100 protein-coding genes, 1 tRNA gene, 1 pseudogene, 1 riboswitch and 3 other annotated features (2 of these 106 running past the window's edge) are annotated in these 115343 nt (G+C 37.4%); of the genes and pseudogenes, 73 read left to right on the plus strand and 29 right to left on the minus strand.

Features of this window, described 5'->3' with window-relative positions:
* Together IGK72_RS03010 and IGK72_RS03015 are read left to right on the plus strand one after the other, a co-directional pair.
* Positions 1-1523 carry the 3' portion of a heavy metal translocating P-type ATPase gene (locus IGK72_RS03010; protein WP_016627491.1) on the plus strand. Its footprint begins 382 nt before the window's first position, so the window shows 1523 of its 1905 coding nt (coding positions 383-1905); its start codon lies off the left edge, out of view; it ends in the stop codon at positions 1521-1523.
* Positions 1524-1558: 35 nt separating this feature from the next.
* On the plus strand, positions 1559-2278 hold the full coding sequence (locus IGK72_RS03015) for an MgtC/SapB family protein (RefSeq protein WP_002358733.1): 720 nt from the start codon (positions 1559-1561) through the stop codon (positions 2276-2278).
* Between the two features lie 47 nt (positions 2279-2325).
* Here the strand turns inward: IGK72_RS03015 and IGK72_RS03020 are convergent, their stop codons facing one another.
* Both IGK72_RS03020 and IGK72_RS03025 read right to left on the minus strand, forming a co-directional pair.
* The gene (locus IGK72_RS03020) at positions 2326-3063 is read right to left on the minus strand and encodes an amino acid ABC transporter ATP-binding protein (protein ID WP_002355616.1); all 738 of its coding nucleotides are present in this window, start codon (positions 3061-3063) and stop codon (positions 2326-2328) included.
* Between the two features lies 1 nt (position 3064).
* Positions 3065-5233, minus strand: a complete 2169-nt coding sequence (locus tag IGK72_RS03025) for an amino acid ABC transporter substrate-binding protein/permease (protein ID WP_002355617.1) — start codon at positions 5231-5233, stop codon at positions 3065-3067.
* A 278-nt stretch (positions 5234-5511) separates the two neighbouring features.
* On the opposite strand from IGK72_RS03025, the gene uvrB reads away from it, so the two are divergent.
* The 8 genes from uvrB (at position 5512) to IGK72_RS03065 (ending at position 16218) form a co-directional block, all read left to right on the plus strand.
* Positions 5512-7509, plus strand: coding sequence for an excinuclease ABC subunit UvrB (gene uvrB, locus IGK72_RS03030; protein ID WP_002355618.1), 1998 nt, complete (start codon positions 5512-5514; stop codon positions 7507-7509).
* A 117-nt stretch (positions 7510-7626) separates the two neighbouring features.
* Positions 7627-10446 carry an excinuclease ABC subunit UvrA gene (uvrA, locus tag IGK72_RS03035; RefSeq protein ID WP_002361280.1) on the plus strand — a complete coding sequence of 940 codons (2820 nt, stop codon included), beginning with the start codon at positions 7627-7629 and terminating at the stop codon, positions 10444-10446.
* A gap of 171 nt (positions 10447-10617) precedes the next feature.
* Positions 10618-11412, plus strand: a complete 795-nt coding sequence (locus IGK72_RS03040; protein WP_002370766.1) for a YusW family protein — start codon at positions 10618-10620, stop codon at positions 11410-11412.
* Positions 11413-11577: 165 nt separating this feature from the next.
* Positions 11578-12465: an RNase adapter RapZ gene (gene rapZ / locus IGK72_RS03045; RefSeq protein WP_430608896.1), complete on the plus strand. Its 888-nt coding sequence runs from the start codon at positions 11578-11580 to the stop codon at positions 12463-12465.
* Complete coding sequence (locus IGK72_RS03050) at positions 12465-13460, plus strand: gluconeogenesis factor YvcK family protein (protein ID WP_002355627.1); 996 nt, start codon at positions 12465-12467, stop codon at positions 13458-13460. The genes rapZ and IGK72_RS03050 overlap by 1 nt, the downstream gene beginning before the upstream one ends.
* Before the next feature lie 33 nt (positions 13461-13493).
* Positions 13494-14429, plus strand: coding sequence for a DNA-binding protein WhiA (gene whiA, locus IGK72_RS03055; RefSeq protein WP_430619621.1), 936 nt, complete (start codon positions 13494-13496; stop codon positions 14427-14429).
* Between the two features lie 233 nt (positions 14430-14662).
* Positions 14663-15586, plus strand: coding sequence for a PEP phosphonomutase (locus IGK72_RS03060; RefSeq protein WP_002358737.1), 924 nt, complete (start codon positions 14663-14665; stop codon positions 15584-15586).
* A gap of 113 nt (positions 15587-15699) precedes the next feature.
* Positions 15700-16218 (plus strand): DsbA family protein, encoded by a 519-nt coding sequence (locus tag IGK72_RS03065; RefSeq protein ID WP_010820680.1) that lies wholly within the window; start codon positions 15700-15702, stop codon positions 16216-16218.
* Between the two features lie 44 nt (positions 16219-16262).
* Here IGK72_RS03065 and clpP read toward each other — a convergent pair whose 3' ends face one another.
* Positions 16263-16856: an ATP-dependent Clp endopeptidase proteolytic subunit ClpP gene (clpP, locus tag IGK72_RS03070; RefSeq protein WP_002355633.1), complete on the minus strand. Its 594-nt coding sequence runs from the start codon at positions 16854-16856 to the stop codon at positions 16263-16265.
* A 195-nt stretch (positions 16857-17051) separates the two neighbouring features.
* Between clpP and IGK72_RS03075 the strand changes: the two genes are divergently transcribed.
* Positions 17052-17570, plus strand: coding sequence for a hypothetical protein (locus tag IGK72_RS03075; protein ID WP_010820681.1), 519 nt, complete (start codon positions 17052-17054; stop codon positions 17568-17570).
* A 20-nt stretch (positions 17571-17590) separates the two neighbouring features.
* Here IGK72_RS03075 and IGK72_RS03080 read toward each other — a convergent pair whose 3' ends face one another.
* A complete protein-coding gene (locus IGK72_RS03080; RefSeq protein ID WP_002383026.1) occupies positions 17591-17995 on the minus strand; it encodes a DUF1622 domain-containing protein in 405 nt (134 codons plus the stop codon).
* Positions 17996-18458: 463 nt separating this feature from the next.
* Between IGK72_RS03080 and IGK72_RS03085 the strand changes: the two genes are divergently transcribed.
* From IGK72_RS03085 to IGK72_RS03110, 6 genes are all read left to right on the plus strand, one after another.
* Positions 18459-20432 (plus strand): isopeptide-forming domain-containing fimbrial protein, encoded by a 1974-nt coding sequence (locus tag IGK72_RS03085; RefSeq protein WP_070416156.1) that lies wholly within the window; start codon positions 18459-18461, stop codon positions 20430-20432.
* Positions 20433-20456: 24 nt separating this feature from the next.
* The gene (locus IGK72_RS03090; RefSeq protein WP_002358745.1) at positions 20457-20840 is read left to right on the plus strand and encodes a bacteriocin; all 384 of its coding nucleotides are present in this window, start codon (positions 20457-20459) and stop codon (positions 20838-20840) included.
* Between the two features lie 173 nt (positions 20841-21013).
* On the plus strand, positions 21014-21523 hold the full coding sequence (locus IGK72_RS03095) for an SA1002 family membrane protein (RefSeq protein ID WP_002358746.1): 510 nt from the start codon (positions 21014-21016) through the stop codon (positions 21521-21523).
* Positions 21524-21552: 29 nt separating this feature from the next.
* On the plus strand, positions 21553-23340 hold the full coding sequence (locus IGK72_RS03100; protein WP_070416155.1) for a glycerophosphoryl diester phosphodiesterase membrane domain-containing protein: 1788 nt from the start codon (positions 21553-21555) through the stop codon (positions 23338-23340).
* A 25-nt stretch (positions 23341-23365) separates the two neighbouring features.
* Positions 23366-23773, plus strand: a complete 408-nt coding sequence (locus IGK72_RS03105) for an NUDIX hydrolase (RefSeq protein ID WP_023895516.1) — start codon at positions 23366-23368, stop codon at positions 23771-23773.
* Between the two features lie 233 nt (positions 23774-24006).
* Positions 24007-24207 (plus strand): cold-shock protein, encoded by a 201-nt coding sequence (locus IGK72_RS03110; protein ID WP_002355647.1) that lies wholly within the window; start codon positions 24007-24009, stop codon positions 24205-24207.
* 657 nt (positions 24208-24864) lie between these two features.
* Here the strand turns inward: IGK72_RS03110 and IGK72_RS03115 are convergent.
* Positions 24865-24936, minus strand: a tRNA-Arg gene (locus tag IGK72_RS03115).
* 58 nt (positions 24937-24994) lie between these two features.
* Here IGK72_RS03115 and rpoN point away from each other — a divergent pair.
* The 5 genes from rpoN to IGK72_RS03140 all read left to right on the plus strand — a co-directional run bounded on the left by rpoN (position 24995) and on the right by IGK72_RS03140 (position 32270).
* Positions 24995-26326: an RNA polymerase factor sigma-54 gene (gene rpoN, locus IGK72_RS03120; protein ID WP_023895514.1), complete on the plus strand. Its 1332-nt coding sequence runs from the start codon at positions 24995-24997 to the stop codon at positions 26324-26326.
* Between the two features lie 200 nt (positions 26327-26526).
* Positions 26527-28404: an acyltransferase family protein gene (locus IGK72_RS03125; protein ID WP_023895513.1), complete on the plus strand. Its 1878-nt coding sequence runs from the start codon at positions 26527-26529 to the stop codon at positions 28402-28404.
* Positions 28405-28526: 122 nt separating this feature from the next.
* Positions 28527-28622, plus strand: a riboswitch (SMK box riboswitch).
* Positions 28620-29804 (plus strand): methionine adenosyltransferase, encoded by a 1185-nt coding sequence (gene metK, locus IGK72_RS03130; protein ID WP_002355656.1) that lies wholly within the window; start codon positions 28620-28622, stop codon positions 29802-29804. (Overlaps the previous riboswitch by 3 nt.)
* Before the next feature lie 169 nt (positions 29805-29973).
* Entirely contained in the window at positions 29974-31440 is a 1467-nt protein-coding gene (locus IGK72_RS03135; RefSeq protein ID WP_002355658.1) for an MDR family MFS transporter, read from the plus strand.
* A gap of 38 nt (positions 31441-31478) precedes the next feature.
* Entirely contained in the window at positions 31479-32270 is a 792-nt protein-coding gene (locus IGK72_RS03140; RefSeq protein ID WP_002366213.1) for an alpha/beta hydrolase, read from the plus strand.
* An 80-nt stretch (positions 32271-32350) separates the two neighbouring features.
* Here the strand turns inward: IGK72_RS03140 and IGK72_RS03145 are convergent, their stop codons facing one another.
* Positions 32351-33013 carry a TetR/AcrR family transcriptional regulator gene (locus IGK72_RS03145; protein WP_002358755.1) on the minus strand — a complete coding sequence of 221 codons (663 nt, stop codon included), beginning with the start codon at positions 33011-33013 and terminating at the stop codon, positions 32351-32353.
* A 253-nt stretch (positions 33014-33266) separates the two neighbouring features.
* Between IGK72_RS03145 and erfC the strand changes: the two genes are divergently transcribed.
* From erfC to IGK72_RS03170, 5 genes are all read left to right on the plus strand, one after another.
* Entirely contained in the window at positions 33267-34982 is a 1716-nt protein-coding gene (gene erfC, locus IGK72_RS03150) for a multidrug ABC transporter ATP-binding protein/permease ErfC (RefSeq protein WP_002355662.1), read from the plus strand.
* On the plus strand, positions 34982-36751 hold the full coding sequence (gene erfD / locus IGK72_RS03155; RefSeq protein WP_002355663.1) for a multidrug ABC transporter ATP-binding protein/permease ErfD: 1770 nt from the start codon (positions 34982-34984) through the stop codon (positions 36749-36751). Before erfC ends, erfD begins: the two co-directional genes overlap by 1 nt.
* A gap of 409 nt (positions 36752-37160) precedes the next feature.
* Positions 37161-37766, plus strand: coding sequence for a TetR/AcrR family transcriptional regulator (locus IGK72_RS03160; RefSeq protein ID WP_002355664.1), 606 nt, complete (start codon positions 37161-37163; stop codon positions 37764-37766).
* Positions 37767-37904: 138 nt separating this feature from the next.
* On the plus strand, positions 37905-38984 hold the full coding sequence (locus IGK72_RS03165; RefSeq protein ID WP_002355665.1) for an ABC transporter permease: 1080 nt from the start codon (positions 37905-37907) through the stop codon (positions 38982-38984).
* 4 nt (positions 38985-38988) lie between these two features.
* The gene (locus IGK72_RS03170) at positions 38989-39657 is read left to right on the plus strand and encodes an ABC transporter ATP-binding protein (RefSeq protein ID WP_002363221.1); all 669 of its coding nucleotides are present in this window, start codon (positions 38989-38991) and stop codon (positions 39655-39657) included.
* A 57-nt stretch (positions 39658-39714) separates the two neighbouring features.
* Here IGK72_RS03170 and IGK72_RS03175 read toward each other — a convergent pair whose 3' ends face one another.
* From IGK72_RS03175 to IGK72_RS03195, 5 genes are all read right to left on the minus strand, one after another.
* The gene (locus IGK72_RS03175; RefSeq protein WP_002355667.1) at positions 39715-40278 is read right to left on the minus strand and encodes a class I SAM-dependent methyltransferase; all 564 of its coding nucleotides are present in this window, start codon (positions 40276-40278) and stop codon (positions 39715-39717) included.
* Positions 40278-41246, minus strand: coding sequence for a TIGR01212 family radical SAM protein (locus IGK72_RS03180; protein ID WP_070416154.1), 969 nt, complete (start codon positions 41244-41246; stop codon positions 40278-40280). Before IGK72_RS03180 ends, IGK72_RS03175 begins: the two co-directional genes overlap by 1 nt.
* Before the next feature lie 15 nt (positions 41247-41261).
* Complete coding sequence (locus IGK72_RS03185; RefSeq protein ID WP_002355669.1) at positions 41262-41912, minus strand: phosphatase PAP2 family protein; 651 nt, start codon at positions 41910-41912, stop codon at positions 41262-41264.
* Between the two features lie 167 nt (positions 41913-42079).
* On the minus strand, positions 42080-43105 hold the full coding sequence (locus IGK72_RS03190) for a DUF4097 family beta strand repeat-containing protein (protein ID WP_070416153.1): 1026 nt from the start codon (positions 43103-43105) through the stop codon (positions 42080-42082).
* Positions 43105-43764 (minus strand): DUF1700 domain-containing protein, encoded by a 660-nt coding sequence (locus IGK72_RS03195; protein ID WP_002381265.1) that lies wholly within the window; start codon positions 43762-43764, stop codon positions 43105-43107. The genes IGK72_RS03190 and IGK72_RS03195 overlap by 1 nt, the downstream gene beginning before the upstream one ends.
* Positions 43765-44079: 315 nt before the next feature.
* Between IGK72_RS03195 and IGK72_RS03200 the strand changes: the two genes are divergently transcribed.
* Both IGK72_RS03200 and leuS read left to right on the plus strand, forming a co-directional pair.
* Positions 44080-46293, plus strand: coding sequence for an autolysin (locus tag IGK72_RS03200; RefSeq protein ID WP_070416152.1), 2214 nt, complete (start codon positions 44080-44082; stop codon positions 46291-46293).
* Positions 46294-46343: 50 nt separating this feature from the next.
* Positions 46344-46576 (plus strand) — a binding site (T-box leader).
* A 120-nt stretch (positions 46577-46696) separates the two neighbouring features.
* Entirely contained in the window at positions 46697-49111 is a 2415-nt protein-coding gene (gene leuS / locus IGK72_RS03205) for a leucine--tRNA ligase (protein ID WP_023894728.1), read from the plus strand.
* Positions 49112-49165: 54 nt separating this feature from the next.
* Here the strand turns inward: leuS and IGK72_RS03210 are convergent, their stop codons facing one another.
* The 5 genes from IGK72_RS03210 to IGK72_RS03230 all read right to left on the minus strand — a co-directional run bounded on the left by IGK72_RS03210 (position 49166) and on the right by IGK72_RS03230 (position 52242).
* Positions 49166-49390 carry a DUF3955 domain-containing protein gene (locus IGK72_RS03210; protein WP_002383054.1) on the minus strand — a complete coding sequence of 75 codons (225 nt, stop codon included), beginning with the start codon at positions 49388-49390 and terminating at the stop codon, positions 49166-49168.
* Positions 49391-49486: 96 nt separating this feature from the next.
* Positions 49487-49930, minus strand: coding sequence for a hypothetical protein (locus tag IGK72_RS03215; RefSeq protein WP_023894727.1), 444 nt, complete (start codon positions 49928-49930; stop codon positions 49487-49489).
* A 175-nt stretch (positions 49931-50105) separates the two neighbouring features.
* Positions 50106-50939, minus strand: coding sequence for an amino acid ABC transporter substrate-binding protein (locus IGK72_RS03220; RefSeq protein WP_430608897.1), 834 nt, complete (start codon positions 50937-50939; stop codon positions 50106-50108).
* Positions 50940-50949: 10 nt separating this feature from the next.
* Positions 50950-51585, minus strand: a complete 636-nt coding sequence (locus IGK72_RS03225; protein WP_023894726.1) for an amino acid ABC transporter ATP-binding protein — start codon at positions 51583-51585, stop codon at positions 50950-50952.
* 12 nt (positions 51586-51597) lie between these two features.
* Complete coding sequence (locus IGK72_RS03230) at positions 51598-52242, minus strand: amino acid ABC transporter permease (protein ID WP_002383057.1); 645 nt, start codon at positions 52240-52242, stop codon at positions 51598-51600.
* Between the two features lie 54 nt (positions 52243-52296).
* Positions 52297-52539: a binding site (T-box leader), on the minus strand.
* A 154-nt stretch (positions 52540-52693) separates the two neighbouring features.
* Positions 52694-52926, minus strand: a binding site (T-box leader).
* Positions 52927-53073: 147 nt separating this feature from the next.
* Between IGK72_RS03230 and IGK72_RS03235 the strand changes: the two genes are divergently transcribed.
* Positions 53074-54705, plus strand: coding sequence for a peptide ABC transporter substrate-binding protein (locus IGK72_RS03235; protein ID WP_002394211.1), 1632 nt, complete (start codon positions 53074-53076; stop codon positions 54703-54705).
* Between the two features lie 106 nt (positions 54706-54811).
* Positions 54812-55060 (plus strand): GlsB/YeaQ/YmgE family stress response membrane protein, encoded by a 249-nt coding sequence (locus IGK72_RS03240; RefSeq protein ID WP_023895525.1) that lies wholly within the window; start codon positions 54812-54814, stop codon positions 55058-55060.
* 65 nt (positions 55061-55125) lie between these two features.
* Here IGK72_RS03240 and IGK72_RS03245 read toward each other — a convergent pair whose 3' ends face one another.
* Complete coding sequence (locus IGK72_RS03245; protein ID WP_002355697.1) at positions 55126-55449, minus strand: DUF960 domain-containing protein; 324 nt, start codon at positions 55447-55449, stop codon at positions 55126-55128.
* Between the two features lie 251 nt (positions 55450-55700).
* Positions 55701-56309 carry a 50S ribosomal protein L25/general stress protein Ctc gene (locus tag IGK72_RS03250; RefSeq protein WP_002358773.1) on the minus strand — a complete coding sequence of 203 codons (609 nt, stop codon included), beginning with the start codon at positions 56307-56309 and terminating at the stop codon, positions 55701-55703.
* Between the two features lie 330 nt (positions 56310-56639).
* On the opposite strand from IGK72_RS03250, the gene IGK72_RS03255 reads away from it, so the two are divergent.
* Positions 56640-57422 carry a pseudouridine synthase gene (locus IGK72_RS03255; RefSeq protein ID WP_002361308.1) on the plus strand — a complete coding sequence of 261 codons (783 nt, stop codon included), beginning with the start codon at positions 56640-56642 and terminating at the stop codon, positions 57420-57422.
* Entirely contained in the window at positions 57419-58099 is a 681-nt protein-coding gene (locus IGK72_RS03260; protein ID WP_002378056.1) for a YjjG family noncanonical pyrimidine nucleotidase, read from the plus strand. Before IGK72_RS03255 ends, IGK72_RS03260 begins: the two co-directional genes overlap by 4 nt.
* 34 nt (positions 58100-58133) lie before the next feature.
* On the opposite strand, the gene IGK72_RS03265 is transcribed toward IGK72_RS03260, so the two are convergent.
* Positions 58134-58589 (minus strand): GNAT family N-acetyltransferase, encoded by a 456-nt coding sequence (locus tag IGK72_RS03265; RefSeq protein WP_002355701.1) that lies wholly within the window; start codon positions 58587-58589, stop codon positions 58134-58136.
* Positions 58590-58763: 174 nt separating this feature from the next.
* Here IGK72_RS03265 and udk point away from each other — a divergent pair, with 174 nt between their 5' ends.
* From udk to cshA, 21 genes are all read left to right on the plus strand, one after another.
* A complete protein-coding gene (gene udk, locus IGK72_RS03270) occupies positions 58764-59393 on the plus strand; it encodes a uridine kinase (protein ID WP_002355702.1) in 630 nt (209 codons plus the stop codon).
* 169 nt (positions 59394-59562) lie between these two features.
* Positions 59563-59904: a type II toxin-antitoxin system PemK/MazF family toxin gene (locus tag IGK72_RS03275; RefSeq protein WP_002355703.1), complete on the plus strand. Its 342-nt coding sequence runs from the start codon at positions 59563-59565 to the stop codon at positions 59902-59904.
* Between the two features lie 101 nt (positions 59905-60005).
* Complete coding sequence (locus tag IGK72_RS03280; RefSeq protein WP_002361311.1) at positions 60006-60971, plus strand: Gfo/Idh/MocA family protein; 966 nt, start codon at positions 60006-60008, stop codon at positions 60969-60971.
* A 370-nt stretch (positions 60972-61341) separates the two neighbouring features.
* The gene (locus IGK72_RS03285) at positions 61342-63261 is read left to right on the plus strand and encodes a BglG family transcription antiterminator (protein WP_002388793.1); all 1920 of its coding nucleotides are present in this window, start codon (positions 61342-61344) and stop codon (positions 63259-63261) included.
* Positions 63227-63550, plus strand: coding sequence for a PRD domain-containing protein (locus tag IGK72_RS03290; RefSeq protein ID WP_002386165.1), 324 nt, complete (start codon positions 63227-63229; stop codon positions 63548-63550). Before IGK72_RS03285 ends, IGK72_RS03290 begins: the two co-directional genes overlap by 35 nt.
* Before the next feature lie 14 nt (positions 63551-63564).
* A complete protein-coding gene (locus IGK72_RS03295) occupies positions 63565-63921 on the plus strand; it encodes a glycine-rich SFCGS family protein (RefSeq protein ID WP_002355707.1) in 357 nt (118 codons plus the stop codon).
* Between the two features lie 30 nt (positions 63922-63951).
* The gene (locus IGK72_RS03300) at positions 63952-64308 is read left to right on the plus strand and encodes a DUF4312 family protein (RefSeq protein WP_002355708.1); all 357 of its coding nucleotides are present in this window, start codon (positions 63952-63954) and stop codon (positions 64306-64308) included.
* Positions 64309-64323: 15 nt separating this feature from the next.
* Positions 64324-65103, plus strand: coding sequence for a DUF4311 domain-containing protein (locus IGK72_RS03305; RefSeq protein ID WP_002355709.1), 780 nt, complete (start codon positions 64324-64326; stop codon positions 65101-65103).
* 19 nt (positions 65104-65122) lie between these two features.
* Positions 65123-65818: a DUF4310 family protein gene (locus IGK72_RS03310; protein ID WP_002361314.1), complete on the plus strand. Its 696-nt coding sequence runs from the start codon at positions 65123-65125 to the stop codon at positions 65816-65818.
* A gap of 130 nt (positions 65819-65948) precedes the next feature.
* Positions 65949-67262, plus strand: coding sequence for a PTS sugar transporter subunit IIC (locus IGK72_RS03315; RefSeq protein WP_002358780.1), 1314 nt, complete (start codon positions 65949-65951; stop codon positions 67260-67262).
* 25 nt (positions 67263-67287) lie between these two features.
* The gene (locus IGK72_RS03320; protein WP_002363233.1) at positions 67288-67587 is read left to right on the plus strand and encodes a hypothetical protein; all 300 of its coding nucleotides are present in this window, start codon (positions 67288-67290) and stop codon (positions 67585-67587) included.
* Positions 67588-67595: 8 nt separating this feature from the next.
* Entirely contained in the window at positions 67596-68684 is a 1089-nt protein-coding gene (locus IGK72_RS03325; RefSeq protein ID WP_002355714.1) for a DUF871 domain-containing protein, read from the plus strand.
* An 8-nt stretch (positions 68685-68692) separates the two neighbouring features.
* Positions 68693-69802, plus strand: coding sequence for an amidohydrolase/deacetylase family metallohydrolase (locus IGK72_RS03330; RefSeq protein ID WP_002381282.1), 1110 nt, complete (start codon positions 68693-68695; stop codon positions 69800-69802).
* Positions 69792-70898 (plus strand): DgaE family pyridoxal phosphate-dependent ammonia lyase, encoded by a 1107-nt coding sequence (locus tag IGK72_RS03335; RefSeq protein WP_104880581.1) that lies wholly within the window; start codon positions 69792-69794, stop codon positions 70896-70898. The genes IGK72_RS03330 and IGK72_RS03335 overlap by 11 nt, the downstream gene beginning before the upstream one ends.
* A 3-nt stretch (positions 70899-70901) precedes the next feature.
* Positions 70902-71645, plus strand: a complete 744-nt coding sequence (dagF, locus tag IGK72_RS03340; RefSeq protein ID WP_002361094.1) for a 2-dehydro-3-deoxy-phosphogluconate aldolase — start codon at positions 70902-70904, stop codon at positions 71643-71645.
* 9 nt (positions 71646-71654) lie between these two features.
* Positions 71655-72665 (plus strand): sugar kinase, encoded by a 1011-nt coding sequence (locus IGK72_RS03345; RefSeq protein WP_002415894.1) that lies wholly within the window; start codon positions 71655-71657, stop codon positions 72663-72665.
* A gap of 93 nt (positions 72666-72758) precedes the next feature.
* Positions 72759-73787 (plus strand): hypothetical protein, encoded by a 1029-nt coding sequence (locus IGK72_RS03350; protein WP_023895573.1) that lies wholly within the window; start codon positions 72759-72761, stop codon positions 73785-73787.
* On the plus strand, positions 73784-74230 hold the full coding sequence (locus IGK72_RS03355; protein WP_010775653.1) for a YaiI/YqxD family protein: 447 nt from the start codon (positions 73784-73786) through the stop codon (positions 74228-74230). Before IGK72_RS03350 ends, IGK72_RS03355 begins: the two co-directional genes overlap by 4 nt.
* A 140-nt stretch (positions 74231-74370) precedes the next feature.
* Positions 74371-75441 carry a D-alanine--D-alanine ligase gene (locus IGK72_RS03360; RefSeq protein WP_002355721.1) on the plus strand — a complete coding sequence of 357 codons (1071 nt, stop codon included), beginning with the start codon at positions 74371-74373 and terminating at the stop codon, positions 75439-75441.
* Between the two features lie 78 nt (positions 75442-75519).
* Complete coding sequence (locus tag IGK72_RS03365) at positions 75520-76893, plus strand: UDP-N-acetylmuramoyl-tripeptide--D-alanyl-D-alanine ligase (protein ID WP_023895574.1); 1374 nt, start codon at positions 75520-75522, stop codon at positions 76891-76893.
* Between the two features lie 302 nt (positions 76894-77195).
* Positions 77196-78743, plus strand: a complete 1548-nt coding sequence (cshA, locus tag IGK72_RS03370; protein WP_002355724.1) for a degradosome RNA helicase CshA — start codon at positions 77196-77198, stop codon at positions 78741-78743.
* Positions 78744-78803: 60 nt separating this feature from the next.
* Here cshA and IGK72_RS03375 read toward each other — a convergent pair whose 3' ends face one another.
* Positions 78804-79070 carry a hypothetical protein gene (locus tag IGK72_RS03375; RefSeq protein ID WP_010820702.1) on the minus strand — a complete coding sequence of 89 codons (267 nt, stop codon included), beginning with the start codon at positions 79068-79070 and terminating at the stop codon, positions 78804-78806.
* Positions 79071-79374: 304 nt separating this feature from the next.
* Between IGK72_RS03375 and acpS the strand changes: the two genes are divergently transcribed.
* The 7 genes from acpS (at position 79375) to lepB (ending at position 84713) form a co-directional block, all read left to right on the plus strand.
* Positions 79375-79728 carry a holo-ACP synthase gene (gene acpS, locus IGK72_RS03380; protein ID WP_002355727.1) on the plus strand — a complete coding sequence of 118 codons (354 nt, stop codon included), beginning with the start codon at positions 79375-79377 and terminating at the stop codon, positions 79726-79728.
* Positions 79729-79757: 29 nt separating this feature from the next.
* Positions 79758-80873 (plus strand): alanine racemase, encoded by a 1116-nt coding sequence (gene alr / locus IGK72_RS03385; RefSeq protein ID WP_002355728.1) that lies wholly within the window; start codon positions 79758-79760, stop codon positions 80871-80873.
* A gap of 15 nt (positions 80874-80888) precedes the next feature.
* Positions 80889-81266, plus strand: coding sequence for a type II toxin-antitoxin system PemK/MazF family toxin (locus IGK72_RS03390; protein WP_002355729.1), 378 nt, complete (start codon positions 80889-80891; stop codon positions 81264-81266).
* A gap of 317 nt (positions 81267-81583) precedes the next feature.
* Positions 81584-82279, plus strand: coding sequence for a hypothetical protein (locus IGK72_RS03395; protein WP_010826423.1), 696 nt, complete (start codon positions 81584-81586; stop codon positions 82277-82279).
* Between the two features lie 24 nt (positions 82280-82303).
* A complete protein-coding gene (locus tag IGK72_RS03400; RefSeq protein WP_070416146.1) occupies positions 82304-83599 on the plus strand; it encodes a hypothetical protein in 1296 nt (431 codons plus the stop codon).
* A complete protein-coding gene (locus tag IGK72_RS03405; RefSeq protein WP_002364740.1) occupies positions 83580-83906 on the plus strand; it encodes a hypothetical protein in 327 nt (108 codons plus the stop codon). The genes IGK72_RS03400 and IGK72_RS03405 overlap by 20 nt, the downstream gene beginning before the upstream one ends.
* Before the next feature lie 57 nt (positions 83907-83963).
* The gene (gene lepB / locus IGK72_RS03410; protein ID WP_070416145.1) at positions 83964-84713 is read left to right on the plus strand and encodes a signal peptidase I; all 750 of its coding nucleotides are present in this window, start codon (positions 83964-83966) and stop codon (positions 84711-84713) included.
* A 54-nt stretch (positions 84714-84767) separates the two neighbouring features.
* Here lepB and IGK72_RS03415 read toward each other — a convergent pair whose 3' ends face one another.
* The gene (locus tag IGK72_RS03415) at positions 84768-86246 is read right to left on the minus strand and encodes a helix-turn-helix domain-containing protein (protein ID WP_010826425.1); all 1479 of its coding nucleotides are present in this window, start codon (positions 86244-86246) and stop codon (positions 84768-84770) included.
* A 173-nt stretch (positions 86247-86419) separates the two neighbouring features.
* Between IGK72_RS03415 and IGK72_RS03420 the strand changes: the two genes are divergently transcribed.
* From IGK72_RS03420 to IGK72_RS03440, 5 genes are all read left to right on the plus strand, one after another.
* Positions 86420-87172, plus strand: a complete 753-nt coding sequence (locus IGK72_RS03420; protein ID WP_002355736.1) for a tyrosine-protein phosphatase — start codon at positions 86420-86422, stop codon at positions 87170-87172.
* A 78-nt stretch (positions 87173-87250) separates the two neighbouring features.
* The gene (locus IGK72_RS03425; protein ID WP_002363254.1) at positions 87251-87481 is read left to right on the plus strand and encodes a hypothetical protein; all 231 of its coding nucleotides are present in this window, start codon (positions 87251-87253) and stop codon (positions 87479-87481) included.
* Positions 87482-87601: 120 nt separating this feature from the next.
* Positions 87602-90307, plus strand: coding sequence for a YhgE/Pip domain-containing protein (locus tag IGK72_RS03430; RefSeq protein WP_002355738.1), 2706 nt, complete (start codon positions 87602-87604; stop codon positions 90305-90307).
* Between the two features lie 220 nt (positions 90308-90527).
* Complete coding sequence (locus tag IGK72_RS03435) at positions 90528-91697, plus strand: cation diffusion facilitator family transporter (RefSeq protein WP_002386999.1); 1170 nt, start codon at positions 90528-90530, stop codon at positions 91695-91697.
* 297 nt (positions 91698-91994) lie between these two features.
* Complete coding sequence (locus IGK72_RS03440) at positions 91995-93818, plus strand: APC family permease (protein ID WP_070416144.1); 1824 nt, start codon at positions 91995-91997, stop codon at positions 93816-93818.
* Positions 93819-93852: 34 nt separating this feature from the next.
* Here the strand turns inward: IGK72_RS03440 and IGK72_RS03445 are convergent, their stop codons facing one another.
* From IGK72_RS03445 to IGK72_RS03470, 6 genes are all read right to left on the minus strand, one after another.
* Entirely contained in the window at positions 93853-94317 is a 465-nt protein-coding gene (locus IGK72_RS03445; protein ID WP_023895580.1) for a GNAT family N-acetyltransferase, read from the minus strand.
* Positions 94318-94388: 71 nt separating this feature from the next.
* Entirely contained in the window at positions 94389-95051 is a 663-nt protein-coding gene (locus IGK72_RS03450) for an ABC transporter permease (RefSeq protein ID WP_002363261.1), read from the minus strand.
* A gap of 3 nt (positions 95052-95054) precedes the next feature.
* The gene (locus tag IGK72_RS03455) at positions 95055-95975 is read right to left on the minus strand and encodes an osmoprotectant ABC transporter substrate-binding protein (protein ID WP_002355743.1); all 921 of its coding nucleotides are present in this window, start codon (positions 95973-95975) and stop codon (positions 95055-95057) included.
* A gap of 2 nt (positions 95976-95977) precedes the next feature.
* Positions 95978-96613 carry an ABC transporter permease gene (locus IGK72_RS03460; RefSeq protein ID WP_002355744.1) on the minus strand — a complete coding sequence of 212 codons (636 nt, stop codon included), beginning with the start codon at positions 96611-96613 and terminating at the stop codon, positions 95978-95980.
* A gap of 3 nt (positions 96614-96616) precedes the next feature.
* Complete coding sequence (locus IGK72_RS03465) at positions 96617-97810, minus strand: betaine/proline/choline family ABC transporter ATP-binding protein (RefSeq protein ID WP_002355745.1); 1194 nt, start codon at positions 97808-97810, stop codon at positions 96617-96619.
* Between the two features lie 626 nt (positions 97811-98436).
* Positions 98437-99327, minus strand: a complete 891-nt coding sequence (locus tag IGK72_RS03470) for a ring-cleaving dioxygenase (protein ID WP_002355746.1) — start codon at positions 99325-99327, stop codon at positions 98437-98439.
* Positions 99328-99492: 165 nt separating this feature from the next.
* Here IGK72_RS03470 and queA point away from each other — a divergent pair, with 165 nt between their 5' ends.
* Positions 99493-100524: a tRNA preQ1(34) S-adenosylmethionine ribosyltransferase-isomerase QueA gene (gene queA, locus IGK72_RS03475; protein ID WP_002355747.1), complete on the plus strand. Its 1032-nt coding sequence runs from the start codon at positions 99493-99495 to the stop codon at positions 100522-100524.
* A gap of 345 nt (positions 100525-100869) precedes the next feature.
* On the opposite strand, the gene IGK72_RS03480 is transcribed toward queA, so the two are convergent.
* Entirely contained in the window at positions 100870-101175 is a 306-nt protein-coding gene (locus IGK72_RS03480; protein ID WP_002355748.1) for a helix-turn-helix transcriptional regulator, read from the minus strand.
* An 822-nt stretch (positions 101176-101997) separates the two neighbouring features.
* Between IGK72_RS03480 and IGK72_RS03485 the strand changes: the two genes are divergently transcribed.
* Together IGK72_RS03485 and IGK72_RS03490 are read left to right on the plus strand one after the other, a co-directional pair.
* Positions 101998-104643, plus strand: coding sequence for a calcium-translocating P-type ATPase, PMCA-type (locus tag IGK72_RS03485; RefSeq protein ID WP_070416143.1), 2646 nt, complete (start codon positions 101998-102000; stop codon positions 104641-104643).
* Positions 104644-104976: 333 nt separating this feature from the next.
* Entirely contained in the window at positions 104977-106983 is a 2007-nt protein-coding gene (locus IGK72_RS03490; protein ID WP_002381294.1) for a KUP/HAK/KT family potassium transporter, read from the plus strand.
* A 69-nt stretch (positions 106984-107052) separates the two neighbouring features.
* Here IGK72_RS03490 and IGK72_RS03495 read toward each other — a convergent pair.
* A pseudogene (locus tag IGK72_RS03495) lies at positions 107053-107751 on the minus strand (helix-turn-helix domain-containing protein).
* 125 nt (positions 107752-107876) lie between these two features.
* Between IGK72_RS03495 and IGK72_RS03500 the strand changes: the two are divergent.
* From IGK72_RS03500 to polA, 4 genes are all read left to right on the plus strand, one after another.
* A complete protein-coding gene (locus IGK72_RS03500) occupies positions 107877-110021 on the plus strand; it encodes a heavy metal translocating P-type ATPase (RefSeq protein ID WP_430608899.1) in 2145 nt (714 codons plus the stop codon).
* A 123-nt stretch (positions 110022-110144) separates the two neighbouring features.
* Positions 110145-111569 (plus strand): helix-turn-helix domain-containing protein, encoded by a 1425-nt coding sequence (locus tag IGK72_RS03505; RefSeq protein WP_023895583.1) that lies wholly within the window; start codon positions 110145-110147, stop codon positions 111567-111569.
* Positions 111570-111637: 68 nt separating this feature from the next.
* Complete coding sequence (locus IGK72_RS03510) at positions 111638-112549, plus strand: aldo/keto reductase (protein ID WP_002355754.1); 912 nt, start codon at positions 111638-111640, stop codon at positions 112547-112549.
* A gap of 187 nt (positions 112550-112736) precedes the next feature.
* Positions 112737-115343, plus strand: partial view of a DNA polymerase I gene (polA, locus tag IGK72_RS03515; RefSeq protein WP_002361339.1) — the 5' portion only. It continues 42 nt past the right edge of the window; only the first 2607 of its 2649 coding nucleotides appear in the window; its start codon is at positions 112737-112739; its stop codon lies off the right edge, out of view.

The raw sequence follows: 115343 nt of genomic DNA on the forward strand, positions 1-115343 counted from the left end.
TAAATTTAAATCCAACAGAAGCTCGCCTGATAACAGATGACGGCTCAATTCAAACTGTGTCAGTTGAACAATTGAAGATTGGTGACCGCGTGCAAGTCCTCAATGGTGCGCAAATCCCGACAGATGGCGTCGTGATTGAAGGAAGTACCGCTGTGGATGAATCATCTATTAATGGGGAAAGTATTCCCAAAGAAAAAAATAGTGGGGACCCAGTTTTTGGTAGTACTATGAACGGTTCAGGCACAATTGTTGTTGAAGTAACGAAAGATAGTTCAGAAACAGTTTTTGCAAAAATCGTACAGCTCGTGAACCAATCACAAGAAAATCAATCAGAAATTGCAAGCAAAATTAAACGATTTGAACCAAAATATGTCACACTAGTTTTAGCAGTTTTTCCACTAATTGTTTTAGGTGGCGCATTACTTTTCCAATTGACTTGGGCTGAAAGTTTTTACAGAGGCTTGGTTTTCTTAATTGCTGCCTCACCTTGTGCACTAGCAGCGAGTGCCGTTCCGGCAACTTTATCAGGAATTTCCAATTTAGCAAAACAAGGCGTTTTGTTTAAAGGTGGCTCATTCTTATCAAATTTAGCTGAAGTGAAAGCACTCGCTTTTGATAAAACAGGCACGCTAACAAAAGGCAAACCTGAGGTAACAGATTATCTTTTTGTTGATGGCTTAGAAGATCGCCAAGACGAATTAGTAGCTGTTTTAACAAATATGGAGAAAAAATCCAATCATCCATTGGCGACGGCGATTGTTAATCGCTTTGAAGTAGAAACAACGGCTTTAAATTTAGAAGTAGAAAATATTGTTGGGGTGGGTTTAGTAACGACCATTGCAGACACAACTTTTAGAATTGGTAAACCATCTAGTTTTGAACAAGTGCCAACAATCATTGAGAAACAAACAACGAAATTAGCGAGTGAAGGCAAAACGGTAGTGTACTTTGCCGAAAATGAACAAGTGATTGGTTTAGTGGCATTGATGGATGTTCCTAATGAAGAAGCAATGAACGCCATTCACTATTTCAAGTCACAAAATATTGAAACAACAATGATTACAGGAGATGCAAAACTTACGGGTGAAGCAGTTGGTCGCTTAGTAGGCGTGGACCAAGTTTATGCTAATGTTTTACCTGAGGAAAAATCAGCGATTGTTGATCAATTAAAACGCGAAGTAGGAATGACAGGGATGGTTGGTGATGGCATTAATGATGCACCGGCTTTAGTGAATGCTGATATCGGAGTGGCGATGGGGGATGGTACAGACATTGCTATCGATGTTGCAGACGTGGTAGTGATGAAAAATGATCTTTCTAAATTAGGCTATGCTCACCGTGTCTCAAAACGCTTGAATAAAATTGTGCAGCAAAATATTATTTTTTCAATGTTAGTGGTAGCAACGTTAATTATCTTGAACTTTTTAGGTATTGCGAATATCGCATTTAGCGTACTTATTCATGAAGGAAGTACCTTAGTGGTCATTTTTAATGGCTTGCGTTTATTAGTTAATACAAAATAAGTCAAATAGTCATTTGCAAGAAAGGAGAGAAAGCGATGAATTCTTTAAAAATGATTGAACTTTCTCTCACCGACGTTGTCATTCGGATGGCTCTAGCCGTGGTTTTTGGAGCATTGATTGGGTTAGAAAGAAGTATTAAAAGAAAAGGCTTCGGTATCAGTAGTAATGCCATTTTATGTTTGGCCTCTTGTACGATTTCCATTTTACAGATTCAATCGGTGGATATTTTAGTCGATGTGGTGAAACAAAATAGCGCCTTGGCGTCCATTATTTCTATGGATATTACACGATATGGCGCCCAAGTGATTAGTGGTGTAGGCTTTCTCGGTGCGGGGATTATCGTTTTTAGAGAAAGGAAAGTCTCTGGGTTAACGACAGCAGTAATGATGTGGAATGTTACTATTATTGGTTTAGTCATTGGGATGGGCTTTTTAACCATTGCGTTTATCAATCTCGTGGCGACTTTGCTAGTATTAGCTCTGGCCCATTTTAAACGAAAAACTCCTTTAAAACGATTGCAGCTTATCGTAAAAATGAAGGAACCTATGATTAAAGAAAGCCGACTGCATGAACAACTTCAAGATTCTTTAGAAAAAGGGGAGCGCTTAGTAGAATTGACTTTGGAATCCGAACAAGAGGCAGTGACAGCAAAGATTTCTTATGTAGGCAAAGAAGATTTCTGGCATTCCAACTTGCACCATCTCTTGAAAGAAAAAGGGCACGTTCAATCTGTCTCTGTCACGGAAACAATTTAACCATAAAATAAAGCACTTGGGCGCTAGCGCGCGCCAAGTGCTTTTGTTTAAATATTTAATACTTTATCTAAGAAATCTTTTGTTCGAGGGTTTTGAGGATTTTCAAAGACTTGCTCTGGCGAACCATCTTCTAGGAAGTTACCGCCATCAATGAACATTACTCGATTAGCCACTTCTTTTGCAAAGCCCATTTCGTGAGTAACGATGACCATTGTCATTCCTTGTTTTGCTAAATCTTTCATTACACCAAGAACATCGCCAACCATTTCTGGATCAAGGGCTGATGTTGGCTCATCGAAAAGCATAATATCAGGATTCATCGCTAACGCACGTGCAATTGCGACACGTTGTTTTTGACCACCAGATAAAGAATCTGGATAGGCATCTTTTTTATCTGCCAACCCAACACGTTCTAAAAGTTCTAACGCTTTTTTCTCCGCTTCGTCTTTTGATAAGCGACCTAAATCGGTTGGTGCTAAAACAATATTTTCTAAAATAGATAGATGTGGAAACAAATTGAAATGTTGGAAAACCATGCCGATATGTTGACGGACTTGGTTGATGTCCGTATTTTTATCTGTCAAGTTCGCACCATCAATAATAATGTCTCCGCTAGAAGCTTCTTCTAATTGATTCAAGCAACGTAAAAAAGTACTTTTACCAGAACCAGAAGGACCGATGACGCAGACTACGTCGCCTTCGTTAATAGAAACATTAATGTCGTTTAAGACCGTGTTGTCACCATATTTTTTTACTAAATGTTCAACTAAGATTTTTTCAGTCATATTAGTTCACCTTCTTTTCAAGGTTTTTCGCTAATTTAGTTAAACTAGTAATTAAAATTAAGTAGATTAACGCAATAACGAAGTAAACCATTGTACTTTGTAATGTCCGAGCAACAATAATTTTTCCTGTTTGTAGTAGTTCGATTAAGCCAATTGCTGAAAGGATAGTTGTATCTTTCAATGAAATAACAAATTGGTTAATGAATGAAGGAATCATAATGCGAATCGCTTGTGGTAAAATAATTTTTTGCATTGTCCGATTATAGGAAAGACCTAAACTTCTTGAAGCTTCCATTTGGCCAACTGGAACAGCTTTGATTCCGCCGCGCACAATTTCAGAAATATAGGCACTGGCATTTAAAGTTAATGTGATAATCCCAGCAATGAAGACCGGGATATTAAAGCCAAGCACACCAGGTAATCCGAAATAGATGAAGAACGCTAAGACCATTAAAGGAATTCCGCGAATTAAATCAACATAAATGGTTGAAAGTACACGTAATGCTTTGATTGGTGAAACGCTGAATAGCCCAAAAATAACGCCGACAATTAAAGCAAGTACGAAGGAAATCAACGTTAATAGAATCGTCATCCATAAACCGTGTAACAATTGTTTCCAGTTGTTTTGCATGAAGCCAACAAACGTAGATTCGTCAGCTGTTTCTTCTTTGGCTTCGTTGCCATCTTTCACGTAAGTGCCGATAATTTTATCGTATTCACCTGTACGTTTCATTTCTTTTAAGCCTTCGTTAAACATTTCAAGTAGTTCAGGATTTTGCCCTTTTTTGACAGCAAAACCGTAAGAACCACCTTTTTCACGAGGAATTGGTGTCGCTAGTGGTTGATTTTGCGCAACCCCATAGCCAATGACAGGATAATCATCCATCATGGCATCAACTTCGCCAATTTCTAATGCACTGTATAATGCATCAGTTGTGTCTAAATACTTAATTGAGTAATCATATTTCTTTTTATTTTTTTCTAAGAAATCAGCACTTTCAGTACCAATTTTTACGCCGACTTTTTTGCCTTTTAAATCATCATACGATTTAATTTTGTCATTGCCTTTTTTGACCGCAATTTGAATGCCGCTATCAAAGTAAGGAACAGAGAAGTCGAAGGCTTTTTTACGATCATCCGTAATCGTCATGCCTGCAACCATCCCATCTGCTTGACCAGATTCAACAGCTTGGACAGCAGAACTAAAACCAATAAATTTAAATTCAACAGTAAAACCTTGCAATTCAGCTGCACGTTTGACTAAATCTACATCAATTCCGACATAATCGCCTTGGGCATTTTGAAACTCAAACGGAGCAAATGTAGAATCACTAGCAATCACATATTTCTCTTTTTTAGGAGTGATTTTTTTCATCTGTTCGCCAGCGTCTTGTGTGTTTGTTTCATCGCCTGTCGCTAAGTAGTTGTTTAAAATTTTATCATAAGTACCATTGTCTTTAAGATTTTTCAAACCAGCGTTGAACTTTTTGATTAATTCAGGGTTTTGACCTTTTTTCACTGCGAAACCATAAGAACTGCCTGTTTCTTTATCGCCAACTAATTGTAATTTTTGGCCATTTTTAACTGCGTAGCCCAATACAGGATAATCATCAACGATTGCATCCGCTTCACCGTTTTCTAAGGCTTTATAAAGACCCGTTGCATCGTCAAAATTTTTGATGGTATAGTCATATTTCTCTTTATTTTTTTCAAGGAAATTGGCACTTTCAGTTCCAACTTTAGCCGCAACCGTTTTGCCTTTTAAATCATCATATGATTTAATTTTGTCGTTTCCTTTTTTAACCGCTAATTGTAAACCGCTATCGAAGTATGGATCTGAAAAATCAAAGGATTTTTTTCGCTCATCCGTAATACTCATTCCAGCAATCATGCCATCAATTTGTTTAGACTGAATCGCTTGGACTGCACTATCGAAGCCTAATGGTTTTAAATCCACTTCAAAACCTTGATCTTTGGCAATCGCATCTAATAAATCAACGTCAATACCAATGTATTTTCCTTTTGAGTCTTGGAATTCAAAAGGGGCGAATGTTAAATCCGTTCCAATTGTATATTTCTTTCCTTCTGCATGTGCTGAAGTGCCACTAATGAATGTTAGCAGAGTTACCATCATCACAAAGAAAGAAAGTAAAAAGTGTTTCCTTTTCATAAAATACCTCCTAGTTTTGCATATTGAACAATTATATAGTAAGAAATAGGAAGCTGACAAGTATTTGAACGCTAAAAAGAGAAAAAAACTCTAATTTCCTTACATTGCATGTTATAAAATGTGACATAAAAATTAAGAACAAAAGATTAAGATCAGTTGAAGTCCGAAACAGCAAAAGTGGCGAAAATATGTTCGGTATGTTAAACTAATAAGTGGACATTCTGCCAGAATGGGCCGATAATTTAAGAGAAATTAGACACTTTGAGGGGGAGTTATAAATGATCGAAAGAGAAACTTCCAATACCTTTCATTTGGCTTCTAAATATGAGCCTGCCGGAGATCAGCCAGCCGCTATTGCTGAACTAGTTGACGGTGTCAAAGGTGGAGAAAAAGCTCAAATTTTACTTGGAGCGACCGGAACAGGTAAAACATTTACAATCTCTAATGTGATTCAAGAAGTGAACAAACCAACATTAGTGATTGCACATAATAAAACACTAGCTGGACAATTATACGGGGAATTTAAAGAATTTTTCCCAGATAATGCGGTCGAGTATTTTGTCAGTTACTATGATTATTATCAACCAGAAGCATATGTACCCTCAAGTGATACATATATTGAAAAAGATTCCAGTATTAATGATGAAATTGATAAACTACGCCATTCAGCGACAAGTTCTTTATTGGAACGAAACGATGTCATCGTGGTAGCATCAGTTTCTTGTATTTTTGGTTTAGGGGATCCGCGGGAATACAGTCAACAAGTTGTTTCATTACGTGTGGGAATGGAAATGGATCGTAATGAGTTACTAAAAAGCTTAGTCGATATTCAATTCGAACGAAATGATATTGATTTTCAACGGGGGCGTTTTCGTGTCCGCGGTGATGTGGTTGAGATATTCCCAGCTTCACGGGATGAGCATGCGCTACGTGTTGAATTTTTCGGAGACGAAATTGATCGAATTCGTGAAGTAGATGCGTTAACTGGTGAAATTGTCGGCGAAACAGAGCATGTCGCTATTTTTCCGGCAACACACTTCGTGACGAACGAAGAACATATGGAACACGCCATATCGCAGATCCAAGAAGAATTAGAGGCACGTTTGAAAGTGCTTCGCAGTGAAAATAAATTATTGGAAGCTCAACGTTTGGAACAGCGAACCAACTATGATATTGAGATGATGAGAGAGATGGGCTATACGTCAGGGATTGAGAATTACTCTCGACATATGGATGGTCGCCAAGAAGGGGAACCGCCATATACGCTGTTGGACTTTTTCCCAGATGACTTCTTACTTGTAATCGATGAGTCTCATGTAACAATGCCGCAAATTAGAGGAATGTATAATGGCGACCGAGCACGGAAACAAATGTTAGTGGACTATGGTTTCCGTTTACCAAGTGCACTTGATAACCGACCGCTTCGTTTAGAAGAATTTGAACAACATGTAAACCAAATTGTTTATGTATCGGCAACACCAGGCCCTTATGAAATGGAACAAACAGAGACGGTTGTTCAACAAATCATTCGGCCAACAGGTTTACTAGATCCAGAAGTAGAAATCCGCCCAATTATGGGTCAAATTGATGACTTGGTGGGCGAAATTCATGAACGGATCGAAAAAGATCAGCGGGTGTTTGTCACAACCTTAACGAAGAAAATGGCCGAAGATTTAACCGACTATTTCAAAGAATTAGGCTTAAAAGTTAAATATTTGCATAGTGATATAAAAACACTGGAAAGAACGGAGATTATTCGCGATTTACGATTAGGCGAATTTGATATTCTAATTGGTATTAACTTATTACGTGAAGGAATCGATGTGCCAGAAGTTTCCTTAATTGCGATTCTAGATGCGGATAAAGAAGGCTTCTTACGTAGTGAACGCTCGTTAGTGCAAACGATGGGACGGGCTGCCCGGAACGCTGAAGGAAAAGTCATTATGTATGCAGATAAAATCACCGATTCGATGCAACGAGCTATGGATGAAACGGCACGACGTCGGGCAATCCAAGAAGCATATAATGAAGAACATGGCATTGAACCAAAAACAATTATTAAAGAAATTCGTGATTTGATTTCTATTTCCAAAACAGCTGATAAAGATGAAACAGTGGTTCAATTGGATAAATCATATGAAGATTTATCAAGACAAGAAAAAGCTGATTTATTAATGAAACTTGAAAGAGAAATGAAAGATGCAGCCAAAGCATTAGACTTCGAAACTGCAGCCACATTACGAGATACCATTCTTGAATTGAAAGCTGCCAAATAAGTCAACCAATGGATTAAGTAAAAGATACGATGAACCATCGTATCTTTTACTAATCTTTTCTCTATAGAATGACTTGAAATGATTTGACGTAAGAGATTTAGTAAAAGGAGAACATATATGGCAAATGATAAAATTGTGATTCATGGTGCACGCGCCCATAACTTAAAAAATATTGATGTCACGATTCCTCGTGACAAAATGGTTGTTGTAACTGGACTATCTGGTTCTGGCAAAAGTTCATTAGCATTTGATACGCTTTACGCAGAAGGGCAACGACGTTATGTAGAGAGTCTCTCTGCTTATGCGCGACAATTTTTGGGACAGATGGATAAACCAGATGTTGACAGCATCGATGGTTTAAGTCCAGCTATTTCAATTGATCAAAAGACGACAAGTAAAAACCCACGCTCAACGGTGGGGACGGTCACAGAAATCAATGATTATTTACGATTGTTATTTGCTCGGGTAGGTCATCCAATTTGTCCTAACGATCATATTGAAATTACCAGTCAGTCTGTTGAACAGATGGTTGATAAAGTCTTAGAGCTACCAGAGCGAACAAAAATTCAAATTTTGGCGCCTGTTGTGGTCAAGAAAAAAGGCCAACATAAAAAAGTGTTTGAAATGATCCAACGTGAAGGGTATGTCAGAATGCGGGTGGATGGTGAAACCTATGATGTTAGTGAGGCACCAGAACTTGAAAAAAATAAAAAACATGATATTGCGATTGTGATTGACCGTATCGTTGTGAAAGAAGGCATTCGCTCTCGGTTGTTTGATTCGTTTGAAGCGGCTTTGCGTTTAGCTGAAGGTTACGCAATTGTTGATGTGATTGGTCAAGAAGAGATGTTGTTTAGTGAACATTATGCTTGTCCTTATTGTGGGTTCACAGTCGGTGAATTGGAACCGCGCTTGTTTTCATTTAATGCACCATTTGGCGCTTGTCCCGATTGTGATGGTTTAGGTGTTAAATTAGAAGTGGACAAAGACTTAGTGATTCCAGATCCCACTAAAACCTTGAGAGAAGGAGCCATTGTTCCGTGGAACCCTATTAGTTCCCAATATTATCCACAAATGTTGGAACAAGCAGCCACCAGTTTTGGGATTGATATGGATACGCCATTTGAAGAATTACCTGCAGACCAACAAGAAATTATTTTAAATGGTTCTGGCGAGAAAAACTTTCATTTTCATTATGAAAATGACTTTGGTGGTGTTCGTGATGTGGAAGTACCATTTGAAGGTATTTTAAAAAATATTAAACGACGTTATCATGAAACAAATAGCGATTTTACACGAGATCAAATGCGATTATACATGACAGAATTGACTTGTCGAAGCTGTCAAGGGTATCGTTTGAATCCGCAAGCTTTAGCTGTAAAAATCAATGGCACGCACATTGGTGAAGTCAGTGAATTAGCAATAAAAAATGCGGTCCAATTTTTTGAAGGTGTGTCTTTATCTGAACAAGAAACAACGATTGCTCGGCCAATTTTAAAAGAAGTCGAAGATCGGTTAACCTTCTTAAAAAATGTCGGGTTAGATTACTTAACCTTAAGTCGAGCTGCCGGCACACTTTCTGGCGGAGAAGCACAAAGAATTCGCTTAGCAACACAAATTGGATCAAACTTATCAGGCGTCCTTTACATTTTAGATGAACCATCAATTGGTTTGCATCAACGAGATAACGACCGCTTGATTGACTCATTGAAAAAAATGCGGGACTTAGGCAATACATTAATTGTGGTGGAACACGATGAAGATACAATGATGGCTTCGGATTACTTGATTGATGTGGGACCTGGCGCTGGACATCTGGGCGGTGAAATTGTAGCCGCTGGTACGCCGGAAGAGGTTGCTAAAAATCCGCATTCATTGACTGGACAATATCTTTCTGGGAAAAAAGTGATTCCTGTGCCAAAAGAACGTCGCAAAGGCAATGGCAAAGCGATCAAAGTCACTGGTGCCAGTGAAAATAATTTAAAAAATGTCAGTGTTGAATTTCCGCTGGGTGAATTTGTTGCTGTCACAGGCGTTTCAGGTTCAGGGAAAAGTACTTTAGTCAATCAAATTTTGAAAAAAGCGCTGGCCCAAAAATTAAATCGTAATTCCAATAAACCTGGGAAACACAAAAGCATCACTGGTTATGAAGCCATTGAAAAGATTGTTGACATTGACCAAAGTCCAATTGGTCGAACACCAAGAAGTAATCCAGCGACTTATACTAGTGTTTTTGATGACATTCGCGATTTGTTTGCCCAAACAAATGAAGCCAAGGTTCGTGGCTATAAAAAAGGCCGCTTTAGTTTTAACGTCAAAGGTGGCCGTTGTGAAGCTTGTCGCGGGGATGGTATCATCAAAATTGAAATGCACTTTTTACCTGATGTCTATGTGCCTTGCGAAGTTTGTCATGGCAAACGTTATAATTCTGAGACGTTAGAAGTTCATTATAAAGGCAAAAACATTTCTGATATTTTAGATATGACGGTGGAAGATGCCGTAGAATTTTTCAAACATATCCCTAAAATTCATCGTAAATTGCAAACAATTGTGGATGTAGGCTTAGGCTATGTGACATTGGGGCAGCCAGCAACTACTTTATCTGGTGGAGAAGCACAGCGGATGAAGCTAGCGAGTGAACTTCATAAAAATTCTAATGGGAAAAACTTTTATATTCTGGATGAACCAACAACAGGCTTGCATACCGATGATATTGCGCGATTGCTTCTAGTATTAGAGCGTTTAGTGGAAGCGGGCAATACCGTTTTAGTGATTGAACATAACTTAGATGTCATCAAATCTGCGGATCATGTGATTGATCTAGGGCCAGAAGGTGGCGACGGTGGTGGGACGATCGTGGCGACAGGAACACCAGAAGAAGTTGCTAAAGTCAAAGACAGTTACACAGGATATTATTTAAAACGTGTTCTGAAATAAACATTAATGATTAGATAAAGAACCTTGTTTTTATGGGAAACAAGGTTCTTTTATTATAAAATAACAAATATTTTTTAATAAAAATTAAAAATAAATGTTGACTTAATGTGTAATTAAAAGATATACTATGTTTGTTAACAAAATAACAATGAACACGAAGGGAAGTCTTAAATGAAAAACAAAAAAATAACAACAAGTTTATTAACAGCAGGAATGGTCTTAGCTATCGGAATCACACCTTTTGTACATAGTAACACAATGGAAGCAGCTACTTTAATTTCACAATCAGACCATGAAAAAGTAATGAGTTTTACCAAGAAAGACTTAAAAGAAGCAACGGGCATTCAATTGGAGCCGGCGACAGTACAAGCCATTCATCAGGAATTAAAGCAACAAATCACCTGGGAAACATTAGGCTATTCCACAATTGATGCGCAAAATATTGCGACACGTTTTACACAAAATACATATCAGGCTCTGGGGATTTTAACAGATATCGCCAACCATTCAGACCTTCAATTGAAAGTCATTACCATTAATAATCCCTATCTAGCAACAGCTAAAATTGGCACCTTTAAGTGGGAAACCGTAACTCCTGAAGTTGGTGGAGACCATGAAACAGCAGACAATGAACTAACCACACCGACACCAACTGTTGCCAGTCTTCAAGAGATTGATGTAGAAATCGAATACGACGAAAATGAAATTGAGTTCACCTATGAAATAAAATCGAACGGAACAATTGAAGCAACGTATGAAGATGAATCTGCTGATTTAGAATTAGAAGGTAAGGCAGCACAAGACAAAATCATGACTCTTTTAGATGGATTGTCAATCAAAACAGCTACAAATGAACAAATTAAAGAACACATTACGAAAAAGTTAGCCGTGAATGAACAAGTAAAACAATTTGAGTTTGAAGCTAATTTTACTGATAAAACAGAAATTGAGTTTGTATTAAAATAACACAGAGTTATATAGTATAATTCAGCAATTAAAACAGCGTTGACAAAAATGTCAATGCTGTTTTTCTATGAAAGAATAGAAATCTTTATAAGAATGATTGAAAAGCTTTCTTTGATACGCCCGGGGTGTTATAATATAGTGATGCAAGTGAAGGGAGTGTTGAATATGCCAGAAAATTTACAACTGGTTATTATTACAGGAATGAGTGGCGCTGGAAAAACAGTCGCTGTTCAAAGCTTTGAAGACATGGGCTATTTCTGTATCGACAATTTACCACCAAGCTTAATCCCAAAATTTTGGGAATTAATTAAAGAATCTGGAAAAGTTACCAAGATTGCGTTAGTGATTGATTTACGTTCACGGACCTTCTTTAGAGAAATTCAGGATATGTTAGTCGAACTTGAAAATACTAATTTTATTGATACAACGATTTTATTTTTAGATGCCACCGATGAAGAGTTGGTTTCTCGTTATAAAGAGACACGGCGTGCGCATCCAATGGCGATGGATGGTTTAGTGACAGAAGGTATTCGTAAAGAACGTGCAATGCTGGAAGAAATCAAGGCGGATGCTCAGTTGGTCATTGACACTACGGACTTGTCCCCTCGTCAATTGCGGGAACGTTTGAATAAAGAACTAGCAACGAGAGAGACACACGAATTTCGAGTGGAAATGGTGTCCTTCGGCTTTAAATATGGCTTGCCGATTGATGCAGATATCGTCATGGATGTTCGCTTTTTACCTAATCCCCATTATATTGATGAACTACGGCCGTTAACTGGAATGGATCAACCTGTTTATGATTATGTGATGGGCTTCCCAGAAACAGATGAATTTTATACCAAATTTATCGATTTACTGCGAACAGTCTTACCTGGATATAAAAAAGAAGGTAAAAGTAGCGTCACCATTGCAATTGGCTGTACTGGCGGACAACATCGCTCTGTTGCATTGACAAAACGTGTTGGCGCTGAATTAAAAGAGGAAGATTACCATGTAAATATTACCCACCGCGACCGCTTAAAAAGAAAAGAAACGGTTAATCGCTCTTAATGAAAACCTATCGAATTCGTAAACCGAAGATTGTGGTTGTTGGTGGTGGAACAGGCTTGCCAGTAATTTTAAAAAGTTTAAGAAATCAAAGTGTTGATATTACTGCCGTCGTAACGGTCGCTGATGATGGCGGTAGTAGTGGCGAGCTTCGTTCCTCTATTAATAACATGACACCTCCGGGAGATTTAAGAAATGTTTTAGTTGCATTGTCAGATATGCCACAATTATATGAAGATATTTTTCAATATCGTTTTGATAAATCAGATAGTCATTTTGCCAATCATGCAATCGGTAATTTAATCATTGCTGCTGTCTCAGAAATGAGAGGAAGCACGTATGAAGCGATTCAATTGCTTTCAAAAATGATGCATGTTGATGGACGGATTTATCCATCATCAGAACGGCCATTAACGTTACATGCCGTATTTAAAGATGGCTCAGTGGCGGTGGGAGAATCAAAAATTGCACTGGATCGCAAGACAATTGACCATGTGTTTGTAACAAATACACACGGAGAAGAACAGCCAAGAGCTGCGCGCAAAGTCGTCAAAGCAATTGAAGAAGCAGACATGGTCGTGTTAGGACCAGGGAGTCTTTTTACAAGTATTTTACCTAATTTAGTTATTACAGAAATTGGTGAAGCCATCAAACAAACAGCTGCGGAAGTAGTCTATATTTGTAACATCATGACCCAAAAAGGGGAAACGGAACATTTTACGGATGCAGATCATGTTCGTGTCTTAAACGAACATCTACAAGCGCAGTTTGTTGATACAGTGCTGGTTAATACAGAAAAAGTACCAGAAAATTACATGGATCCTGAAATTTATGATGAATATTTGGTTCAAGTAAAGCATGATTTTCAAGGATTACGTGAAGAAGGATGCCGAGTCATTTCGACAGACTTTTTAGAATTAAGAGATGGCGGAGTTTTTCATGATGGGGAAAAAGTTGTTGAAGAACTTTTCCGTATCGTATTTGGAACGAAATATTAATTAATCAAAAGAATCAAGAGAGGAGGAGCTTAGATGTCTTTTGCCTCGGATGTCAAAAAAGAGTTAACTGGTTTAGAAGTCCATCGAGAACACGCGAAAGCAGAATTAGCAGCATTAATTCGGATGAACGGCTCACTTAGCATAGTTAATCAACAGTTTGTCTTGAATGTACAAACGGAAAATGCTGCAATTGCTCGTCGAATGTATTCATTGCTGAAAGATCATTACCATGCACAAGCAGAATTATTAGTTCGTAAAAAAATGAAACTAAAGAAAAATAATGTTTACATTGTGCGTCTAAAACAAGATACACAAAAAATTCTAGCTGATTTGGATATTATGGATGGGGTCGTTTTTAATGGCAATGTGTCAAATGAAATCATGGGTAACGCGCAAAAAATGCGTTCCTATTTACGCGGGGCCTTTATGGCTTCTGGCTCAGTTAATAATCCGGAAACAAGTCGCTATCATTTAGAAATTTTTTCAATTTATGAAGAACACAATAATGATATTTGTAAGATGTTGAATTACTATGACTTAAACGCTCGAACATTGGGACGCCGAAATGGGTATATTTGTTATTTAAAAGGTGCTGAAAAAATTGCCGACTTTTTAACATTAATTGGTGCCACGAACTCTATGTTGAAATTTGAAGATGTCCGGATTGTCCGTGATATGCGGAATTCAGTAAATCGTTTAGTGAATTGCGAAACAGCGAATTTAAATAAAACCATTGATGCGGCTTCAAAACAAATTGAAAATATTCAATTTATTGAAAGTACAGTAGGGCTGACGTCATTACCGGAGAAACTTCAGGAAATCGCAGAATTACGGTTAGAGTATCCGGAAGTTAGTCTCAAAGAACTAGGGGAAATGATTCCTTCAGGAGCTATTTCTAAGTCAGGTATTAATCATCGTATTCGCAAAATTAATGAATTTGCAGAAAAATTACGAGAAAAAAGTGCGTAACTTTTCTGCTCCAGAAGTGAAGAATAACATTTCCGTTTGAAGTGCTATCCTTCACTTTTTCTTTAAGCGTGTAAAAAAAATTAAAGTGTGCAAAAAGTGTGTAGCACTGAAATGTAGTGTTGACCTGTGGTTTAAAGAAAGGACGTTGGCACGAATGTTGCATGTAATAAAATGCAAGCGATTACTTATTGCTGTTTTTAACTAAAACATTAAAAACTATTGGAGGGGTCAAAATGGTTCAACGATTAATTAGTGCAAATGCATCAGAAATCAAACGGATGTCAAAAGAAGAGCTGTTTCAGAGTATTAAAGCGAGCGAAGGGCGCGTAATTTTATCGGAAAATGTGGTAGTTCATCCATCCGTAGCAGGTGATATCACTTGTGCGGAAATGTCAAAAGCATATGGCGCAGACATGATTTTATTGAATGTTTTCGATGTTAATCAACCGATTGTAGTAGCCGCTTATGAAGGGCAATATACTGCGGAAACATGTGTCCCTAATGATGAGGTTGTTCATCGTTTGAAAGAACTAGTCGGTTTACCGATTGGCATGAATGTCGAACCTGTTGATGAAAATTTAGACTTAGCTTCAACGAGAGTTTCGATCGAACCAGGTAGAAAAGCATCAGCAGCTACTTTCAAAAAAGCCAATGAACTGGGTTTGGATTTTATCTTATTGACAGGTAATCCAGGAACTGGCGTGACCAACGACTTGATTGCTAAGAACGTGGCCTTAGCCAAAAAACATTTTGACGGTATCATTATTGCCGGAAAAATGCACAGTTCAGGCGTAGATGAACCAGTGGTCAGTTTAAAATCAGCTGAACAATTTATTGAAGCGGGCGCTGATATTGTCTTAGTCCCAGCAGTCGGCACGGTTTGGGGCATTGATGATCAACAAGTCAAAGAAGTTGTGGATTTTGCACATTCAAAAGGAAAATTAGTTATGAGTGCCATTGGAACTTCACAAGAAAGTGCTCAACCTGAAGTTATCCAAGCAATCGGCATTAGAAATAAAATTTTAGGCGTAGATATTCAACATATTGGCGATGCCAATATGGGCTTAGTTGGTATTGAAAATATTAAAGAGCTTTCTGATGCGATACGTGGGAAAAGACATACTGTTGCTAGAATGGCTCGTTCGATTAATCGTTAAAAAAGTGAACAGAGGCACGAATTCAGAAAATTTGAATTCGTGTCTTATGATTTTTTTATTGAAAAACGGTATACTAAAAGAGAAATAAAGGTTTGAAAGGATGAGGTTTTTTTATGGATATTTCAGTAATTGATGCAACAAAAGTTAACGCAGAAACAGGGCTTCACATTGGTGAGCGCAATGCCCCTGTCAAAATGATAGAATTTATCAATGTTCGCTGTCCTTATTGCAGAAAATGGTTTGAAGAGTCTGAGGAACTGTTAGCACAATCTGTCAAAAGTGGTAAAGTTGAACGTATCATTAAGTTGTTTGATAAAGAAAAAGAAAGTTTACAACGCGGCAATGTGATGCATCACTACATTGACTATTCAGCGCCTGAACAAGCACTGTCAGCATTGCATAAAATGTTTGCTACGCAAGATGAATGGGGAAACTTAACCTTAGAAGAAGTAGCGACGTATGCTGAAAAAAATCTGGGCTTAAAAGAACAAAAAGATGCAACGCTTGTTTCCGCAGTGATTGCTGAAGCCAATGCGGCGCACATTCAATTTGTACCAACGATCATCATTGGTGAGCATATCTTTGACGAAAGTGTCACTGAAGAAGAATTACGTGGATACATTGAAAAATAAAAAAATGGAAACAGCGACTGTCGCTGTTTCCATTTTTTTTATTTTTAATTTAAGGCGCTACTATTTTCCATTACTTCATCGATTAAACCATATTCTTTTGCTTGTTCGGCAGTCATATAGTTATCACGATCGGTATCACGTTCAATCACTTCAATTGGTTGGCCAGTTCGTTCAGCTAAAATTGAATTTAAACGTTGACGAGTGTCTAAAATGTGACGAGCAGCAATTTCAATTTCTGTTGCTTGCCCTTGAGCGCCACCAAGTGGTTGGTGAATCATGATTTCCGCATTTGGTAAAGCGAAACGTTTGCCTTTTTGACCAGCTGTTAATAAGAAGCTACCCATTGAAGCCGCCATTCCTAATACGATCGTTTGGACATCCGCTTTAACGAAATTCATGGTATCGAAAATCGCTAAGCCTGCAGAAACGCTACCACCAGGAGAGTTAATGTACAAGTAAATGTCTTTTTCTGAATCTTGGGCATCTAAGAATAATAACTGTGCAATCACTGAGTTTGCCACATTATCATCGATAGGGCCGCTTAGCATAATGATGCGGTCTTTTAATAAACGAGAGTAAATGTCATAAGCACGTTCACCGCGAGATGATTGTTCAATAACTGTTGGAATTAAATTCATAAGTAAATCCTCCTATATAAAGAAACTTTTAAAGTCATTCTATCACAAAGCACTTTGAATGCCTATGAAAAGTATACCTCTTTGGTCAATAAAGGTCAACGAAGTCGCTTGAAAAATTTTGTGTCATTTTTTATCCGAAACTTTTGGATTATGTTATACTAAAATGGAAAATTAGAAAAGAGCGAGGGGAAAAATATGTTTGTTTTTATCGCCGGAATGGTCGGTGTAATCGTCGGTGCGCTAATAGTCACAGTAAGTGCCGCCTTACATTCATCTTACAAAGAGCGAAAAGAAGTACGTTATCGTGAACTAGAACATTTGGTTAAAGAAATTGAATCATTGAATTTATTAAATAAAAAAGTCAAAGAAATTTTACAAAAGCGTGAATTATATATAGACAGATCAATTGAATACTTATCGATGGATGATTGTTTCATCAGCATCGATGATTTTATTTATTTGGAATCATTTTCTGCTCAAAATAATTTTTACTTACCGACGTACTTAATTGAAGAATTTTTCAAAAAAATTGCGCATCGTAAAGTCATTTTGACGGCCAGCGAAGTTGCTGAAATGGGTGGTCACACCTATAAAGGCGGCCGTGTTATTTTGGAAAATTTTTCAGACGAGATTTTAGCAATTATTGAAGATAAAAAACGTAAAATGCAGCGTTTGTCTAACGAACCACTTCATTATTTTAAAGCGATTAAATAAAAAAAGAACCAGCGTACCCGCTAATTTTTTGGGGTATCTGGTTCTTTTTCTTGTTGTTCCATATCGGTCATAGTGTCTTCAATTTCTTTATGTAAGAAATAAGAAATAACTGTACGGATGATCACCAAGGTTGCCAATTTCAAAATATCTTGAAAAGTTGGTTTGACAATGGATTCAATAATATCAGCAGCAATTAAAATTTCTAAACTTAACAGAATGTAGCTACCAAGGAAGTTTTTGATGAACGTATTCATTTTGGTTAAGGTAAAGCGGCTTTGATTTTGTCGTTCACTTTTAATGAAATCTTTTCCTGCTAAACAAACACCCCAAACTAAAACAATAATCGAAAAAACATTCAGTCCTAAAATACATAGCTCAAAAAGTGGGGTTAAAAGCGTCATTAACTGATGGGGCCACTCATTCATCGTATTCACTCCTACCAAAAAGCCTTTTCTTTAACTATAACGAAACGGCTGACTAACGTCAAATATTGTTGAAATAAACAGGCTAAACTATTCAGCTTATAGAACAAAACTAAGAAAATTATGAATAGCATCTAACAATTAAGTAAAAGGACTGTAAAGGTTCTTTTACTTTTTTTGTGTAAAAAAGACCATTAAAAGGAATCAAGTAGCAAAAAGTAAGTGAAAACCAACTTTGTCAGTGGATAGTCTTTTCATTAATTTTTAAAAGACAAATTTTACGTTTTCAAGAGCCGAATACTGCCAAGTTTTAGCCTTTAAAGGTGATAGAATCAGAAATTGAGTAAGAGATGTGTCACAAAAGCAAGGAGACACATCGACTTGATGAAAGATTTAAGGAGCTGTAGTTGAAGTAAAGAGAAGCAAGTGTCCCAAACACTAGCGAAAGAAAATAGGGAGGATTAAAATGTTTAAGAAAGCAACGAAATTATTATCGACAATGGTGATTGTCGCTGGAACAGTTGTGGGAAATTTCAGTCCCACGTTGGCTTTAGCCGAAGGAGTGGTTAAAGCAGGAGATAAAGAAGGAATGACCAATACGGTGAAAGTGAAAGACGACAGTTTGGCTGACTGTAAACGGATATTGGAAGGACAAGCTGCTTTCCCAGTTCAAGCGGGTGAAACGGAACCGGTTGATTTAGTGGTTGTTGAAGATGCCAGTGGTAGTTTTTCAGATAATTTTCCACATGTAAGACAAGCGATTGATGAAGTGGTTCAAGGTTTATCTGATCAAGACCGCGTGATGCTGGCTTCGTATCGTGGCGGAAAACAATTTATATTTCCTGATGGAAAAGTAAAAATTAATTCAGCTGATTATGATATGAATGTGCGTGTTGATACTCAATTAACCCATGATAAAAGCCAATTTGTCTCTGGATTTGGAGATGTTCGGACGTATGGTGGTACACCAACTGCCTCAGGATTGAAACTTGCTTTAGATACGTACAATCAAACACACGGAGATTTAACGAATCGAAAAACATATTTCTTATTAGTGACAGATGGGGTCGCTAATACACGTTTAGATGGTTACTTGCATAAAACCAACACCAATGATTCAATCAATGAATATCCAGATCCAAGACATCCTTTTCAAGTTTCGGTTGAGTATAGTAATGACTATCAAGGTGCAGCAGCAGAAGTTTTAGCGTTAAACCAAGAAATTACTAACCAAGGCTATGAAATGATTAATGCGTATTGGGAAAGTGTTGAATCTTTAAGTTCAGTAAATTCATATTTTGATAAGTATAAAACAGAAGTGGGTCCTTTTGTAAAACAAGAGTTGCAACAAGGATCTAGCACACCAGAAGATTTTATTACAAGCCAATCTATTGATGATTTTACAACCCAATTAAAACAAATTGTCAAAGATCGTCTGGCGCAATCGACACCAGCAACAGCTTCATTAACAATTGCTGATCAATTTGATATTCAATCTGCGACCGCTACGGACGATGCTGGAAATGATGTGCCTGTTCAAATTAACGGACAAACCATTTCAGCAACTAGTACAGAAGGTTACGTAGGAAACATAACGATTCACTACGAAGTCAAAGAAAATACAGCGATTGATGCAGCAACCCTTGTAAGTAGTGGGACAATGAATCAAGGAACAATTGCTAAGGAATTTCCAGAAGCGACGATTCCTAAAAATGACAATGCGCATGCGTGTGACGTGACGCCAGAAGATCCAACGATTACAAAAGATATCGAAAATCAAGAACATTTAGACTTAACTAATCGTGAAGATAGTTTCGATTGGCATGTCAAAACAGCCTTTGGTAACGAAACAAGTACTTGGCAACAAGCCAGTTTAGTGGATGATATTAACCAATTATTAGATATCCAAAAAGTCGTTGTCACTGATGAAAATGGTAAAGATGTTACAGCTAATGGCAAAGTAACACAAGAAAATAACAAAGTAACTTTTGAAATGAACAAACAAGCAGACAGCTATGACTATTTGAGTGGTCATACATACACAATGACTATTACAACTAAAATTAAAACTGACGTAACGGACGAAGAATTAGCGCCTTATATTGAACAAGGCGGGATTCCCAACCAAGCTGACTTGAACTTTGGCAACGAAGGGGACGTGTTACATTCCAACAAGCCAACCGTAACACCGCCTGCACCAACGCCAGAAGATCCAAAAAAACCTGAACCTAAACAACCGTTAAAACCGAAGAAACCGTTGACGCCTACAAATCATCAAGCACCAACGAACCCAGTCAATTTTGGAAAATCAGCAAGTAAAGGAATTCATTTACCAATGACTAATACAACAGTAAATCCACTTTACATGATCGCAGGTTTAATTGTCCTTATAGTGGCTATTAGCTTTGGCATAACAAAAAATAAAAAAAGAAAAAATTAGACAAACTAAAAAGGAAGAAAAAACATGAATAAAAAAATTTCGTTCAGTCTGTTAATTTTGTTACTTAGTTTGTTGGTAGGTTTTACATTTATTCCGCATAAAAAGGAATTAAGTTTCAATGAGTATCAAGAAAAAAAACACTCTGGCGAAACATTTTATGTTGTTTTAAAAAAGAAAAACTGTTCAGATTGTCAGGATTTCGAGAAACTATTGCAAGCACCTAAACAGGTTTACTATGTAGAATTAACCAACAAAGAGACCATGAAGGAATGGTCAACATTTATCCGAGAAAATAAAGTTTTACATGTGCCATCTATGTTTAAAATAGATAACGGCCATCTCAAGAAAATTGATGGAGAAGGAGATGCGAATCAATTATTCGCAAACTATCAAAAAATAACGAAGTAAAAAGAATAAAAAGACAAGCCAAGTTTCCTAAATAAAGGAAACTTGGCTTGTCTTTTTTCTAGTAATAGTCGTTTATTAAATAACATGTGAAATATTTTACAAATACATTTTGGTTTGATAAAATAAACGCAAACATATGAATTTGTTTTCATTTGTTTTGGGAGGAGGAACGAATGATTGAATTGATTTTACTTTTGTCGGTGATTCTTTTAGGTTTATTGATTGGAAATAAAAGAGTTGATAAGTGGCTTTTTCTTAAGGCATTACTTTTGTTTTCTGTTATGCTAAGTGTGAGCATCTTAATTTCGGTAGCTATGTATTTATTATTAACAATAGGCGTTGCAAACGTAATAGGGCAGCGGTTAGAGTCGTTATTTCTTTTAGGGATAGTCGTTATCATCAGTACGAGTCTTTTGTTATATTTTTTATTGAATTTAACGACGAAAAAAATTGTTTTACCCATCGCTTTAATGAAAATAATTGAATATTATATTCAATGGGTATTGATTTATGTTACTATTTATCAAGTGATTTTTGATCAGTTTATTGTTTCTTCAGAAGTAAAAAATACGTTACAAGGAACTATTGATGAGCCAGTCGCAATCATTATTGTTATTTTGCCATCATTTATTTCAATTTGGATTGCCGTTGTTTTATTTAGGATTCGTATGGAAGAACTTTAATCAGATACTTTTAGAATGGAGGAGTTTGTATGTCTGCTTGGCAAACATTTAAAAATGGAACAAGGCAATTTTTAAAAGACATCTTGCAGTACTTATGGTTATTTTTTACTTTAAATGTCTTATTATTATTGGTGGGTGGGGCTTTTAGTTGGGCTACTTCCAACGCACTAAAAACTCAAGGTATTCCTTATCTTTCGTTTAATAACCTGAATTTATTGTTAGAAAAGCCGCTTGCTCTGGTGTTATTAATTCTCTTGTTGTTACTTTTTTTAGGTGCAGTTTTTTATCAGTTTACCTTTTTATTATTAGGGATTTTTCAAATACGGCAAGACCATCGTTTTCATTTTAAAGGAGTTACCAAGGCATCTTTTAAGGTTCTTAAAAAGCAAGGTGCCCGTTCGTGGTTATTCTTTTTCGGTTATTTTGTTGTCATTGTCCCTTTTGGTAACCTGATTTTCCAAAGTAATCTATTGACGAAATTTGTGATTCCAGATTTTATTGTTGAATTTTTGTCCCAACGAATTCCATACTTGGTTGGGTTACTGGCCTTTGGGTTATTAGTCTGGTATTTAGCTATTCGTTTCATTTACACGCTTCCATTAATGATTCTGGAGAGAAAAAAAGCGGGCGAGGCAGTTAAGGCTAGTTGGTCAATGACAAACAAACGATTATGGTTCATTATTCGTAATATTGCATTTGTGACGATCGCGGTATTTGTTTCAACGTATGTTATTTATGTGTTACTTTATCTTCTACAGTTGAAGTTAGATACCTTGAGCGATACCATTAGCTTGCTAGGTGGTATTTTAAATTTAACGGTTGTCCAATTTTTACAGTTTGTCTCTAATGCTTGGCTTTCAGTATTACTGATTAATTTCTTATATACACAATTAAATGTTCAAGCAGAAACGACGACAAAAGTTGCCTTTGACAAAGAAACGAAACGTAATAAATTAGTGACTATCGGAATGGGCCTAGGACTATTCACCATTTTTGGCGGCTATATAATTTTCAACGCTGTTTACTTAACAGGGCTATTAGAATCAAAACCTTTGATTATTTCGCATCGAGGGGTCACCAATAGTAATGGCGTGCAAAATACTATTCCTGCTATGGAAAGAACCATTAAATTTAAACCAGATTATATTGAAATTGATGTTCAAGAAACCAAAGACCATCAATTTGTTGTGATGCATGATGCAAACCTTCAAGAACTCGCCGGCGTTGATGGCACGCCGCAAGAATTTACGTTGGCTGAATTAACAAAAATGACCGTTAAAGAAAATGGCCAAGAAGCACCAATTGCCAGTTTTGATGATTATTTAGCGAAAGCAAACCAAGCCAAACAAAAATTACTAGTAGAAATTAAAACGTCTAAACAAGATAGTCAAGGTGCGCTATCTAACTTTATTGAAAAATATGAACGTCCTTTGATAAAGAATAACCATCAGGTTCAATCTCTCGACTACAATGTGATCAAAGCGTTTAAAAAAGCCAAATCAAAAGTAAAAGTTAGTTTTATTTTGCCCTATAATTTCACTTTTCCAGAAACACAAGCTGATTTGTATACAATGGAAGCTACCACGTTGAACGATACCTTCATTTTAAAAGCTGACCAACAGAAAAAAGCAGTTTATGCTTGGACAGTTAATGACTCAGAGGTACTAAGTAAAATGCTCTTTATGGACGTTGCTGGAGTGATTACCGATGATTTGGAGTTAGTCAATGAAGAAGTCAATGACTTTGAAAAAAATCCGTCGTATGCGGATCGTATTTTGCATTATATTTTTATGCTGCCAAGTGTGGCTTCTCAATAAAAAATGAAGAAGAGGGTTAAACGAAATGAAAAAAGAATTTTCGCGAGTACTTCTTAAAAATCAATCAGATGAAATTCTTATTTTAAAAGATCGGCCAGACACTTGGAATTTCCCTGGCGGAAAACAAGAACTTGGTGAATCAGCGCTGGAATGTGCGATTCGTGAAATTAAAGAAGAATTAGCAGTGGAAATTACTGAACTTGAAGAAATTTTTACTGGACCACTCGTTTTTGATTCAATCGTTTGGCAAGGACATTTTTATTTTGCTAAACAAGCCCAAGGAAAAGTTACGCTGAACGAACCAAATAAAATTAAAGGCGTACAATTTATTAAGCGGTTTGAGGAAGTAAATTTTTCACCAGGATTAGCTCCGCTATTTGATTATTTGACGCGTAGCGATTATTTAAAGTTAAACAAAACTAACTGGAAATAGAAAGAATAGGAGTGTCTTTTGCTAGGGCTTTGTCAAGCGCATCTTTGATTATTTTAGAAAGTCCAAGGAAAAGTCGTGGGCATTGTTTATTCCTAATAAATGTGTTATAGTAATTAAGTAATCAATTTTGATAAGTAATTTGAGTTATATATTTAAAAACTATACTTCTCCTTTTGCCACTCAACATTTTTTGCAATAACTTGCATATTTTTATGCACTAGGAGGAAATATATATGAACAACGGTACAGTAAAATGGTTTAACGCAGACAAAGGTTTTGGATTTATTACAGGTGAAGATGGCAATGATGTATTTGCACATTTTTCAGCTATTCAATCAGATGGATTTAAAACTTTAGACGAAGGCCAAGCAGTAACTTTTGATACTGAAGAAGGTCCACGCGGCTTACAAGCAACGAACATCGTAAAAGCTTAATAATGAATGAAAACGGACCACGTGTTGGTCCGTTTTTTTTGATAGCTGTTGTCTGATCTCGTCATTAATTACATAGCAAAACAAAGCAGAGGCCATTTAAAGGAGGAGAATATGAAGACGACCTTAACTGAGCTGTTACTTGTAAGTGGATTATTTTGGCTAGTAATCATAATTGGTGTGATTGCGGGTAGCATATTTCTAATTAAGTATTTTAGAGGTCGGAGCTGAACGGTTCTGTTCTCGCCAATTATCAGGTTTTAAGCCTGGGACAAAAATCCAAAGTGATTTTTGCCCCAGGTTCTTTATTTAATTAGGGTATCAAGTTTTAGGTAAAATAATTAACAAATTAAAAGCAATTTACTATATAATCAGAAAGGGATCTTTAAGAGAGAAGCAGGTGTTTGCTTGTCGTAATACTTTGTTTAGCAGATAGAAAAAGGAAACGTTATGCGTTACAATAGGAACGGAGGAGTTTTAACCTTATTGGATTTGTAGCTGAAGCAGAACAAATGTTGTCGCGTTAAGTGCGATTGAGCTTGCCACAAGCAACATTTAAAAAAACTACGGATAGAAAAATCATTCCTAAACAAGAAAAAAACACTCTTTAGATGAATAAAGAGTGTCCAGAAACGTTGATAAATCAACATATTTAAATAACGCGCCCTGAGGGAATCGAACCCCCGTCTCAAGAACCGGAATCTTACGTGATATCCACTACACTAAGGGCGCGGCACGAATACTAGTTTAGCTGATATTGACAAAAATTACAAGAGGGAGGACGAAAATAATGAAATTTGAGCAACGAATGTCCCAACAACAAAAACAAGTCCAGAAGTTGGCCATGACTCAACAGCTTCAACAATCCATTCAAATTTTACAATTTAATACGGAAGAACTGGCTGCCTTTGTTGAAGCGAAAGCACTAGAGAATCCATTAATTGATTTACAAGTAGACACGCAGTACACCACAGATTTTCCGATAACTAGTCGTTCTTACACCAACCAAGACGAAGAAAATAATTATATGAATCAAATTCCAGACTATCATTTATCATTATTTGAGTCTTTAATTGATCAAATTCATTTGAATTACCGCGATACATACTTGCGAACATTGGTATTGTTTTTAGTAGAATATATAGACGTGAATGGTTATTTAACGATTTCGTTAGAAGAAGCGGCAGAGAAAACCGAAGCAAACGCCATTCAAATGCTAGATGCATTAACTTTGTTACAACAGCTAGATCCAGCAGGTGTGGGGGCACGCAATTTACAAGAATGTTTGATGCTACAAACAGAACGAGACGATACCGCGCCTAATTTAGCGTATATTTTATTGGAGGAAGAGTTTGATGCCTTAGTGAGTCGTAAATGGGGCCCGTTAGCTAAAAAATTTGGGATTGAATTAGCAGAAATTCAATTGATTTTTGATTATATACAAACGTTATCGCCAGCGCCAGGGAATATTTTTGATGCGACCGAGGAATTGTATATTCGACCAGATTTAACTGTCCGAATCAAGGAAGATCGAATAGTGGTGATTTCCAACAAAGCTGGTCGACCGACATTAAATTTTCAAGAAAATTATTTCAAACGAATGCAAGAGACTGACGACAAAGAAGTCCAAGAATATATTAAGGATAAGAAAAACGAATTTGAATGGTTAGAGCGCGCAGTGAATCAGCGGGGGGATACAATTTTACGTGTAGGGCAAGAAATTGTGCGCCGTCAAGAAGCCTTCTTTTTAGAAGCAGATCGGCCATTAAAACCAATGACTTTAAAAGAAATTGCGGATGCTTTGTCTATTCATGAATCGACAGTTAGTCGTGCGGTCAATGGAAAATATCTAGAAACCACGTTTGGCGTCTTTGAATTGCGCTCATTCTTCTCAACAAGTATTCTTTCATCAGAAGAAGATGGCGAGGATGTCTCAACAACGATGGTTAAAAAGCAACTACAAAAATTAATTGATCAAGAAGTAAAAAGTAAACCGTTGTCTGATCAAAAATTAGTCGAGCGATTAAAAGATTCAGGCATGGAAATATCCCGACGAACGGTGGCAAAATATCGTGAAGCCCTAGGGATTCCATCTTCATCTAAACGAAAACGATATGAGTAAACAACCAAAGCTTATGAGTGATTTTCATAAGCTTTGGTTGTTTTTTTGTGATTTAAAAAATGTTGGTTTTTTGAATTGTAAAAAAAGCCTAAAGGAGGCAAAGTTTGCTTGCCATTTCCTAGGAAAAAACGTATATTAAAGTTACTTGCTTCTTTAAATAAAGGAAAAGAATAATTTTATAGAAAAGTTGGAAAGCACAAATGAATCAGACAGCAAATAGCAAGAAAAAACGCTATATTACAGGTTTTGATGGCATTCGGACGATCGCTGTAATTGGCGTGATTTTGTATCACCTTTTTCCCAAAGTCATGCGAGGTGGCTACTTAGGTGTTCCGATTTTCTTTGTTGTTTCAGGTTATCTTATTAACGACTTGTTGCGGCAAGAATGGGCAGAAAATCAGACCATTGATTTAAAAGGATTTTATGTGCGAAGGATGAAACGGCTGTATCCAGCATTAATTGTGATGCTTTTAAGTGCAGTTAGTTATATTACACTCTTTCAGCAGGATTTATTAAACAATATTCGCAGCGTTGTCGCTAGTAGTATTTTTTATTACAACAACTGGTGGCAAATTTTTAAAGGGTTTTCTTATTTTGATGGATTTGCGACACAATCGCCATTTGTACATATTTGGTCATTGGCAGTTGAAGCGCAAAATTATTTAATTTGGCCATTACTTTTTATTCTTCTGGAACGCTTTGTTCGTAAGCGTGGTCGAATTTTCAGTTTAGTTTTGATCGGCGCCTTAATTTCGGTGACGCTGATGGCCGTTTTATATGTTCCTGGCGCAGATCCTACACGTGTCTATTATGGAACAGACACACGTGTTTTTTCTATTTTACTAGGTAGTGCATTGGCGTATGTTTGGCCAAGCACACGTTTGAAAGAAGAAATTCCAGAAGCCTCTAAAAAAATCTTAAATGGCGCTGGTTTAAGTGCCTTAATTCTTTTAGTGTTAGCCTTTTTAACATTATCAGATCATACAAATTTTGTTTATTACGGCGGCATGTTTTTAATTAGTTTGGCAGCCACTGTCTTAGTGGCCGTCACTGCACATCCAGGGGCAGATATGAATCGTTGGTTAACGAATCCAGTCTTTACGTGGATAGGTAAACGGAGTTATGGCATTTACTTGTATCAATTCCCAATCATGATTTTTTATGAGGCCAAAATTAAGACCTTATCGGACCATGTTTTTCTACATTCATTGGTTGAAATAGCATTAATTTTAGTCGTGAGCGAATTGTCTTATCGTTTTATCGAACATCCACTGACACGATTGTCTTATAAGGATGTCTGGACTCAATTCACTGAGTTCTTACGGAAACCGTGGGACCTTCGTGAAAAAGGGACAATGGCCTTTATGACAGTGATTAGCGTGATTGCAGTATTCGGTTTAATTGTGGCTCCAGCAAACGCTAAAAGTGCGCAACAAGAGCAACTAGAAAAAAATATTGCGAAAAATCAGCAAAAAATTGAAGAACGTAAAAAAGAAGTCCAAGAAAGTGGCACGAAAAATAGTAGCACGTCCACAGAAAGTAGTACAAAACCGAGTGAAAGCCAAGACGTTCTACCCACACAACTTACACCAGAGCAAGTAAAAAAAGCGCAGAATTTAGAAATCACAACTATTGGTGATTCTGTTATTCTAGATGGTGCTAGCGGGTTACAAGATATTTTCCCTAAAATGATTATCGATGGGGAAGTGGGCCGTCAATTGTATAGTAGCATTTCACTAATTGGTGAACTAGACAAAAAGAAAATGCTCAAAGATACTGTTTTAGTGAGTTTAGGTACAAATGGTCCTTTTACAGAGGCACAATTTGATGAATTTATGAAAGCGTTAGGTAATCGAAAAGTTTATTGGATTAATGTTCGCGTCCCAACTAGAAGATGGCAAAATCAAGTGAATAGTTTACTTAGTCAAATGGACAAAAAATACGATAACTTAACGGTCATTGACTGGTTTAATTATAGTAACGCCCATGATGATTGGTTTTATGATGACCGAGTTCATCCAAATGTGGCAGGTGGCGAGCAATATACACACTTTATCGCGGAGAAAATTTTACAGTAGCAAGAAACTTCCAGCTCAGATGAAAGGGGCTGGAAGTTTTTTGTTATAGGAAAAGCAAATATAGGTAATTTAATGATTTTCTTGAAAACCTAAGCTTTTTTTTTAGATATCTGGTATACTGTTTTTGTTACAAGTTCCCGAAAGGATTTAGCAAGTAATTGTCGTTACTTATTAAAGATGCCTTGTAACCGAAACTATTTAGGGGGAATAACATTATGACAGAGAGACATTTATTTACATCAGAATCCGTTTCAGAAGGACATCCAGATAAGGTAGCTGACCAAGTCAGTGATGCAATTTTAGATGCGATTTTGGAGAAAGATCCGATGGCCCGCGTGGCATGTGAAACATCCGTAACAACTGGTTTAGTCCTAGTATTTGGAGAAATTTCTACAACAGCTTATGTAGATATCCAAAAAATTGTTCGTCAAACTGTGAAAGATATTGGTTATACACGAGCAAAATATGGATTTGATGGAGAGACTGTCGCAGTTCTTGTAGCAATCGATGAGCAATCACCTGATATCGCTCAAGGGGTTGACGCAGCCTTAGAAGTGCGTGATCAAGATGAAAAAGACGATATTGGCGCTGGTGACCAAGGCTTAATGTTTGGTTTTGCCGTTGACGAAACACCAGAATTAATGCCATTACCGATCGCGTTAAGTCATCGTTTGGTTCGCCGTTTAGCAGAATTGCGGAAGGAAAAAGTCTTACCTTACTTACGTCCTGATGCAAAATCTCAAGTAACAGTGGAATATGATGATCAAGGTCAACCACAACGTGTGGATACGATTGTCATCAGTACACAACATGATGATGAAACAACCTTAGAACAAATCGAAAAAGACATTAAAGAACAAGTAATCAATGAGGTGATCCCTCATGAACTTTTAGATGATGAAACAAAATACTTTATCAACCCAACTGGTCGCTTTGTAATCGGTGGCCCTCAAGGAGATGCCGGCTTAACTGGTCGTAAAATTATCGTTGATACTTATGGCGGTTATGCTCGTCATGGCGGCGGTGCTTTTTCTGGAAAAGATGCAACCAAAGTTGACCGCTCTGCTAGTTATGCTGCGCGTTATATCGCGAAAAACATTGTTGCTGCTGGTTTGGCGAAAAAAGTAGAAGTCCAATTAGCTTATGCAATTGGTGTGGCGCAACCAGTGTCTATTTCTATTAATACGTTTGGTACGAGTGATCTTCCAGAAAGTAAATTAATCGAAGCAGTTCGTAAAAACTTTGATTTACGTCCAGCAGGTATTATTGAAATGCTAGATTTACGTCGCCCAATTTATAAACAAACTGCGGCTTATGGTCATTTTGGTCGAACAGATATTGATTTACCGTGGGAACAAACAGATAAAGTTGAAGCGTTAAAAGCTAGTTTAGCTGAATAATTAAATAAAAAAAACAAGAAGTCAGCCAATACTTGGCTGACTTCTTGTTTTTTTTGTAATAATTTTTTTATGAAAAAGCATTTTTTTAAGACATTTTGTTCTTTTTTGTATAGAATAGCTATGGAGCAATTTAGAAAATTGACAATTGAATAGAAAAGGATGTGAACAAATGGCAAAAGAAACAAATGTTAAGTTAGTCACGGTGAGTGTTTTTGTGGCAACATTTATGACAGCCATTGAAGGGACCATTGTGTCTACTGCGATGCCAACGATTGTCGGCTCGTTACATGGCATGGAAATTATGAACTGGGTATTTTCAATTTATTTATTAACGAATGCGATGTTAACACCGATTTATGGGAAACTTGCGGATAAAATTGGTCGTAAACCTGTCTTCATGATTGGCATTATCATTTTTATTTTGGGCTCCTCGTTGTGTGGCTTTGCTCAAGATATGTTGACTTTAATTATTGCCCGCGCAATTCAAGGTGTGGGGGCAGGCGCAATTTTACCAGTTGCATTAACGATTATTGCCGATATGTATACATTGGACAAGCGAGCGAAAATTTTAGGTTTAAACAGTGCCGCCTGGGGAATTGCTAGTATTTTTGGTCCGTTAGCAGGTGGTTTTATTGTAGATACAGTCGGTTGGCATTGGATTTTCTTCATTAATGTTCCTATTGGACTTGTTTTATTGGGCTTGATTAGTATTTTCTTAGTTGAACCAAAGCGGGAACGGACCAAGATGCCAATGGATATTTTGGGCAGCGTTACTTTGATGGCAGTGCTGCTAACGTTATTGCTAGGTTTTCAAATGATTAGCGATAATGGTTTTACATTAGTAACATTTGGTTGTTTGAGTTTGAGTGTGCTCTTTTTTGTAGCGTTTGTGATGATAGAAAAACGCGCGCAAGACCCAGTGATTGATTTGCATTTATTTAATCAACCAACGTTTGTTTTAGTAAATCTTATTGCAGCGCTTATTAGCGGTTTCTTAATGGGGATTGATGTCTACATTCCGATGTGGATGCAAGGTGTCTTAGGAAAAAGTGCAGGAATTGGTGGCTTAGTTTTAGCGCCTATGTCGTTACTTTGGATGGCTGGATCATTTATAGCAAGTAGCTTTATGGAAAAATATGCTATGAAAAAAGTCTTAACGATTGGGTTATCGATTCTATTAGTCGGGGCCATCTTTTTAGTGGTAATGCCAATGGCCGTTCCGTTTTGGCTTTTCTTTGTAGTGTCTTCTGTCTTAGGAGTTGGTTTTGGGATTACTATCACAACGACTACGGTGACAGCACAAAGTACAGTGGAGCCTGAAAAAATGGGGGTTGCAACATCGTTTAATACGTTGGTGCGTACAATTGGGCAGACTGTGATGGTGTCAATTTTTGGTGTGATTTTAAATGCAGGAATGTTTGCGAAATTGGAAGCGAGCGCGTTAAACGTCGATGCAGATGTCATGAATCAATTAGTGAATCCACATACTGCAAATTTAATTCCAGCTGCGTTGTTAAAACCATTACGCGGTATCCTCTATGCAGGTCTGCATAATGTTTACTTAGTCGGTGCGGGCTTAGTTGTTGTCGCTCTTTTGTTAAATATTTTCGCAAAAGCGCAACGAGCGAAGGTTTAGTGGTACACTAATAGAAAGAGTATTGGAGGGAAAAGTAGATGGCCTTTTTACAAGCAAATATTTATTCAAATGTATTGGAAATGGAAGTGAATGTGAACGTAATTTTACCACAAGAAACGGTAAAAAAAGTGGGCACAAGTACCCAAGCAGCATTAACAGATATTCCCGTGTTGTATTTATTACATGGGATGGGAGGAAATCACAGCGTCTGGGCTCGCAGAACCTCTATTGAGCGGTATGTCGCTGATTTGGGGATTGCTGTCATTATGCCGTCCACGGATTTAGCTTGGTATACGGACACGCAATACGATATGAACTATTGGACGTTTATCTCAGAAGAATTACCGAGAATTTGTCATCAACTCTTTCCACAGTTAAGTACAAAACGAGAAAAAACCTTTGCCGCTGGTTTGTCAATGGGTGGTTATGGCGCCTTGAAATTAGGATTAGCGAAACCAGAATCTTTTGCAGCCGTTGCTTCTTTGTCTGGGGCAGTCAGTTTATCATCCACTAGTTTTGGGGAATTATTAAAAGTCCGTAAGCGAAGCTATTGGGAAGGTATTTTTGGCCCGTTAGATCAAATTGAAGGTTCCATTCACGATCCGCTGTATTTATTACAACAATTAGTAGAAAGCCAAACAGAAATGCCCCAATTTTACCTTTGTTGTGGGGAACAAGATATGTTACTTTCTGCTAATCAACAGATGGCTCAAGCGTTGGAACAGGCACAGGCAAGTTACACTTTTGAAACTGGACCAGGAGAACATGACTGGGTGTTCTGGGATGAATGGATTCAAAAAGCCTTGGCTTGGCTACCAATACCAAAATAGAGAAAGTAGTTTTCGCTATTTATTTTAAAAGTTAACCCTTGGTCCGTCAGTCGAAATGACTGACGGACCAAGGGCTTTTTTTATTTAGATGAAGATGTGTTGTCTGCTTGCAACCCATCTAAGTAGGTTTTAACGGCTTGAATAAAGGCGGATTTTTGGTGGATGGAGTGTCGAAATTGAATGCTTTCCTCCATGTACGTTAACTCATTGTCGGAGACATATTGTTTCATGTGCAGCACTTGTTCTTTTAAATAGTCATCTCCGTTCAATACTTGCGAAACGAGCTGTTTTTCCTCCGTTGCGTCCATAATCATCCCAAATAAAAGATGTTGTAAAGACGTTACTGCTAAATGAGTCATTTCTGGTGAAAAACCTGCTTCTCTTAAAATGCCCATCATTTGATTCAAATGGCGTAATCGTTGGGGATAGGCAGGGACGGTTTGGATTTCGATAGCTACGGCACAGGGAAATTGTTGATAGAGATCATAATAGTTTTCCATGAAGGCTAGTAAGTCAGAATACCATTCACCACATAATGCAGGTTCTTGAAAGTGCTCTTCAATCGCTTCAGCCATACTTTGAAGTAAGGCTTGCTTATTTTTAAAATACCAATAAATTGCGGGCGCCTGTACACCAAGCTGTTTGGCGACTTTACGCATAGAAAGTTGTTCTAAAGTGGGACTTTTTTCTAACAAAGAAAATGCGGCTGCAATAATCGTGTCTTTTGATAATTTCGGTTCCATGATTTTAGCTCCTATTAAACGTTATCTTCGTAAGTTTATCAAAAAGAAGGTACACTTTATGATAGGAAAAACTTGTGAAAAATTAACTTGTTCGCTTGTATTTTACCACTAAAAATGGTAAATTATGAATCGGCCTTATTTTACAGTGTTAAATTGGTGAAGTCAATGAGCAAATTGATTTTTTTGTAATGGGGAAGAATTCGCAGACCAACACTGAAGAAGCAGGGAACTATTTTAAGAAAGTAGGGATAAGATGGACCTTATTATTCAACACGCCAAAAAATACAAAGGCTCGGTAGTTATTGCCTTGTTGGCGGTGATCGTAATGGTTGTCTCAGCACTTTGGCAACCAAAATTGTTACAACAAGTGTTGGAAGCAATTATGAATGACGATAGCGACAAAATGAAAAACTTAGGGATTCAATTAATTGCCATTGCAGGATTAGGACTCGTTGCAGGGGTTATTAATACAATTTTTTCTGCCAAAGTTGCCCAAGGTGTCAGTGCTGACATTCGTGAAGCAACTTTCCGCAAAATCCAAACCTTTTCATTTGGCAATATCGAAAAATTTTCAGCAGGTAACTTAGTTGTTCGTTTAACAAATGACGTTACTCAAATTCAAAATGTCATTATGATTGCGTTGCAGACACTTTTTAGAATTCCTTTTTTATTTATCGGGAGTTTTATTTTAGCGATGCTAACCTTGCCACAACTATGGTGGGTGATTGTTGCACTTGTCATCGCAGTTATTTTGATTTCTATGCTGTCCTTTTCGCAAATGGGCAAGCATTTCATGATTATTCAAAACTTGATTGATAAGATTAATGGTATTGCAAAAGAAAATTTGTTAGGCATTCGTGTCGTCAAATCATTTGTTCAAGAAAAAAATCAACTGTCACGTTTTACAAAAGTGAGTGAAGAATTAACCACCCATAACTTAATCGTAGGTAGCTTATTTGCTGTGATGATTCCAGCGTTTATGTTGGTTGCGAACTTAGCCGTTGTAGGCTCGATTTTCTTTGTGAGTAACTTAGTCAAGGATGATCCAACTTTAATCGGTGGTGTCGCTTCCTTTATGAACTATTTAATGCAAATCATGATGGCGATTATTATCGGCGGAATGATGATGATGATGACTTCTCGTGCCGCTGTTTCCATTAAGCGGATTAAAGAAGTGATGGAAACAGAACCAGATGTTACCTACAAAAAAGTCCCAGAACAAGAGTTAATTGGTAGTGTTGAGTTTGATCACGTATCTTTCCGTTATCCTGGGGATGAAGAAGATACCTTGAAAGACATCTCTTTCTCTATTCAGCCAGGTGAAATGATTGGGATTGTGGGCGCAACTGGCGCTGGTAAATCTACATTGGCACAATTAATTCCACGTTTGTTTGATCCGACAGAAGGAAAGATTGAAGTTGGTGGTGTCGATTTACGAGAAGTGAACGAACACAGTTTACGAAAAACAGTTTCCTTTGTGTTGCAAAAAGCAATCCTGTTCTCTGGAACGATTGCGCAAAATCTACGCCATGGTAAACGTGACGCTTCTGAAGCGGACATGGAACGGGCTTCAGGCATCGCCCAAGCCAAGGAATTTATTGAAAAATTAGCAGAAGGTTATGATGCACCCGTCGAAGAACGGAGTAATAACTTTTCTGGTGGACAAAAACAACGGTTATCAATTACAAGAGGTGTGATTGGTGAACCTAAAATTTTGATTTTAGATGATAGCACCAGCGCGTTGGATGCTCGTTCGGAGCGGTTAGTCCGAGAAGCGTTGGATAAAGAGTTAAAAGAGACTACCACGATCGTTATTGCCCAAAAAATTTCTTCTGTTGTCCATGCAGATCGTATTTTAGTATTGGATAATGGACGTTTAGTCGGGGAAGGCACGCATGAAGAATTAGCAGCTACGAACCCCGTGTATCAAGAAATTTACGAAACTCAAAAAGGAAAGGAGGAAGCTTAATGACTGATTTAATAAAAGCTAGTAAATTTTTCTATCATTATTTAAAACGTTACAAAGTTTCTTTCCTCTTTATTTTCTTAGCAATTTTCGCAGCGACTTATTTACAAGTCAAAGCGCCGCAATTCGTTGGGGAAGCTATTCAGGAATTAGCGAAATATGCGGTTAATGTGATGCAAGGAAAAGACGATAAAAGTGCGTTCGTTTCTGTCATTTGGAAACTACTCATTTTTTATGTCTTAACTAGTGCCGCTAGTTTCATTTATAGTATTCTCTTTACACAAGTCGTGGGGAAATCGACAAACCGCATGCGGATTGGTTTGTTTAATAAATTAGAAAAATTGACGATTCGTTTCTTTGATTCTCATCAAGATGGTGAAATTTTAAGTCGTTTTACTAGTGATTTAGACAACATCCAAAACAGTTTAAACCAAGCGTTGCTACAAGTATTAACCAATATTGCCTTATTGGTTGGTGTCTTAATCATGATGTTCCGTCAAAATGTGGAACTAGCATGGGCCACAATTGCTTCTACGCCGATTGCGATTTTAATTGCGGTCTTTGTGATTAGCAAGGCGCGCAAATATGTCGATTTACAGCAAGATGAAGTGGGTAAATTAAATGGCTATATGGATGAAAAAATTAGTGGGCAACGTGTGATTATCACTAATGGCTTACAAGAAGAAACCATTGACGGCTTTTTAGAGCAAAATGAAAAAGTTCGTGCAGCTACGTATAAAGGTCAAGTGTATTCAGGATTACTTTTCCCAATGATGCAAGGAATGTCATTAGTCAATACGGCGATTGTTATTTTCTTTGGTGGTTGGTTAGCAATCAATGGCTCTGTTGATCGTGCCGCTGCGCTAGGTTTAGTCGTTATGTTTGTCCAATATTCCCAACAATATTATCAACCATTAATGCAAATTTCTTCAGGTTATAGCATGATTCAATTAGCTGTTACAGGCGCTCGTCGTTTAAATGAGATGTTTGATGAACCAGATGAAATTCGTCCCGAAAATGGCGGAAAATTAGAAGAGATTAACAAAGCTGTGGCTTTAAATCATGTTGTTTTTGGCTATAATCCAGAAACGCCTGTGTTGAAAGATGTTTCTATTCATGTGGATAAAGGTGAAATGGTCGCTTTAGTCGGACCGACAGGCTCAGGAAAAACAACGATTATGAATTTAATGAATCGCTTTTATGATGTGAATGAAGGCGCCGTGACGTTTGATGGTGTGGACATTCGTGAAATGGATTTAGATAGCTTGCGTTCACATGTAGGCATTGTTTTGCAAGAGTCCGTTCTATTTTCAGGAACAATTCGTGAGAATATTGCTTTTGGTAAGCCAGAGGCCACGGATGAAGAAATTGTTCAAGCAGCGAAACAAGCGAATATCCATGAATTTATTGTAAATCTTGAGCAAGGCTACGATACTGAGATTACGGAAGAGAATAACCTTTTCAGTACGGGGCAAAAGCAATTAGTAAGTATTGCACGAACGATTATTACCAATCCAGAATTATTAATTTTGGATGAAGCAACAAGTAATGTTGATACAGTAACAGAAGCTAAAATCCAAAAAGCGATGGACGAAGCAATTAAAGGGCGCACCAGTTTTGTGATTGCCCATCGTTTGAAAACGATTCTAAATGCGGATCGGATTATTGTTTTACGAGACGGTGAAGTCATTGAAGAAGGCAACCACCATGAACTAGTTGAACAAGATGGATTCTATGCGGAACTTTATAAAAATCAATTTGTTTTTGAATAAGTTGAAAAAGAAGCAAAATGAGTCATTCTCATTTGCTTCTTTTTTTGCTATGCTAAATAGAAAAAGGAGAAATGTCAATGGAAAAAATGAGGAATGTACGGCAATTACGGCGCACGTTTTTGGTGCTAAATACTTTATTTGTACTGAGTGTATTCAGAGAGAATCGATGGACAAAATCGGCACTGCTTTTTTGGTTGTTGGCTAATAGTTTTTTATCTGGACTGCAGTGGTTGATTTATCTTGGGGGCGAAAAAGGCTGGCTGATACATTTGCAGCGGTGGTATTATTGCGCGATTCTTCTCCAAATAGCAGGCACATTAATTGTATATTTTTCGTTTTTTGTATAAAGGTCTCTCGTTTCTTGCCGGAGAATATGCTAAAATAAAAAGCAGCAGGGGGCGAGAAAACCATGGAAAAGCCAAATAAACGCAAAGCTGATTTAGAACGTACACGGCAAATTATTTTGTCTGTCGCTTCTGAATTATTCATGACAAAGGGGTTCAAAAATACCTCCACTCGTGAAATTGCTTTAAAAGCGAACATTACCCAACCGAATCTCTATCACCATTTTAAAAATAAAAAAGAACTGTATTTAGCTGTGATTGAAGAATTAACGTCCCGTGTTCAGGAAGAATTAGTCCCAATTGTTTCTGGAAATGCATCAGTAGAAGAAAAACTTTATCAATTAATCAAAGTTTTGTTAGATGAACATCCGACCAATCTTTTCTTAATGTTGAACGATATGTTTCAAGAAATGGGCCCTGATTACAATCGTACGCTGTATCAAATTTTCAAAAAAACCTATATCAATAATATTGCGGCTATTTTTGAAAGTGAACCTGAAACCAATTGCTTACAAGAGGGCATCAGTGTAGATGATGCAACTCGGTTTATTTTATATAACGTTAGTGCATTATTAAGTATTGAAAAAACGTACCAGCGAAAAACAGTGGATGACGATGTCAAAAAATTCATTCAATTTATGCTACATGGCGTTCTGAAAAGTCACAAATAAAAAATAGAGAAGCCCTGTTGAAAAACAGACTTCTCTATTTTTTTGTAAAATTCACTTATCAATCGATAAATAATTATTGATTTATCGATTGATAAGTGATATAGTTTATTTCGAAAAGAAGAAAGAGGTGAACCATTCATGTTTTTAGGATTTAATGAAATGAAGTATTCAAAAGGACGGTACGTCCTTGTAGTTTTAGTAATGGTCTTGATTGCTTGGTTAATTTTTATTTTGTCAGGTTTAGCGAACGGTTTAGCTCAAGGAAATCGTTTAGCCGTAGATCAATGGCAAGCGAATCAAGTGGTTTTATCAAAAGAGGCCAATAGTAATTTAAATGTATCAGTGTTAGATGAAAACGTGAAAGAAACGATTTCAGGAGGCAAAATTGCACCGATTGGTCAACAATCTTTAGCCATCCGCCCAGCAGATGACAAAAAGGCTGAATTAACGAATGTTAGCTTATTTGGGATTGAAAAAGAAAGTTTTTTAATGCCAAAAGTGATTGAAGGAAACGCATTTACTGATAAAAATCAAGTGATTGCTTCAGAAACATTGAAAAATCAAGGATTTAAAATTGGCGACAAATTAACTGCAGGGAAATATGATGAGCAATTAGAAATTGTCGGCTTTATTTCTAAAAGTAGCTATAACATTGTGCCAGTTATTTACACTTCTCTGGATACTTGGCGGTCAATTAAATATGGTGACAATCCAGCAATGGCCAAAATGGTTAATGGTTTCATTGTTCGCAGCAAGGACAACGCGGAAGTTAAAACGACTAATAAAGACAGCCAAGTTCTTTCAATTTCAGATTTTATTGAAAAACTGCCGGGATACAGCGCTCAAAACTTGACCTTGGATGGCATGATTTATTTCTTAATTGTGATTGCAGCGTTCATTATCGGTATTTTTATCTTTGTGATGACTTTACAGAAAACAGCAATGTTCGGTGTCTTAAAAGTTCAAGGGGTGCCGACTAGTTTCTTAGCAAAGGCAGTCATGCTACAAACCGCTTTATTGGCTGTTCTAGGAGTGGCGATTGGTCTTGCTTTAACGGGAATTACCGTGCTCTTTTTACCAGAAGCGATGCCTTATGCAACTAATGGACCACGCATGATTTTGTTTAGTGTACTATTGATTTTATCTGCATTAATTGGCGGGGCATTTTCAATTCGAACGATTGCTAAAATTGATCCGTTAATCGCGATTGGAGGTTAGAGACATGGCAAATGTTTTAGAAATGAAAAATATTTATAAAAAATATGGTGAAAAACATACAGAAGTGATCGCGTTAAAAGAATTATCTTTTGCGGTTCAGCCAGGTGAATTTGTCGCAGTAATTGGTCCTTCTGGTTCTGGTAAAAGTACCTTTTTAACGATTGCAGCTGGTTTACAGGCACCGACAAGTGGTGAAGTCATTGTTGGCGGGCAATCACTAAATAAGTTAACGAAAAAGCAACGTTTGGCGCAACGTTTTCAAAAAATCGGCTTTATTTTACAAAGCTCTAATTTGGTGCCATTTTTAACAGTGGAAGATCAATTTCACTTAATTGAAAAAGTTGATAAGTCACGTAAAAATAGTGAATTAAAAGAGCAATTGTTAGAGACGTTGGGTTTAAAAGAATTACGAAATAGTTATCCTCGTGATCTCTCTGGTGGGGAAAGACAACGGGTAGCCATTGCGTGTGCATTGTATCATGAGCCAGACGTAATTTTGGCAGATGAACCAACGGCTAGTTTAGATACAGAAAAGGCATTTGATGTTGTCCAATTACTAGCGAAAGAGGCCAAAGAGAAAGATAAAGGGATTATCATGGTGACACATGATGAGCGTTTGTTGAAATACTGTGATCGAGTGGTTCGTATTCGTGATGGTGAATTGACAGAGTAACAAAACAAATAAAAGAGAACATGATCGGATTGCTGGAGACAATCCGACCATGTTCTCTTATTTCTTTTCAATACAGAAAAGAACAGGTGGCTGATTTTTTTGATTGATAAACTCATAACGTAAGACACTGTAAACATCTTGTGGTAAGGCTTGCGTGTAATTAGTGACCAAATCAAGTTCCTCTGAACCACCTTCGTGGCCATAATAAACGACTAAAATAATGCGACTTCCTTTTACCAAATGAGGCAGTAACCCATCTAACGCCTGTTTAGTCGTAGCGGGTTTTGTAATAATTTCCTTATTACTTTTAGGTAAATAGCCTAAGTTAAAAATAGCGGCAGTGATTTCTGTTTCTTCATCTAGGACAGCATGAAGATGTTCATGTCCTAATGGAAATAACGTAGTTTGTGGGAGTAAATTAAGTTCTGTTAACTTTTGTTCTGTATTGATCAACGCTTCTTTTTGGATATCAAAGGCGAAAACTTCACCAGAAGGGCCAACCAGCTCTGCTAAGAATGCTGTATCATGACCATTTCCCATTGTTGCATCAATGACGAAGTCGCCAGGTTCCACCACTTCTTTTAAAAGTTGGTGACTAAAATGTAGGGCTGTTTGTAGCATTAATTGAAAACTTCCTTTCCTGAAATGACAGTATATTTTCCTTGATAACTGTTGCGGCGTTTCATTTCCGTATCAATCGCATTGAGAACTTCCCATTTTTTCAAGCTCCACATCGGTCCGATAATTGTTTCAAAGGGAGCATCGCCTGTCAAGCGATGAATAACAATTTCGGGTGGAATCATTTCTAACTGATCACAAATCACTGAAACATAGGCTTCTTTGCTCATCAATTGTAAGCGTCCTTCATTATAATCCCGCATCATTTTGGTATTTGTCATTAAATGAAGTAAGTGCAGTTTAATCCCTTGGATATCTGAATCCTGAATAGTTCGCCGCACATTTTCGCGCATCATGGCAGGTGTTTCCCCAGGTAGCCCGTTAATTAAATGTGTACAGACCCGAATCCCGTGTTTCCGTAATTTAGCCACACCATCTAGATATGTTTGATAATCATGGGCGCGATTAATGGCAGCGCTAGTTTCCTCAAACGTGGTTTGCAAACCCAACTCTACCCATAAATAAAAGCGTTCATTTAATTCAGCTAAATAGTTCACTACCTCATCAGGCAAACAATCAGGACGGGTACCAATGGATAAACCAACGACGCCTTTTTCATTGACTACTTGTTCAAACCGATGACGAATAACGTCAACGGGCGCATGTGTATTGGTGAAATTTTGGAAGTAAACAATGTATTGATCGACAGTTGGCCATTTTTGATGCATCAATTGGATTTCTTTTTGAAATTGAAGCGGCAGGGGATCTCTAGGTGCAACAATCATGTCGCCTGAGCCAGAAACACTACAGAACGTACAACCACCTTTGGCAACCGTCCCATCACGATTGGGGCAATCAAAGCCACCATCAATTGGCACTTTAAAAATCTTTTCACCAAACTGTTGACGAAGTGCATAGTTCCAAGTGTGATAGCGTTTATTTGGATCATCTGAATAAGGAAAAATTTGCATAATCAAGACTTCTTTCTAGCGTTGTTTGCTTTGAAATCGCCAAACAAAGCGTTTTTCTAAATAAATAGGGTAACTTAATAACAACCAAGCTAAACCAAGACAAAAACCACCTAAGATATCGCTAGGGAAATGGACACCTAAATAGATTCGACTAACCCCAATCATGAAAATCCCAATACCTAGTAAAATTTGCACACAAAGGCGGACCGTTTTATTTTTAATGAAAATTGGCAGAATCAATAAAATAGTGCCGTAGAACAAGGTACTTCCTACAGCATGTCCGCTAGGAAAACTATACGTATGTTCAGTTACTAAATGCTCCAAAGTAGGACGTTGGCGCATAAAGAATAATTTTAATAAAGAATTACCTACGCCAGCAATTAAGGCAGTATTAATAAAGAGCCATAATGCTTCAGCATAATATTTCCAAACAATAAACAGAGCAATGACAACGATTGCTAAGATGATAATCGTCAATGAATTGGCAAATTTGGTGTACCAAATAAAAAAGTTATTTAGCTGTGGAAAAGGACGACGAACAAAAGAAGTAATCGTTTGATCAAAGCCTTTGAGCCAGGTTGGATAAAAACGAACAACGTAGCCTAAAAACATAAATACTAAAAGAAAACAACTACCTGCAAATTGATAATAAAGTTTGTTTTTCATAAAAAATCCTTTCAAAATTTAATCGCAACAATCCGTATTATACCATCAAAAGGGTAAAAAATTAAAAGATAATTTCATTGCCTGATTAGAGGGGATACAGATATTAAAAAAGTTCTGGCAGCACAATCTTTCATTGTGGTGCTAGAACTTTTTTTAATGGCGCATGTTTATTGATTATCATCATCAGGAGTATCAACGGTAATATCGCCGAATTCGCTAGAAAGGTTAAACTCTGTATCTGAACGACCATTCTTATAAGATGTTCGCTCTTTGTTTAAAAGTTGAACATCGCCTAATTTTGATTCCCCTTTGATTGAAATGTTACGCAAAATTTCTCCAGAATTTACATAAATATCTCCATGGACAAGAGCGACAGTTAATTTTTTAGGCACAGCAGGCATGTCTAAAGAAAAATCACCATTTTCACTTGAAAAGTTAGCTTCTCCTTTGAAATCATAGACGCTAATATCGCCATCTGTCGTTGTTGCTTGGATGTTTCCACGAGCATTTTGCACTCGAATGTCACCAGAAGTAGTAGTATTTTTGATTTCATCGAAATAGGCTGAATCCAACGTTATATCGCCGTCAGTGGTTTCAACTGTTGCTTTTTTAGCGGAAGTATCCGCTGAAAGGTAGATACCATCTGAAGAGTTAAGCGTCATTTTTTTGGCTTTAACACCCGATAGACTAACATAAGAATTTGGTAGATTAGTTGTTAATTCGTCTACGTTAAAAGCATTCAATGAAACTTGTGAATGGGTTGAGCCATCAATTACTAACTTTTTCACATTATTAGGAATCTGGACACTCACGTTCGGTGTGAAGTCACTAAAAATACCAACATTAAAGAATGACAATTCGGGTTGGTTTTGTGTGCGAGTGGTATTGATGGTTGCTGTTATTTTATTTTTTTCTTCTTTGACATTTAAGGTGCCTTCAGCTTTTGAATAAAAGGCATTATTCGGTGATCGTAACCCCATTTTGTTACTATCAGTTTTATAAATGGTATAAGGGCCTTTGCCTTTTAAGGATAAGTGAAGTTCTTCGCCTGCTTGTTTATTTTTTAGTGTATAACTTTCTTTTAGCGGTGTGACTGATTTTTCCGCTTGCTTGTAATAATAGACGGCGCCAGATCCACCAATTAGCATCGCTAAGACAGCAATGGATAAGAGAATCCCTGTTGTTTTTTTCATTAGATATCACCTCGTAAAACAGCAATGTTCCATTGGAAATAACGCTTAAAGACATGTGCTGAAAATTTTAAAATTGGTAGAAACAGTAACCAACCAATGATTGATGCACCAAATAAAAAGAGACTCATAGATAATTGGAAAAAGGAAGCGGCATTTGCTTGGGTAATAACACTATAAATACCATAAATTGGTGAAAATAAAGTTGCAGCTCCGGCAATGCCACAACCGACGTACATTAAGGCAATCCCTAAAATAACCCAAAACATGAAGAAAAAATTTAAACAGAAAATACCAAGCACTTGGAAAAATCGGGTTAGTGGCCGATGCTGTGGTCGTTGATAGTATGGAGAATCATTATCATAGTAAAATTCAGATTCTTCTTCATAGGGATGATCATAAGCAGGTGTAGCCGCTGGAATTTCTTGCCAGCCATTATTTTCAATTTTTCGTTCCGTCAATTCAATGCCTTGTTCTTTTAAAATTTCTTCTGCGATAACCCGTGGTTTCCCCAATGATTTTGCCACTTGTTCTTCTGTTTCGCCTTCCGCAACACGAGCATCAAATAACGCCTTGTATTTCGCAAGAATAATAGCTTGATCTTTTGGATTTAATGCTTTTAAATAAATTTTCAGCTCAATAATAAAATGTTCTTTATTCATTCCGCTCCCTCTTTCTACACGATTCATTTCTCATCTTAAACTATAATTTCTTTTTGGGCGAATAACAAGAGGAATTAAAAAAATCAGACTAAGGTAAAGAAGCATCTACAACTAAAGTCGCAGTTTTTTCCGAGTAGTAACAAGAGAGTATATCCGTGTTAAAAAACATTACTTCTTTACAATCTAGTTACAGTAATATGAAATTTTGTTGAAGTGTTTTTAATTCGCCAGAAAAAAAGGTATACTTGTTATAATAACAAAACTAAAAAATTACATTTACATATAAGTTAAAAAAGGAAAGTTGGGGACGTATCAATGAAGAAAGAATCAATGTCACGTATCGAAAGAAGGAAAGCACAACAAAGAAAGAAAACGCCAGTACAATGGAAGAAGAGCACTACTTTATTCAGCTCGGCGTTAATTGTTTCATCTGTAGGAACGCCCGTTGCGTTACTACCAGTGACTGCTGAGGCAACAGAAGAGCAGCCAACAAATGCGGAAGTTGCCCAAGCACCTACTACGGAAACTGGCTTAGTAGAGACACCAACAACAGAAACTACGCCAGGAACTACGGAACAACCGACAACGGATTCGTCAACAACGACTGAATCGACAACTGAATCATCAAAAGAAACACCAACAACACCAAGTACCGAGCAACCAACAGTTGATTCAACTACACCTGTGGAATCAGGAACGACTGATTCTTCAGTAGCAGAAATCGCGCCAGTAGCTCCTTCAACAACCGAGTCCGAAGCAGCGCCTGCGGTTACACCAGATGATGAAGTAAAAGTACCCGAAGCTAGAGTAGCTTCTGCGCAAACTTTTTCAGCGTTATCACCGACGCAAAGTCCTTCAGAATTTATTGCCGAGTTAGCTCGTTGTGCACAACCTATTGCGCAAGCGAATGATTTATATGCATCAGTGATGATGGCTCAAGCAATCGTTGAAAGTGGTTGGGGAGCAAGTACGCTATCTAAGGCACCAAACTATAACTTATTTGGGATTAAAGGCAGCTACAATGGACAATCTGTCTATATGGATACATGGGAATATTTAAACGGCAAATGGTTAGTGAAAAAAGAACCTTTCCGTAAATATCCTTCTTACATGGAATCATTCCAAGATAATGCGCACGTGCTAAAAACAACTTCTTTCCAAGCGGGCGTTTACTATTATGCTGGGGCTTGGAAAAGCAATACAAGCTCGTACCGCGATGCAACTGCTTGGTTAACAGGTCGTTATGCGACAGATCCTAGCTACAATGCTAAATTAAATAATGTCATTACCGCATATAACTTAACTCAATATGATACACCATCTTCTGGTGGAAATACTGGGGGCGGAATAGTTAATCCAGGAACAGGCGGCTCGAACAATCAATCAGGAACGAACACCTATTATACTGTAAAATCAGGGGATACCTTGAATAAAATTGCCGCGCAATATGGTGTGAGCGTTGCTAATTTACGCTCATGGAACGGCATCTCGGGTGATTTAATTTTCGTTGGTCAAAAACTTATCGTGAAAAAAGGAGGTTCAGGTAATACTGGTGGCTCAGGCAGCGGTGGTTCTAACAATAATCAATCAGGAACGAACACGTACTATACTGTAAAATCAGGGGATACCTTGAATAAAATTGCCGCGCAATATGGCGTGAGCGTTGCTAATTTACGCTCATGGAATGGCATCTCTGGCGATTTAATTTTCGTTGGTCAAAAACTCATCGTGAAAAAAGGTGCTTCAGGTAACACTGGTGGCTCAAACAACGGTGGCTCTAACAATAATCAATCAGGAACGAATACGTACTACACAATTAAATCAGGCGATACCTTGAACAAAATTGCCGCCCAATATGGTGTGAGCGTTGCTAATTTACGCTCATGGAACGGCATCTCTGGCGATTTAATCTTCGCTGGTCAAAAAATTATTGTGAAAAAAGGTACTTCAGGTAACACCGGTGGCTCAAGCAATGGTGGTTCTAACAATAATCAATCAGGAACGAATACGTACTACACGATTAAATCAGGCGATACCTTGAACAAAATTTCTGCACAATTCGGTGTTAGTGTGGCTAACTTACAAGCCTGGAATAACATCAGCGGTAGTTTGATTTTTGCTGGTCAAAAGATTATCGTGAAAAAAGGCGCCAACTCAGGTTCAACGAATGCGAACAAGCCTACGAATAATGGTGGCGGTGCGACAACATCTTACACGATTAAATCAGGCGACACGTTGAATAAAATTTCTGCACAGTTTGGCGTGAGTGTTGCTAATCTACGTTCATGGAACGGGATCAAAGGCGATTTAATTTTTGCTGGTCAAACAATCATCGTGAAAAAAGGCGCTTCTGCAGGTGGCAATGCTTCTTCAACAAATAGTGCATCAGGCAAACGCCATACAGTTAAAAGCGGTGATTCACTTTGGGGCTTATCAATGCAATACGGAATCAGCATCCAAAAAATCAAACAATTAAATGGTTTAAGCGGGGATACAATTTATATTGGTCAAACTTTAAAAGTTGGTTAATTTAAGATTGAAAAAAATAGCTATCTTTGGTAACATGAGTCTTATAATAGAAAAAAACAATGAGAAGGAATAGTAGAAAGAACCATGTGATAGAGAGCGTATGGCTGGTGGAAATACGTACAGAAGCTTTTGAACTCGCCTTTAAGTTACTTTTTTGAACAAACCAAGTAGGAAAAGTCGGTGACGATCGTTAAGACGTTTGAGGTTAAGGTGACGGTGACTGACCGTTTCTTTGACGAATTTAGGTGGTACCACGTTGCATTTGTATGTTCACGTCCTATAGGAATTTTTCCTATAGGACTTTTTTTTATCACTAAGTGGCTAGTTTAAGTCAGAATAGTGACAATGGCTGCAGGTGGCAAATTTTAAGAATGAAAAATTTTATATTACTAGGAGGAATAACATGAGCTACAATCACAAAGAGATTGAGAAAAAATGGCAAAAATATTGGGCTAAGAACAATTGTTTCAATACATTGGACGACCCAAATAAAGAAAAATTTTATGCACTAGATATGTTTCCCTATCCATCTGGACAAGGCTTACACGTAGGTCACCCGGAAGGCTATACAGCAACCGATATTCTTTCACGTATGAAACGTGCGCAAGGCTATAATGTGTTGCATCCAATGGGCTGGGATGCGTTTGGTTTGCCAGCAGAGCAATATGCGTTAGATACAGGAAATGACCCAGCTGAATTTACTAAGAAAAATATCGAAACATTCCGTCGCCAAATTAATTCATTAGGATTCAGCTATGATTGGAATCGCGAAATTAATACCACTGATCCCGAATATTATAAATGGACACAATGGATATTTACAAAATTATATGAAAAAGGGTTAGCTTATGAAGCAGAAGTTGCGGTTAACTGGGTACCTGAACTAGGAACTGTTATTTCAAATGAAGAAGTCATTGATGGAAAAAGTGAACGTGGCGGTTATGATGTGGTTCGCCGACCAATGCGTCAATGGATGCTGAAAATTACTGCTTATGCAGATCGCTTATTAGAAGATTTAGAGCTTGTTGATTGGCCAGAAAGTATTAAAGATATGCAACGAAATTGGATTGGACGTTCTGAAGGAGCCAATGTGACCTTTAAAGTCGCTGGCACAGAAGAAAGTTTCACGGTGTTTACAACCCGTCCTGATACCTTGTTTGGTGCAACCTATACTGTTCTAGCTCCTGAACTAGAACTAGTGAAAAAAATTACGACACCTGAACAAACAGCAGCTGTAGAAGCATATATTGAAGAAACCTCAAAAAAATCTGATTTAAATAGAACGGATTTAGCAAAAGAAAAAACAGGTGTTTTCACAGGTGCGTATGCGATAAATCCAGTTAATGGCCAAGAAATTCCAATTTGGATTGGCGATTATGTTTTAGCAAGCTATGGCACAGGCGCAATCATGGCGGTCCCAGCGCATGATGAACGGGATTACGAATTTGCGAAAACATTTGGCATTGATATCCTACCAGTAATCGCAGGTGGCGACATTACAACAGAAGCCTATACAGGGGATGGACCGCATATCAATTCTGATTTCTTAAATGGATTAAACAAAGCAGAAGCCATCGCTAAAATGAATGAGTGGCTAGAAGAAAATCACGTAGGGAAAAAAGAAGTATCTTATCGTTTACGTGACTGGTTATTCTCTCGTCAACGCTACTGGGGTGAACCAATTCCTGTGATCCATTGGGAAGATGGAACAACCACAACGGTTCCTGAATCTGAGTTACCTCTACGTTTACCAGTAACATCGGATATTCGCCCAAGTGGAACTGGGGAATCGCCATTAGCAAACATTGATGAATGGGTCAATGTCGTCGACCCTGAAACTGGCATGAAGGGAAAACGTGAAACGAATACTATGCCACAATGGGCTGGAAGCTCTTGGTATTACTTACGATTCATTGATCCTCATAATAAAAATGAAATTGCTGATTTTGAAAAATTAAAACGTTGGTTACCAGTTGATATCTATATTGGTGGTGCCGAACATGCGGTGCTGCATTTACTTTATGCTCGTTTTTGGCATAAATTCTTATATGATATTGGTGTGGTTCCTACCAAAGAACCTTTCCAAAAATTATACAACCAAGGTATGATTTTAGGAGAAAACAACGAAAAAATGTCTAAATCACGTGGCAATGTTGTAAATCCCGATGATGTGGTGGCTAAATATGGTGCGGATACGTTACGTCTTTATGAAATGTTCATGGGCCCATTAGATGCTTCCATTGCTTGGAATGAAAATGGCTTAGAAGGAAGTCGTAAATTCTTAGATCGCGTTTGGCGTCTGATTGTTGATGAAGAAGGCAAAATGCGTGACCGAATTACCACAATTAATGATGGCCGTTTAACGAAAGTTTATCACCAAACGGTTAAAAAAGTGACAGAAGATATGGTAAACTTGCACTTTAATACAGCGATTTCTCAATTAATGGTTTTTGTGAATGAAGCCAATAAAGTGGATGCCTTACCTTATGAATATGTGGAAGGATTTGTCCAATTACTTGCGCCAATCGCGCCACATATTGGTGAAGAACTATGGCAAATTTTAGGTAACGAGGAAAGTTTAACTTATGTCCCTTGGCCAACCTATGATGAAGCAGCCTTAGTAGAAGATGAAGTGGAAGTAGTTTTCCAAGTGAACGGAAAATTACGTGGCAAACAAAATGTCGCTCGTGGGTTAAGCAAAGAAGAATTAGAACAAATTGCAATGAACCATGAAGCTGTTAAAGAATTTATTGAAGGAAAAACAGTGCGCAAAGTGATTGCTGTTCCAGATAAATTAGTAAATATTGTTGCAAATTAAGTTATATGTTTTTATTAAAAAAAGAGCCGGACGTATCAAAACGTCAGGCTCTTTTTAAGGTTGTTTTGTTTTACCTTTTTGATTCATATGTTCTTTACATGTGATTGTTATAACCGAAAGCAAGGCGATGAAGAGAAAAAAGTAACCGAGCGGCGTACAGAAAAAGGCGGGTTCTTTTAAAAGTCCATCGCTAGATAATGTTGATCCAACTAAAATAGAGATCATAAATAATAAAAGACTAATCAAGCCAAGAAATAAGCTAATACGATATTTTTTCAACTTCAGTTCCTCCTTTAATGAACTATCACTAAGATAAATCAAAAAGGTTAACTTTTTTTTAGGCAACTGTTAAAACTTAGATAAGAAATCTATTTTCTAAGTTTGTCGTTGTTGGTAATTGGTTAAGATCATACGTGAAAAGGGACCGACAATCAGCAATTGATAAGGAAGGGCAACAATAAAGTTCAGGCCCCAAGCTTGGAAATACGCACTTAGTGACAACGTCTGGCTTTCCATTAATAAGCCAAATAAAGACATACAAGTCACCATGCCGATAATCATGAAACTCGAAATGGTCAAAATAAGTAATAGCCGTTTTTCTTTATTAAAGGGTAAAGAAAAAGCGATTTTCTTAGCTAAGACACCAACGATGAAAACGTCTAAAATAAAAGCAACGATAAATCCAGGAAGCAAACCTTTTGATAAGGCGTACAATGAAAATTCTCCATGCAATGATAAATTATAGGTGCTCATTCCGAAAACCATCAGAAAGCACATTAACGTAGTAAAAAGCATTCCTTCTTTTTTATTAGTAGGCATTTTTTTCTCCTTTCATTTATTGAGAGTAATGATTGTTCTAGGCAGAAAAGGACAAATTCTCTCGACTTTTACTAGTGTAGCAAAAATAAAAGTTCTTCATAAGTTAGAATTTGCTAAGAATTTGATTCAAATAAAAAGGTGTACTAAGTCAGCAGTACACCTTTTTATTCGTTATTTAGTTTATTTTTGTGTTATTTGTAACGTCCTCTCCAAACCATTTTTGAGAAATTTTACTAAGGGTGCCATCTTTTCGTAACGTTTCAAAGGCAGTATTGATTTTTTGGACTAATTGATTGTCTGATTTGCGGACGCCCACAGCAAAATCTTCATTGTCATAGCCGACATGAGAAATAGTATAGTTTTTTAAATTATCTTCGTGGGAAAGATAGTAGTTGGCGTAGACGCGATCAATTAGGAGCCCATCAATTCGGCCAGATTTTAAATCTAAGAAAGCTTCATTAAAGCCGTCATATAAAATAGGCGTTTGGTCTTTAACAAATTTTTTCAAAACGTCAGGCTGACTTTCGAAGCCATCATAGCCAGAAGAGCCGTTTTGAACCCCTAAAATTTTGCCTTGCATGTCGCTCGCTGTTGCAATGTTTTTTTCTTTTAAAGAAACAAGTACTTGGTCGTTCGTCATGTATGGTTGTGTGAATTGAACTTTTCCGGCCCGTTCGCTCGTTTTAGTGTAGCCGTTCCAAATAAGATCAATGGTTTGATTTTGTAATTCTGTTTCTTTCATAGACCAATCAATCGGTTGGAAGTCAACGGAAATGCCATAAAGTTTAAAAACCGCTTTGGCTAAGTCGACATCAAAGCCGACAATTTTGCCTGCTTTATCTTGAAAACCCATGGGCACAAAGGAGTCATCTAAGCCAATAATAATCCGTTTTTCTTCGTTAATCCGTGTCCATTGATCTTCGTTGCTTTTTCTTTTACCACAACCTGCAAATAGGAGTAAACTACAACAGATAACCAGCAAGGCTAAAGAATATTTCTTTTTCATCATAAACTCCTTTCTATTTGACGGGGGCAACCGTCAAAAGATTGTCTGCAATTTTTTCAGCGAAAGCCATATCGTGGGTCACGACAATCTGTGTCATGCCTTGTTTCCGTAAATCTAAAATAACTTCTTCCACTTGTTGGCGTAAAGCTGGATCTAGCGCGCTCGTTGGTTCATCGTACCCAAGAACTTTTGGCTTCATTGCTAAGGCACGAGCAAGTGCAACTCGTTGTTTTTGTCCACCGGAAAGTTGGTACGGATAGAGTTTTTCTTTACCAGCCAAGCCCAATTTTTCCAGTAATTCTAAAGCTTCTTGCTGACTTTTTGCTTTTTCTTCTTTTAGTACTAATGTAGGTGCTAAGGTAATGTTTTCTAAAACTGATAAGTGAGGGAAAAGTTGGAAATCCTGGAAAACGACCCCAACCACTTGATCGGCATTGTCCATTTCAGCAGGATTGAAAGGAACACCATCCAACAAAAGCTCACCAGAATCAATGGTTTCTAAACCAGCCAAACAACGAAGTAAAGTGGTTTTTCCGCCGCCTGAAGGACCAACAATCGTTAAAATTTTACCATCTGGAATTTCTAAATTTAAGTGATCAATAATAGTCCGGTTGTCAAAATGTTTGGTTAAATTTTTAATAGTTAACATGGTAGAGTCCTCCTATTTATAATATTGATAGAATTTTTCAATTTTCTTAGAAGCAACAGTCAAAATTGCCGTAAAGAGTAAATAAATCACTCCCACTAAAGCTAATGGTACTAATGTAACATCGCGGCTCATCGCAATTTTACCAGCACGTAAAAGATCGCCTAAGCCAAGTACATAAATAAGAGAAGTATCCTTGACCAAATTGATAATTTCATTTCCTACGGAAGGCAGCACGATTTTAACAACTTGTGGCAAAATAATCCGCGTGACTGTTTGAAAACGTGTTAAACGTAAAACCTTAGCAGCTTCATATTGACCTTGTGGAATTGCTTGAATCCCCCCGCGGAAAATTTCAGCAAAGTACGCAGCATAATTTAAAATAAATGCGAATAAGGCCGCATCATAACGTTCAAAGACAATACCAATTAATGGTAAGCCGTAAAAAACAAAAATTAATTGTAACAATAGCGGAGTGCCGCGCATTAACCAAATGTAGAGGTTAATTAAGTAACGTAAAGGTTTAAACGAACTTTGTAAAATAAAGGCAATGATGATCCCCAGTGGAATCGAGCCAAGGAGCGTAAAGAAAAAGACTTTCAGTGTCATGCCAGCTCCGCTAACTAAAGCAGGTAAAATTTCTAAAATATAATCCATCATTTTTTCCTCCAACAATTTTTATTAAAAAAACAAAAAAACCTCTTGGCTGTGAGCCAAGAGGACGAATCGCATTCGTGGTGCCACCTCAATTTACTTATCTTTCACAAGATAAGCCTTATGTAGTTGCGTTGACAACTACTCTCTGTTAACGATAGAGTCACCGGTTTTTCTTACTAAAGGATTCAGAAAAACATCTTTTAGGGGTGAGTAAAGAAGAATCCATCTTTTTCTTTCAGCCAATGAAAAAGTCTCTGTAAAGGAAGAGCTAAATTACTATGTCCTAAGCCTTGATTGTAAGTATGAAATTGTTCGAACGGAACAGAAAACCTGTTGCTTTTCTAGCTTATACCATTAAGCATATGGAAAAGAGGACAACAGACTTGAGGAGTTGAGGCACTCTCTCAGGTTGAAAAGCGCATCTAAAAAACAAAAAAGTCCTTTGGCTGACTAGCCAAAGGACGAATAATCAATTATCGTGGTTCCACCTTAGTTTATTCGTGTTTCGCAACACGAACCTTATGAAGTTCATAACTTCGCCTGTTAACGAGTGGTCCCGGACTTTCCTACTAAGGGTTCAAAAAGTCAACTCCCAGATGTGGTTCGCTGTTTCTTTACGTCTTTTTCCACCAACCAAAGACTCTCTTCACTAAAGGAAACAGTTACTCTTCTGTTCTCTGTTTTTCAATACTGTACCACCAGAAAAAATATCTGTCAACTCTTATTCTTAAAAAAATATTTTTCTTTCAAAAAGTAAGTGCTGAAAAAGGACAAATGTATGGAAAATCATGTAAAATGTAGGTAAGTTGTTTGAACAGAAGGAGGAGTTTTGGTATGAAACAGAAAAAGTGGTTAATCGGACTTGTTGCACTGGGCTTGGTTTTAGCAGCATGTGGAAGTGGCGGTTCGAAAACGACCTCAAACGAACCAGCTACACAGAAAATTAACGTCGCATCTGGTGGTGAACTCTCGACATTAGACAGCGCTCATTATACAGATGTCTATAGTTCCGATATGATTGGTCAAGTAGTTGAAGGCTTGTATCGACAAGATAAAAACGGAGATCCTGAGCTAGCTATGGCGAAAGCAGAGCCACAAGTTAGTGAAGACGGGTTAGTCTATACATTCAAGTTACGAGAAGCGAAATGGACAAACGGGGATCCAGTTAAAGCAGGGGATTTTGTAGTTGCGTTTAGAAACGTGGTCGATCCAGCATATGGTTCAAGTAGCAGTAATCAAATGGATATTTTTAAAAATGGGCGTGCGGTGCGGGAAGGACAAGCCACGATGGAAGAATTTGGTGTCAAAGCAATCGATGACCAGACACTAGAACTAACATTGGAAAATCCAATTCCTTATTTAGCCCAAGTCTTAGTTGGAACACCTTTTATGCCTAAAAATGAAGCCTTTGCCAAAGAAAAAGGTACTGCCTATGGGACTTCTGCAGATAATTTTGTTGGCAATGGGCCGTTTGTAATTTCAGGTTGGGATGGCAATTCCGAAACTTGGAAATTGAAGAAGAATAATCATTATTGGGATAAAGAACACGTAAAATTGAATGAAATTGATGTTCAAGTAGTGAAAGAAATTGGCACAGGAGCCAATCTTTTTGATAATGGCGACTTAGATTACACTGTTTTAGCAGATACTTATGCACTTCAGTATAAAGAGTCAAAACAAGCACATTTTGTACCTAAAGCCATGGTAGGTTATTTAAGCCCTAATCATCGCCGTGAAATCACCGGCAACGAACATGTTCGAAAAGCTTTTTTACAAGCGATTGATAAAGAAACTTTTGCAAAAGAAATTTTAGGAGATGGCTCGACAGCTTTAAATGGTTTTGTACCAGCTAATTTTGCAAAAAATCCAGACACAGGTGAAGATTTCCGTAAAGAAAATGGTGATTTATTGCCATATAATATTAAAGAAGCCCAAGCTAACTGGACCAAAGCGAAAGAAGAGTTGGGCAAAGATAAAATTGAATTGGAACTAATCTCAGCGGACTCAGCGATTGCCAAGAAAACCATTGAATTTGTTCAAGGGCAATTGCAACAAAATTTACCAGGTTTAACAATCAAATTAAAATCATTGCCTTTGCAAAATCGTTTGGATTTACAAACAGCAGGTAATTACGATTTAGCCTTTGGAACATGGACACCTGACTATGCTGATCCCATTAATTTTTTAGAATTTTATGACTCGAAAAGTGGCTTAAATACTTCTGGTTATAACGATTCAGCGTATGATGCGGGTCTCCAAAAAGTTAGAAAAGATTACGCCAATGAACCTGAAAAACGCTGGAATGAATTACTAAGTTTAGAAAAAACATTAATTGAAAAAGATGCCGGTGTTTTACCCTTATTCCAAGGAGCCATTGGTTACTTGAAATCAGATCGCTTACAAGGTTTGCAAGTATTTTCTTTTGGTCGCACAGTATCCTATCGTTTAGCTTATGTAGAAGAATAAATTGACTTCTGAAAAGTCCTATCTTTTGAAAAAGTCTGCTTTCTGTTTTATCCTTAAAGTAGGAAAATTAACTAAAAAAATCAACTATGAAAGGTAGGTTTTTCAAATGTTTAGCTTTCTATGGGCATTAATTGTCGGAGGAATTATTGGCGCAATTGCTGGCGCAATTTTAGGAAAAGATGTTCCAGGTGGCATTATTGGAAATATTATCGTGGGCTTTTTAGGAAGTTGGGTAGCATCACTCTTGTTGCCTTCTTTAGGACCAGTCATCGGCGGGTTTCCAATTATCTCAGCGTTGCTAGGAGCGATTATCTGTATCGCACTTTACTCTTTTATTGTAAACCGCAAGGCGTAAAATTTTAAAATTAAAAAATACCACCGAGTGTTTCATTCGGTGGTATTTTTGTTTGTTGAAATTATTTAAGATTCTAACATTTCTGCAGGTAATAAAATCGTTTCACGATGGCCATCATCAAAAGCAAAAATTCGCGACGGATATGCCGTAGAATAACTAAATGGTAAGTCGATTGCCATTTCTACTGAACTATTTTCTTGAGAAAAATGGACAGTCACTTTGCCATTATTGTTCAACAAATCAAAGTGAAGTAAGTCGTTTAAAGGGATAACCCCTTTTAGATTTAAGTCAATAATCAACCAAATACTATCAATTAAGCCACTAGGTAAGCTAGAAACAACACCTAATGAAGCATAGCGGCTACGGTCACTATCAAAACGTTCAAACATATGGATGACCTCCTTTTTGTTTACTTACTTTTAGTATACTGCAAATTTTAAAAAAAGAAATTGTTTCGTTTGAAAATATTGCGTAGATTAGCAAAAATTTAATATTCCTCTGTAGCTTCCTAGCTTTGCAGGTGTCATCATTTATGTGAAGAAATCAAGACATGCAGTAAAAAGAAAATGGGACGTACGTTGTTTCAACGTACATCCCATTTCTAAAACTTAAGAGAATCAGCTGAACAAAAGTGTACTCTTTATTCGGCTAATTCTGGTTCAGTCGTTTCAGCAGCTGTTCCTTCTTCTTCTTCAGGAGCAGTTTGTGCTTCAACAATAGCAACTAGTTGTTCTTCTGGATCAGTTAAAATTTCATAGTCTTTGTGTTCAGGTAAATCAGCGATTGTAAGAGCATCACCAATTTCTAAGTTTGTAATATCTACTTCAATTGATTCTGGCAATTTATCTGGTGTGGCTGCCACTAAAACAGTGTACAAGTTTTGAGCTAAGGTACCCCCAGCTTTCACACCTGCAGATTCACCAATTAATTGAACTTCTGCTTCGACTTCTGTTGTTTCTTTCATATTTACAGATAAGAATTCAACATGAAGCATTTGACCAGTAAAGGTATCTAATTGCGCTTTCGACATTAATGTGTTGATGTTTTTGCCATCAACTGTCATTTTAATAACGGTGTTAGCACCATGTTCGCGTAAAATTTTTGATAAGTCTTTTTCTTCAAAATAGATTGGTGTACTTTCAATTTGGTAACCGTAAACAATGGCAGGTACTTTCCCTTCGTGACGTAGCTGATTTCTTAGTGAACGTGGACGGATAGCTCTTTCTTTAACTTCTAATTGTACTGACATAACCTAATTCCTCCTTGAAATAATGAGTGATTTGGTTAAACTCAGAAACAAAACATAATGGAAAAAAGAAACTCTTTTTTCAGTTGTTCTTGTCTAGAAAAATGCTAACAATAATCAAAAAATCCCCACAAATATTGCCAGGCAACACTCATGGGAATGGTTCATTGTTATCGTTGTTCTCTCCCAGGTCATTACGCTGTTTTTGAGAAACCTTTATTTACTTTACTTATTAACCGTAACACTTATATTTTTATACGTCAAGGAATTACCTTTTTCCACTTTTCATCTTTAACGGATTCCACTATACTTATACCAGAATGGAGCTGAACAATGCGATTAGATAAATTACTAGAAGAACTTCAGTTTGGATCACGCAAAACGGTGAAACGATTAATCAAAGGCAAGCAGGTCACTGTGGATGGCATCGTGACTTTAAATGAAAGCCAAAATGTCGATGCGCAATTACAAATGATTAAAGTAAAAGGACAATTAATTTCGCATAAGACCCATGTGTACTATATGTTGAATAAGCCAAAAGGTGTGGTTAGCGCTGTCTCAGATGCATCTAAAAAAACAGTTATTGATTTGATTGCGCCACAAGACAGACGCCCTGGTCTTTATCCAGTGGGCAGACTCGATGGCGATACGGAAGGGTTACTTCTATTAACAGATAATGGACAATTAGGGTATCAATTAATTCGGCCAAATAAAGAAGTAGCGAAATGTTATGAAGTGAAAGTCAATGGTTTGGTCTCTGCAGAAGATTGTGCTAAATTTAAAGATGGGATTGTTTTGCAAGGAGGCATTCAATGTAAGCCAGCAAAAATAACTGTTCTTGCAGCGACTGAAACGGAGAGTCATGTTTTCCTGACTATTCAAGAAGGAAAATTTCACCAAGTGAAAAAAATGTTTTTATCTGTGGGGAAAAAAGTGACTGCTTTAAAACGTCAAACTATGGGGCCGTTGCGGCTAGATCCGCAATTACCTTTAGGTGCTTATCGTTCATTAACAAGAGAAGAGTTACAATTGCTATTGCCTTATTTTTTTATTGAAAAACAACAAACAAGCAAAGCGTTACCGAGTAATTTGAAAAGAGAAGAGGAACGGAAATGAAAACATTGCTTTTTGATGTTGATGATACATTGTTAGATTTTAAATTGGCTGAAAAGAAGGCGCTCCATGCCTTATTTGAAGAAGAAAATGTACCATTTACATCTGAAGTCGAGTCAACATACCACCGAATTAATCAAGGATTATGGCGTTCATTTGAAGAAGGAAAAATAACAAAAGATGTTCTCCTTGATACACGGTTTGGTTTATTGTTTGACGCGTTTAATCGAGAAGTTGATAGCGTTAGAATGGGAGAAAACTACCGAGAATATTTAAGTCAAGGACATGACTTGCTTGGCAATAGTCAACGTATCTTGGAAAAATTAGCACCCCATTATGATTTATATATTGTGACAAACGGAGTGGCAAAAACACAGTATCGTCGGTTGGAAGATTCGAAATTAATGCCTTATTTTAAAGATATTTTTGTTTCAGAAGAAGTGGGTTATCAAAAACCGATGAAAGAGTATTTTGATTTTGTTTTTGAACGGATTCCTAATTTTAGTAGAGAAAAAACAATGATTATTGGCGATTCTTTGCATTCAGATATTCAAGGAGGCCAACAAGCGAAAATTCAAACTGTTTGGCTCAATCCGACCTCCGCTCCAGCAACACCAACCATTCAACCCAATTATACGATTCAACAGCTAGATGAGTTGTTACCAATTCTTGGGCATTAAAAAACAACATTTCCTGTACAGGAAATGTTGTTTTTTAACTTAAATGTAACCGTAAGCGAACCATATCTTTTAAAGGCAAGCCGTTTTCCATAATGGGCTCATCATAATGATGGATAAAAAAATCTGGTTCAATATGTGTCATTCGAAAACCGACTTTTTGGTAGAGATATAGCTGTTGAAAGCCTGTGCTCCCAGTCCCAATCTCCAAGTAATCATACTTTTCTTTTTTGGCAAAATCAATGGCAAAATGTAATAACTCTTGTCCGATGCCCCGCCCTCGGCTTTCTTCTGAGACAGCGATGTTTACGATTTCCAATGTCCGTGGGTGAGTCGGCAACAGGACTAAAATTCCTTGAAGTTCTTCAGTCTGATAGTCAAAGCAAATGCCGCGGGTAATGTAATCTTCCACCATTTTTTTTGAGGGATCTGCCTCATAAAGAAGAGCGTAATGCGCAGTTGTAAGTGCTTCTTTTTTGACTTTTTTAATCATAGGTAGGATTCTCCTTTTATTGATAAGTATACTGTAATTGAAAGAAGTGTGGGCAGATTTTTCATAAGAAGATAAAAATCACATGAAAAGTCTTGGAAAAGGTCTGGCATTCTTCAGAGTTTTCATTATAATAGTAAAAGACAATGAAGTTTTTGAAAAGAAAGAGGTTTATACATGAAAGATAGTCAGCCAATTATCATTGGTGTTACTGGCGGATCAGGAAGCGGAAAAACCAGTGTTAGCCGTGCGATTTTTAATAATTTTCCCGATCATTCAATTATGATGTTAGAACAGGATTCTTATTATAAAGATCAGAGCCATTTGAGTTTTGAAGAACGTTTAAATACCAATTATGATCATCCTTTTGCGTTTGATACAGATTTATTGATTCAACATGTTGAACAACTGTTAAATTATCAAGCCATTGAAAAGCCAGTTTATGACTACGTTGCGCATACAAGAAGTACAGAAACGGTGATACAAGAACCGAAAGAAGTAATTATTCTTGAAGGGATTTTAATTTTAGAAGATCGCCGCTTAAGGGATTTAATGGATATTAAAGTGTATGTGGATACAGATGATGACATCCGTATTATTCGTCGAATCAAGCGTGATATGGAAGAACGTGGCCGTACGTTGGATTCTGTGATTGAACAATATTTGACAGTCGTCAAGCCCATGTATCACCAATTTATTGAACCTACGAAACGTTATGCAGATATCATTGTGCCAGAAGGTGGCGAAAACCACGTCGCTATTGATTTAATTAATACAAAAGTGGATAGTATTTTAACAAAAATGTAATAGTCAGCTTAAATAGCCGTCTCTATATCAGAGTCGACTGTTTAAGCTTTTTTTTGACTTTTAAAGGGTGGTTTTATCAAATATTTTAAGGGATAGCTAAAAAGTTGAAAATATTGCAAGAAACAATATGCTATAATTTTTTAAAGGAAAAGGAGGGAAGGGAATCTGAATGATAAAAAGAGGTGAGGTTTTTTATGCGAATCTCTCACCAGTTGTTGGTTCTGAACAAGGTGGGATTCGACCTGTCCTGATTATTCAAAATAACAAAGGTAACTTATTTAGTCCAACGTTGATTGTTGCACCGATTACCCGTAACGTAAGCAAGCGGCTGCAACCAACGCAAGTCCTTATCGAAATTCCCCATAACGAGTGCAGGACGCCATCACTTATTTTGTTAGAACAAATTCGAACATTGGATAAAGAACGAATGCTACACAAGGTTTGTCAACTTTCTCGTGAAGAGATGGAACAGGTCAATCAAGCTTTAAAAGTTAGCGTTGGTATCCGTTAATTTACATATAAAGAAATCGTTTTGGGGAAACGGTTTCTTTTTTTGTTGAAATGGTTTCCAAATATTCGTTTTTCTCGTATAGTGAAAGAGGAGGCGATCACATGGATAAAATTCGTTATGGAATTATGAGTACTGCCCAAATTGTCCCAAGATTTGTAGCAGGGCTTCGAGAAAGCGCGCAAGCTGAAGTGCGCGGGATTGCATCAAGGCGTTTAGAGAATGCTCAAAAAATGGCTAAAGAATTAGCGATTCCGGTGGCTTATGGCAGTTATGAAGAGTTATGTAAGGATGAAACAATTGATATTATTTATATTCCCACCTACAATCAAGGACATTACTCAGCAGCTAAGCTTGCGTTATCACAAGGAAAACCCGTCCTACTGGAAAAACCATTTACATTAAATGCTGCTGAAGCAGAAGAACTCTTCGCAATCGCACAGGAGCAAGGGGTTTTTCTAATGGAAGCTCAGAAGTCTGTCTTTTTACCAATTACCCAAAAAGTAAAGGCAACGATTCAAGAAGGGGGATTGGGAGAGATTTTATGGGTTCAGTCAGTTACTGCCTATCCCAATGTGGATCATATTCCCTGGTTTTACTCGAGAGAAGCGGGTGGTGGAGCGCTTCATGGCTCAGGAAGTTATCCATTACAATACTTACAATACGTATTAGGGAAAGAGATTCAAGTGGTTACGGGAACCGCAACGTATCAGCAAGGGGCGACGGATAGTCAATGTAATTTAGCTTTGAAATTTGCTGAAGGGACGCTGGGCAATATTTTTATTAATGTTGGTTTAAAGATACCTAGTGAAATGACCATTTGTGGTACAAAAGGGCAAATCGTTATTCCTAATTTCTGGAAAACAGATTGTGCTTATTATACAGATGCTCAAGGCAACACTGTCAAATGGTCTGAACAATTCACTAGTGAATTTACCTATGAAATCAATCATGTGAATCAATGTTTACAAGACAAAAAGTTAACTAGCCCCGTAATGACGAAGGAATTAACGATAGCAACCGTTAAAATTGTTGAAAGTTTTTATCAAGAATGGTTTGATAACGAATAATTACCATCACTTGCTATCCAAACTATTCTGTGTTAAAGTGTGTCTTATGCGACGAGTTGACTCAATCAGATAGCTTCGGCTATTCCGTTTTGACGGCTAGTGATTGTCAAACACAACGACACCAGATAGTACGGCTATCAGTTACCGGATTTGTAACGTGTCGGACAGAATACTTTTGTGGAGAAGGTTTCTGTCTATTTATGCAAATAAATAGTGTGGTATCCCTTAACAGTTACTACTGTTAAGGGATTTTTTTTGTATGAAAAGAGAAGTGTTGCACTTTTATAAGTGCAACTTTTTTGTGTTGTGGAACAGATAAAATAACGCTATAGTTTTAAGTGTAAAGGGAAAAGAAAAGAGGTGACAAGGCATGACCGTGTTGTTGTCCAAAAGAGCGATAAATATTTTATTGATGCTTTTGGATTTGGAAGGGAGTATTACCACGCAAGAATTAGCTGAGAACTTTACTGTCAGCGTTCGAACAATTAAGTATGATTTAGAAGATATTCGTGCTTGGTTTGAACAGCACGATGAGACACTTTATTCAAAACGAAATAAGGGAATCTGGCTAGATTTACCTGACTCTAAACGCTTACTGTTAAAAAATGAAATTATCGATGTCGATCGATTTGAAACCTATCCTGATCAAAAAAGACGAGTCAATGTATTGATTTTTCAGTTATTGTCAGTCAAAGGGTACTTAACGGCACAGCAGCTAGCAGATGAATTATTAGTGAGTCGAAACACAATTGTCAGTGATTTGGAACAGGTCGAACGGTTGCTGCAAGCATATGATTTAACCTTAATTCGCCAAGCGCGGCAAGGGTTTACAATCAGTGGTGAAGAAAGCAATGTACGCTTACTGATGGAATTTATCACTCAAAAAGAACTTACAGAATACGATATTTACCAAATTATGAACTATGTGACAAAGACAAAAGGGGCTGAAAAAATCCCTAAAATTAAATTTGGGTCAGGGACATTGTTTCAAGGTTGTTATCGTAGTGCATTGAAAAAAATGCGAAATTTAATTAATCCACTCGATCAAAATCAATTTGATTATGCCGAAATATTATCTATTACGTTGAGAGTGGCAATTGCCGCAGCACGTATGCAGATGGCACATACAATTGGGACTTACCGAGTGTTATCACAAAAAACACGCTTTGAACAACGGAACGAAGTACCACTTTTACTTTTACAAGAGGTGTTTGAACGGTATGACTTGCCTTTATTAGCGGATGAATATTTTTATATTTATAGTGATTTATTCGGAACCCATCAACGGCAAGATATGGTTCAATTAACAAAGCAAGTGATTGAAAGCGTTTCAAAAGAGCTGAATTATCCTTTTGTAAATGATCGCCAATTATTTACGAACTTGTTTGCACACCTGTCCTTACGTTTTACAAAGAAACATTTATTTATTAATGAATACAATCCGTTTTCTGAAGAAATCAAAGGAAAACACCCAGCGTTGTTTTTAGCTATTCAAAGTGCCTGTAAACAATTAATTCAACGTTCTGTTTTGTTAGTCAACGATTCTTTCTGCGCATATATTGCGTTGCATTTTTTGGCAGCTCAGGAACGACAACAGCAGGAAGCTAAAGTTGTTAGGATTGTGTATGTTTGCTCGACGGGCTTAGGTGTGACCAGTTTAATTGAACAAAAAATTTTAGAGGAAGTACCAAACGTTGAACTCGCAGGATTTGCTTCTGTTTTAAATGCAACTGAAGTGATTCAAGCAGAAAAGCCCGATTTGGTATTGAGTATTTTCCCAATTGAAGAAATGACATACCCATTTATTAAAGTTAGTCCATTGTTGACGGACACAGACTTAAGTTTGATTCGGGAAGAGGTCGATAAAATTTTATTAGGGAAACGTCAAGGGAAAGGTACCGCTCGCTCCACGAAATCTGATGTAATTGAAAAAAATGAACGGATACAAAGCCAAGATTTATTAGTAAAAGCGTATATTATTTATGAAGAGTTAAAACGAATGTTTCAAACAAAGTTACTGAGCGAATATCAAGAAGCCTTTTTACTTCACGTTTTATTAATGACACATCGGATTACGTTTAATAAACAATACGAAGAGATTCCTTGTAATAGAGAAGTATCTCATGAAAGGCAAGAAGAAATTCGGCAAATTGAATGTTTATTTGCTAAAAATGAGTTACCTGTCAATCATGCTGAAATTTCAGCATTACTTAATTATTTAGAACAACCAAAGGAGGAAGAGGATGGAACTAGCAATGGAAGCACAGGAGATCATTCGACAAAGTGCTGAACCAGAAAAGCTACAATCGATTATCAAACAAACCAGTGCGCGATTAGCAGAAGCACAAATTGAACCAACGGAATTACAGTGGACGATTTTGATCAACCATCTCAATGAGATGCTGAATCGTTCAAGAGAAGGAACGACATTAGCTGGTGTTGATCGGACGTTATTTACGGAACTAACACCAGAAACGTTGAAAATTGCACAAGAAACAACAGAAGCAATTGGTCAGTTATCAGAAGATGAGTGGTATGTTTTAGCTGTTCATTTTGAAGTTGCTAAACAAAACAATTAATAGGAGGAAAAGTTATGATTACAGTAGTTATCGCAGATCGTTTAGGAAAAGGACAAAATGTTGCAAAAGGAGTGGAGCAAGCCGGTGGTCGCGCGGTTGTTGTTCCAGGAATGGGCGCTGATATGCGTTTAGGAGATGTGATGCAACAAGAAAAGGCAGATTTAGGCATTTCTTTCTGTGGCAGTGGTGGTGCAGGAGCGTTAACGGCTGCTACTAAATACGGGTATCCCGAAAGACATGGCATGCGATCAATCGAAGAAGGGGTAACAGCAATTAACGATGGGAAAACTGTTCTTGGATTTGGTTTTATGGATCAGGAAGAACTTGGTAAACGAGTAACTGAAGCATTTATTAAGAAACACGGAGCATAGAAAGTAGTAACTTAGAAAGGAGCGGTAATTATGGATGCCACAAAACGGTCAACACAAACCGTGATTGTTTCTGGAAAAGGTAATAAGAAGAATGAAGCTTTTGCAAGTGCATTGAATGATGTTTCAAAAAAAGTATTAAAAGAAACAACAGAGGTCCTCATCCGGATTGAACCGAAAGAAGTAACTATTCGTCAGGCAAAAGAACAAGTTTATACAGAAAAATTTCTGTTCTTCTTCTTTCCTAGAAAGAGAGTGATTTATCATGTCGAACTAGCTGTAGAAGTGGAAATCCAAGCCATTGCAGTCGAAGAAGTTGATTTTTTAACGGAAACAATTAAAGAACCGAACGCAGTAGTAGTTCCGTTTCTTTCAAAAAGAGGCGTATAAAGGGAGGAAGAAGGAATGGAATTTGTAATCATTTTGCTGAAGTCATTGCTTATTGGTGGTTTACTAGGTTTTGCAGCTGGCGCAGGCGCTGCTCGGATGTTTCATGCACCACAAACGCAAGGGTTAGGGGCATTTAGAACATTAGGAGAAATGAACGCGGCACAAGGAGATCCGGCATCACACTTTTCTTTTGGTTTAGGTTTTTTCTTTAATGCTTGGGCTTCGGCCGTCGGAGCAGGGGCCTTTACACAAGATGTGACCCACCGGATTGTGCCTAACTGGGCTGCAGCAATTTTATTGGTAAAGGATAAAGATGTCACTAAAACGATGCATAATCCCAAAAAAATGGGGATTGTCGGGGCCTTTGTAGGAATGGCGACTGTGGCTTTCTTAAATAGTACAGCTGCAGCAATTCCAGAATCGCTACAAGTAACAGCAGTTGCGGTGTTGGTACCTGCAGCAACGATTTTAATCAATACTGTGATGCCTGTTTTATTCTGGCTAGCGGCTTTAGATGCAGGAAAACGGACGGGTTTCTGGGGAACATTATTTGGCGGATTATCTCAATTAGTCATGGGCAATGCTGTCCCAGGAGTTGTATTAGGGATTTTAATCGGTAAAGGTGTCGATGATTTAGGGTGGACCCGAATGACACGCGGCATGCTTGGTGCCATTATCTTATTATTTATTTTAAGTGGCTTCTTCCGAGGGTTCGACTTAGAAATGATCGAAAGTTTCCGCTTGTCTATTCCTCAATGGTTAAATAATTTACACAATGTCTTCACCGTTAAATAGAAAAAAGGAGGTCTCATAGATGGAACAGCAAGAAAAAAATGAATGGGCACAACAAGAACAAGAAATTCAAGAAGGTTTAAAAGGCAAAAGTTTTTGGTATGCTGATTGGGGCTTTCCCATTTTAGTCGGGATTATGTCAGCGGCAATTTTTGCAGGAACACATATGTATGTAGTTTATGGTGTAGGCGCCTTTAATGAAGTTTCAATTGTTGCGATGCTAAAAGCTGGTTTAGATGGTGGTTCTTATGGCGCTGCCGCAGCATTTGGTGCAAGTTTCCTGTTTGCACGAATTTTAGAAGGTTCTTTAGTCGGGATTTTAGATTTAGGTGGCTCAATTTTAACGGGGATTGGGATTGGCGTACCTGCAATTTTCCTCAGCATGGGAATTAAAGCGCCTGTAGAAAACTTTGGCTTAGCCCTTTTAACAGGTGCGCTACTAGGGTTAGCAGTTGGCGGCGTAATTGTGTTGATTCGGAAATTTACTATCAATCAAGGAAATTCCACTTTTGGTGCGGATGTGATGATGGGGGCTGGTAATGCCTCAGGACGTTTCTTAGGCCCGTTAATTATTTTGAGTGCGGCGGGTGCTTCGATTCCTATTGGGATTGGTGCTACATTAGGAGCTTTAGGTTTTTACATTTGGAAAAAACCAATCGCTGGGGGCGCAATTTTAGGCGCAATGATTTTTGGTGCAATATTCCCGGTTTCTTTATAATAAGAAAAAGCCTTTTGTTTTGCACTTTCTCTGTCATGAATAAGAATAAGCGTTTACATTATAATGTTACTATGTTATTATAAATGCGAAATAATTATTATTTTTATTAGTTGAACGGAGGAATTAACAAATGAATGGTTTTGTACAGTGGATGGAAGTTAAGTTAATGCCGATTGCGAATAAATTTGGTTCGCAACGCCATATGACAGCGATTAGAAAAGGATTAATTGCAACGATGCCTTTAACAATTGTGGGCTCATTCTTTACAATTTTTCAAAATATTCCAATTGAGGCATACACAAAATTGATTGAACCCTATCAAGCGATTTTAGATATTCCTTCCCGCTATACGATGGGATTACTTGCACTTTATGCAACATTTGGGATTGCTTCATCATTGGCCAAAAGTTATAAGCTTGACTCTTTGACGTGTGGAATTTTAGCATTAATGGCCTTTTTAGTAACAGCGGCACCACCAACACGTGTCTTTGAAGATGTTGACAACGTCATTACAGCAGGGCGCTATATTAATTTAGCAAATTTAGGTTCAGCTTCTTTATTTGGTGCGATTGTAACAGCGCTGTTATCTGTTGAAATTTATCGCTTCTTTATTGAAAAAGATATTATGATTAAGATGCCAGATGGCGTACCGCCTGAAGTGTCAAATTCATTTATTGCGTTAATTCCAGGAGCAGTTATTCTTTTATTATTCTGGGTTATTCGCCACGTAATTGGTTTTGATTTGAATGGTTTCTTGAGTACGTTATTAATGCCACTTAAAGGTATCCTTGCTGGTAACAGTTTATTTGGCGGCTTACTAACAGTCTTCTTAATCTGTTTCTTCTGGGTTTTAGGGATTCATGGTCCAGCGATTATGGGCCCAGTTATTCGTCCTTTCTGGGATATGTCGATTGCAGAAAACCTTGAAGCTTTTACCAATGGTGCAAACGTTCATCAGTTACCTAATATTTTTACAGAACAGTTTTTACAATGGTTTATCTGGATTGGTGGCGCTGGAACTACGCTTTCTTTAGTTGTTTTAATGATGTTTTCTAAATCAACGTATCTGAAAAGTCTTGGCCGTTTATCGTTCTTACCAGGCTTGTTTAATATTAATGAACCAGTTATTTTCGGAACGCCGATCGTAATGAATCCTATTTTAGGTATTCCGTTTATCGTGGCACCGTTAATTACCACAACGTTATCTTATTTCTTAACAGTCGCTAATATAATTCCGATGATGGCTGCACGCTTAGCGTTTGCAATTCCAGCACCAATTGCTGCTTGGATGAGTACCAATTGGAGTTTCTCGGCCGCAGTATTAGTGATTGTTAACTTCTTAATTACAATGGCTATCTACTATCCATTTTTCAAAGTTTATGAAAAACAACAATTGGATAAAGAAGCAGAAGAATTAGCAGCTGAACAAGCAGCAAAAAATTAAAAAATGTTAGGGCGGGTGTTCTGATATGAATATCCTGCCCCTTCTAAGTCAGAGAAGAAAGTCAGGAGCGTATAAGATGATTATTTGGTTCATTTTCTTTTTTATCGTTAGTCAAATTATTATAGAAAAAGGGCAGTTGCCTACTGTTGTTTATCAATTTGGTTTGGTAAAGACGTTGGTTTTTACGGCAGTTTGTATTACTCTTTCCATGATAATTGGCGGATTTCTAAATCAACCAGTATTGCTCGTTGGCTCTACAACAATCCTGTGTAGCTCGGTGATTGCTTGGAAATTTCGAAATAAATTTGAAAATAGCGGAGTGTGAGAACGAAGATGAAAAGAGCATTAGGTGTATCAGTTTATCCAGATCATAGTGATATCAATCAAGATAAAGCGTATTTAAAAAAAGCCAGCGAATGTGGGTTTACTCGAATTTTTATGAGTATGTTAGAAGTGACCGATGGCAAAGAAGCGGTTCAGAAAAAATTTAAAGAATTAATTAGTTATGCGAAAAATTTAGGATTTGAAACAATTTTAGATGTCGTTCCAAGTATCTTTGATGAATTGGAAATTTCATATGATGATTTGACTTTTTTCAGCGAATTAGGAGCTGATGGGATTCGGTTGGATACAGGGTTTGATGGAAATAAAGAAGCCATGTTGACGTTTAATCCATTCGGCGTGGCTATTGAGTTGAATATGAGTAATGATGTCGCTTATCTTGATAACATTTTGACGTATGAAGCGAATCGACCTTTCTTATATGGTTGTCATAACTTTTATCCACAAGCGGGAACTGCATTGCCGTATGATTTCTTTGAAAAATGTAGCATCCGTTTTAAAAAGGAAGGTATTCGGACAGCTGCTTTTATTTCATCACAGGTAGGTGAAATTGGTCCTTGGGATGTGAATGATGGGCTACCTACTTTAGAAATGCATAGACAGTTGCCAGTCACTGTTCAAGCTAAACATTTATTTGCAACAAATTTAATTGATGATGTTGTTATTGGAAATGCTTATGCTTCCAACGAAGAATTAGAAGCATTGGGTCAGTTGAATCGTTATCAAACAGAATTGACCATTGTTTTTGAAGAAGCGACTTCTGAAATTGAAAAAGAAATCGTAACAAAAAATCAACATTTTCGCCGTGGAGATATCACTCAGCAGATGATTCGTTCCACAGAAGTGCGTAAAAAATATAAAAATGAAGCTAATCCCCCACATGATAATCAAGCAATGCTACAACCTGGAGATGTTGTTGTGGGAAATGATGCATTTGGAAAATACAAAAATGAATTACAAGTCGTTTTAGAACCACATCAAGACTCACGCAAAAACCGAGTAGGGCGTATTATAGAAGAAGAACTTGTATTATTAGAATTCATTAAGCCTTGGACAAAATTTAGATTTATAGAAAAGTAGGGAAGAATATGGACTACGATTTACTTATAAAAAATGGACAGACAGTAGATGGTATGCCTGTTGAAATTGCAATTAAAGAGAAAAAAATAGCTGCTGTTGCAGCAACTATTTCAGGTTCTGCAAAAGAAACTATCCACTTAGAACCAGGTACTTATGTATCCGCAGGCTGGATAGATGATCACGTTCATTGTTTTGAAAAAATGGCTCTTTATTATGATTATCCAGATGAAATTGGGGTCAAAAAGGGTGTTACGACAGTGATTGATGCTGGGACAACAGGTGCTGAAAACATTCATGAATTTTATGACTTAGCGCAGCAAGCAAAAACAAATGTTTTTGGATTAGTCAATATTTCTAAATGGGGCATCGTTGCTCAGGACGAACTCGCAGATTTAAGTAAAGTACAAGCGAGTTTAGTCAAAAAAGCGATTCAAGAATTACCAGATTTTGTTGTAGGGATTAAAGCCCGTATGAGTAGGACCGTTATTGGCGATAACGGCATTACGCCTTTAGAATTGGCCAAACAGATTCAGCAAGAGAACCAAGAAATTCCCTTAATGGTTCACATTGGATCAGCACCGCCTCATTTAGATGAAATTTTAGCCTTGATGGAAAAAGGGGATGTCCTAACCCATTGTTTTAATGGGAAAGAAAATGGCATCTTAGACCAAGCAACGGATAAAATAAAAGATTTCGCTTGGCAAGCGTACAACAAAGGAGTCGTATTTGATATCGGGCATGGTACGGATAGTTTCAATTTTCACGTAGCTGAAACAGCGTTGCGCGAGGGAATGAAAGCTGCATCAATTAGCACAGATATCTACATCCGTAACCGAGAAAATGGTCCTGTTTATGATTTAGCCACAACGATGGAAAAACTCCGTGTGGTCGGCTATGATTGGCCAGAAATTATTGAAAAGGTAACCAAGGCTCCTGCTGAGAATTTCCATTTAACGCAAAAAGGCACGTTGGAAATAGGTAAAGATGCTGATTTAACGATTTTCACGATTCAAGCAGAAGAAAAAACATTGACTGATTCTAATGGATTGACACGAGTAGCCAAAGAGCAAATTCGCCCAATCAAAACAATTATTGGAGGACAAATCTATGACAATTAGTTACGAAAAATTCCACTTAAAAGAAGTCATTAATGCTTCTGGCAAAATGACCATTCTAGGTGTCTCCAAAGTTTCGGAGGCAGTCCTCGCGGCTCAACGATTCGGCGGCGAACATTTCTTTGAAATGAGTGAACTTAGTGTGCAAACAGGGGCCTTTTTAGCTAACTTGTTGAAGGTAGAAGATGCCCAAATCGTTTCCTCGGCTTCGGCGGGGATTGCCCAATCGGTGGCTGCCTTGATTGGAAAAGGCAGCTTGTACCACGCGTATCATCCCTATACAGAAAAAATCGAACAGCGAGAGATTATTTTACCTAAAGGGCACAACGTGGACTACGGTACGCCTGTAGAAGTCATGGTAGCGCAAGGCGGCGGCCAAGTGGTGGAAGCTGGCTACGCCAACATGTGCAGTCCAGAACACGTGGAAATGATGATTTCCGAAAAAACAGCGGCCATTCTATACATCAAAAGCCATCATACCGTGCAAAAAAGTATGCTGACGGTGGCCGAAGCGGCCAAAGTGGCGCAACGCCACAAGGTGCCGCTAATTGTTGACGCGGCAGCAGAAGAAGATCTTTTCAAATACACTGAAGCAGGCGCTGATTTGGTGATTTACAGCGGCGCCAAAGCCATCGAAGGGCCAAGTGCCGGTTTAGTGGTCGGGAAAAAAGAATACATTGACTGGGTGCGCCTACAAGGCAAAGGCATTGGTCGAGCAATGAAAATTGGCAAAGACAATATCCTAGGCTTTACGCAAGCAGTGGAAGAATACTTGGCGCATGGCAGTGAATCAGGGGCTTCGATGCAAGAACGCTTAAAACCGTTTGTTGAAGCCATCAACAACCTGTCAGATTTAACCGCTAAAATCGTCCAAGATGGCGCCGGACGAGACATTTATCGCGCCAGTGTCAAAGTGGACGGCAGAAAAACCGCCAAGGAAGTCATCCAAGCGTTAAAAGCAGAAAGTCCAGCCATTTATACGCGTGAATATCAAGCCAACAATGGCATCATTGAATTTGACATTCGTTCTGTCAATCAGGAAGAAATGAACAAAATCGTGCAACGATTACAAGAAATTATGGACACAAAGGAGAAATAAGCCATGTCATTAAAACCTAATTATTTAGAAGAACGCATTTGTTTAAACGTCTTAGCCAATTCAGTAGAAAATGCCCAAGCCTGTTATGAAGCAGCAGAAGGGCATGTTGTGTTAGGCGTCCTTTCAAAAAACTATGAAACCGATGAAGCAGCCATTGACGATATGAAAAAATACCAAGCAGCAACCAACAACGCTTTATCTGTCGGCTTAGGGGCTGGCGATCCTAATCAAAGTCAAATGGTGGCTCGCTTATCAGAAGTTCTACAACCGCAACACGTGAACCAAGTCTTCACAGGTGTCGGCGCTTCGCGGGCCTTACTTCGTCAAGACGAAACAGTGATTAATGGCTTGGTTTCACCCACAGGCAAAGTTGGCTATGTCAACATTGCGACAGGTCCGTTAAGCTCTGGTGCGCCAGCGGCGGAAGTGCCTATCGAAACCGCCATCAAATTGTTGAAAGACATGGGGGGCAGTTCCATTAAATATTTCCCGATGAAAGGCTTGGCTCACAAAGAAGAATACCAAGCAGTAGCAGCAGCTTGTGCCAAGTATGACTTTTATTTAGAGCCAACAGGAGGCATTGATTTAGAAAACTTTGAAGAAATTGTTCAAATTGCGGTGGATGCCGGCGTTAAAAAAATCATTCCTCATGTCTACAGCTCAATTATCGATCAAGAAACAGGGGACACTAGAACAGAAGATGTGAAAACGTTACTAACCATGATGAAAAACACATTGAATAAGTAGGTGGCAAAGATGAAAATTGCTGCGTTTGGTGAAGTCATGCTTCGTTTCACTCCGCCAGAGTATCTAATGTTAGAACAAACAGAGCAGTTAAGAATGAACTTTGTAGGGACTGGCGTAAATCTCTTAGCAAATTTGGCTCATTTTCAACTAGAAACAGCATTGATTACGAAATTACCTGCCAATCGTCTTGGTGAAGCTGGCAAAGCAGCGCTAAGGAAGTTAGGAATTTCAGATCAATGGGTAGGAGAAAAGGGCGATCATATTGGTAGTTTTTTTGCAGAAATGGGTTATGGAATCCGACCCACACAAGTAACTTATCAAAATCGCCATCAGAGTGCTTTTGGCATCAGCGAGGCGAAGGACTACGATTTTGAGGCCTTTTTAGCGGAAGTAGATATGGTGCATATTTGTGGTATTTCGTTAAGTTTAACTGAAAAAACTCGTGATGCTGCTTTGATACTTGCGCAAAAGGCGCATGCCTGTCAAAAGAAAGTTTGTTTTGACTTTAATTATCGACCTAGTTTGAATACAGCAAATAGCGCACTCTTTATGCGTCAACAGTACGAACGCATTTTACCTTATTGTGATATTGTTTTTGGCAGTCGTCGTGATTTGGTCGAGCTATTAGGTTTCATTCCGCGAGAAGATTTAGAAGGTGAGGCACAAGAAACTGAACTGATTCAGCGTTTCATGTCTCAATACAATTTGGAATGGTTTGCTGGGACAACGAGAAGTCATTCCCAAAATCAAAACTACTTAAGTGGGTATTTATATACCCAAAATGAGTACCAACAGAGTGAAAAAAGACCGCTTCTTAATCTTGATCGAATTGGTGCTGGTGATGCTTATGCGGCGGGGATTTTATATGGCTATAGCCAAAATTGGTCGTTAGAAAAGGCAGTTACCTTTGCCACAGTCAATGGGGTCCTTGCACATACGATTCAAGGAGATATTCCTTTGACAACGGTCAAACAAGTGAATCACGTTCTTGAGCATCCGAATATTGATTTAATTCGTTAAAGAAGAAAACCAGAAGAAAAGTCGTGTGTGGCTTTTCTTCTGGTCTTTTTTTCATTATAATTAAAAGAAACAGATTGCAAAGGAGGCAGCAGGATGAGTGTTGCACATCTTTTAACAGTTTTAGAAAATGATGAATTTATTGAACGGATTCAAAAACGACCAGAAGCGTTCATTGGAACGACTGGCTTAGTCGGCTTAGAGAATTTACTTGTTCAGACAATTAACGGTTTATTAGAGTTTTTCATTGAAAAGAATCAAGGGAAAATTGCTATACAGTTATCGCGTCAACAAATCTCTTTTCAGGTATCTTCCACACGACCGCTTGTTTTTGAACAAAAGCAAGTCGATTTAGAACCACCTTTTCTGTATTTATCTGTTTTACAAGCCTTCTCAAAACAAGTAGGGATCAGTATCGATCAAGAAAAACAGCGAACTATTTTTATTTACCATCAAGGGCAATTGAAAAAACGATTATTATTACCTATTGAAGAAACCCAGGAACGAATTGAAGTCTTGTTTTGGCCAGATACGCAAATTTTTGGTACAGAATCACTTTCTTATATGCGTGTTTTACAACAATGTCAACAGATTGCTATGTTGAATCCAGGCTTAAAGATTCTCTTAACACAAGAAGAGGAACAAAAAAATCTTTGTTATTACCCTAAAGGTTTAAGTAATTATTTATTTGAAAAAGATAACCCATTAACTAGAAAAGCTACACCGATTATTCAAGCCAAGCAAACAGAATTGGCCCTTGTTCAATTTATTTTAAGTAAAAATCATGCGCCGCAAGTGCAAAAAACATTTGTTAATGGGCATTATCCCAGTCTTGGTGGAACCCACTATGAGGGCTTTCTTGATGGCGTAGTGGCCGCCTTCAATCAATTTTTAGAGGAGCAACATTACTCATTATCTGTGACAGCAGATAGTTTTTTAGCAGAATTTGATTTTGTTTTAGCCATTACGATACCAAAGCCCCGCTACACTGATGCAACGAAAACCATTTTAAGAAATACAGAGTTATATGAAGTGGTTAAAGAAGTCGTTTTTGACGAATTACAACACTATTTTCAACGTCATCCCAAATGGTTAGAGCAAGGAAGAAGCGAGGGAAATGAATGAAAATTTTTGTCGATGGCGATGGTTCACCTGTGAAAGAGACGGTTATTGAAGTCGCTGTAGAGAAAGCTTTGGATGTGGTGATTGTTACTAGTGTAGATCATTATTCCTTAAAAGATTATCCAGAAAATGTCTCTTTTGTGTATGTTGATAAAGGAGCGGATGCTGCTGATTTTAAAATTGTGCAGTTAATAAAAAAAGGGGATCTTTTAATTACACAAGATTATGGCTTAGCTTCCTTGGTTTTGCCAAAAGGAGTGTCGGTTTTACATCAACTGGGTTATCAATATACGAAAGAAAATATTGATGGCTTGTTAGAACAACGCTATTTTAGTGGCCAAATTCGGCGAAAAGGTGGCCGAACGAAAGGACCTAAACCTTTTACAGACAAAGATAGAACAACGTTTAAACAAGCCCTTATTGAGCTGGTGGAACGGAGTCTTTAGCAAGGAAAAGGCAAGCAAAGAAGTTTTCCTTCACTAAATTTGCTTCTATTATGAAACTGGGTTTTATGCTAAAATAAGTAAGGATAATTTGAAAAATAATTTTTTCTAAAAGACAGGAAAGAAACTAGGAGGACAAGCATTTGAAGATTATTTTGTTGTATGGCGGCAGAAGTGAAGAGCACGATGTGTCTGTTTTGTCTGCATATTCCGTTTTAAATGCAATCTATTATAAATATTATCAAGTACAGTTAGTCTTTATTAGTAAAGACGGTCAATGGGTAAAAGGCCCTCTCTTATCTGAACGACCACAAAATAAAGAAGTTTTACATTTAACTTGGGCACAAACACCTGAAGAAACAGGCGAATTTTCAGGAAAACGAATCAGTCCTTCGGAAATTTATGAAGAAGAAGCGATTGTTTTCCCTGTTTTACATGGGCCAAATGGTGAAGATGGAACAATTCAAGGATTCATGGAAACCATTAATATGCCTTATGTGGGCGCAGGTGTCTTAGCTAGTGCTAACGCAATGGACAAAATCATGACGAAATATCTTTTACAAACTGTTGGCATTCCACAAGTACCATTCGTGCCAGTTTTAAGAAGTGACTGGAAAGGAAATCCAAAAGAAGTCTTTGAGAAATGTGAAGGTTCTTTAATCTATCCGGTCTTTGTTAAACCTGCCAATATGGGTTCTAGTGTCGGAATTAGCAAAGCGGAAAATCGTGAAGAATTGCAAGAAGCATTGGAAGAAGCTTTCCGTTATGATGCCCGAGCAATTGTTGAACAAGGGATTGAAGCACGTGAAATTGAAGTAGCCATTTTAGGAAATGAAGATGTCCGTACGACTTTACCTGGTGAAGTGGTGAAAGATGTCGCTTTCTATGATTATGATGCAAAATACATCAATAACACGATTGAAATGCAAATCCCAGCACATGTTCCAGAAGAAGTAGCTCATCAAGCGCAAGAATACGCTAAAAAAGCGTATATTATGTTAGATGGAAGTGGCTTAAGTCGCTGTGATTTCTTCTTAACAAGCAAAAACGAATTATTCCTGAATGAATTGAACACCATGCCTGGTTTTACTGACTTTAGTATGTATCCTTTACTATGGGAAAATATGGGCTTGAAATACAGTGATTTAATTGAGGAACTGATTCAGTTAGCTTTGAATCGTTTTAAACAACGCCAAGAATTTTATAATAACTAAGAAGAAAAAATCACACAAGACTGGGACATGACAAGACTTTGGCATGTCCCAGTCCCTGTGTCAGAGGAGCAAAACATAATGAAATTAACCTTCTGGGAAGTAGCGCAAGCGGTTGAAGCCAGTAATGATTGGCAACAATGGCCTGATTTTCCTTTAACAGGCATTGAATTTGATAGTCGTAAAATTGTGAAAGGAAACCTTTTTGTTCCTTTACAAGGTGAAAATGATGGTCATCGTTTTATTGAGAGTGCCATGGCTAATGGCTGTCAGGCCGCTTTTTGGGGACAGGATTTAGTCGATGCACCGCAACAATTGCCTGTTTTGCATGTTACTGATCCACTGGTTGCTATGCAAAAATTAGCTACCTATTATTTAAATAAAATGCAACCGAATGTCATCGCTGTGACTGGCAGTAATGGAAAAACTACCACTAAAGATTTAATTGCTGCTGTGTTATCTGAAAAGTTTGTGACTTACAAAACGCAAGGCAATTACAATAATCAAATTGGCTTACCCTATACTATTTTACACATGCCTGATGAAACAGAAAAACTGATTTTAGAAATGGGCATGGATCATGCTCAGGAAATTTCTTTCCTTTCCAATCTGGCTCAGCCAGAAGTTGCTGCCATTACAATGATTGGCGAAGCCCATGTGGAAAATTTAGGTTCACGAGCAGGCATTGCACAAGCAAAAATGGAAATCGTAGATGGTTTAGCCAAAGACGGTAGTTTATTTGTGCCAAGCGATGAACCTTTGCTAGAACCATTGGTGGAAAAAGTTACGCAACAAGTGATTACTTTTGGTTTTAGCCAGGAAAGTCAACTTCAAGGAATCGTCACAAATGAAGCCAAAGAGCAAACCTCATTCAAAATCAGTGATACACAAATGACGTTTACGATTCCAGTGCCAGGAACCTATAATGTCACCAATGCATTAATCGCAATTGGCATTGGTCGGTATTTCCAATTAACGGATAGTGAGATTCAAAAAGGGTTGGCTACAGCGGAACTAACAAAGAATCGGACAGAATGGCTGAAAGCAGCGAATGGTGCCGAAATTTTAAGTGATGTGTACAATGCCAATCCGACAGCTATGGGTCTTGTTCTGGACAGTTTTAGCAAAATGTCCAAAGTAGGAAAACGAATTGCTGTTTTAGGAGACATGCTGGAATTAGGCCCTGATTCTGCTGCCATGCATCAAGAAATGGCGCAGCATTTAGCCCCAGATGCGATTGAAGAAGTCTTTTTATATGGTTCTGAAATGGCTTATTTAGCTGATAAATTGCAAGAAACCTATGCACCAGCTAACATTCATTCTTTTAAAAAAGAAGAAAAAAATGAGTTGATTGAAGCTGTCAAAAAAGTCTTACAGCCAGAAGATATGGTGGTTTTAAAGGGAAGTAACGGGATGGGACTTCGTGAAGTCATCGATGCACTTTTGGAAAAGTAAATAAGTTTCATAAAACTTGCTGAAAATAGGATTCTATGATAGAATGACCTATTGCCGGAAGATGACGAGAAAAATTGAATCGTAGTAAATAAAATAGATCTATTTCTATGTTTAATAATAAATGTGAAGCTGAACGACCACGTTTGGCTTTTCTAATGCCATAAGGTGAATTTTTCGGTGAAATCAGGAAAGAAGAAATAGTTGGCACACTATAATGGATTTCTTTTTAACAACTGAAAGTGAAGACACCTGAAACTAGGAAGAAATCGTTCTTTCCGAAACAAAATCTAGGAGGATATCATTTGAAATTTAAAGAACTTGGTTTAGCGCCAGAATTATTATCAGCGGTAGAACGCGCAGGCTTCGAGGAAGCAACCCCTATTCAATCAGAAACAATTCCGTTAGCGTTAGCAGGAAAAGACGTAATCGGACAAGCACAAACAGGAACAGGGAAAACCGCTGCTTTTGGCTTACCAATGCTTAACAAAATTGACGCAGACAACCGCGTTATTCAAGGATTAGTCATTGCACCAACCCGTGAGTTGGCTATCCAAACACAAGAAGAGTTATTCCGTTTAGGCCGCGATAAAAAGATTCGCGTCCAAGCCGTTTACGGTGGGGCTGATATCGGTCGCCAAATCCGTGGACTAAAAGATCGTCCACATATCGTTGTAGGTACACCAGGACGCTTACTAGACCATATTAACCGTCGTACCTTGAAATTAGAAACTGTTGAAACATTAGTTTTAGACGAAGCAGATGAAATGTTAAACATGGGCTTCTTGGAAGACATTGAAAAAATCATCTCACAAGTGCCAGAACAACGTCAAACACTTCTATTTTCAGCAACTATGCCGCCAGCAATCAAGAATATTGGCGTGAAATTCATGAAACAACCAGAACATGTGAAGATTAAAGCCAAAGAAATGACGGCTGATTTAATTGATCAATATTATGTACGTTCAAAAGACTTTGAAAAATTTGACATTATGACACGTTTACTAGACGTGCAAACCCCAGAATTGACCATTGTCTTTGGTCGGACAAAACGCCGTGTTGATGAACTTGCCCGCGGGTTAGAAGCGCGTGGTTACAAAGCAGAAGGCATCCATGGCGACCTATCACAACAAAAACGGATGAGCGTTTTACGTTCATTCAAAAATGGTAACTTAGATATCTTAGTGGCAACAGATGTAGCAGCACGTGGGTTAGATATTTCAGGTGTCACCCATGTCTATAACTACGATATTCCACAAGATCCAGAAAGTTATGTTCACCGTATTGGTCGGACAGGTCGTGCTGGTAAAGGTGGTATGTCTGTGACGTTTGTAACACCAAACGAAATGGGTTACTTACATGTCATCGAAAACCTAACGAAAAAACGGATGACACCATTACGTCCACCAACCGAAAAAGAAGCATTTAAAGGACAATTAAGTGCAGCTGTTGAAACCATCGAAAGTGATCTAGAAGAAAATGGTTTAGACAAATATCTAGAATCTGCTGAAGCGTTATTAGAAAAATATTCAGCGACAGACTTAGCTGCGTTATTATTAAAAACAGTAGCGAAAGATCCAGCAGATGCGGTTCCTGTAAAAATTACCCCAGAACGACCATTGCCTTCAAATAAAAAAGGCTTTAACAAAAATGGCCGTGGTGGTGGCGGTGGGAACAACCGTAATCGCAACCGTGGTGGCAATGGTAAAGGTGGCAGCTATCGTGGCAACAAAAACCATAAAGATGGCGACCGTAATTACAAAAATAGCGACCGCAAAAATAAAGATCAACGTGGCGGCAAACGTCATAACGATAAAAAACGTGGTTTCGTCATTCGCGAAAACGCCAAATAATCAAAAGAGCGAGTGTTCCGTTCATAGACGGAACACTCGCTCTTTTTTGGTAGATAATCGTTAAATAGAAAAACTTAAAAAAAGTAAAAAAGGCATCAAAATGATATAGAAAAAGAAAAACGCCAAAATTATCCAAGTTTTCAACGGGGAAGTTACATTGAAGAGTTTCATTTTTTGTTGTAGCAAATGAATGGTTATAATCCAAACCAGTTGCAAGAGAAAAAATAGGCTGGGATTTTTAAAGAAGATTGGAAATATGTAGAGCAACAAAGTAAAAATAAATAGGGCGCAACGAAGTAACTTTTTTTGCCGAGAAGTTAAAGTCATACGTTTTTCTCCTTTTTCTTTTTATTCTCCCATAAGTAGCCAAAATTTTCTATAAAATATCAGAACATCCGCTTAGTTTTCTGATTTTTTTCCGATACTTCTTAGTTGTTTTCTTACTTTTATAAAAATTCAGAAAAATTTTATAAAAATGTAAATAGGAAGAAAACGTATGGTACTTCAATTTGTGTGAGGATCTTGTAAAACATTCTTTATTTTTTTAGCGAATCAGTGGAAAAATTTTGAAATTTTGTTAAAATGAAAGGTAATTCGGAGTAACTATATTAAATAGGAAGTAAGGCGGAAAATGATAAAGGGAATTGGTATTGACGCAGTAGAATTAAGTCGGATAAAACCGATTGTTGAAAAACAAGGATCGTTTATTCAACGGGTTTTAACACCTAACGAATTGACCCTTTTTGAAAAGTTATCTACAAAACGTCAAATAGAATTTTTAGCTGGTCGTTTTGCTTGTAAAGAAGCGTTTTCTAAAGCATGGGGCACAGGGATTGGTAAAGTTGGTTTACAAGATATTGAGGTGCTGACTGAAAAGACAGGTGCACCATACGTAGCAAACTCGCCCCATAATGGTAAAGTGTTTGTCTCGATTACGCACACAGATACTATGGCGATTGCACAAATTGTTTTAGAAAGCGAATAATAGAAGCAACGAAGAAAGAAGGATGTACAATGGTCGTTGGATGGCATCGTCCTACACGGTTACATATCGATACGCAAGCAATTACTGAAAATGTCCAAAAGGAATGTCAACGTTTGCCAGAAGGAACCGCTTTATTTGCGGTTGTAAAAGCGAACGGCTATGGGCATGGCGCCGTAGAATCCGCTAAAGCGGCGAAAAAAGGTGGCGCGACAGGTTTTTGTGTCGCCTTATTGGATGAAGCAATTGAATTGAGAGAAGCAGGTGTTCAGGACCCCATTTTAATTTTGAGTGTGGTAGACTTAGCTTATGTGCCTTTGTTGATTCAATATGATTTGTCTGTAACGGTAGCTACACAAGAATGGTTAGAAGCTGCTCTTCAACAACTAACGCCTGAGAGTAACACGCCATTACGTGTTCACTTAAAAGTCGATACTGGCATGGGACGGATTGGCTTTTTAACCCCAGAAGAGACTAAGCAAGCAGTGCGGTTTGTTCAATCCCACAAAGAATTTTTATGGGAAGGGATTTTTACTCATTTTTCAACAGCTGATGAAATCGATACAAGCTATTTTGAAAAACAAGCAGGGCGTTTTAAGGCTGTTCTAGCAGTTTTAGAAGAGTTACCTCGGTATGTCCATGTTAGCAATAGTGCGACAGCGTTATGGCATCCTGATGTGCCAGGAAACATGATTCGCTATGGGGTAGCCATGTATGGATTGAACCCTTCAGGTAATAAGCTGGCCCCAAGCTATGCGTTAAAGCCGGCCTTACGGTTGACCAGTGAACTCATCCATGTAAAACGCTTAGCGGCTGGTGAAGGGATTGGCTATGGCGAAACCTACGTAACTGAAGCTGAAGAATGGATTGGGACAGTGCCAATCGGCTATGCAGATGGCTGGTTGCGTCATCTCCAAGGATTTACAGTGCTCGTGAATGGTAAGCGTTGCGAAATCGTCGGACGAGTGTGTATGGATCAATGTATGATTCGTTTAGCAGAAGAAGTTCCTGTCGGCTCAGTCGTTACATTAGTTGGAAAAGATGGCAATGAAGAAAATACGTTACAAATGGTAGCCGAAAAATTAGAAACCATTCATTATGAAGTTGCATGTACTTTCTCACAAAGAATCCCCAGAGAATATAACTAGATAGGAGGTTCCACTATGGTCAAACGCGGAGATATTTATTTTGCAGACCTTTCCCCAGTAGTGGGCTCGGAACAAGGTGGCGTCAGACCTGTCCTTGTTGTCCAAAATAACTTAGGTAATCATTTTAGCCCAACGATTATCGTTGCGGCGATCACAGCCAAAATGGCAAAGCCAAAATTGCCAACACATATCGGGATTAATTCTGATGAAACAGGCATTGAAAAAGATTCAGTGATTCTTTTAGAGCAGATTCGAACAATCGATAAGGGCCGCTTGAAAGAAAAAGTTTGTCATTTGAGACTTGATATTATGGAAGAAGTTGATCGTGCCTTAGGCATCAGTGTTGGACTTAGTAGCGATTCAGCCCCAGCAAAAGCAAATTCAGCTACATAAAGAACGATAGCTACTATGAAATCAACAAAGACTAATTAGATTTTTTAAAAAGCGACTGATTGAATTTGGTTCGCTAAACATAGTTTGAGTAAAAGCGAGAGAGATGGCCAAGTGGCATCTCTCTTTTTTGTTTTATATTTTAAAAATTAAAATATAAATATAAAATATAAAATTTTATCATCGTATTTTAAATAAAGTTGTTGGCAAGGCTCAAACGGAATGTTACAATCAATACTATATAGAGTTTTTAAAGAGCGTAACAGGTGATTTTACAAGTTTTGATTGTCGAGCGATGACATAAAGGAGATTATATTTGTATGATGATTGTTGTACTTTTAATGAGTAGTTGCTTATTTTTATTTGTAAGCTATCAATTGTATTTGCGATTACTTGTCGAAAAACTGGATTCAGAGGACCGGACATTAAAGAGGAAAATAAATTTCTATAAGTATCAGAAAAATAGTCGTTTAATGATTTATTTATTGTTTAGTATTTGTCTACTTAGCGTATTATTGTTAGGAATTGTTTATACATATTATCAATTAAATCAACGAAATATCCGCATGGAACAGCGGATCGAGCGTTTGGCACAAGGCCAAGCTGCTCAAGGTGACAAAATAAAAAAACAAGCGATTAAAAAAACAGCCTTAAATCAGTTTCCCTGGAAGCAAGCTGTTTCGGCAGAATCGGCCGCTGTCTTGACTAATTATGAATTACAATTAGCGCGTGAATGGCGTCCTTACCTCGGAGAGACGAGTATCACAATGATTAGAAGTGAAAAAACACAAACCTTGACACTGTCTGTTTTTTCAGTTGGCTTAAGTTACCATGAATTTCAAACAGGCCAAGACAATATTGTAGCACTTATTGCAGCGTTGAATTCAGTTAAAGAAATCACCATGATTGATTTTAATTTTACTTATCGAGATCAAGAGCAAACCCTTGTCAAATCCATTGATACGTATGCTCGTGAGACGCTTGAAACAAATTTGGAGCCTGTCGTGATTAGTTAAAAGGACGAGAGAAAGGACATATATATGACAAAAAGACGTTTAATCAAAAAAATTAAAGATATTTCGGATGATACGCTTGAAAAAGAAGTCTTTTTTCAGCCAGGATTCGAACCAGAAAAAATAATTAGCGGAATCAAACCAGAACAACAGGAAAAAGAAATGGCGACGTTAAGAGAAAGGCTCGCCTACTATCAGAAAAAAGAAACAGCCTTTAAAAAACTTCAAGAAGAAAATGAGCAATTAAAGAACCAACAAGAAACGGAAAAACAAGCATTAGAAGAAAAAAATCAGTCATTACTTGAAATACTAAATCAAAAAGAACATGAAATTTTTGAATTGGAAGAGCAACTGGAAACAAACAGTGAAACCACGACAGAGGCTACTACTCTTCAAACAAATCTGCAAAATGCAGAAAAACAATTAACCACTGTACATAATCAAATGGAACGTTTAGAAAGTGAATTAACGCAGCAAGTGGCAGAATTAGAAAAAGAATCGGCTGAACAGCAACAACATATCCAGACATTACACAACCAGTTAGCAGAAGAAAAAGGAAAGTTGGAGAAAAAAGGGGATATTACAGGAATGGAAAAGCAAGTAGAAACGTTAACGACAGAATTAGAAGAAAGCACAATGACTCAACAAGCATTGCAGGAACAAATTGAAAAACTAACTGTACAATTACAAAAAGTAGAAGCCGAAAAACAAACCTTACAAGAGGCTGCCCAACAAGAAGTGATTGTGAAACAACGCATGGAGGAGTTAAAGAATGAGCTTCAAAATAGTTTACAGCAAAAAAATGAAGCGGAAGTAAAACTAGGTCGACTACAAGGTGTCAATGACAAACATCTTGCTGAAAAGCAAGTTTACGAAGGGGAATTAGCTGCTCTAAGAAAAGAAGTAGAGGCCAAAGAAGACAGTTTAGAACAAGTTCAAAAAGAATTGAAGACACTACAAGCCGTTTCAAAAAATATTGAACCGAGTAGTGAGCAGTTAACAGAACTGCTACGCGCAAAACAGCAAATTAACGATTTATTAATGAAAAATCAGCAATTACAAGAAGAGGCTTTAAAATCGCAACAAGAAATTGGCGAAGTGATGGTTTCTGCCAAAAAAGAAGCCAATCGGATTGTTAATGAAGCGAAAGTAGAAGCAAAACACCTAATCAATTCCGCAGAATTAGAAATGTTAAATATTGGTAATCGAGCGAAAAGTATTTCGAATGAAGTCGAAGCATCAAAAGTAGAAGTACTTGAGATTTATCGCGAATTAGAGGAACGCTTAACTAAACTGACACGTCTTGAACAAGATAACTATTAATAAAATGGTCAGTAAAAAGTTAACGGGAGCAAGGAAACTACATTGTCTTGGGGTCCTTTTTTTAGCTGTTACATTAAGTAGCTCCGCAGAAAGATTACAGGCTGCTGCTGTCTCAAAGGAAGAGCAGTCGCTAAGGCAACCGCTTATCAGGAAAAACATAGTAACAGAGAAGAGCGAATATCTTGTAGAAGCAAATCAAAGTATTTGGGAGCTGGCACAAGATGCGCAGAAACCATTGAATCAGTTTATGAAGGAAAACCAGTTACGTAGTAGTTATATAAAAAAAGGAACGCAATTAGTTAAATAGAAAAAAGGAGCAAGAAAGGAAAAGTTTATTTAAGAAGCTTTTCCTTTTAAGAAAACGATGGAAGAATGGATAAAGCCCGTTATGCGAACAATTCGCCACATTAAGCGCGCCTTCTTGAAGCAAAAGTTGCCTGCGACATATCAGCTAAAAAAGCAAAAGGTTAACACAGCAATGGAATATTTGCTTGAGCAAACAGATAACCATCAATCAATAAGAGGACCGAAAAGAAAAATGACCGCTGAAGAGATTAAAAAAAAGCGGCAAGCCTACCAAAAGAAACAACGCGTCCAAGTCGTTAAATTTTTTATGCCAGCTATTCTTTTCGCCATTTTTGTGTTCTTTTTTGTGTTAAAGACATCTAGCTACCCAATTGCTGGGCAATCCATGAAGCCGACACTTAACGCAGGGGAACGAGTCTTAGTACAACGGACGAAGCAAGTAGCAAGGTACGATGTGATTGCATTTAAAGCACCGCTAGCTAGCAAAGGTACGTACGTCAAGCGAATCATCGGGGTTCCTGGTGATCGAATTTGGGTAAACGAGGGAAAACTTTATCTTTCAGAAGAACCTATAGCAAGCGATAATGAGGCACTGCCTGAGAATGCCAGTCGTTTTGACTTATCAGAAGAAGCGGCAGCCCAACTTCGCCTGTTTCAGAAGATTCCAGCTGGTCATTACTTTGTCTTAGGGGACAATCGTACGCATTCAAGTGATAGTCGTACGTTCGGCTTTGTCGAGATACAAGCGATTGAAGGAATCGTGGTATTTAAAATGGCGCCGTTTAAGGAAATAGGGAAAGTAAAATAAAAAGCTTAAGTCAGCCATCTGAGAGTAGGGCACTTAAGCTTTTTTTATTAGAGATTATTTGCCCAATAACAATTGAATGATTTTTTCAATTGATTGTAGGTCGTAACGATTACTAATATCCGAAAAAATATAGTAATGGTCATACTGGGCAACGAGCTGTTCATTATTGGTATTCATTAAAAGCAAATCATAATGGTTTTCTGCGTTGTAAGGCTCAATTTTCAGCGGATATTTTCCAGCGATACTCTGTTGTATTTTTTGTGCTACCAACTCGCTATAAGCACTGCTCAGTGAGTGATAAACACCAATCGTTATTTTTTTTTCATTTAATTCAGCAATGTGATTCAAAATAAGTGTATAATTAATTTCAGTAAATTGATTTTGGTACTTAGAAGCAGTGACTTTTGTGGCAAAGTTCGTTGTAGCGATCTCCACTAATTCGTAAACTTCACTTTCGCTAAAAGGATGACGTACGACTTTCAAAAGTGACTGAATTGTCCAATAATCAAAGGGTAAAATAAATCCTGAAAAATAATAGAGTTGCGCATGTAATTGGAAAAGTAAATTTTCAATATAAAGTAGCCGAATAGGCAGCACGTAATGGGATAAATAACCACGTGCTTTAAGGTACGTTAAAATGACCCGGTTCATTTCGTTAAGATACGTTTTTTCAATTCGTTGTTGTTTTGCTAAACGAAAGGCGAAAGCAGCATTCGCAGAATAATTATGCATGGAACAAAAAAAGTCATAAAACATATAGGCTTCATTGATTGTATATGGACGGTCGATTCTTTTCATATATGTATGTATAGATAAATTAATTTCTTCAAATAAAGGTCGATCGAGTTGGACATCATGTGGACTAATCGTTGGCAGGGGTTCTAAAACCATGCGACGAAAAGAAATTTTCATCCAAAGTTTAATTTGGAGAATTTCTGTATGGTCAAAGGTAATTCTGGGGATTTCTTGTAGTATCTCGATTAATCCTAGGTATTGATTGGCCAGTTCTTTTTCTAAATCTGTTTTTTCTTCAAAGATAAACCAGAAAAAATTAAAAAAGAAAAAGCGAATTTGTTTTTCTTCGCCGACAAGTTTTCCTCGTTTGATACGTAAATTAAACTCATTGAGTAAGTCATTTAATTCAACAATTTTTCGATAATAGGTAGCAGAGCTAATGGCATAATTCTGTTGGAAATACCCGCCATTTATTTCATTTTTATGGAAGAGTTGCTGGACCATGTGAAACTTAATAGATTTATCTAAGAACAACATGATCATTGCTTTCATGGAAAAGGTAGGCGCTTTATTTAGATATAGAGTGTCACCTAATACTGTTAAGGTGAGGTTTTCTTGAAGTTGCTCTTCTTTCAAAAATTGCTCTAAAAAAGAAAGATACTCATTCAATGTTGGTAAACTAATATTGAAAAAATCTACTAATTCATTTCGTGTCGCTTGACCTTTATTATTATATAGGAACAATAAAATATCATTCATATAATCATAAGGCTTTTCTAAAAAATCTCGTTTTAGCATCGTTACTCACCTCTCTTTTAAGAATACTGTATCTATGATAAAATGGCAATAAACAACTGATAAAAAGATTGTTTTTTGAGGTGTTTTTTATTATCGTTGAGAAAAAGAAATAATAAGAAAAAACAAAGTATTTAAATGACAACAAAATAATTAAAATGAAGGAGCGACAGAACATGAACAGCGTAGTGAACTTTAGAGATATTGGAGGATTTCCAACGCAACAAGGCACAGTTGTCAAGACAGGACATTTTTTTCGGAGTGGTGAACTCGTCAATGTTGCACAAGCGGATCAACAGAAACTGGTAGAGGACTATCAAATTAAACGAATCTATGATTTTAGAAGTGCAGCGGAAACGCAAGAACGACCAGATGATTCAATTCAAGGAACCAACTATCTACATATAGATATTTTGGCCGATATTCAGGCGCAGACTGCTTCATTAGAAGGAATGCTTAAAACGGTTGGTTCACCCGATGAAGCAATGGACATGGCTTATAAAGAAATGGTTCTTTCCAATTCGGGGCGCAAAGGTTACCAAACATTTTTTGAAAACTTTTTAAGTTATCCACAGGAAGCTATTTTATTTCATTGTTTCGCAGGAAAAGATCGAACAGGAATCGGCGCAGCCTTGATATTAAGTGCTTTAGGTGTGGAACATTCTTATATTTTAGAAGATTATTTAAAGACGAACGAGCAAAGAAAAACCGCTAACGAGCAAATTATTGCGCAATATCAAGCAAATGGAACGCCTCCAGCAGAAATTCAACAATTAGAAACGCTGCTTTATGTGAAAAAAGAGTACTTAGCGACCGCTTTACAGGCGATTGAAAAAGAATTTGGTTCGGTAGAGGGCTATTTAAAAGAGGGACTCGGCTTACCTTTATCCGCCAAAAAAGACATGCTAAGTCTGTACACAAAATCATAGATCCTAAAAAAAGGACTATCCTTTCTAAAAAAGAAGTTTTATAATAGAAAAGAATCCGTTTGTAAGGAGGGATAGGGAATGAAAGAAGGACAAGAACAATTCTTAACGTTCATACTAAATCGAACAAAAGAAGATAAAAAAGAAAAAATGCAAGCGCTACTTGCAGAAATGTTTGAACGCCAACAAACAGGCAAATTAGATAAAATGTACTTGATGACAAAAGCACCAAAACTTTTGGCTTATTTAAAACCAGAAGCCATTGATGAAGTTAAACAAGTCGTTTCGGAATTTTCTAAAAATATGAAATAAACAATCTTAGCTTGAACTTACGACATTTTAAAAATGTGTCGTAACATTCAAGCTTTTGTTTGTTATTCTCTTGTATTTTATGCTAAAGTTATTCAGGCACAAAAAAAAGCAGGTGATTTTATGAAACATATAAAAAATACATGGGAACTATTTATTTTAGATTGGAAAAGAATTTTTAAAAACCCAGTAGCAACATTTTTGATTGTTGCCTTAATGATTATTCCATCATTATATGCATGGTTTAACATTAAAGCACTATGGGATCCGTATTCAAATACAGGAGAGTTACCAATAGCGGTCTATAGTGATGACCAAACAGCAACTTTTCAAGATAAATCGGTCAATATTGGTGATGAAGTCTTGAAAAACTTGAAGAAAAACAAGCAATTAGGTTGGCGTTTTGTTGATTCGAAAAAGGAATTAGACAAAGGGGTCCAATCAGGAAAATATTTTGCCGGGATTTATTTACCTAAAGATTTTTCCAAAGATTTGCTAAGTTTTACTTCTGGTGACATCAATAAACCTAAAATTGAATACTCAATCAATGAAAAAATTAATGCAATTGCGCCGAAAATTACGTCAAAAGGCGCTTCTTCCATTCAGTCACAAATTTCGGAAGAATTCATCAAAACGGCAAGTAGTACGTTAATCAAAACATTCAATGATATTGGCTATGATATTGATAAAAACATGGTCAGCATTCAAAAAGTTAAGAGCATGATTTTAGATACAGATGCCAACATTGGAACCATTGACACGTACGCGAAACAAGTCACAGACTTACATGGTAAGATGCCTGAGCTAAAAGAAAAATTAGCGAAAGCCAACGATGCGATGAAATATTTACCTGAAGTTGATGCTTTAGGAGAGAAGATTGTTGAGCTAAATGGCAAAATGCCAAGCATCAAAGAACAAGCTAGTGTTATTTTGACGTTACAAGAAAAAATTCCAGAAATTCAAAACGCTGGCCGACAAATTGCTATGATTGATGAAGACTTTGCCTCTGTGGAACAAACAATGAGCGAAGGAATCCAAGAAGCAAAACAAGGATTAGAAATCATTCAACAAGTCCAAACGGCGTTACCAGATATTCGTAAACTAGGTGATCAAGCCAATGATTTAGGGAATGTCACATTAGATGGCGCCAATAAATTGCAAGAGGCGTTACCAAGCATTACGAATAGCGTTGAAGTGACTTTGAAATCTATCCAGCAAGTTGCTACAACAACAACTTCTGTAGTCGCGACTATTCGTCAAGCGTTAGATGATGGACAGTTAACGCCAGAAGAAAAACAACATATTAATGAAGTAGTACAAGATTTCACAACTAATATCCAACGGCAACAGCAAGCAATTAACGACATTATTGCGTTTATGAAACAACTGCAAGAAAATGCTGGTAATCATGACTTAGATGGTGCGATTGCTCAATTAAGCCATGTAAATGATTTATTAACAGATTTTAGCAATCGCTTGAATCAATTAAATGCTTTAGTCCAAGCGGGTGATATCTCTGGAGTACAAAATTATTTAAATGAGATTGACGAAATGGCAACTAATATTTCTAGTATTGTGGGCAGTGTTGATGTAAACGGAATTAGTAATACCGTTTCAACCATTTTAAACAAACTAACTAGTACCATCCAAAACGCTCAAGGTCAACTAAACAAAGCACAACAAATTGACTTTGAAGGGTTATTGAGTTCAACAAGTCAAACGGTCACTAATGCGATTTCTTTATTAGAAAAATATCAAGCCGAAATGCCGGCAATTAAACAAGAAATTCATGATGCGAATACGATGTTGAATGGCAATATGGAAACCATTGTCAATGGCATTAACCGTGGTGCTGATTTGTACAAAAACGATTTACCAGTCATTCAAGATAAAGTCAGCAAAGCGGCAGCCTTTATGCAAAATGACTATCCAGGTATCCGAAAAGATTTAACGAATACCTTGAAAACAGTCAATGAGAAAATGCCAGATGTTGAAGCGGCCTTAGACAAAGCCAACGAGCTGATTATTAATGATTGGCCAAATATCAAAACAGGATTACACAAAGCAGCGAATGCAATCCGTAAAGGTGAAAAAGAAGTTGATTTAGGCGAAATTCTTAAATTACTAAAATTAGATGCCAATAAAGAAAGTGACTTCTTTACACAACCAGTTGAAGTCAAAGAACATGCTGTTTATCCGATTGCTAATAATGGTTCGGCAAGTACCCCATTCTATACAGCTTTGTGTTTATGGGTTGGCGCTGTGTTATTTTCAAGTGTTGCGACAACAGATGTTTATCTTGAAGGAAAAGATAAAAAACGCTTTTCTAAACGGGAACAATTTTCAGCACGGATGTTTACCTTCATTGTCATGGGGATTGGTCAAGCACTGATTGTAACCTTAGGTAATTACTTTGCGTTAGGCGTAGATGTTCGTAATCCAGCGTATAGCGTCTGGTTTGCGGTATTGATTGCCATTACGTTTATGATAATGGTTTATGTGCTTGTTGCTCTCTTTGGCAATGTAGGGAAAGGAATTGCGATAATAATCTTGGTACTATCCATCTCTGGTGGGGGTGGGAACTACCCAATTCAAGTCTCAGGTAAATTCTTCCAAATGATTAATCCGTTCTTGCCGTTTACGCATGCCGTGAACTTGCTAAGGGAATCAGCAGGAGGCATTTACTGGCCAAATGCTTGGTTTGCAATTTGGATTATGGTGGGGATTTCAGTCGTCTTTAGTATTGGCGGTGCAATTCTTTATCCACATCTGGAACACAGATCGAAAAAATTTGCGGCTTTAGCACAAAAGAGCCATTTATTCCATTAAAAAACAAAAAGCTGAAAACGTCTCTAGCGTTTTCGGCTTTTTGTTTTTCTTTATTTTCAAGGCAACCCTAACAAAGAAGTTTTGGGGGCTCTTGCTTTTGACTTTTTGGCAATGCTAAATAATAAAATCTCCCTCAGAAAGTGAGGTTTTTTGTGTACAAATGTATAAAAAGGTTTTATAGTATTTTTTTAAGAAATAAAAAGTGGGTAGGGGTTGTAAAATGATTCAAGCATTGCTTCAACGATATGAGAAAAAAATTGAACGTCGTAAATTGGAAAAACGAACAGCATTCGGTGCTTTTGCCGGGCGGATTGGGCTTGTTTCTAATTTATTTTTATTCGTTAGTAAATTTATGATTGGCTTGCTTTCAGGTAGTGTTTCAATCATGGCAGATGCCATTAATAGCTTGTCCGATACTATTTCTTCAGTTTTAACATTAGTCGGTTTTTATATTGCTGGTAAGCCAGCGGATAAAGAACATCCCTATGGCCATGAACGTTTTGAATATATTAGTGGAATGCTTGTATCATTAGTGATTACGTTTATTGGGTTTGAGTTTCTAACGACCTCCGTGGATCGCATCCTGCATCCAGAATCAATCAAGGTGACACCCATTTTATTTGCTGTTTTAGCTTTATCAATTGGGATTAAAATTTGGCAAGGGCTGTTTTACAAAAAAGTATCAGCAAAAATTGATTCTCAAGCATTAGTTGCTTCTGCTAAGGATAGCTTTAATGATGTTTATACTACATTAGCTGTTTTGATTTCTGCATTTATTGAAGGCGTCACTGGTTTGCGAATTGATGGATATATTGGTTTTTTAATTGCTGCATATATTATTTATAGTGGCTTGCAGTTAATTCGCGAATTTATTAATGAGTTGATGGGTATGCGTCCGAGCCAAACAGAAATTGATGAAATGAAAAATGTCTTATCAAAAATGGAAACAATTGTAGGATATCACGATTTACTGATTCATAATTATGGTCCCAGCCAAACGTTTGCGTCTGTTCACATTGAAATTGATGATCGCTGGGATTTAAATAAAGCCCATCAGACAATCGATGCGATTGAAGCGAAGTTTAAAGAAGAGTTGGATGTTAATCTTGTTTGTCATATTGATCCAGTGAATTTGTATGACCCAACACAACAATTTGTTCATCAAACAATCAAAAAGATTATTCGTTCTTTTGATGCGTCTTTAAAAGTCCATGATATCCGCTTAGTTACCCATGGCGAAGAGCCAAAGATTTTGTTCGACTTGGTTTTGCCTACAGAATCAAAATTATCTGAATTTGAACTGGGTGTGGAAATTCAACGGCAAGTTTATGAAAAAATTGGTCGTTATAAAGTGGAAATTACCTTCGATCATACGTACTTGTTACAATAAAAGGGAATAATTAACTAAGTTTTTAAGCGAGAGCCAAAAGGTCAAATAGACTTTTAGCTCTCGCTTTTTTGTTTAGAGAATGCAAATCCTTTTGTTATCTGGATTCTCTTGATAAGATAAAGGAAGCGGGGGACTTTAAATGAGTGTCTGATTAAAAAAAGATGGTGATTTTTTTATCTTTTTCAGTAACAAAAATCAATTGACTTTTCATTGTGAGAAGCGTAGCATATGGATTTGTTTGATAAAAAATAATGAAAAAAGTGAGCGGGTCACTCTAGAGAAAAGGAGTAGAAAAAAATGGCGGATTTAAAACGACTGTTCATTGGGAAACCATTGAAATCAGCCGAAAATGATGAACATAAATTAAGCAGATTTGCAGCGCTTGCGTTGTTATCTTCTGATGCACTTTCATCCATTGCGTATGGTACAGAACAAATAGTGGTGGTTCTGGTTACTTTGTCGGCGGCTGCGATTTGGTATTCATTGCCAATTGCTGCATTTGTTATTATTTTACTTATTTCTTTAACATTGTCGTACCGACAAATTATTCATGCGTATCCGCATGGCGGCGGCGCATACGTTGTTAGTAGTGAAAACCTCGGCAGAAATGCCGGTTTATTGGCTGGTGGTTCGTTGTTACTCGATTATATGCTAACAGTAGCCGTTTCAGTTTCAGCGGGTGCAGAGGCGATTATATCGGCGATTCCAGCGTTATATGGTCATCAAGTAGCAATTTCTATTGGGATTGTGATATTGATTACCTTAATGAACTTGAGGGGCCTGAGAGAATCAGCTTCGTTCTTAATGTTGCCAGTGTATAGTTTTATCGCAATTATTACCTTACTGATTGTTGTTGGGCTATTTAAAATTGTGACTGGCGCACAGCCATTGAATGCGACAGCTTTACCAGGAGCCGTGGTTCCAGGAATTTCTATTGCCTTAGTTTTACGGGCTTTTTCATCTGGTTCTTCTTCCTTAACAGGGGTTGAAGCAATCAGTAATGCAGTGCCATTCTTTAAGAAACCACGAGCAAAAAATGCTGCTGGGACGTTAGCGTTAATGGCAACGATTTTAGGGTTCTTCTTCGTGGGGATTACGTTTATTAACTATTGGTATGGGATTGTGCCCAAAGAAGAAGTGACAGTTCTTTCACAAATTGGGAAAGCGGTCTTTGGTCAAAATATTTTATATTATTTATTACAGTTTGCGACAGCCTTAATTTTAGCGGTTGCCGCTAACACAGGATTCTCAGCCTTTCCAGTTTTGGCTTATAACTTAGCCAAAGATAAGTTTATGCCACATATGTATATGGATCGTGGCGACCGTTTAGGCTATTCAAATGGTATTTTAACTTTAGCTGCTGGTTCCATTGTTTTATTATTGATTTTCCAAGGTTCCACAGAACGTTTAATCCCATTGTATTCAATTGGTGTGTTTATTCCGTTTGCTTTGTCTCAATCGGGGATGGTTGTAAAATGGCGAAAAGAAACTAAAAATTGGTTGCCAAAATCAATTGCTAACATTGTCGGCGCCTTTATCTCTTTCGCGATTATCGCCATTTTGTTTATTTATCGATTAGGGGACATCTGGCCATTCTTTATTATTATGCCGGTGTTGATTTATGCATTTTATCGGGTCAACACTCACTATAAAAATGTGGCGGAACAGCTACGTTTAGAAGATGGGGCACAGTTGCATGAGTTTGATGGGAATACAGTTATTGTTCTAGTAGGGAACGTAACCAAGGCAAATGTCGGCGCCTTGAATTATGCGCGTTCCATTGGCGATTATGTCGTTGCCATGCATGTCTCAATGGATGAAAATGTTGAGAAGGAAAAAGAAATTCAGGAAGAGTTTAAAAAACACTTCCCGGACGTTCGTCTATCAATTGTCCATTCTTCGTATCGTTCACTGCAAAATCCTATCTTACGTTATGTTGATTTGGTTAGTAAAAATGCCACGAAGCATAACTACAGTACAACGGTTTTAGTACCACAATTTGTACCGAATAAACGTTGGCAAAATATTTTGCATAACCAAACAAGTTTACGCTTGCGGATTCGTTTAGCGTGGCGGGAAAATATTATTGTGGCTACCTATAGTTATCACTTGAAAAAATAAATAAAAGTCTGCTATCTTTTGATGGCAGATTTTTTTATTGACGTAATTGTTTTTGATAAATTCTAGCGCAAGACTGCTCTTCGGTGGTTACCATTGTCAAAAATTCCCAGTCATATCTTTCATAAAAAGTAGTATGGTCTGTGAGCAAATAAAGCTTTTTAAATCCAGAATTAGCAAGAAAATCACCAACTGTTGTTAAAAGAATTCCTGCTAAGCCTTGGTGACGAAATGTTGGTTCGACATACAATGCACAAAGGTTTGGCGTAAGGTCTGCACGATTGTGGAAGTCATTATCAATTACGCCCACGCCTGCAACGATGTCCTGCTGTTTATTCAAGCAGACCCACCAATGTGGTACGTGGTTTTCGCTAGTTAGCATTTCCTGCATACTTCCTTGATACGCTTCAGCGGGGATTTGCCACTTTTGGCTAAACCATTGAGCAGCTGACGGAATTAAGTGTGGTTGTTGGTTTAAATTGATAATAGTATAGTTAGACATTATTGATCTCCTAGATAAAAGAACAGATCCCATTGAAAAGAAACAATGTTGGATCTGCTCTGTATTTTTTATTAATTGGAATGTTTGCTAGCTGGGTCTAAACGCCGTTCAATAATCCCTAGAACCCAATCTGTGATAATCGCCATAAAGGCCGTTGGTAAGGCACCGACTAAAATGATAGAAGCACCATCTGTGGCATTGGTTCCACGAATAATAATATCCCCTAAACCACCAGCTCCAACGAAAGCACCAATCGCAGTAATCCCGATTGCGACGACTAACGCATTTCGAATACCTGCCATGATTACGGAAACAGATAAAGGTAACTCGACCATATAAAGAAGTTGTACTTTTGTCATACCCATTCCTTTACCAACATCTAAAATATTGCGATCCACTTGAATCATGCCAGTGTACGTATTCTTGATGATTGGTAGGAGAGAATAAAGGAAGACCGTTACAACCACCGTGTTGACGCCTAAGCCCATTCCCAACATTAAAATCGAAAGCATTGCCAAAGCTGGTACTGTTTGGATAATGTTCGCTAAACGGATAATCCAGTTGGCTAAGCTACGTTTACGTGAAATCATAATCCCAATAGGAATCCCGACAATTGCAGCAAAGATTACGCCATAAATCGAAATTAAAAAGTGACGTAAAAATTGTTGAAAGACGTAGCCGCCATTTTGTTGGAAATAGTAGATAAATTGTTGGAATAAATTCATATTATTCATCTGTTACTCCCCCTCAAAATAGTTATTTTCTTTTAAGAAACGTTCGGCTACGACCGCAGGTTCAATTAAATCATTATCTGCTTGATAGTTCAATTCTTGCATTTTTTTGGTAGAAATTTTACCATCTAAGCGATTTAATACATCTTTGATTTCCGGCGTTTCTTTTAATAATTTGTCACTAACCACAGGAGCGGCATCATAAGGCGGGAAGAAGCGCTTGTCATCTTTTAACATGACTAAATCGTAACTACCAATCCGGCCGTCTGTTGAGTAACCTAAGATAACGTCCATTTTTCCAGCGTTGACTGCATCGTACACCAAGCCAATTTGCATTGGTAAAATAGATTTAAATTGGAAGTTGTATTCCTTTTTAAAGCCTTCATAACCGTCGCCTTCACGTGTGATCCACGCAGTATCGACACCAGCAACTAATTTGTCTGCGACTTTCCCTAAATCACTGACTGTTTTTAAATTGTATTTCTCAGCCGTTTCTTTTGTAACTAAGAATACATAAGTATTTTCAAATCCATATGAAGGGAACCAAGTTTGTTGATAACGTTTTTCAAATTCTGATTGAACTAGGTTAAACGCTTTTTTAGGGTCTTTTTCCGCTGGTAAGCCCAGCGTAGTAGTCACGTCAGTACCAGTATAACGAGCTGCAGAAATTGAGGCATCTCCGTTTAACATTGCTTGGTGATTGATGGTAGTAGTAGCTAAGTTGTTAATCACATTTGTTTTTTTATCTGTGTAATGCTCCACCATATCCGCTACAATGCTCCCTAAAATCTGCGCTTCTGAAGTAATCCCACCTGTAATGGCGACAGTGTTATCATCAGAAGTTGAAGCGAGACCAGGTAAAGAACAACCTGCCAATAAAAGTAAACTGCTTAAGAAGAGTAAACTTAACTTGAGTTTCTTTTTCATCATTATTCGCCCTCCCTTAAAGCTTTTGGCGTTAAACGATTTTCTAATAATCCAAGAAGAACATCTGCTAAAAGCGCTAAAATAGTTACCGGAATAGTCCCGCCAAAGATTAATTCTGGCTGATAGTTATTTAATCCACTGAAAATCATATCACCAAGACCACCTGCACCAATATAAGAAGCCAGTGTAGCCCAAGCAATGACATAGACAGCAGCTAAACGAATACCGGCCATAATTGTTGGCATGGCAATGGGTAATTCAACACTAAAAATAGACTGTAAATTGGTCATGCCCATGCCTTTAGCAACATCTCGGTAATTTTCATCGACATTTTTCATTCCGATATACGTGTTTCTTAAAATAGGTAGAAGGGAATAGATGAATAGCGCGATAATAGCGGGTGTTTTGCCGACACCAAAAATTGGAATCATCAAAGCTAATAAAGCCAATGAAGGAACCGTTTGTAAGGCACTTGTTAAACCAATGACAATATTGGCTACTTTGGGCAAACGGGTTAACCAAACGCCAACGGGCACAGCGATAGCGACCCCTAATAAAAGTGCAAAGAATGAAATATAAATATGTTCAATACTTTTTGAAATCATTTCTGATCCATATTCTTGAAAGAAGCTACTCATTGCTTACGCCTCCTCTTTATCAGTTTCGGACTCGCTTTGTTTTGCTTCTACAGCTTCACTAATCGTTGTTTCATCGCCCCAGATAACATCATAAACAATGTCAACAAGGGAAGCACGTGTTAAGATGCCCACCACTCGTTTTTGTTCATCAACGACTGGCACATATTTTAAGCCGCGTTTTAAGATTCTTTGTAAAGCATCACGTAAAAGAGCGGTTTTTTGAACAAAGAAGACATCTTTATTCAAGATATCACCGACACTAGAAGCTTTGCCACGTTGCTGATCTAATGTTTCAACATCGATAAAGCCTTTAAGCACATGGGAATTATCAACAACTAATAAGGTATCAACCCGTTTTTCACGCATCAATTTAATCGCTTCTTGTAAAGATTTTTCCGGCGTGATAGTAATAGCTGAATTTAACATGACTTCATCAACAGTGGTGAAATCAGGTTTGGCTTGTAATAGGCGATCTTCTCCGATGAGTTCTTCTACAAATTCATTGGCTGGATGACGTAAGATATTATCTGGTGTGTCAAATTGAATTACTTTGCCTTCGCTCATAATGGCAATTTTATTTGCTAATTTCAACGCTTCATCCATATCATGGGTAACAAAGACAATAGTTTTTCCTAAACGTTCTTGCAAATCTTTCACTAAATCTTGTAATGAATCACGGGTGATAGGATCTAAAGCACCAAAAGGTTCATCCATTAGAATAATATCTTGATTGGCAGCTAAAGCCCGCACAACGCCGATTCTTTGTTGTTGTCCGCCAGAAAGTTCATTGGGATAGCGGTCCAACATTTCTCGTGGTAACTCAACCAAATCAATCATTTTTTCGGCTATCTTATTGCGTTCTTCCACAGGTACTTTTAATAATTTAGGCACTAAAACGATATTTTCACGAATGGTCATGTGAGGCATCAAGCCGATATTTTGAATGACATAGCCAATTTGGCGACGTAGCTCTACAGGATTGATTTTTTGAATATCTTGGCCATCAATTAAAATTTTTCCTTTTGAAGGGTCGGTCATGCGGTTAAGCATCCGCATTGATGTTGTTTTTCCACTACCACTTGTTCCGATGAAGCAGATAAATTCACCTTTATCGAAAGACAAATTAATGTCATCAACGGCGACTTTTCCGCCTTTATAAAATTTTGATACATGCTGAAATTCTATCAACTTACTCACCTCAACTAAATATTTTGAAAATGTATCTTATTACTAGTATGCTATAAAAATGCGATTTCGACAAATGTAATCTATTTTTAATGGGAAAAAGAAGGCGGTAAAATTTTTTTAATTCGTTCTAAAAAAAAGAAAAGATAACTATTGTTTAGTAAAAGTTATCTGAACGAAACAAGATGTTAAAAAGAGTATTCTGAGAAGGAAGAAAAGCCGCTATAACAAAGAAAAGTGTCCTTTGTAGCAAGTTGACGGGAGCTGGGTTTTTCATTAGAATGGAAAGAGAACAAGGGAATAAAATAAAAAAAGGCGCTTCATGATTTAGCGGCAACTAAATCACGAAGCCTTGAATAGTCACCTGTGCAAGTGGACCATCAAGTTGCCCGTTCAATCAATGGAAACCATTGATCACTTTTATTTTACTGAATTTTTGAAAAAATTACCAGTTTTTTTAAGAAGTAAGAAGTGGAAGAACGAAGGATGCTTTTTATGGAATGTGCAATGACGTTCAGAAAAATCTGAAGGTCATTTTTTATTCTCTTGTTCAAACATTCAAACATAGGGGAAGAGAGACGGACGTAATTTTGTCACCGATTATTACGTCCGTCTTCCGTTGTTTTCTAAAGCGTTGGTTACATGTCTTTGTAGAGGTTGGCTTCGATTGCAGTCCGTTTTGGTTCTAAAAAAGGCGGTAAAGCCAATGTTTCCCCTAAATGTTCCAGAGGCTCATCCAATGTAAAACCAGGAGTCAAAGTAGCAAATTCAACCCGATTCCCGCCTGGTTCACGAATGTATAAACTTTTAAAATATCCACGACTTACATACATTTCAATTTCCCAGCCTTGTGCTAAAGCGCGCGTGTGTAGTTCTTGTAATGCTTCATCATCAGCCACAGAAAAAGCAATATGATCCATACTGCCACGCCCCATTCGGCTTGTTTTATCCGACGTTGTTTGATGAACAGAAAAGCTTTCCGTCTCACTTAAAATAATCGTATTGCCAACTGCTTGCCAACCAAGAAATGTTTCAAAAAAGGCCAAGGTTTTTTCAGAATCTGGCACATGAAATTCAGTAGAGGCCAAACCGATAATTTGAACCGCTGCTGGAATGTCGTTAGAAACAACGAGTGTTTCTTTTAATGGATTTTCAGGAACTTCTGTCAGGATAATATGCGTATCATCTGGATCACTGAAATGTAGGCTCTTTTCTTTTTTGTTAAATGGAATTTTGTTTTCTGTTAAACGTTGTTCCCAAAAGGAAAGGCTGTTTTGGGGAATTTTTAAGCCAATCGTGGCTAAATAATTTTTTTCTTCATAGCGGTTGCCTAATAAGGGCACGATAAAAAAAGTTACTAAGCTTCCCGGTGTGCCTTGATAATCGCCATAAAAATAATGAGGCATGCGATTGTTGTCTTGATTTACGGTATTTTTGACAAAGCGTAAGCCTAACAATTTTGTATAGAATGATTGGTTTTCTTGACCATGACGCGCTAATAGTGAAACATGATGAAATTGAGCATGCATTTTGAGTTCCTCCTCTAAATAACTATATATACTTACTTAAAGTAAGTATAGTGCTTCTGACATTTTTTGACAACTATTTAGTTTGATTCAGAAGGCTGACATAGCCAGAAACAAGAAAAAGTGTTAGAATAACCAAGATAAAAACTAGTAGAAAGAGTGACGGAAATGCTAAGTACAGAAGATTTTGATTTTGATTTACCAGAAGAATTAATTGCTCAAACCCCACTAAAAGATCGCGCTAGTTCACGATTATTAGTTGTAAATAAAGAAACAGGGGACATGGAGGATAAACATTTCCATGATATTCTTGATGAATTACAGCCTGGGGATGCATTAGTCATGAATAACACACGGGTACTACCGGCCCGTTTATATGGAGAAAAACCTGAAACAGGCGGTCATTTGGAAGTTTTACTTTTAACAAATACAGAAGGCGATACATGGGAAACCTTGATTAAACCCGCGAAACGTGCAAAAGTCGGCACGGAAATTCAATTTGGCGATGGTCGCCTAAAAGCGGTGGTTAAAGAAGAGTTGGAACATGGTGGTCGAATCATTGAATTTAAATATGATGGTATTTTCTTAGAAATTTTAGAATCGTTAGGAGAAATGCCATTGCCGCCATATATCAAAGAACGTCTAGATGACCCAGATCGTTATCAAACGGTTTATGCTGAAGAAAATGGTTCAGCTGCAGCACCAACAGCGGGTTTGCATTTTACAAAAGAACTATTAGAAGAGATCAAAGCAAAAGGTGTTCATCTCGTTTATTTAACTTTACATGTCGGTTTAGGAACATTCCGTCCCGTGAGCGTTGATAATATAGAAGAACATCATATGCATAGCGAATTCTATCGTTTAACTGAAGAAGCGGCTAAGCAACTAAATGAAGTACGCCAAGCAGGCGGTCGGATTGTTGCGGTTGGAACAACTTCTATTCGTACGTTGGAAACAATTGGCACAAAATTTAATGGTGAAATCCAGGCTGACAGTGGCTGGACCGATATTTTTATCACACCAGGGTATCAATTTAAAGTCGTAGAGGCTTTTTCAACGAACTTCCATTTACCAAAATCTACGTTAGTGATGCTTGTGAGTGCCTTTGCAGGAAAAGACTTAACATTGGCTGCTTACCAACATGCAATTGAGGAAAAATATCGTTTCTTTAGTTTTGGCGATGCAATGTTTATTAAATAAGCGACACTTTGTGAGCAGAATACTTGGGATTGAAACAAAAATATATTATGATAAACACGTGATTTTTGGAATCACAGTAAAGGTGTGCTTTATTTTTTCTTCCCCTGTAAATAATAAAGTTAGAAACCAAAACGCTACTAGGACGAAAATGCTTAGTAGACAATCTTAGAATAAAAAGAACAGCGCAACCACGGTTGCGCCGTTCTTTTTTTTATGTAAGAAAAGATTAATTATTGAAACAACAATACGAAGAAGTGCTTTCTTCGTATTGCCGGTACTAAGTTGTACCTCGGCAACTCCAAGTACAATCAGAAAAATTGTCTTGTTAAGTACAGCTTATACTGTTTAGGCTTCTTGTTCTACATCGTCATTCAGTGTTTCTTTGAAGGTGAACACATCATCAATGGTTACGCCAAAGACGTTCGCGATGTCATGCGCAAGAAGTAATGAAGGATTGTACTTGTTTCGTTCCAGTTGAATAATTGTTTGTCGAGAGACACCGACTCGATTGGCCAAATCTTGCTGGGTCATACGAGCCATAGCACGATAAACATGAATTGAACTTTCAAACGAAGATTTTTTCTTTTTTCGCATAGCATTCCCTCCTTTAAAAGAAGATAAAATAGAATGTGCACCTTGAATATAACACATATGATTATTTGATACAAATATATTTTATTGCCTAAAAGAAAAAACCGAGCTTAAATTTAAGCTCGGCCTTGTTAACGGGAAGACATCAATTGGTTGAATAAGTGTTTACATTTCGCGATACATGTAAAGCAAAAGGTGAACGTGATGTGGTGAAACTAAAACCTTGTTTTCATACAGTTTCGACGCTTGGATGGTGGATAACTTGCGTTAGGTGATAACAGATAGGGTAAATGCTTTATAGAAACTCCATCCTTCTATAACCTTTCCCTATTTTCCGATACGAGTTATCACTAACAATTACTCTACACGTATTGTTTACAGGTGAATCTTGCAATTCTAACAACTTTGAGTTTACCGATTTTTATCTACTGAGAAAATCTTCAACCAATTGATTAGCATGTCCTCCTTACACTTAAAGAATAGCACTTTTTGAAAGCGTTTGCAAGTTATAACACTTATTAATAAGATTAAATATAATATTTTTCTGGTTATTTTATAACATGTAAAATAAATAATCGTGCGAACTAAATAACATTGTATTTTTTTGTTGTTTTGTTTTGAATATATAGAAATAAACTATTTTTTTATCAGACAAAATGAAAAAAATGTCCATTGCTTTTTGGCTGAATTCGTTTCCTTTTTCATAAAATTCCCATAATCAAATAGAAACATTGCTGTAGCAACAACGAAAATACCAGTTTTTTCTGGACATATGAGAGAACGCTAAGCCAAAGATGAAAAAAGTTGCGTGTTCAAAAAAAATCATGTTATATTTAATAGAGACACTATTATATAGGAAGAAAAAATTAGAGGGGGAATAGGATGGAAGCTTACAAGCAAACTGTCGATACTGTCACAAAAGAAGTTTCAGTCAATACTGAAACTGGTTTAACACAACAAGAGGCCCAACAACGGCTGAAAGAAAATGGCCGCAATCAATTTGAAGAGGCTAAGAAGGATTCTGTGTTAAAGAAATTTATTCACAGTTTATCTGATTTTACAACGATTATTTTATTAGTTGCTGCGGCAATTTCGTTTTATACAGCAATCGTAACAGAACATGGCGAATATTTTGAAGGAATCTTAATTATTGCAATTGTGATTATCAATGCTGTTTTGGCCATTGTTCAAGAAGGAAATGCTGAAAAATCTCTGGCGGCTTTACAAGACATGAACAAGCAAAGTAGTGCAGTCTTACGAGATGGCAAGGTAATCGAAGTCGATGCTGAAGAACTAGTAGTAGGAGATGTTCTAGTTCTTGAAGCTGGTTCAATGATTACAGCCGATGCACGACTTATTCAAGCTTCTCAAATGCGCGTAGAAGAGTCAGCACTAACAGGTGAAAGTGAACCTGTTGAAAAAGATCCTACATACGTGGGGCATGACGATGATGGCTTAGGAGATCAAATAAATATGATTTTCAAAGGCTGTACCGTTGTGAATGGCCGCGGACGAGCAGTAGTAACTGCAACAGGAATGAATACAGAAATGGGTAAAATTGCTGGGTTACTGAATAACAGCGATCAGCAAAAAACACCATTACAAAAACGCTTGAATCAATTAGGCAAACGTATTAGTTTGTTAGCTTTAGGGGCTGCAGCAATTGTTTTCATTATTGGTGAACTGCAAGGAGAACCGCTTCTTGAAATGTTTATGACAGCCGTTTCCTTAGCGGTGGCAGCTGTACCAGAAACACTAACCGTGATTGTAACGTTAACCTTAGCATATGGTGTTCAAAAAATGGCTAAGAAACATGCGATTATTCGTCGATTGCCAGCAGTAGAAACGCTAGGAACTGCGAATGTTATCTGTTCTGATAAGACAGGAACACTGACACAAAATAAAATGCGTGTCCGCCGAGTATGGCATCGTGGTGATGAAGTAACGGATACGGAAGATGCCATGACCGATGAAGCCATGGAAGTACTGAAAATGGCTGCCTTATGTACAGATGTCATTGTGGAAAAAGAAGGCGATGAACTAACTGTTACAGGGAATCCGACAGAAGCGGCAATTGTTCGTGCTGTCGAAGAAAATTATCATACGAAAGAAGAACTTGAAGAAAAATATCCTCGTATTGGTGAAATTCCCTTTGATTCAGAACGAAAAATGATGACTACGGTCCATCAATGGGGGAAAAAGTACATCTCAATTACTAAAGGAGCCTTTGATGTGTTACTACCTCGTTTTGGTTTCGGAGATGTCGATCAAGCGGCTATTGTTAATGATCGTTTCGGAAAACGAGCGTTACGAGTTATTGCTGTCGGTTATGCCGTATATGATGAACCACCCAAGGAAATTACATCAGAGGCTTTAGAAAAAAATCTTCGCTTGTTAGGCTTAATTGGCATGATTGATCCACCACGTCCAGAAAGTAAGGGCGCCATTGCTCGTGCGAAAAAAGCTGGAATTAAAACAGTCATGATTACTGGTGATCACGTGGTAACAGCCAGTGCAATTGCTAAAGAATTAGGAATTTTAAAAGATAAAAGTGAAGCCTTATCTGGTTCAGAACTGAAAAAAATGAGTGATGAAGAATTAGATAAACGGGTTAAATATTTATCCGTTTATGCACGTGTAACCCCTGAAGATAAAATTCGAATTGTTCAATCATGGCAACGTTCTGGCGCTGTTGTAGCAATGACCGGAGATGGCGTGAATGATGCGCCAGCCTTGAAAGCTAGTGATGTCGGTTGCGCAATGGGGATTACTGGAACAGATGTGGCCCAAGGCGCTTCAGATATGATTTTGACGGACGATAACTTTGCAACTATTGTTGATGCAGTGGCGCAAGGACGTGCCGTGTACCGAAATATTCGTAAAGCCATTAACTTCTTATTAAGCTGTAATATTTCTGAGATTTTTATTGTTTTAATTGCCATGTTACTTGGTTGGGGTGCGCCATTTACTGCAGTTCAACTGTTGTTTGTTAACGTGGTCGCAGATGGGTTACCTGGTTTTGCATTAGGAAAAGAACCAGCGGAAAAAGGAATTATGGATGAGGCACCAATCCCTAAAAACGAAGGGATTTTTGCACGAGGCTTATGGCAAAAGATTGGGATTAATGCAGCAGTGTTCACAGTCATTACTTTGTTTGGTTTTTACCTAGGTGCCTTTGTACCAGGTGTTTCAGCCTATGTTTCAAACAGCTATGAAGTTGGACAAACAGTGGCATTTTTAATCTTAGCTTATTCCTCTATCTTACATGTCTTTAATGTTCGTAGTGCGAACTCTGTTTTCCGTGTAAAATTATCAAGCAACAAGTCGCTCTTTGAAATGGTCGTTTTAGCATTACTAATTACCACAACCATTGCTTTATTACCATTCACACAAGAACTATTTGGATTAGTGCATATTAGTTTAAATCATTGGATGTTAGCAATTTTCCTATCCCTTGTGCCAATTTTCGTCAATGAAATGATTAAGTTCCATTTCTCTGAAGTTGAAGAGGAAGAAGAAGTGATTTAAATTTAACAGGAATAAAAGGAGCTACTTTTGTTCAGGGAATTATCTTAATAGTTAGCAAGTGGGGCAGCAGTCGTTTCGACTGCTGCCCCACTTATTTTTGATTTTCCTTTTTTCAAAATAGGTGGGTTTCTTATCTAAGATGAACATTCTCTAATAAAAAGACTTGCTAAACGATTTAAAACGTATTATAGTGAGTAGCATCGTTAGTCAAAAAGCGCTTTTTGACTAATGAAAAAGATATATAAAACGTTATATAATAAAGAGTTTTAAAAGTTTTTATGGAGCTGTTGGTTAAACTAAACGAAGTCATTTCTTTTGTAGGAGGAAAGTATTGTGTTACACAAAGCAGAGGGGTTTGATCGTCGGAAATTTACGATGGCAGGGATCTTAGTTGCCATGGGCGTTGTCTATGGAGATATTGGAACGAGCCCTTTATATGTAATGAAAGCCATTGTAGGAGATAATGGTGGCTTGGCACGGGTTTCTGAATCGTTTATTTTAGGTTCGGTCTCATTAATTTTTTGGACATTGACTATCTTAACCACGATTAAATATGTTGTTATTGCTTTAAATGCTGATAACCATGGAGAAGGTGGGATTTTCTCTCTTTATACATTGGTTCGTAAAAAAAGTAAGTATTTGATTATTCCCGCAATGATTGGCGGCGCCGCTTTACTGGCTGATGGCGTTTTGACCCCAGCTGTGACAGTGACGACAGCGATTGAAGGCTTACGGGGGATTCCAGCATTTTTTGAACGTTTTGGCAATGACCAAACGATTATAGTGGTTATTACGTTGACGATTATTTTAATTCTTTTTTCTGTTCAACGATTTGGAACAGAATTGGTCGGGAAAGCTTTTGGCCCGATTATGTTCTTGTGGTTTACTTTTTTAGGCATCATTGGTTTAATGAATTTTAGCCAAGATTGGACGGTTATTCGTGCATTAAATCCATATTATGCTTTGCAATTACTAGTCAGTCCAGAAAATAAATTAGGTCTATTTATTTTAGGGAATATTTTCTTGGCTACAACTGGTGCTGAAGCTTTATATTCTGATTTAGGGCATGTAGGAAAAATGAATATCCGCATTAGCTGGCCGTATATTAAGATTTGTTTGATTCTTAATTATTTAGGGCAAGCTGCGTGGTTGTTAACGGTCAAAGAAAACCCTGAAATGCAGGCATTAGCTGAAATTAACCCATTTTTCCAAATGATTCCACGAGGTATTCTCGTATTTGGCGTTGTTTTTGCAACAATCGCCGCAGTGATTGCTTCGCAAGCGTTAATATCAGGTTCGTATACTTTAGTTTCTGAAGCGATTAAATTGAAGTTATTACCGAGACTTAAAATTATTTATCCTGGGAGCAATATCGGTCAAATGTATATTCCAGCGGTAAATTTAATTTTGTGGTTAGCTTGTTCAGCAATCGTGCTGGCTTTTAGAACATCGACACACATGGAAGCTGCGTATGGTCTATCGATTACGATTACGATGTTAATGACAACCATTTTATTGTTGTTTTATCTTTTGGATAAAATTCCAGCTTGGTCTGCGTATCTAATTTCCTTGTTCTTTGCTGCCATTGAAGTTGTCTTTTTCTTTTCAAGTGCTGCGAAGTTTTTCCATGGTGGATATGTTGCTGTGGGAATGGCAGTCTTCTTGTTATGCATCATGATTATTTGGGAACGCGGCAACGAGATTAAGGAAGCGACGGCGGAACAAGTGTCGTTGGAAAAATATGTACCACAACTTAAAGCTTTGAAAGAAGATACATCTGTACCTATGTATCAAACCAACGTGGTCTTTTTAACCTCCGATCGAGTGGACGGCGAAATTAATCGTAATATTATTTATTCGATTTTGGACAAACAACCAAAACGAGCGAATGTTTATTGGTTTGTTAATGTTCAGGTAACAGATGAACCCTTTACTCAAGAATATTCTGTTGACATGCTAGGAACTGATTTTATTGTGCAAGTTCAGCTATATTTAGGCTTCCATATTTCTCAAGAAGTGAATGTATATTTAAGACAAATTGTTCATGACTTGATGAAAACAGGCCGCTTGCCAAAACAGCCACAACGTTATTCATTAACGCCAGGAAGAGAAGTTGGCGATTTCCAATTTGTATTAATTCAAGAAGAATTATCTAACGTTTCTGAACTGAAAAAATGGGATCGACAAATTATGCAGGCAAAATTAGCTATCAAAAACTTAACTACCTCTCCTGAAAGTTGGTTTGGCTTGGAATACAGTGAAGTCAAATATGAATCCGTTCCTTTAATCATTGGCCCACAACGGAAAACGCACTTAGTCGAACGAAAGAATCGTTCATAAATAGAAGAAATTTAACTAAAAGATTGAGCCTAAGTCCTTGAGATACATGGCTCAATCTTTTTTGTAGAATCAGAGTAAATACTGTAATTCCACAAAGAATTCATTTAAAAGCGTTTGGTCTTTAAAGGAATTCATCCGCTTAAAGATGGCCAGTAAGACTTCTTTTTATGGCTCAGTTAATTGATCTACTTTTAACAAAGGAAGAAAAGCGATAATCAGAGAATAATCCAATTCTGGATTTTGAGAATGTGTAAATAATTCATGGAGTTCTGACAAAATAAACGGATGATAATAAGATTGGTCAGACTGTTCTTCTGCAGTTGTTGGTTCATAAATAGAAATACTCTCTTGGGAATGAGAGGGGGCTTCTACTGTTAAAGGAAAAGCATAAAAGGACTGCTGTAACTTTTGCGCTTGAATCATAATTTTTAAGGAATCGTGATAGGATAGCTGTTCTTCAGATAAACGTCCCATCAACTGAGTAAAAAAAGGTGGTTTTAGCAGTTGTTTATTTTGAAAATTTTCTTTTAATAGCTGGCGCACAAATCGATCAAAATCACCATAAAGTAGCCAATCTACTGTTGTATCGCAGGCTTTAGCGATTTTTTTTAAGTATCGTTTATTGGGTAAATTCAAACCTAATTCCCAGTTACTAATTGTACTTCCACTAGATAAACCAATTTTATTGGCTAAATAACGTAAAGTGTACTTCTTCTTTTTTCGAGCTTCACGCATGCGCGCCCCGACTTGCTTTGTAGTAATTTTCATTGAAACACTCCTTTTGTAATAAATATGAGGATAAGGTGTTCTTAAAATATACATACGCAAAATTCGGCTCTTTTTTTTTCTAAACTAAAAAAAGTAATTATTTCTAACAATTTTCATCTTGTGCTATGCTTAAGATGAAAATACTTAAGAAGAGAAGGGATCATATGTCAGCAAAACATAATCATGAACAACACCAGGAAAAACAGCCAACAATGTCCCACGATAAAATGAATCACATGAATCATGATATGGCGCATGAACAAATGGCTATGTCACACCAACATGAAGGAATGAAGGGAATGGATCATTCAATGCATATGGGGAATTTTAAACAAAAATTCTGGCTGTCATTGATTTTAGCTATTCCGATTATTGTTCTTTCACCAATGATGGGTTTTCAATTACCTTTTCAATTTACTTTTCCAGGTTCTGATTGGTTGGTCTTAATTTTAGCAACTGTGCTATTTTTTTATGGTGGACAACCATTTTTAAGTGGCGCTAAAATGGAATTACAGCAAAAGAGTCCAGCAATGATGACGTTAATTGCGATGGGGATTTCGGTATCATATTTTTACAGCTTATATGCGTTTTACATGAATCATTTTACGAATCAGGCCCACGTGATGGACTTTTTCTGGGAATTAGCCACTCTGATTGTTATTATGCTTTTAGGCCATTGGATTGAAATGAATGCTATTTCTAATGCTGGTGATGCCTTGAAAAAAATGGCTGAACTGTTACCTGACACAGTCAAGCGAATGACTGAACATGGGGAAGAAGAAATTCCTTTGCAAGATGTCCAAGAAGGCGATCGCTTGATTGTTCGTTCGGGAGATAAAATTCCGACAGATGGTAAAATTTTGAAAGGAAGCACAACAGTCGACGAATCGATGGTTACAGGGGAATCAAAAACAGTAGAAAAAAACATTGGTGACTCCGTGATTGGTGGAGCTGTCAATGGCAACGGAATGATTGAAATTTCGGTAACTGGCACGGGTGAAAATAGTTACCTGTCAAAAGTTATGGAGATGGTTAAACAAGCGCAATCGGAAAAATCAAAACTAGAATCCATTTCAGACCGTGTAGCCAAGTGGTTATTCTATATTGCCTTATTCGTAGGTGTGTTAGCATTTATCGGTTGGTTAATGGCGACGAAAGATTTGTCGCTAGCATTTGAACGAATGGTTACAGTTTTTATTATTGCCTGTCCCCATGCGTTAGGCTTAGCAATTCCTTTAGTGATTGCTAGAAGTACCTCCATTGCTGTTAAAAATGGCTTACTTTTAAAAAATCGGAATGCATTAGAACAAGCCAATAAGGTTGAATATGTGTTGCTGGATAAAACTGGAACTTTAACAGAAGGACAATTTACAGTTACTGGCTTAGAATTAATGAGTAAGCAGTTTACTAGAGAAGAAGCACTTAAATATATTGGGGCATTGGAAAAAAATGCAAATCATCCGTTGGCAATTGGGATTATGAACTATTTAAATAAACAAGCCGTTCAACCTTATGAAGCCCATAATCTGCAAGCTTTATCAGGCGTAGGACTGGTTGCTACTGTTCAAAACCAAGAAGTCAAAATAGTCAATGAAAAAGAAGTTGCACGGTTACAGTTAACCTTCGATGAAACAATTAAAACAAACTATCAGGAGCAAGGAAATACCTTGAGTTATTTAATCATCGCTGGTCAATTAGTCGCACTGCTTGCTTTAGGAGATAAAGTCAAACCAGAAGCTAAAACATTTATTGCAGAGTTACAAGCGCAAGGAATTACGCCAGTCATGTTAACAGGGGATAATCAAACAGCCGCCAGTGCAGTTGCTAATTATTTAGGAATGAAGGAATACTACGCAGAGCTCTTACCAGAAGATAAAGAAAAAATTGTGCAACAATATCTTACTGAGGGACATCAGGTCATGATGGTAGGAGACGGTATTAACGATGCACCAAGTTTAGCCCGTGCTTCAATCGGCATTGCGATAGGCGCTGGTACAGATGTAGCGATTGATTCGGCAGATGTTGTACTGACGGATAGTGATCCTAAAGATATTTTAAGGTTCTTAGATTTAGCCAAACAAACACGACGTAAAATGATCCAAAATCTTTGGTGGGGAGCTGGGTACAATATTGTCGCCATTCCTTTAGCGGCTGGGGTTCTTGCACCAATTGGGATTGTTTTAAATCCAGCTGTAGGTGCTGTCTTGATGTCATTAAGTACAATTATTGTAGCAGCAAATGCTATGACACTGCATATTTCAAAAAAATAATTCGATATAATTGTAGAGAGCGGAAAGTAATCAATACTTTTTGTTCTCTATTTTTTTCTTCTTAAAAAAATTTTTGCCTTATTTGACGTATTCTTATAACAAGGGAGTGAAAGGGGACGATATATGGATTTCAAGGAATTATTGTCTTTTGAACATAAAAATATGTTGGAATTGTTGGATTTACTGCAACAAGAGCAGACATTTTCTATTTTGATGGCTGCAGAAAAACTAAAGGTGAGCGACAAAACAATCCATTGTTACATTCAACGTTTTGAAAAAAAGCAGGAAACGTTTAAGATAGAAGGGCTTTGTAAGATTTATACAACGACCAAAGGAATTGTAAAATATCGTGAATTATGCGTTTGTGGCTTGGCTCGATTTAGACAAAAATTTTGTTATTTTATTCCCGAATTTTATATTTTACGTTGTCTAATTGAAGAGCGAATCAATTATGCACAATTGACCCAGGTATTGGGATTACAGGAATCAACTCTTCGGAAGAAACTTTCTAATATTCGACGTTGGCTAGTTAATTTTGATATTATTGTACGTCAAAAACATTACGATTTAACTGGCAATGAATGGCAAATTCGACAGTTAATACTTTGTTTTTATTTGTTTTTTCAAGAAAGCTGTCTGGAAGAAAACAGAGAAATGACTCGGAAAATCATTACCTTTTTTGAGTTGGATTTAAATGTAGCACAACAGAATCATCTTAGTTGGCTAATTTATATTTGGGAGAAACGATATAGAGGCGGGCATGAAATTTCAGTGCCAAATGCTAATTTATTTCAACAAACAAGTGCTTTTTTTTATTTATTTCGTGTGGAAGTGTTGAGCACTTCTTTTATGTCTCTTAAAGAACAAAAAGCGTTATTTGTGATTCTTGAAGCACATTTTGGTGGTTGTTTTGGCAAGAGAGTGCGAAAGTATTTTATTCATGAGCAAATGAAAATAGAAAGTTTATGCTTAAAAACAGCTATTTTTATTATGAAAGAAATTAGGAGAAATTTTACACAACATCATTTTAATTATCAAGAAATTCATTTATGTCGATTTTTAAGTACGCATATGAATAGTTTATTAGACGGACAAGCATGGTTGCCAGCTCATAAACAGGAACAAACACTCGCTGCTCGTTATCAACAAACCTGGCACAGATTACAAAAACTTATTAGGCTTTTAAAGCGCCTATATCCAGTCTTTACTTCAGTAAAAGAACGGGAATTGACGAGTTGCTATTTTTATCACATCCTAGATTTATTTAACCCGATTTTATATGAAAAAAAATATATTATTTGCCTATTGACGGACTTTCCTCCAGAAAAGGAACAAGCGTTGGGGCAATCTATAAAAAGCTATTTCAGTGAAAAAAAGAATATTACAATTATTCATGGAAAACCAGCGTATCAACTTCACCAAGCACACCTCTTAATTGTCAATCATTTGTTTCAGATGAACGTAGCGCTTTCTTCTGAGACAGTTGTTTATTTGCCAGAGGAATTATCTCCTGCTTTTTTTGAAAAAGTCGAAGCGAATCTATCGTAAGAAGTCCAATTTTGTCTAAATAGTGTTAAAATGAAGAAGTAAGAGGAATGGATGAGGAGGATATTAAAATGAAACAACTGCAATTTGGTACAAGTGACGAAACAGTTTCTTCGGTTATCTTAGGATGTATGCGCTTAAATGGTGCTGAAAATCCTCAACAGGTAATTGAAACTGCTTATGATCATGGCATTACATTTTTTGATCACGCCGACATTTATGGTGGCGGCGACTGCGAAACCATTTTTGGTAAGGCCTTAAAAGAAAGTACCATTCGTCGTGAAGATATTTTTATACAAACGAAATGTGGGATTCGTCAAGGCTTTTTTGACTTTTCAAAAGCACATATTTTAGAAGCGGTCGAAGGGAGTTTACAGCGTTTAGGTGTAGATTCAGTCGATGCATTATTGTTGCATCGTCCAGATACTTTAGTGGAACCAGAAGAAGTAGCTGAAGCTTTTCATTTATTAGAAAAACAAGGGAAAGTTCGCTATTTTGGTGTAAGTAACCAAACGCCAGGACAAATTGAACTTTTAAAAACAGCTGTTAAACAACCGTTATTAGCCAATCAATTACAATTTGGCATCAAGCATACTGGCATGGTGGATCAAGGCTTACAAACAAATATGGAAATATCAGGAAGCATTGATTATGATCATGGTATTTTAGATTATTCACGGTTGAAACAAATGACTATTCAAGCATGGTCACCGTACCAATATGGTTATTTTGAAGGTGTCTTTATTGGAAATGAAAAATTCCCTGAGTTAAATCAAAAATTAAGCGAATTGGCTGAAAAATATCAAACAACGCCAACTGGCTTAGCCAGCAGCTGGATTCTGCGCCACCCTGCTAATATGCAAGTCATCGCAGGAAGTATGAATCTTGGTAGAATTGAAGAAATTGCTAAAGCAGCAGACATTGTGATTAGTCGCGAAGATTGGTACGATATTTATCGTGCAGCGGGAAATGTTTTGCCGTAAAAAGATTTTCGTACTTGTGAAGATCCAGCGTGTATTGCTGATTGATTTTGGTATTTGATATAGTTGTCACTAAGGAACTATGTCAAATACCTTTTTCTTTCATTCTGCAATCGCCGTCTACTGCAAATTCTGTAGTTTTTTGTTAAAATAGAAAGGAAACTAGTTTGCTAAAGATGAGGGGAAAAAAATGACCAAAAAAAAATTATTACTCGTTGATGGAAACAGTGTAGCCTTTCGTGCATTTTTTGCGCTACATAACTCATTAGAACGATTCAAAAATAAGAACGGCTTGCATACAAATGCTATTTATGCGTTTAACAATATGTTTGAAAATGTAATGCAAAAAGAAATGCCTACTCATGTTTTAGTCGCTTTTGATGCAGGGAAAACCACATTCAGAACAGAATTTTATTCAGAATATAAAGCCGGACGTTCAAAAACACCGGGGGAATTTAAAGAACAAATGCCGTATATTCGTGAACTTTTAGAAGGTTTAGGCGTAAAATATTATGAACTACCTAACTATGAAGCAGATGATATTATTGGTACATTAGCCAACAAAGTTGATAAAGATGAATTTGATGTTGTCGTGTTATCAGGGGACCGAGATTTGACACAATTAGCGACGGACACTGTCAAAGTAGATATCACTGTTAAAGGAGTTAGCGATATTGAATCATATACACCTGAGCATATTGCTGAAAAATATGATGGGTTAACGCCTAAGCAAATTATTGATATGAAAGGGTTGGCTGGCGACACGTCGGATAACATTCCAGGTGTAACGAAAATCGGTGAGAAAACCGCGATTAAGCTGTTAAAACAATATGGCTCAGTTGAAGGGGTTTATGAGAATATCGATGAAATGAAAAAAAGCAAAATGAAAGAAAACTTGATTAATGATAAAGAGCAAGCCTTTCTTTCTAAACGTTTAGCGACAATTGAAGTCAATGCACCAGTCGAAGTCAATGTAGAAGACTTGGCATATGAAGGGAAAAACTTAGAAAAATTGGTTCCTTTTTATAAAGAAATGGACTTTAAACAATTTTTAGCTAAGTTGGACATTACAGAAGAACCTGTTGAAATGGAAGATATTTTATTTGAAGTAGTCGAAGATCAGTTAACCAATGAAATGTTTACAGACGATATGGCTCTTTATGTTGAGATGATGGAAGATAACTATCACACGTCACCGATTGTCGGCCTTGCTTGGGGCAACGACAAGAAGATTTATACCACGAATAATTTAGCTGTTTTTGAAAGTCAGCCATTTATCGATTGGTTGATGGATGAGACACGTAAAAAAAATGTCTATGATGCAAAACGGACGTACGTTGCACTAAATCGCTATGTAGGAAAAATGACAGGGATTGCCTTTGATGTTTTATTGGCTGCTTATTTACTTGATACCAATGACAATAACGCTGATATTGAAGGTGTAGCACAACATTACGGATATGATGCGATTCAATCTGATGAAGCTATTTATGGAAAAGGGGCCAAAAAAGGCTTGCCAGAGGACGAAGAAGTTTTCTTTGGTCATTTAGCACGTAAGATTAAAGCAATTCAATTTTTAACAAGCAAATTAGATAGCGAATTAACAGAAAAAAATCAAGCTGATTTATTCTATAAAATGGAATTACCACTTTCTCGTATTTTAGGCGATATGGAAATAACTGGTATCCGTGTTGATGCCACGCGCTTAAAAGAAATGCAAGTAGAATTTTCAGAACGCTTGAAAGAAATCGAAGAAAAAATCTATGCAGAAGCTGGCGAAGAATTTAATTTGAATTCACCTAAACAATTAGGCGTTATTTTATTTGAAAAAATGGGCTTACCTGTGATCAAAAAGACGAAAACTGGCTATTCAACAGCGGTAGATGTTTTAGAACAACTAAAAGAACAAGCACCAATTGTGGCAGATATTTTAACTTATCGTCAAATTGCCAAAATTCAATCGACCTATGTTGAAGGACTTTTAAAAGTAATTCAGCCAGATAATAAAATTCATACTCGGTATGTACAAACACTGACACAAACAGGACGGTTAAGCTCAGTAGATCCCAATTTACAAAACATTCCTATCCGTTTAGAAGAAGGCCGAAAAATTAGAGAAGCCTTCGTACCAAGAGAGGATAATTGGTTGATTTTCTCTTCTGATTACTCTCAAATCGAGTTACGTGTGCTCGCGCATATTTCTAATGATGAGCATTTAAAAGAAGCGTTTGTGGAAGGGCAAGATATCCATGCCAGCACTGCAATGCGAGTTTTCGGTGTTGAAAAAGCAGAAGATGTCACACCTAACATGCGTCGTCAAGCTAAAGCGGTGAATTTTGGAATTGTCTATGGTATCAGTGATTATGGCTTGTCCCAAAACTTAGGCATTACTAGAAAGCAAGCGCAACAATATATTGACACCTATTTTGAAAAATATCCAGGCGTGAAACAGTACATGGAAGAGATTGTCCGCGATGCCAAAGACAAAGGCTATGTGGAAACATTGTATCATCGCCGTCGTTATTTAAGTGATATTAATTCAAGAAACTTTAATCTACGTTCGTTCGCTGAACGTACAGCGATTAATACACCGATTCAGGGAAGTGCCGCAGATATTTTAAAAATTGCGATGATTGAAATGGCGCGTCGTTTAAAAGAAGAAAAATTACAAGCGACAATGTTATTACAAGTGCACGATGAATTAGTTTTTGAAGTACCAGAATCAGAATTAGAACAATTAAATCAACTCGTCAAAGAAGTGATGGAGCACGCAGTTTCCTTACATGTGCCACTTATC

Origin of the sequence: Enterococcus sp. DIV0183 (genome assembly GCF_050541505.1) — a bacterium.
Lineage (GTDB): Bacteria > Bacillota > Bacilli > Lactobacillales > Enterococcaceae > Enterococcus > Enterococcus faecalis.

Excerpts from the sequence above, each read along its gene's own strand:
- IGK72_RS03015 (WP_002358733.1), top strand. The coding sequence starts at position 1,559 with ATGAATTCTTTAAAAATGATTGAACTTTCTCTCACCGACGTTGTCATT.
- IGK72_RS03020 (WP_002355616.1), bottom strand. The coding sequence starts at position 3,063 with ATGACTGAAAAAATCTTAGTTGAACATTTAGTAAAAAAATATGGTGAC.
- IGK72_RS03025 (WP_002355617.1), bottom strand. The coding sequence starts at position 5,233 with ATGAAAAGGAAACACTTTTTACTTTCTTTCTTTGTGATGATGGTAACT.
- uvrB (WP_002355618.1), top strand. The coding sequence starts at position 5,512 with ATGATCGAAAGAGAAACTTCCAATACCTTTCATTTGGCTTCTAAATAT.
- uvrA (WP_002361280.1), top strand. The coding sequence starts at position 7,627 with ATGGCAAATGATAAAATTGTGATTCATGGTGCACGCGCCCATAACTTA.
- IGK72_RS03040 (WP_002370766.1), top strand. The coding sequence starts at position 10,618 with ATGAAAAACAAAAAAATAACAACAAGTTTATTAACAGCAGGAATGGTC.
- rapZ (WP_430608896.1), top strand. The coding sequence starts at position 11,578 with ATGCCAGAAAATTTACAACTGGTTATTATTACAGGAATGAGTGGCGCT.
- IGK72_RS03050 (WP_002355627.1), top strand. The coding sequence starts at position 12,465 with ATGAAAACCTATCGAATTCGTAAACCGAAGATTGTGGTTGTTGGTGGT.
- whiA (WP_430619621.1), top strand. The coding sequence starts at position 13,494 with ATGTCTTTTGCCTCGGATGTCAAAAAAGAGTTAACTGGTTTAGAAGTC.
- IGK72_RS03060 (WP_002358737.1), top strand. The coding sequence starts at position 14,663 with ATGGTTCAACGATTAATTAGTGCAAATGCATCAGAAATCAAACGGATG.
- IGK72_RS03065 (WP_010820680.1), top strand. The coding sequence starts at position 15,700 with ATGGATATTTCAGTAATTGATGCAACAAAAGTTAACGCAGAAACAGGG.
- clpP (WP_002355633.1), bottom strand. The coding sequence starts at position 16,856 with ATGAATTTAATTCCAACAGTTATTGAACAATCATCTCGCGGTGAACGT.
- IGK72_RS03075 (WP_010820681.1), top strand. The coding sequence starts at position 17,052 with ATGTTTGTTTTTATCGCCGGAATGGTCGGTGTAATCGTCGGTGCGCTA.
- IGK72_RS03080 (WP_002383026.1), bottom strand. The coding sequence starts at position 17,995 with ATGAATGAGTGGCCCCATCAGTTAATGACGCTTTTAACCCCACTTTTT.
- IGK72_RS03085 (WP_070416156.1), top strand. The coding sequence starts at position 18,459 with ATGTTTAAGAAAGCAACGAAATTATTATCGACAATGGTGATTGTCGCT.
- IGK72_RS03090 (WP_002358745.1), top strand. The coding sequence starts at position 20,457 with ATGAATAAAAAAATTTCGTTCAGTCTGTTAATTTTGTTACTTAGTTTG.
- IGK72_RS03095 (WP_002358746.1), top strand. The coding sequence starts at position 21,014 with ATGATTGAATTGATTTTACTTTTGTCGGTGATTCTTTTAGGTTTATTG.
- IGK72_RS03100 (WP_070416155.1), top strand. The coding sequence starts at position 21,553 with ATGTCTGCTTGGCAAACATTTAAAAATGGAACAAGGCAATTTTTAAAA.
- IGK72_RS03105 (WP_023895516.1), top strand. The coding sequence starts at position 23,366 with ATGAAAAAAGAATTTTCGCGAGTACTTCTTAAAAATCAATCAGATGAA.
- IGK72_RS03110 (WP_002355647.1), top strand. The coding sequence starts at position 24,007 with ATGAACAACGGTACAGTAAAATGGTTTAACGCAGACAAAGGTTTTGGA.
- rpoN (WP_023895514.1), top strand. The coding sequence starts at position 24,995 with ATGAAATTTGAGCAACGAATGTCCCAACAACAAAAACAAGTCCAGAAG.
- IGK72_RS03125 (WP_023895513.1), top strand. The coding sequence starts at position 26,527 with ATGAATCAGACAGCAAATAGCAAGAAAAAACGCTATATTACAGGTTTT.
- metK (WP_002355656.1), top strand. The coding sequence starts at position 28,620 with ATGACAGAGAGACATTTATTTACATCAGAATCCGTTTCAGAAGGACAT.
- IGK72_RS03135 (WP_002355658.1), top strand. The coding sequence starts at position 29,974 with ATGGCAAAAGAAACAAATGTTAAGTTAGTCACGGTGAGTGTTTTTGTG.
- IGK72_RS03140 (WP_002366213.1), top strand. The coding sequence starts at position 31,479 with ATGGCCTTTTTACAAGCAAATATTTATTCAAATGTATTGGAAATGGAA.
- IGK72_RS03145 (WP_002358755.1), bottom strand. The coding sequence starts at position 33,013 with ATGGAACCGAAATTATCAAAAGACACGATTATTGCAGCCGCATTTTCT.
- erfC (WP_002355662.1), top strand. The coding sequence starts at position 33,267 with ATGGACCTTATTATTCAACACGCCAAAAAATACAAAGGCTCGGTAGTT.
- erfD (WP_002355663.1), top strand. The coding sequence starts at position 34,982 with ATGACTGATTTAATAAAAGCTAGTAAATTTTTCTATCATTATTTAAAA.
- IGK72_RS03160 (WP_002355664.1), top strand. The coding sequence starts at position 37,161 with ATGGAAAAGCCAAATAAACGCAAAGCTGATTTAGAACGTACACGGCAA.
- IGK72_RS03165 (WP_002355665.1), top strand. The coding sequence starts at position 37,905 with ATGTTTTTAGGATTTAATGAAATGAAGTATTCAAAAGGACGGTACGTC.
- IGK72_RS03170 (WP_002363221.1), top strand. The coding sequence starts at position 38,989 with ATGGCAAATGTTTTAGAAATGAAAAATATTTATAAAAAATATGGTGAA.
- IGK72_RS03175 (WP_002355667.1), bottom strand. The coding sequence starts at position 40,278 with ATGCTACAAACAGCCCTACATTTTAGTCACCAACTTTTAAAAGAAGTG.
- IGK72_RS03180 (WP_070416154.1), bottom strand. The coding sequence starts at position 41,246 with ATGCAAATTTTTCCTTATTCAGATGATCCAAATAAACGCTATCACACT.
- IGK72_RS03185 (WP_002355669.1), bottom strand. The coding sequence starts at position 41,912 with ATGAAAAACAAACTTTATTATCAATTTGCAGGTAGTTGTTTTCTTTTA.
- IGK72_RS03190 (WP_070416153.1), bottom strand. The coding sequence starts at position 43,105 with ATGAAAAAAACAACAGGGATTCTCTTATCCATTGCTGTCTTAGCGATG.
- IGK72_RS03195 (WP_002381265.1), bottom strand. The coding sequence starts at position 43,764 with ATGAATAAAGAACATTTTATTATTGAGCTGAAAATTTATTTAAAAGCA.
- IGK72_RS03200 (WP_070416152.1), top strand. The coding sequence starts at position 44,080 with ATGAAGAAAGAATCAATGTCACGTATCGAAAGAAGGAAAGCACAACAA.
- leuS (WP_023894728.1), top strand. The coding sequence starts at position 46,697 with ATGAGCTACAATCACAAAGAGATTGAGAAAAAATGGCAAAAATATTGG.
- IGK72_RS03215 (WP_023894727.1), bottom strand. The coding sequence starts at position 49,930 with ATGCCTACTAATAAAAAAGAAGGAATGCTTTTTACTACGTTAATGTGC.
- IGK72_RS03220 (WP_430608897.1), bottom strand. The coding sequence starts at position 50,939 with ATGATGAAAAAGAAATATTCTTTAGCCTTGCTGGTTATCTGTTGTAGT.
- IGK72_RS03225 (WP_023894726.1), bottom strand. The coding sequence starts at position 51,585 with ATGTTAACTATTAAAAATTTAACCAAACATTTTGACAACCGGACTATT.
- IGK72_RS03230 (WP_002383057.1), bottom strand. The coding sequence starts at position 52,242 with ATGATGGATTATATTTTAGAAATTTTACCTGCTTTAGTTAGCGGAGCT.
- IGK72_RS03235 (WP_002394211.1), top strand. The coding sequence starts at position 53,074 with ATGAAACAGAAAAAGTGGTTAATCGGACTTGTTGCACTGGGCTTGGTT.
- IGK72_RS03240 (WP_023895525.1), top strand. The coding sequence starts at position 54,812 with ATGTTTAGCTTTCTATGGGCATTAATTGTCGGAGGAATTATTGGCGCA.
- IGK72_RS03245 (WP_002355697.1), bottom strand. The coding sequence starts at position 55,449 with ATGTTTGAACGTTTTGATAGTGACCGTAGCCGCTATGCTTCATTAGGT.
- IGK72_RS03250 (WP_002358773.1), bottom strand. The coding sequence starts at position 56,309 with ATGTCAGTACAATTAGAAGTTAAAGAAAGAGCTATCCGTCCACGTTCA.
- IGK72_RS03255 (WP_002361308.1), top strand. The coding sequence starts at position 56,640 with ATGCGATTAGATAAATTACTAGAAGAACTTCAGTTTGGATCACGCAAA.
- IGK72_RS03260 (WP_002378056.1), top strand. The coding sequence starts at position 57,419 with ATGAAAACATTGCTTTTTGATGTTGATGATACATTGTTAGATTTTAAA.
- IGK72_RS03265 (WP_002355701.1), bottom strand. The coding sequence starts at position 58,589 with ATGATTAAAAAAGTCAAAAAAGAAGCACTTACAACTGCGCATTACGCT.
- udk (WP_002355702.1), top strand. The coding sequence starts at position 58,764 with ATGAAAGATAGTCAGCCAATTATCATTGGTGTTACTGGCGGATCAGGA.
- IGK72_RS03275 (WP_002355703.1), top strand. The coding sequence starts at position 59,563 with ATGATAAAAAGAGGTGAGGTTTTTTATGCGAATCTCTCACCAGTTGTT.
- IGK72_RS03280 (WP_002361311.1), top strand. The coding sequence starts at position 60,006 with ATGGATAAAATTCGTTATGGAATTATGAGTACTGCCCAAATTGTCCCA.
- IGK72_RS03285 (WP_002388793.1), top strand. The coding sequence starts at position 61,342 with ATGACCGTGTTGTTGTCCAAAAGAGCGATAAATATTTTATTGATGCTT.
- IGK72_RS03290 (WP_002386165.1), top strand. The coding sequence starts at position 63,227 with ATGGAAGCACAGGAGATCATTCGACAAAGTGCTGAACCAGAAAAGCTA.
- IGK72_RS03295 (WP_002355707.1), top strand. The coding sequence starts at position 63,565 with ATGATTACAGTAGTTATCGCAGATCGTTTAGGAAAAGGACAAAATGTT.
- IGK72_RS03300 (WP_002355708.1), top strand. The coding sequence starts at position 63,952 with ATGGATGCCACAAAACGGTCAACACAAACCGTGATTGTTTCTGGAAAA.
- IGK72_RS03305 (WP_002355709.1), top strand. The coding sequence starts at position 64,324 with ATGGAATTTGTAATCATTTTGCTGAAGTCATTGCTTATTGGTGGTTTA.
- IGK72_RS03310 (WP_002361314.1), top strand. The coding sequence starts at position 65,123 with ATGGAACAGCAAGAAAAAAATGAATGGGCACAACAAGAACAAGAAATT.
- IGK72_RS03315 (WP_002358780.1), top strand. The coding sequence starts at position 65,949 with ATGAATGGTTTTGTACAGTGGATGGAAGTTAAGTTAATGCCGATTGCG.
- IGK72_RS03320 (WP_002363233.1), top strand. The coding sequence starts at position 67,288 with ATGAATATCCTGCCCCTTCTAAGTCAGAGAAGAAAGTCAGGAGCGTAT.
- IGK72_RS03325 (WP_002355714.1), top strand. The coding sequence starts at position 67,596 with ATGAAAAGAGCATTAGGTGTATCAGTTTATCCAGATCATAGTGATATC.
- IGK72_RS03330 (WP_002381282.1), top strand. The coding sequence starts at position 68,693 with ATGGACTACGATTTACTTATAAAAAATGGACAGACAGTAGATGGTATG.
- IGK72_RS03335 (WP_104880581.1), top strand. The coding sequence starts at position 69,792 with ATGACAATTAGTTACGAAAAATTCCACTTAAAAGAAGTCATTAATGCT.
- dagF (WP_002361094.1), top strand. The coding sequence starts at position 70,902 with ATGTCATTAAAACCTAATTATTTAGAAGAACGCATTTGTTTAAACGTC.
- IGK72_RS03345 (WP_002415894.1), top strand. The coding sequence starts at position 71,655 with ATGAAAATTGCTGCGTTTGGTGAAGTCATGCTTCGTTTCACTCCGCCA.
- IGK72_RS03350 (WP_023895573.1), top strand. The coding sequence starts at position 72,759 with ATGAGTGTTGCACATCTTTTAACAGTTTTAGAAAATGATGAATTTATT.
- IGK72_RS03355 (WP_010775653.1), top strand. The coding sequence starts at position 73,784 with ATGAAAATTTTTGTCGATGGCGATGGTTCACCTGTGAAAGAGACGGTT.
- IGK72_RS03365 (WP_023895574.1), top strand. The coding sequence starts at position 75,520 with ATGAAATTAACCTTCTGGGAAGTAGCGCAAGCGGTTGAAGCCAGTAAT.
- IGK72_RS03375 (WP_010820702.1), bottom strand. The coding sequence starts at position 79,070 with ATGACTTTAACTTCTCGGCAAAAAAAGTTACTTCGTTGCGCCCTATTT.
- acpS (WP_002355727.1), top strand. The coding sequence starts at position 79,375 with ATGATAAAGGGAATTGGTATTGACGCAGTAGAATTAAGTCGGATAAAA.
- alr (WP_002355728.1), top strand. The coding sequence starts at position 79,758 with ATGGTCGTTGGATGGCATCGTCCTACACGGTTACATATCGATACGCAA.
- IGK72_RS03390 (WP_002355729.1), top strand. The coding sequence starts at position 80,889 with ATGGTCAAACGCGGAGATATTTATTTTGCAGACCTTTCCCCAGTAGTG.
- IGK72_RS03395 (WP_010826423.1), top strand. The coding sequence starts at position 81,584 with ATGATGATTGTTGTACTTTTAATGAGTAGTTGCTTATTTTTATTTGTA.
- IGK72_RS03400 (WP_070416146.1), top strand. The coding sequence starts at position 82,304 with ATGACAAAAAGACGTTTAATCAAAAAAATTAAAGATATTTCGGATGAT.
- lepB (WP_070416145.1), top strand. The coding sequence starts at position 83,964 with ATGGAAGAATGGATAAAGCCCGTTATGCGAACAATTCGCCACATTAAG.
- IGK72_RS03415 (WP_010826425.1), bottom strand. The coding sequence starts at position 86,246 with ATGCTAAAACGAGATTTTTTAGAAAAGCCTTATGATTATATGAATGAT.
- IGK72_RS03420 (WP_002355736.1), top strand. The coding sequence starts at position 86,420 with ATGAACAGCGTAGTGAACTTTAGAGATATTGGAGGATTTCCAACGCAA.
- IGK72_RS03425 (WP_002363254.1), top strand. The coding sequence starts at position 87,251 with ATGAAAGAAGGACAAGAACAATTCTTAACGTTCATACTAAATCGAACA.
- IGK72_RS03430 (WP_002355738.1), top strand. The coding sequence starts at position 87,602 with ATGAAACATATAAAAAATACATGGGAACTATTTATTTTAGATTGGAAA.
- IGK72_RS03435 (WP_002386999.1), top strand. The coding sequence starts at position 90,528 with ATGATTCAAGCATTGCTTCAACGATATGAGAAAAAAATTGAACGTCGT.
- IGK72_RS03440 (WP_070416144.1), top strand. The coding sequence starts at position 91,995 with ATGGCGGATTTAAAACGACTGTTCATTGGGAAACCATTGAAATCAGCC.
- IGK72_RS03445 (WP_023895580.1), bottom strand. The coding sequence starts at position 94,317 with ATGTCTAACTATACTATTATCAATTTAAACCAACAACCACACTTAATT.
- IGK72_RS03450 (WP_002363261.1), bottom strand. The coding sequence starts at position 95,051 with ATGAATAATATGAATTTATTCCAACAATTTATCTACTATTTCCAACAA.
- IGK72_RS03455 (WP_002355743.1), bottom strand. The coding sequence starts at position 95,975 with ATGAAAAAGAAACTCAAGTTAAGTTTACTCTTCTTAAGCAGTTTACTT.
- IGK72_RS03460 (WP_002355744.1), bottom strand. The coding sequence starts at position 96,613 with ATGAGTAGCTTCTTTCAAGAATATGGATCAGAAATGATTTCAAAAAGT.
- IGK72_RS03470 (WP_002355746.1), bottom strand. The coding sequence starts at position 99,327 with ATGCATGCTCAATTTCATCATGTTTCACTATTAGCGCGTCATGGTCAA.
- queA (WP_002355747.1), top strand. The coding sequence starts at position 99,493 with ATGCTAAGTACAGAAGATTTTGATTTTGATTTACCAGAAGAATTAATT.
- IGK72_RS03480 (WP_002355748.1), bottom strand. The coding sequence starts at position 101,175 with ATGTGTTATATTCAAGGTGCACATTCTATTTTATCTTCTTTTAAAGGA.
- IGK72_RS03485 (WP_070416143.1), top strand. The coding sequence starts at position 101,998 with ATGGAAGCTTACAAGCAAACTGTCGATACTGTCACAAAAGAAGTTTCA.
- IGK72_RS03500 (WP_430608899.1), top strand. The coding sequence starts at position 107,877 with ATGCTTAAGATGAAAATACTTAAGAAGAGAAGGGATCATATGTCAGCA.
- IGK72_RS03505 (WP_023895583.1), top strand. The coding sequence starts at position 110,145 with ATGGATTTCAAGGAATTATTGTCTTTTGAACATAAAAATATGTTGGAA.
- IGK72_RS03510 (WP_002355754.1), top strand. The coding sequence starts at position 111,638 with ATGAAACAACTGCAATTTGGTACAAGTGACGAAACAGTTTCTTCGGTT.